108 protein-coding genes and 5 pseudogenes (1 of these 113 cut by a window edge) are annotated in these 115,343 nt (G+C 37.2%); 98 read left to right on the plus strand and 15 right to left on the minus strand.

Features of this window, described 5'->3' with window-relative positions:
• A protein-coding gene (locus MNO09_RS02835; RefSeq protein ID WP_241950084.1) for an HD domain-containing protein crosses the window boundary here: on the plus strand, nt 1-574 show its 3' end. The gene continues 731 nt to the left of window position 1, outside the view; only the last 574 of its 1,305 coding nucleotides appear in the window; its start codon lies off the left edge, out of view; its stop codon occupies nt 572-574.
• 39 nt (nt 575-613) lie between these two features.
• Here the strand turns inward: MNO09_RS02835 and thmT are convergent, their stop codons facing one another.
• Nucleotides 614-799, minus strand: coding sequence for a 2-hydroxymuconate tautomerase (gene thmT / locus MNO09_RS02840; protein ID WP_001147171.1), 186 nt, complete (start codon nt 797-799; stop codon nt 614-616).
• A gap of 111 nt (nt 800-910) precedes the next feature.
• On the opposite strand from thmT, the gene MNO09_RS02845 reads away from it, so the two are divergent.
• Nucleotides 911-1,585, plus strand: coding sequence for a site-2 protease family protein (locus MNO09_RS02845; RefSeq protein WP_000372469.1), 675 nt, complete (start codon nt 911-913; stop codon nt 1,583-1,585).
• A 25-nt stretch (nt 1,586-1,610) separates the two neighbouring features.
• On the plus strand, nt 1,611-2,120 hold the full coding sequence (locus tag MNO09_RS02850) for a YwhD family protein (protein WP_000136684.1): 510 nt from the start codon (nt 1,611-1,613) through the stop codon (nt 2,118-2,120).
• A 34-nt stretch (nt 2,121-2,154) separates the two neighbouring features.
• Here MNO09_RS02850 and MNO09_RS02855 read toward each other — a convergent pair whose 3' ends face one another.
• A complete protein-coding gene (locus MNO09_RS02855; protein ID WP_000372981.1) occupies nt 2,155-4,206 on the minus strand; it encodes a transglycosylase domain-containing protein in 2,052 nt (683 codons plus the stop codon).
• Between the two features lie 102 nt (nt 4,207-4,308).
• Nucleotides 4,309-5,034: a glycerophosphodiester phosphodiesterase gene (locus MNO09_RS02860; protein WP_001039760.1), complete on the minus strand. Its 726-nt coding sequence runs from the start codon at nt 5,032-5,034 to the stop codon at nt 4,309-4,311.
• Nucleotides 5,035-5,186: 152 nt separating this feature from the next.
• Here MNO09_RS02860 and MNO09_RS02865 point away from each other — a divergent pair, with 152 nt between their 5' ends.
• The 4 genes from MNO09_RS02865 to speB all read left to right on the plus strand — a co-directional run bounded on the left by MNO09_RS02865 (nt 5,187) and on the right by speB (nt 8,869).
• The gene (locus tag MNO09_RS02865; protein ID WP_000276576.1) at nt 5,187-5,594 is read left to right on the plus strand and encodes a MerR family transcriptional regulator; all 408 of its coding nucleotides are present in this window, start codon (nt 5,187-5,189) and stop codon (nt 5,592-5,594) included.
• A 5-nt stretch (nt 5,595-5,599) separates the two neighbouring features.
• Nucleotides 5,600-6,763 (plus strand): MFS transporter, encoded by a 1,164-nt coding sequence (locus tag MNO09_RS02870; protein ID WP_088107521.1) that lies wholly within the window; start codon nt 5,600-5,602, stop codon nt 6,761-6,763.
• Between the two features lie 186 nt (nt 6,764-6,949).
• On the plus strand, nt 6,950-7,777 hold the full coding sequence (speE, locus tag MNO09_RS02875) for a polyamine aminopropyltransferase (RefSeq protein ID WP_000424696.1): 828 nt from the start codon (nt 6,950-6,952) through the stop codon (nt 7,775-7,777).
• Nucleotides 7,778-7,996: 219 nt separating this feature from the next.
• Nucleotides 7,997-8,869, plus strand: coding sequence for an agmatinase (gene speB / locus MNO09_RS02880; RefSeq protein WP_001209823.1), 873 nt, complete (start codon nt 7,997-7,999; stop codon nt 8,867-8,869).
• 264 nt (nt 8,870-9,133) lie between these two features.
• Here the strand turns inward: speB and MNO09_RS02885 are convergent, their stop codons facing one another.
• On the minus strand, nt 9,134-10,171 hold the full coding sequence (locus MNO09_RS02885; protein ID WP_000996303.1) for a PTS sugar transporter subunit IIC: 1,038 nt from the start codon (nt 10,169-10,171) through the stop codon (nt 9,134-9,136).
• A gap of 234 nt (nt 10,172-10,405) precedes the next feature.
• On the opposite strand from MNO09_RS02885, the gene MNO09_RS02890 reads away from it, so the two are divergent.
• A complete protein-coding gene (locus tag MNO09_RS02890) occupies nt 10,406-10,768 on the plus strand; it encodes a YxeA family protein (protein ID WP_000779940.1) in 363 nt (120 codons plus the stop codon).
• 25 nt (nt 10,769-10,793) lie between these two features.
• Here MNO09_RS02890 and MNO09_RS02895 read toward each other — a convergent pair.
• Nucleotides 10,794-11,781, minus strand: a pseudogene (locus MNO09_RS02895) (S66 family peptidase).
• A gap of 202 nt (nt 11,782-11,983) precedes the next feature.
• Here MNO09_RS02895 and MNO09_RS02900 point away from each other — a divergent pair.
• From MNO09_RS02900 to MNO09_RS02910, 3 genes are all read left to right on the plus strand, one after another.
• Nucleotides 11,984-12,421: a YwiB family protein gene (locus MNO09_RS02900; protein WP_000414868.1), complete on the plus strand. Its 438-nt coding sequence runs from the start codon at nt 11,984-11,986 to the stop codon at nt 12,419-12,421.
• On the plus strand, nt 12,421-14,091 hold the full coding sequence (gene argS / locus MNO09_RS02905) for an arginine--tRNA ligase (RefSeq protein ID WP_001086441.1): 1,671 nt from the start codon (nt 12,421-12,423) through the stop codon (nt 14,089-14,091). Before MNO09_RS02900 ends, argS begins: the two co-directional genes overlap by 1 nt.
• A gap of 1,281 nt (nt 14,092-15,372) precedes the next feature.
• On the plus strand, nt 15,373-20,100 hold the full coding sequence (locus MNO09_RS02910) for a Cna B-type domain-containing protein (protein ID WP_241950085.1): 4,728 nt from the start codon (nt 15,373-15,375) through the stop codon (nt 20,098-20,100).
• A 427-nt stretch (nt 20,101-20,527) separates the two neighbouring features.
• Here MNO09_RS02910 and MNO09_RS02915 read toward each other — a convergent pair whose 3' ends face one another.
• Both MNO09_RS02915 and map read right to left on the minus strand, forming a co-directional pair.
• Complete coding sequence (locus tag MNO09_RS02915) at nt 20,528-21,925, minus strand: M28 family metallopeptidase (protein ID WP_088107518.1); 1,398 nt, start codon at nt 21,923-21,925, stop codon at nt 20,528-20,530.
• Between the two features lie 514 nt (nt 21,926-22,439).
• A complete protein-coding gene (gene map / locus MNO09_RS02920) occupies nt 22,440-23,234 on the minus strand; it encodes a type I methionyl aminopeptidase (RefSeq protein ID WP_002096176.1) in 795 nt (264 codons plus the stop codon).
• Between the two features lie 157 nt (nt 23,235-23,391).
• Between map and MNO09_RS02925 the strand changes: the two genes are divergently transcribed.
• Genes MNO09_RS02925 through MNO09_RS02940 form a run of 4 tightly spaced genes read left to right on the plus strand, consistent with a single transcriptional unit; the run spans nt 23,392 to nt 26,755 of the window.
• Complete coding sequence (locus MNO09_RS02925) at nt 23,392-24,294, plus strand: ABC transporter ATP-binding protein (RefSeq protein ID WP_000416603.1); 903 nt, start codon at nt 23,392-23,394, stop codon at nt 24,292-24,294.
• Nucleotides 24,291-25,025 carry an ABC transporter permease gene (locus MNO09_RS02930; protein WP_001202423.1) on the plus strand — a complete coding sequence of 245 codons (735 nt, stop codon included), beginning with the start codon at nt 24,291-24,293 and terminating at the stop codon, nt 25,023-25,025. Before MNO09_RS02925 ends, MNO09_RS02930 begins: the two co-directional genes overlap by 4 nt.
• On the plus strand, nt 25,026-26,156 hold the full coding sequence (locus MNO09_RS02935) for a sensor histidine kinase (protein WP_000570623.1): 1,131 nt from the start codon (nt 25,026-25,028) through the stop codon (nt 26,154-26,156).
• Nucleotides 26,153-26,755, plus strand: coding sequence for a response regulator transcription factor (locus MNO09_RS02940; protein WP_088107516.1), 603 nt, complete (start codon nt 26,153-26,155; stop codon nt 26,753-26,755). Before MNO09_RS02935 ends, MNO09_RS02940 begins: the two co-directional genes overlap by 4 nt.
• Nucleotides 26,756-26,770: 15 nt before the next feature.
• Here the strand turns inward: MNO09_RS02940 and MNO09_RS02945 are convergent.
• Nucleotides 26,771-27,315, minus strand: a pseudogene (locus tag MNO09_RS02945) (M4 family metallopeptidase); the annotation flags it as partial.
• Nucleotides 27,316-27,483: 168 nt separating this feature from the next.
• Between MNO09_RS02945 and plcR the strand changes: the two are divergent.
• Entirely contained in the window at nt 27,484-28,341 is an 858-nt protein-coding gene (gene plcR / locus MNO09_RS02950; protein WP_000542914.1) for a transcriptional regulator PlcR, read from the plus strand.
• Nucleotides 28,342-28,428: 87 nt separating this feature from the next.
• Nucleotides 28,429-28,575 (plus strand): quorum-sensing peptide PapR, encoded by a 147-nt coding sequence (locus MNO09_RS02955; protein ID WP_000734737.1) that lies wholly within the window; start codon nt 28,429-28,431, stop codon nt 28,573-28,575.
• A gap of 16 nt (nt 28,576-28,591) precedes the next feature.
• Here MNO09_RS02955 and MNO09_RS02960 read toward each other — a convergent pair whose 3' ends face one another.
• The 3 genes from MNO09_RS02960 to cls form a co-directional block, all read right to left on the minus strand.
• Nucleotides 28,592-31,270 (minus strand): DUF4084 domain-containing protein, encoded by a 2,679-nt coding sequence (locus MNO09_RS02960; protein ID WP_241950086.1) that lies wholly within the window; start codon nt 31,268-31,270, stop codon nt 28,592-28,594.
• Between the two features lie 128 nt (nt 31,271-31,398).
• Entirely contained in the window at nt 31,399-32,352 is a 954-nt protein-coding gene (uvsE, locus tag MNO09_RS02965; protein ID WP_088107515.1) for a UV DNA damage repair endonuclease UvsE, read from the minus strand.
• Between the two features lie 33 nt (nt 32,353-32,385).
• Nucleotides 32,386-33,579, minus strand: coding sequence for a cardiolipin synthase (gene cls, locus MNO09_RS02970; protein ID WP_000465812.1), 1,194 nt, complete (start codon nt 33,577-33,579; stop codon nt 32,386-32,388).
• Nucleotides 33,580-33,932: 353 nt separating this feature from the next.
• Between cls and MNO09_RS02975 the strand changes: the two genes are divergently transcribed.
• From MNO09_RS02975 to pyrG, 8 genes and pseudogenes are all read left to right on the plus strand, one after another.
• Nucleotides 33,933-36,044 carry a (Fe-S)-binding protein gene (locus MNO09_RS02975; protein ID WP_001086763.1) on the plus strand — a complete coding sequence of 704 codons (2,112 nt, stop codon included), beginning with the start codon at nt 33,933-33,935 and terminating at the stop codon, nt 36,042-36,044.
• A gap of 9 nt (nt 36,045-36,053) precedes the next feature.
• Nucleotides 36,054-37,336, plus strand: a pseudogene (locus tag MNO09_RS02980) (acetyl-CoA C-acetyltransferase).
• 56 nt (nt 37,337-37,392) lie between these two features.
• On the plus strand, nt 37,393-38,244 hold the full coding sequence (locus tag MNO09_RS02985) for a 3-hydroxybutyryl-CoA dehydrogenase (RefSeq protein WP_088107514.1): 852 nt from the start codon (nt 37,393-37,395) through the stop codon (nt 38,242-38,244).
• 72 nt (nt 38,245-38,316) lie between these two features.
• Complete coding sequence (locus MNO09_RS02990) at nt 38,317-39,447, plus strand: acyl-CoA dehydrogenase (protein WP_088107513.1); 1,131 nt, start codon at nt 38,317-38,319, stop codon at nt 39,445-39,447.
• A gap of 21 nt (nt 39,448-39,468) precedes the next feature.
• The gene (gene acdA, locus MNO09_RS02995) at nt 39,469-40,608 is read left to right on the plus strand and encodes an acyl-CoA dehydrogenase AcdA (protein WP_088107512.1); all 1,140 of its coding nucleotides are present in this window, start codon (nt 39,469-39,471) and stop codon (nt 40,606-40,608) included.
• Nucleotides 40,609-40,674: 66 nt separating this feature from the next.
• Nucleotides 40,675-41,304: a TetR/AcrR family transcriptional regulator gene (locus MNO09_RS03000; RefSeq protein WP_000238598.1), complete on the plus strand. Its 630-nt coding sequence runs from the start codon at nt 40,675-40,677 to the stop codon at nt 41,302-41,304.
• A 154-nt stretch (nt 41,305-41,458) separates the two neighbouring features.
• Complete coding sequence (rpoE, locus tag MNO09_RS03005; RefSeq protein ID WP_001009785.1) at nt 41,459-41,986, plus strand: DNA-directed RNA polymerase subunit delta; 528 nt, start codon at nt 41,459-41,461, stop codon at nt 41,984-41,986.
• A 257-nt stretch (nt 41,987-42,243) separates the two neighbouring features.
• A complete protein-coding gene (gene pyrG, locus MNO09_RS03010) occupies nt 42,244-43,851 on the plus strand; it encodes a CTP synthase (protein WP_000170450.1) in 1,608 nt (535 codons plus the stop codon).
• A 31-nt stretch (nt 43,852-43,882) separates the two neighbouring features.
• Here the strand turns inward: pyrG and MNO09_RS03015 are convergent, their stop codons facing one another.
• Nucleotides 43,883-44,407: a DUF2529 domain-containing protein gene (locus MNO09_RS03015; protein ID WP_000912407.1), complete on the minus strand. Its 525-nt coding sequence runs from the start codon at nt 44,405-44,407 to the stop codon at nt 43,883-43,885.
• A gap of 202 nt (nt 44,408-44,609) precedes the next feature.
• Here MNO09_RS03015 and spo0F point away from each other — a divergent pair, with 202 nt between their 5' ends.
• The 15 genes from spo0F (at nt 44,610) to MNO09_RS03090 (ending at nt 57,559) form a co-directional block, all read left to right on the plus strand.
• The gene (gene spo0F / locus MNO09_RS03020) at nt 44,610-44,978 is read left to right on the plus strand and encodes a sporulation initiation phosphotransferase Spo0F (protein WP_000398593.1); all 369 of its coding nucleotides are present in this window, start codon (nt 44,610-44,612) and stop codon (nt 44,976-44,978) included.
• 211 nt (nt 44,979-45,189) lie between these two features.
• The gene (locus MNO09_RS03025) at nt 45,190-46,047 is read left to right on the plus strand and encodes a class II fructose-bisphosphate aldolase (RefSeq protein WP_001131858.1); all 858 of its coding nucleotides are present in this window, start codon (nt 45,190-45,192) and stop codon (nt 46,045-46,047) included.
• A gap of 332 nt (nt 46,048-46,379) precedes the next feature.
• Nucleotides 46,380-47,669 carry a UDP-N-acetylglucosamine 1-carboxyvinyltransferase gene (gene murA / locus MNO09_RS03030; protein WP_000413265.1) on the plus strand — a complete coding sequence of 430 codons (1,290 nt, stop codon included), beginning with the start codon at nt 46,380-46,382 and terminating at the stop codon, nt 47,667-47,669.
• Between the two features lie 116 nt (nt 47,670-47,785).
• Nucleotides 47,786-48,751, plus strand: coding sequence for a class II fructose-bisphosphatase (gene glpX / locus MNO09_RS03035; protein WP_000442336.1), 966 nt, complete (start codon nt 47,786-47,788; stop codon nt 48,749-48,751).
• Between the two features lie 272 nt (nt 48,752-49,023).
• Nucleotides 49,024-50,295 (plus strand): transcription termination factor Rho, encoded by a 1,272-nt coding sequence (gene rho / locus MNO09_RS03040; protein WP_001053898.1) that lies wholly within the window; start codon nt 49,024-49,026, stop codon nt 50,293-50,295.
• Between the two features lie 321 nt (nt 50,296-50,616).
• Complete coding sequence (locus MNO09_RS03045) at nt 50,617-50,862, plus strand: type B 50S ribosomal protein L31 (protein ID WP_000643447.1); 246 nt, start codon at nt 50,617-50,619, stop codon at nt 50,860-50,862.
• A 110-nt stretch (nt 50,863-50,972) separates the two neighbouring features.
• Nucleotides 50,973-51,557: a thymidine kinase gene (locus tag MNO09_RS03050; protein WP_000281086.1), complete on the plus strand. Its 585-nt coding sequence runs from the start codon at nt 50,973-50,975 to the stop codon at nt 51,555-51,557.
• 313 nt (nt 51,558-51,870) lie between these two features.
• A complete protein-coding gene (gene prfA, locus MNO09_RS03055) occupies nt 51,871-52,938 on the plus strand; it encodes a peptide chain release factor 1 (RefSeq protein WP_002096180.1) in 1,068 nt (355 codons plus the stop codon).
• Nucleotides 52,938-53,789: a peptide chain release factor N(5)-glutamine methyltransferase gene (prmC, locus tag MNO09_RS03060; protein ID WP_001267020.1), complete on the plus strand. Its 852-nt coding sequence runs from the start codon at nt 52,938-52,940 to the stop codon at nt 53,787-53,789. The genes prfA and prmC overlap by 1 nt, the downstream gene beginning before the upstream one ends.
• A 112-nt stretch (nt 53,790-53,901) precedes the next feature.
• Nucleotides 53,902-54,765 carry a stage II sporulation protein R gene (gene spoIIR, locus MNO09_RS03065; protein WP_002203757.1) on the plus strand — a complete coding sequence of 288 codons (864 nt, stop codon included), beginning with the start codon at nt 53,902-53,904 and terminating at the stop codon, nt 54,763-54,765.
• A 49-nt stretch (nt 54,766-54,814) separates the two neighbouring features.
• Nucleotides 54,815-55,273 carry a GNAT family N-acetyltransferase gene (locus tag MNO09_RS03070; protein WP_088107511.1) on the plus strand — a complete coding sequence of 153 codons (459 nt, stop codon included), beginning with the start codon at nt 54,815-54,817 and terminating at the stop codon, nt 55,271-55,273.
• Between the two features lie 108 nt (nt 55,274-55,381).
• Nucleotides 55,382-56,425, plus strand: a complete 1,044-nt coding sequence (locus MNO09_RS03075; RefSeq protein WP_000557341.1) for an L-threonylcarbamoyladenylate synthase — start codon at nt 55,382-55,384, stop codon at nt 56,423-56,425.
• A gap of 74 nt (nt 56,426-56,499) precedes the next feature.
• A complete protein-coding gene (locus MNO09_RS03080; protein WP_000142487.1) occupies nt 56,500-57,048 on the plus strand; it encodes a manganese efflux pump MntP in 549 nt (182 codons plus the stop codon).
• A gap of 19 nt (nt 57,049-57,067) precedes the next feature.
• Nucleotides 57,068-57,199, plus strand: coding sequence for a hypothetical protein (locus tag MNO09_RS03085; protein WP_001037631.1), 132 nt, complete (start codon nt 57,068-57,070; stop codon nt 57,197-57,199).
• Nucleotides 57,200-57,280: 81 nt separating this feature from the next.
• The gene (locus MNO09_RS03090) at nt 57,281-57,559 is read left to right on the plus strand and encodes a DUF3935 domain-containing protein (RefSeq protein WP_000197467.1); all 279 of its coding nucleotides are present in this window, start codon (nt 57,281-57,283) and stop codon (nt 57,557-57,559) included.
• Nucleotides 57,560-57,750: 191 nt separating this feature from the next.
• Here the strand turns inward: MNO09_RS03090 and MNO09_RS03095 are convergent, their stop codons facing one another.
• Both MNO09_RS03095 and MNO09_RS03100 read right to left on the minus strand, forming a co-directional pair.
• Nucleotides 57,751-58,362, minus strand: a complete 612-nt coding sequence (locus MNO09_RS03095; RefSeq protein ID WP_000949076.1) for a flavin reductase family protein — start codon at nt 58,360-58,362, stop codon at nt 57,751-57,753.
• Nucleotides 58,363-58,521: 159 nt separating this feature from the next.
• Nucleotides 58,522-58,908, minus strand: a complete 387-nt coding sequence (locus MNO09_RS03100) for a DoxX family protein (protein ID WP_000968694.1) — start codon at nt 58,906-58,908, stop codon at nt 58,522-58,524.
• A gap of 386 nt (nt 58,909-59,294) precedes the next feature.
• Here MNO09_RS03100 and MNO09_RS03105 point away from each other — a divergent pair, with 386 nt between their 5' ends.
• From MNO09_RS03105 to MNO09_RS03195, 19 genes and pseudogenes are all read left to right on the plus strand, one after another.
• The gene (locus MNO09_RS03105) at nt 59,295-59,792 is read left to right on the plus strand and encodes a PTS sugar transporter subunit IIA (protein ID WP_000473647.1); all 498 of its coding nucleotides are present in this window, start codon (nt 59,295-59,297) and stop codon (nt 59,790-59,792) included.
• Between the two features lie 247 nt (nt 59,793-60,039).
• Nucleotides 60,040-60,480, plus strand: a complete 441-nt coding sequence (locus tag MNO09_RS03110; RefSeq protein WP_000832348.1) for a low molecular weight protein arginine phosphatase — start codon at nt 60,040-60,042, stop codon at nt 60,478-60,480.
• A 96-nt stretch (nt 60,481-60,576) separates the two neighbouring features.
• Entirely contained in the window at nt 60,577-61,020 is a 444-nt protein-coding gene (gene rpiB, locus MNO09_RS03115) for a ribose 5-phosphate isomerase B (RefSeq protein ID WP_000869917.1), read from the plus strand.
• Nucleotides 61,021-61,086: 66 nt separating this feature from the next.
• Entirely contained in the window at nt 61,087-61,659 is a 573-nt protein-coding gene (locus MNO09_RS03120) for a TIGR01440 family protein (RefSeq protein ID WP_000136363.1), read from the plus strand.
• A gap of 253 nt (nt 61,660-61,912) precedes the next feature.
• A complete protein-coding gene (gene glyA / locus MNO09_RS03125; protein WP_001015987.1) occupies nt 61,913-63,154 on the plus strand; it encodes a serine hydroxymethyltransferase in 1,242 nt (413 codons plus the stop codon).
• Between the two features lie 272 nt (nt 63,155-63,426).
• The gene (upp, locus tag MNO09_RS03130; protein ID WP_000517539.1) at nt 63,427-64,056 is read left to right on the plus strand and encodes a uracil phosphoribosyltransferase; all 630 of its coding nucleotides are present in this window, start codon (nt 63,427-63,429) and stop codon (nt 64,054-64,056) included.
• A gap of 371 nt (nt 64,057-64,427) precedes the next feature.
• Entirely contained in the window at nt 64,428-64,541 is a 114-nt protein-coding gene (locus tag MNO09_RS03135; RefSeq protein WP_000232961.1) for a DUF4024 domain-containing protein, read from the plus strand.
• Between the two features lie 26 nt (nt 64,542-64,567).
• Nucleotides 64,568-64,792 (plus strand): AtpZ/AtpI family protein, encoded by a 225-nt coding sequence (locus tag MNO09_RS03140; RefSeq protein ID WP_001171220.1) that lies wholly within the window; start codon nt 64,568-64,570, stop codon nt 64,790-64,792.
• The gene (locus MNO09_RS03145) at nt 64,792-65,184 is read left to right on the plus strand and encodes an ATP synthase subunit I (protein WP_000567600.1); all 393 of its coding nucleotides are present in this window, start codon (nt 64,792-64,794) and stop codon (nt 65,182-65,184) included. Before MNO09_RS03140 ends, MNO09_RS03145 begins: the two co-directional genes overlap by 1 nt.
• Nucleotides 65,185-65,191: 7 nt before the next feature.
• Nucleotides 65,192-65,911 carry a F0F1 ATP synthase subunit A gene (gene atpB / locus MNO09_RS03150; RefSeq protein WP_000399874.1) on the plus strand — a complete coding sequence of 240 codons (720 nt, stop codon included), beginning with the start codon at nt 65,192-65,194 and terminating at the stop codon, nt 65,909-65,911.
• A 56-nt stretch (nt 65,912-65,967) separates the two neighbouring features.
• Nucleotides 65,968-66,186, plus strand: a complete 219-nt coding sequence (gene atpE, locus MNO09_RS03155) for a F0F1 ATP synthase subunit C (protein ID WP_000052064.1) — start codon at nt 65,968-65,970, stop codon at nt 66,184-66,186.
• Between the two features lie 129 nt (nt 66,187-66,315).
• A complete protein-coding gene (gene atpF / locus MNO09_RS03160) occupies nt 66,316-66,822 on the plus strand; it encodes a F0F1 ATP synthase subunit B (protein WP_001142625.1) in 507 nt (168 codons plus the stop codon).
• Entirely contained in the window at nt 66,819-67,361 is a 543-nt protein-coding gene (gene atpH / locus MNO09_RS03165) for a F0F1 ATP synthase subunit delta (RefSeq protein WP_000064683.1), read from the plus strand. The genes atpF and atpH overlap by 4 nt, the downstream gene beginning before the upstream one ends.
• A gap of 11 nt (nt 67,362-67,372) precedes the next feature.
• Nucleotides 67,373-68,881 carry a F0F1 ATP synthase subunit alpha gene (gene atpA, locus MNO09_RS03170; protein WP_000027511.1) on the plus strand — a complete coding sequence of 503 codons (1,509 nt, stop codon included), beginning with the start codon at nt 67,373-67,375 and terminating at the stop codon, nt 68,879-68,881.
• A gap of 376 nt (nt 68,882-69,257) precedes the next feature.
• A complete protein-coding gene (gene atpG / locus MNO09_RS03175) occupies nt 69,258-70,118 on the plus strand; it encodes a F0F1 ATP synthase subunit gamma (protein WP_000157696.1) in 861 nt (286 codons plus the stop codon).
• Between the two features lie 241 nt (nt 70,119-70,359).
• Nucleotides 70,360-71,769: a F0F1 ATP synthase subunit beta gene (atpD, locus tag MNO09_RS03180; protein WP_001032604.1), complete on the plus strand. Its 1,410-nt coding sequence runs from the start codon at nt 70,360-70,362 to the stop codon at nt 71,767-71,769.
• Nucleotides 71,770-71,789: 20 nt separating this feature from the next.
• Nucleotides 71,790-72,191 carry a F0F1 ATP synthase subunit epsilon gene (atpC, locus tag MNO09_RS03185; RefSeq protein WP_000847206.1) on the plus strand — a complete coding sequence of 134 codons (402 nt, stop codon included), beginning with the start codon at nt 71,790-71,792 and terminating at the stop codon, nt 72,189-72,191.
• Between the two features lie 131 nt (nt 72,192-72,322).
• Nucleotides 72,323-73,105: pseudogene (locus tag MNO09_RS03190) on the plus strand (DUF975 family protein).
• 47 nt (nt 73,106-73,152) lie between these two features.
• A complete protein-coding gene (locus tag MNO09_RS03195; RefSeq protein ID WP_088107509.1) occupies nt 73,153-73,806 on the plus strand; it encodes a DUF975 family protein in 654 nt (217 codons plus the stop codon).
• A gap of 16 nt (nt 73,807-73,822) precedes the next feature.
• Here the strand turns inward: MNO09_RS03195 and MNO09_RS03200 are convergent, their stop codons facing one another.
• Complete coding sequence (locus tag MNO09_RS03200) at nt 73,823-76,552, minus strand: putative bifunctional diguanylate cyclase/phosphodiesterase (protein ID WP_088107508.1); 2,730 nt, start codon at nt 76,550-76,552, stop codon at nt 73,823-73,825.
• 282 nt (nt 76,553-76,834) lie between these two features.
• On the opposite strand from MNO09_RS03200, the gene nuoA reads away from it, so the two are divergent.
• The 39 genes and pseudogenes from nuoA (at nt 76,835) to MNO09_RS03395 (ending at nt 115,171) form a co-directional block, all read left to right on the plus strand.
• A complete protein-coding gene (gene nuoA / locus MNO09_RS03205) occupies nt 76,835-77,203 on the plus strand; it encodes an NADH-quinone oxidoreductase subunit NuoA (protein ID WP_000179273.1) in 369 nt (122 codons plus the stop codon).
• Nucleotides 77,194-77,712, plus strand: a complete 519-nt coding sequence (gene nuoB / locus MNO09_RS03210; RefSeq protein WP_000236331.1) for an NADH-quinone oxidoreductase subunit NuoB — start codon at nt 77,194-77,196, stop codon at nt 77,710-77,712. Before nuoA ends, nuoB begins: the two co-directional genes overlap by 10 nt.
• Complete coding sequence (locus tag MNO09_RS03215) at nt 77,709-79,022, plus strand: NADH-quinone oxidoreductase subunit C (RefSeq protein ID WP_088107507.1); 1,314 nt, start codon at nt 77,709-77,711, stop codon at nt 79,020-79,022. Before nuoB ends, MNO09_RS03215 begins: the two co-directional genes overlap by 4 nt.
• Before the next feature lie 3 nt (nt 79,023-79,025).
• Entirely contained in the window at nt 79,026-80,126 is a 1,101-nt protein-coding gene (nuoD, locus tag MNO09_RS03220) for an NADH-quinone oxidoreductase subunit NuoD (RefSeq protein WP_000621434.1), read from the plus strand.
• Nucleotides 80,126-81,127 carry an NADH-quinone oxidoreductase subunit NuoH gene (gene nuoH / locus MNO09_RS03225; protein ID WP_000573437.1) on the plus strand — a complete coding sequence of 334 codons (1,002 nt, stop codon included), beginning with the start codon at nt 80,126-80,128 and terminating at the stop codon, nt 81,125-81,127. Before nuoD ends, nuoH begins: the two co-directional genes overlap by 1 nt.
• Nucleotides 81,128-81,152: 25 nt before the next feature.
• On the plus strand, nt 81,153-81,572 hold the full coding sequence (gene nuoI, locus MNO09_RS03230) for an NADH-quinone oxidoreductase subunit NuoI (protein ID WP_000677191.1): 420 nt from the start codon (nt 81,153-81,155) through the stop codon (nt 81,570-81,572).
• Complete coding sequence (locus tag MNO09_RS03235; protein ID WP_001012823.1) at nt 81,569-82,093, plus strand: NADH-quinone oxidoreductase subunit J; 525 nt, start codon at nt 81,569-81,571, stop codon at nt 82,091-82,093. The genes nuoI and MNO09_RS03235 overlap by 4 nt, the downstream gene beginning before the upstream one ends.
• A complete protein-coding gene (nuoK, locus tag MNO09_RS03240; protein ID WP_000100078.1) occupies nt 82,086-82,400 on the plus strand; it encodes an NADH-quinone oxidoreductase subunit NuoK in 315 nt (104 codons plus the stop codon). Before MNO09_RS03235 ends, nuoK begins: the two co-directional genes overlap by 8 nt.
• Before the next feature lie 29 nt (nt 82,401-82,429).
• Nucleotides 82,430-84,292 carry an NADH-quinone oxidoreductase subunit L gene (nuoL, locus tag MNO09_RS03245; RefSeq protein ID WP_241950087.1) on the plus strand — a complete coding sequence of 621 codons (1,863 nt, stop codon included), beginning with the start codon at nt 82,430-82,432 and terminating at the stop codon, nt 84,290-84,292.
• The gene (locus tag MNO09_RS03250) at nt 84,289-85,791 is read left to right on the plus strand and encodes an NADH-quinone oxidoreductase subunit M (protein WP_000998951.1); all 1,503 of its coding nucleotides are present in this window, start codon (nt 84,289-84,291) and stop codon (nt 85,789-85,791) included. The genes nuoL and MNO09_RS03250 overlap by 4 nt, the downstream gene beginning before the upstream one ends.
• 7 nt (nt 85,792-85,798) lie before the next feature.
• Nucleotides 85,799-87,313, plus strand: coding sequence for an NADH-quinone oxidoreductase subunit NuoN (gene nuoN, locus MNO09_RS03255; protein ID WP_347280219.1), 1,515 nt, complete (start codon nt 85,799-85,801; stop codon nt 87,311-87,313).
• A 212-nt stretch (nt 87,314-87,525) separates the two neighbouring features.
• Complete coding sequence (locus MNO09_RS03260; RefSeq protein ID WP_000940744.1) at nt 87,526-87,762, plus strand: DUF1146 family protein; 237 nt, start codon at nt 87,526-87,528, stop codon at nt 87,760-87,762.
• A 51-nt stretch (nt 87,763-87,813) separates the two neighbouring features.
• Nucleotides 87,814-88,518, plus strand: coding sequence for a YwmB family TATA-box binding protein (locus tag MNO09_RS03265; RefSeq protein ID WP_000767923.1), 705 nt, complete (start codon nt 87,814-87,816; stop codon nt 88,516-88,518).
• Nucleotides 88,519-88,557: 39 nt separating this feature from the next.
• A complete protein-coding gene (gene murA, locus MNO09_RS03270) occupies nt 88,558-89,862 on the plus strand; it encodes a UDP-N-acetylglucosamine 1-carboxyvinyltransferase (RefSeq protein WP_000411269.1) in 1,305 nt (434 codons plus the stop codon).
• A 266-nt stretch (nt 89,863-90,128) separates the two neighbouring features.
• Nucleotides 90,129-91,148 carry a stage II sporulation protein D gene (gene spoIID, locus MNO09_RS03275; RefSeq protein WP_088107504.1) on the plus strand — a complete coding sequence of 340 codons (1,020 nt, stop codon included), beginning with the start codon at nt 90,129-90,131 and terminating at the stop codon, nt 91,146-91,148.
• Nucleotides 91,149-91,256: 108 nt separating this feature from the next.
• Nucleotides 91,257-91,735: pseudogene (locus MNO09_RS03280) on the plus strand (AMP-binding enzyme); the annotation flags it as partial.
• 116 nt (nt 91,736-91,851) lie between these two features.
• On the plus strand, nt 91,852-92,859 hold the full coding sequence (locus MNO09_RS03285) for a LytTR family transcriptional regulator DNA-binding domain-containing protein (protein WP_001185974.1): 1,008 nt from the start codon (nt 91,852-91,854) through the stop codon (nt 92,857-92,859).
• A gap of 200 nt (nt 92,860-93,059) precedes the next feature.
• Entirely contained in the window at nt 93,060-93,902 is an 843-nt protein-coding gene (locus tag MNO09_RS03290; protein WP_088107503.1) for an ABC transporter ATP-binding protein, read from the plus strand.
• Nucleotides 93,902-94,606: an ABC transporter permease gene (locus MNO09_RS03295; protein ID WP_000144456.1), complete on the plus strand. Its 705-nt coding sequence runs from the start codon at nt 93,902-93,904 to the stop codon at nt 94,604-94,606. Before MNO09_RS03290 ends, MNO09_RS03295 begins: the two co-directional genes overlap by 1 nt.
• 162 nt (nt 94,607-94,768) lie before the next feature.
• Entirely contained in the window at nt 94,769-95,674 is a 906-nt protein-coding gene (spoIIQ, locus tag MNO09_RS03300; protein WP_001214932.1) for a stage II sporulation protein SpoIIQ, read from the plus strand.
• A gap of 144 nt (nt 95,675-95,818) precedes the next feature.
• A complete protein-coding gene (locus MNO09_RS03305) occupies nt 95,819-95,953 on the plus strand; it encodes a hypothetical protein (RefSeq protein WP_000008903.1) in 135 nt (44 codons plus the stop codon).
• A gap of 308 nt (nt 95,954-96,261) precedes the next feature.
• On the plus strand, nt 96,262-96,534 hold the full coding sequence (gene spoIIID / locus MNO09_RS03310) for a sporulation transcriptional regulator SpoIIID (RefSeq protein WP_000544012.1): 273 nt from the start codon (nt 96,262-96,264) through the stop codon (nt 96,532-96,534).
• Nucleotides 96,535-96,695: 161 nt separating this feature from the next.
• On the plus strand, nt 96,696-97,697 hold the full coding sequence (locus tag MNO09_RS03315; protein WP_000457990.1) for a rod shape-determining protein: 1,002 nt from the start codon (nt 96,696-96,698) through the stop codon (nt 97,695-97,697).
• 652 nt (nt 97,698-98,349) lie between these two features.
• Complete coding sequence (fabZ, locus tag MNO09_RS03320) at nt 98,350-98,784, plus strand: 3-hydroxyacyl-ACP dehydratase FabZ (RefSeq protein WP_000931959.1); 435 nt, start codon at nt 98,350-98,352, stop codon at nt 98,782-98,784.
• A gap of 365 nt (nt 98,785-99,149) precedes the next feature.
• Entirely contained in the window at nt 99,150-99,827 is a 678-nt protein-coding gene (locus MNO09_RS03325) for a CpsD/CapB family tyrosine-protein kinase (RefSeq protein WP_088047748.1), read from the plus strand.
• A gap of 276 nt (nt 99,828-100,103) precedes the next feature.
• A complete protein-coding gene (locus tag MNO09_RS03330) occupies nt 100,104-100,847 on the plus strand; it encodes a YveK family protein (protein WP_064476125.1) in 744 nt (247 codons plus the stop codon).
• Nucleotides 100,837-101,538 carry a CpsD/CapB family tyrosine-protein kinase gene (locus tag MNO09_RS03335; RefSeq protein WP_064476126.1) on the plus strand — a complete coding sequence of 234 codons (702 nt, stop codon included), beginning with the start codon at nt 100,837-100,839 and terminating at the stop codon, nt 101,536-101,538. Before MNO09_RS03330 ends, MNO09_RS03335 begins: the two co-directional genes overlap by 11 nt.
• 108 nt (nt 101,539-101,646) lie before the next feature.
• On the plus strand, nt 101,647-102,414 hold the full coding sequence (locus tag MNO09_RS03340; protein ID WP_088107502.1) for a tyrosine-protein phosphatase: 768 nt from the start codon (nt 101,647-101,649) through the stop codon (nt 102,412-102,414).
• Nucleotides 102,415-102,654: 240 nt separating this feature from the next.
• A complete protein-coding gene (gene bpsC, locus MNO09_RS03345) occupies nt 102,655-103,521 on the plus strand; it encodes a UTP--glucose-1-phosphate uridylyltransferase BpsC (RefSeq protein WP_088107501.1) in 867 nt (288 codons plus the stop codon).
• Between the two features lie 76 nt (nt 103,522-103,597).
• Nucleotides 103,598-105,409: a polysaccharide biosynthesis protein gene (locus MNO09_RS03350; RefSeq protein WP_088107500.1), complete on the plus strand. Its 1,812-nt coding sequence runs from the start codon at nt 103,598-103,600 to the stop codon at nt 105,407-105,409.
• Between the two features lie 22 nt (nt 105,410-105,431).
• Nucleotides 105,432-106,547: a DegT/DnrJ/EryC1/StrS family aminotransferase gene (locus MNO09_RS03355; RefSeq protein ID WP_048560358.1), complete on the plus strand. Its 1,116-nt coding sequence runs from the start codon at nt 105,432-105,434 to the stop codon at nt 106,545-106,547.
• Nucleotides 106,547-107,191, plus strand: coding sequence for a sugar transferase (locus MNO09_RS03360; protein WP_088107499.1), 645 nt, complete (start codon nt 106,547-106,549; stop codon nt 107,189-107,191). The genes MNO09_RS03355 and MNO09_RS03360 overlap by 1 nt, the downstream gene beginning before the upstream one ends.
• A complete protein-coding gene (locus MNO09_RS03365; protein WP_064476129.1) occupies nt 107,188-107,805 on the plus strand; it encodes an acetyltransferase in 618 nt (205 codons plus the stop codon). Before MNO09_RS03360 ends, MNO09_RS03365 begins: the two co-directional genes overlap by 4 nt.
• A gap of 3 nt (nt 107,806-107,808) precedes the next feature.
• A complete protein-coding gene (locus tag MNO09_RS03370) occupies nt 107,809-109,020 on the plus strand; it encodes a glycosyltransferase family 4 protein (protein WP_088107498.1) in 1,212 nt (403 codons plus the stop codon).
• Between the two features lie 20 nt (nt 109,021-109,040).
• Nucleotides 109,041-110,081, plus strand: a complete 1,041-nt coding sequence (locus MNO09_RS03375) for a polysaccharide biosynthesis protein (RefSeq protein WP_048560307.1) — start codon at nt 109,041-109,043, stop codon at nt 110,079-110,081.
• 15 nt (nt 110,082-110,096) lie between these two features.
• A complete protein-coding gene (locus tag MNO09_RS03380) occupies nt 110,097-111,206 on the plus strand; it encodes a capsular polysaccharide biosynthesis protein CapF (RefSeq protein WP_088107497.1) in 1,110 nt (369 codons plus the stop codon).
• Between the two features lie 3 nt (nt 111,207-111,209).
• Nucleotides 111,210-112,334: a non-hydrolyzing UDP-N-acetylglucosamine 2-epimerase gene (gene wecB / locus MNO09_RS03385; protein WP_048560309.1), complete on the plus strand. Its 1,125-nt coding sequence runs from the start codon at nt 111,210-111,212 to the stop codon at nt 112,332-112,334.
• 439 nt (nt 112,335-112,773) lie between these two features.
• Complete coding sequence (locus MNO09_RS03390; RefSeq protein WP_088107496.1) at nt 112,774-113,853, plus strand: glycosyltransferase; 1,080 nt, start codon at nt 112,774-112,776, stop codon at nt 113,851-113,853.
• Nucleotides 113,854-113,929: 76 nt separating this feature from the next.
• Nucleotides 113,930-115,171: a glycosyltransferase gene (locus tag MNO09_RS03395; protein WP_088107495.1), complete on the plus strand. Its 1,242-nt coding sequence runs from the start codon at nt 113,930-113,932 to the stop codon at nt 115,169-115,171.
• Nucleotides 115,172-115,343 lie beyond the last annotated feature (172 nt).

The following is a 115,343-nucleotide window of genomic DNA, read 5'->3' on the forward strand; positions in this document are numbered from 1 at the left end:
TTTAACGAAGATTTTACACCGTGCAAAATCATTGCATGAGAAGTATTATACATTTAAAAATCATCCGGTTCATTTCTATTCTTTATTTGAAGAAGAAGTAACAGTAGAGGATTATTTAAAGTTAGACGAGAACGTTATGTATTATTACTTCCAAGTATGGCAAGACGAAGAAGATCCAATTTTAAGTGATTTATGCCGTCGTTTTATGAATCGAAACCTATTTAAATATGTAGAGTTTACAGATAAGCACGGTTTAGATAATTGGATGGAATTAAGTAGCTTATTTAAAAAGATTGGACTTGATTCAGAATACTATTTAGTAGTTGATTCAACATCAGACTTACCGTATGACTTTTACCGTGCTGGTGAAGAAGAAGAACGTCTGCCAATCTTACTTCTTATGCCAAATGGAGAGCTTAGAGAGCTTTCGCGTGAATCGGATATTGTTGAGGCAATTACTGGTAAGAAGAGAAGGGATCAAAAACTATTCTATCCGCATGATTTAATCTATGAAGATGGAAGAAAAGGAAAATATAAAGAGAGAATCATCGAATTACTAGAAGGAAAAAAATAAGAAGCAGCTAAGAGCTGCTTCTTATGAAAGAACTTGAAATTATTTGTCGCTTAAGCGTTTTCCGCCAACTGCATAATGGTTTTTAGACATTTCTTCGATGAAAACAACGATGTTTTCTTCAGGAGCACCAGTTGTTTCGCTTACTGCTGCTGTTACTTTCTCAGCAAGAGCTTTCTTTTGTTCCTCTGTGCGTCCTTCTAGCATTTTCACTGTTACGTATGGCATATATAATCGCTCCTTTTATGTAAGTTACACTCTTATTATAGCGGATTATGGTGAAGAACAATCGAAAAAACAAATATTTTCTTTTTTGACAGATTGAAGAGGAGATGAATCATGGATCAGTTATTTAGATACCCATTGCAACAAATTCCGTTGGTAGCAATGGCCATTATTATTGCGTTATCAGTGCATGAATTTGCGCATGCATATGTTGCATATAAATTTGGAGACGATACAGCAAAGAAGCAAGGCCGTTTAACATTATCACCGATGGCGCACTTAGATCCTATTGGGATGATCGCTGTATTAATTCTTGGTTTTGGTTGGGCAAGACCTGTTCCTGTTAACCCATATAACTTTAAAAGGCCGCGTCTTGCAGGTATATTAGTTTCGATTGCAGGCCCAATTAGTAACTTAATTTTAAGTGCAATTGGTTTAATTATTTGGTATAGCCTATTAACATTTGGTGTATTAGACTCAATTCCATTTGCAGTAGCGGATACATTGGCTCAATTCTTCCGAATTTTTATTATGCTTAATATCGTATTACTTGTATTTAACTTATTGCCAATTCCGCCACTTGATGGGTATCGAGTTGTGGAAGATCTAGCACCAACAAATATTCGTGCGAAAATGACACAGTATGAAAAGTATGGAGCAATAGCGTTATTAATTCTTGTTATTACACCGCTTAGCAATTATACAATTCAACCTATTTTTAATGTTGTCATTCCATATGTATTTGTATTTTTAGACAGTATCATTGCGCCTATTTTTGGCCTTTTATAATCATTAAGTGAGGAGGAGTTTACATATGACAGAGAAAAAGAAAAAAATCGGTTTTAATATCGTGAAAAATGATTCAACAGATGGACATGGTGGTTTTGGTGTTGGAGCATTAAGTCTAGAAAACATTTCACCTGTATTTGTCGATGTACTAGAGAAAACAGCATTTGTTGATATCGGTGCAATGCATGCACGTAGTACAGTCGAAAAAGGTATTAAGTTTTTAACAAATAAAGATGAAGTTCCAAACGGAAAACCATTTTGGCTTGTGTGGGTAACGATTGAAAGAACGGCGACAGGTGCTTATTATGCAGGTGTAACAGCTTGTGAAATGACAGTTGACCGTGAAATTCGCCGCGGATATAAATCACTTCCAGAGCACGTAAACAAAATGGATAAATCAATGAAGCGTTACATTATGGTTGACCATATGGATGAAGCATCTAAAAAAGTACTTGGTACATTCTTGAAAGAACATAATGAAGCGATTTGGAACGAATCTAGTGAAGAATTGCGCCGTGCATTATTAAGTGAATAAAAAATAGCTGACGGATGCCCGTCAGCTATTTTTTTTACCAAGGAAGATATTTTTTCCACCAACTTGTTTTCTTCTTTTCTTCAGTTGTCTTTTCAAATTCCTCTTTGTCATCGACATGATCCATACAATATTCAGTTGGTTCTGTACCTTTTGCGAAATACATTTTAACTGAAATGGGACAATTTTTTGTAGCGATTTTTCCGTTTTCAGGGTTAATATCGACTGCAACGACGTCACTTGGTTGTTTAAACTCTTTTTGAGGTTGTCCATCTAAGCCTTTTTCCATCGTATCGGTCCATATTTTTTTCGCATATCCTTGTTCGGCTACGTTTGAAATCGATTTAGGTTGATCGTATCCAACCCACACACCAGTTACAAGTTGCGGGGTAAACCCTATCATCCAACTATCTGTTTCTGTAGAACCAGACTTTCCAGCATATGTTCTTGATAGCTTTGATAACATTGATTGGCCGGTTACAGCGGCATAACTACTTAGGTTTTTATTAAACATACCTGTCATCATTTCTTCCATTACAAACGCTTTGCTTTTATCGAGAACTTGTTTACTCTCCAAATGAGCATCGTATAGCATGTTTCCTTCCTGGTCCATAATGCGGCGAATAAACATCGGTTTTACTTCTTTTCCGCCGTTTGCGAACATGCTATAAGCGTTAACCATTTCAATTGGTTTTACAGGAGATGTCCCGAGAGCGAGAGACGGAACATCTTTTAATGCGGTAGTAATACCGAATTGCTTCGCTGTTTTTGTAAGAATGTCTTCGCCTAAAAATAAATTGGTCTTCACGGCATATACGTTATCAGAGACCGCAAGAGCTTGCGCCATCGTTACAAAATCGTCTGCATAATAGTCTTTATAGTTTTTCGGTTTATACTTTGAAACACCGTCACCTAAAGTGAACACAGTGTATTCGCTTTTTAAGCGCGTAGCAGGGGTGAATCCTCGTTCTAATGCCGCGTAATACAGGAATGGCTTAAACGTAGATCCAGGCTGGCGAGCTGCTTGCGTAGCCCTGTTGAATTGACTTGTATTATAATCAGTTCCACCAACAAGGGCAGCTACTTCACCTGTTTTTGGATTCATAGAGACGAGCGCTGTTTGTATGTTTGTTGTGTCAGGTATGTGATCTTTTACAGCTTGCTCTGCGACCGATTGTAATTTAGGGTCTAGCGTTGTATAAATACGCAGGCCACCTTTTTGTAAGGCTTGTTCATCTAATCCGATATCACGAAGAAGAGAAGCTTGTACGGCATTTTGGAAATAAGGCGCGACCTCTGCCACTTTTTTCGTATCTAATGAGGCAAAGGTTAATGGCTCTTTCTTCGCTGACGTTGCTTGTTTCTTCGTAATATAACCTTGTTCTACCATTTCATCTAATATGAGAGATTGTCGTCCCTTAGCGCGATCCTCTTTTAAAAAGGGAGAGTAGACACTAGGTCCTTTCGGAATACCTGCGAGCATACTAGCTTCCGCTAATGTTAATTCTTTTGCTGTTTTATCGAAATATAGACGAGACGCAGCTTCGATTCCATAAGCACCATGCCCGTAATAAATTGTATTTAAATATCCTTGTAAAATATGATTTTTATTATAGTTCACTTCAAGGCGGATTGTGTACATCGCTTCTAATAGTTTACGTTTCCACGTTTTATCATGATCTAAGTATAGGTTACGAGCATACTGTTGTGTAATCGTACTAGCACCTTGGACCTTTGCCATCGCTTTTAAATCGGCAACAATAGCACCAGCAATACGTTTCATATCAAAGCCATGATGTTTGTAGAATCGTTGATCTTCGATAGACAGTGTCGCCTCTTTTACATAAGGAGAAATTTCATTGAGAGATACATTGTAACGTTTTTGCATTTCATTACTTTGTCCGATAACAGTGTCATCATTAGCGTAAAAGACACTTGTTTGTGGGACAGCAACAGGAGGAGGTCCCATAATTTTTGCAACTATAATAATAACAAAAAAGGAAAAAACGAAAAAAAGAACAGAAGAAAACATTACGGTGAAGAAAAGACGTTTATATTTTTTAAGTTTCGGATTCATAGTTTGATCCATCTTTTTCAGCCCCTCAATACTAATACAAACATTATTGTATTAGTATTGAGGGTTTTCGGTTATTTTAAACAATGAAATTTCGAAAACAAAAAGCTCCTTCAATTAAGAAAGGAGCTCAAAGGCACGTGCTGGCCAATCGGTAATAATGACATCCACGCCGTAGTCAATCATAGTTTGTAAATCTTTGTATTCGTTAATTGTATAAGGGCGGAAAACGTACCCTTGATTTTGTGCAAATAGGACAAATTCTTTTGTTAATAATTGAAAGTTTGGGTGTAAACCAGTTGCTTCTCTATTTTTTGCTTCAGCGATAGGATCAGCAAGTGGTGTATCATATAAAATTGCTCTTGGGATTTCAGGAGCTATTTCTGCTAGTAATGAAACAGAGTCGTGGTTAAATGATGAGAATACAATTTGATTAGATAGATGATATTCACGAACGAGAGCAACCACCTTTTCTTCAATGGTTGGATAGTGGATAACATCTGTTTTTAACTCAATATTGAGCTGTAAATTTGTCGTAGATAGCCAAATGAATACTTCACGTAACGTTGGGATTTTTGCTTCATGGAAAGAAGGGTCTTTATGGCTACCAGCATCTAAAGTTTGTAATTCCGCTACCGTTTTTTCAGAAACAAGACCTATGCCATTTGTTGTGCGATCTACTGTTTCATCGTGAATCACGACAAGTTCACCATCTTTTGATAGGTGGACATCAAGCTCAATGCCATGGGCACCAATACGTTCTGCTTCTTGGAAAGCGATCATCGTATTTTCAGGATGTGTCCCTTTTACCCCGCGGTGGGCGAAAATAAGTGGTTTATTCATACGGAAATCTCCTTATCGTTTCTTTTCCTTTATTATGAAACTGCTTTTGGAAAAATACAATTGAATGGGAGAAACATTTACAAAAGTCTAACAGTTGCACAAAAGTTAACGTTAACGTAAAATGTAATAATCGAGTGAAGGGAGGAATAAACATGTATAAAATTGATGAAGTCACAAAGCAAGTTGGTTTAACAAAACGTACACTTCGTTATTATGAGGAAATTGGTTTAATTCATCCCCCTGAACGTAGTGAGGGGAACATTCGCCTGTATACGGACGAGGACATCGGCAGAATTAAAAGGATTGTAGAAGCGAAAGAAGTATTAGGGATTACGCTTCAAGAAATGCAACATTTTTTATCGTTAAAAGAAAGAATGGAGCAAAGAAGAAATAGTGAGAATCCTCGTGACCGCGAAGTGATTCAAGAAATTAAAGAGATGCTTGAAAAACAAGTGCAAACGCTAGACGAGAAAATGGAGCAAATGCAGCGTGTAAAGGCGGAACTCGAAGATAGCCTACATCGTGCAGTGACATTTTTGGAGAGTACAAAAGGAGAATGATCAAAATGGAGAGCGAACAAAAATTAGGGAGATTGATTACAGTGGTTGCTACCTTCCTTGCCTTTTCGGGTATAGGGGTAGTCGACCCAATCTTACCAAGCATTGCTGAGCAAATTGGTGCATCGCACTGGCAAGTAGAGATGTTATTTACAGCATATATTTTAACGATGGCAATTATGATGTTACCAGCTGGAATATTCGCATCAAGATTTGGTGATAAAAGAATGATGACGATCGGCCTTGCGATCGTGACTGTATTTGCGTTTATATGCGGTATATCGCAAACGATTGCCCAATTATCTCTTTTCCGCGCTGGATGGGGATTAGGAAATGCGATGTTCTTCGCAACGGCGATGACATTATTGATTGCATTGAGTAAAGAAGTTCATGAAGCAGTAGGACTATATGAAGCAGCTATCGGTTTAGGGATGGCAGGCGGACCGTTATTAGGCGGGATATTAGGTGGACATTCTTGGCGTTACCCATTTTTTGCGACGAGTATTTTAATTTTCTTAGCATTTATTTTAGTTTTCTTTTTTGTAAAAGAACCGGAGCGAAAAGTGAAACGTAAGGCGGCAGGCGTAGGGGAATTGCTTAACCTGGTGAAATATAAACCGTTTATGCAAGGTGCGATTTCAGGAATGTTATACTACTACGGATTTTTCGTTGTGTTAGCATATTCACCACTTATTATGCATTTATCTGCTATTCAATTAGGGTTTGTATTTTGCGGATGGGGATTAGCGTTAGCTTACGGTTCTGCAATTTTGGCCCATAAGCTAGAAGGGAAATATGAGCCGAAAGCATTGTTGAAAGGTAGTTTACTCGTATTTGCGCTTTTCTTAATCGCACTATTCTTCGTGAAAGTTATGTGGTTACAAATCGTATTAATTGTTCTATCGGGATTAGCATCTGGATTAAATAATGCATTATTTACAAGTTATGTAATGGATATTTCACCTTATGAAAGATCTGTTACATCAGGTGTTTATAACTTCGTTCGTTGGTTAGGTGGCGCAATTGCTCCAATCTTATCAGGAATCATCGGTCACACTGTTTCACCGCAAAGTCCGTTTTTAGTCGGTGGAATTGTTGTGTTAGTCGGTTGTGTAATGATTTTAATTCCGGTTCGAAAGCCGGTAGAAATAGAGACAAAAGCCCTTTCTTAAGAAAGGGTTTTCTTTCCTATTACAGAGCAATCCCTTTTCGTACATATGTTAGAACCCTCTGACTAAAATATATTTTCGGTATTTTTGTACTTTTAACTATACTTTTTGGATGTTTTGTTTTATTTTTGTTAGGGGACATTAATGATGTCCCTATTATAAATTTGCATTGAAAGGCGTGATTGTACGATGGAACTATGGTTCACTGAAAAACAAACAAAACATTTTGGGATTACGGCGCGTATTAACCGCACATTACATACGGAGCAAACAGAATTCCAAAAACTTGATATGGTTGAAACGGAAGAGTTCGGAAACATGCTTATTTTAGATGGCATGGTTATGACAACAGAAAAAGATGAGTTCGTTTATCATGAAATGGTAGCGCACGTACCTTTATTTACACATCCAAACCCTGAAAACGTATTAGTTGTAGGTGGTGGCGATGGCGGTGTTATTCGTGAAGTATTAAAACACCCAAGCGTAAAGAAAGCAACTCTTGTTGAAATCGATGGAAAAGTAATTGAGTACTCTAAACAATACTTACCATCAATTGCAGGCGCACTAGATAATGAGCGCGTAGAAGTAAAAGTAGGAGACGGTTTCCTACACATCGCAGAAAGCGAAAATGAATATGACGTAATTATGGTAGATTCTACTGAGCCAGTAGGACCAGCAGTAAACCTATTTACAAAAGGCTTCTACGCTGGAATCTCTAAAGCATTAAAAGAAGATGGTATTTTCGTTGCACAAACGGACAACCCTTGGTTCACACCAGAACTAATTACAACTGTGTTTAAAGACGTAAAGGAGATCTTCCCAATTACTCGTTTATACACAGCGAATATTCCAACTTACCCAAGTGGTCTTTGGACGTTCACAATTGGATCTAAAAAACATGATCCATTAGAAGTGAGTGAAGAGCGTTTCCACGAAATTGAAACGAAATACTACACAAAAGAATTACACAATGCAGCATTCGCATTACCGAAATTTGTTGGCGATTTAATTAAGTAAGAAATCGAGTTTGAACAAATAAAGTGTAGGTAGCTCATTTAAGGTGTTTGTCCAGAAGACTTGAACATGCTAGCTACTTACACTCCTGTAATGAAAATCGTCTTCTTATTGTTAAAAAAGAAGACACCGGTAAATCGAGAAAGAGGAGCAGCTCGCTCCAAATTTGAGAAATAATGAAAGGTTGGGATACCTTAAGTTCCACATAAGGAGGAAAAGAGTATGCGTTTTGATGAAGCTTATTCAGGTAAAGTATTTATTAAAAGTCATCCAAGTTTTGAAGAGTCAGAGGCAGTTATTTACGGGATGCCAATGGATTGGACAGTAAGCTACCGTCCAGGTTCTCGTTTTGGCCCTGCACGTATTCGTGAAGTATCAATCGGTCTTGAAGAATATAGCCCATATTTAGATCGTGAACTAGAAGAGGTAAAATACTTTGATGCGGGTGATATTCCATTACCATTTGGAAATCCACAGCGTAGCATAGACATGATTGAAGAGTATGTATCAAAACTTTTAGATGCCGATAAGTTTCCACTAGGTCTCGGCGGTGAGCACTTAGTGTCTTGGCCAATTTTTAAGGCAATGGCAAAAAAATATCCGGATTTAGCAATCATCCATATGGATGCCCATACTGATTTACGTGAATCGTATGAAGGGGAGCCTTTATCCCACTCTACACCTATTCGTAAAGTGTGCGATTTAATTGGTCCGGAAAACGTATATTCTTTCGGTATTCGTTCTGGAATGAAGGAAGAATTCGAATGGGCAAAAGAAGTAGGTATGAACTTATATAAATTTGACGTATTAGAACCGTTAAAAGAAGTATTACCGAAACTTGCAGGACGCCCAGTTTATGTCACAATCGACATTGACGTATTAGACCCAGCTCATGCTCCAGGAACAGGAACGTTAGAAGCTGGAGGTATCACATCTAAAGAATTATTAGATTCCATCGTGGCAATTGCAAATTCAAATATAAATGTAGTTGGAGCAGACTTAGTAGAAGTAGCTCCTGTCTACGACCATAGTGATCAAACACCAGTCGCAGCAAGCAAATTCGTGCGGGAAATGCTGCTCGGTTGGGTGAAATAAAAGTGAAGCCGACTGTTTAGACCCGGTGACTAAGGTTCTTTCCTGCAAAAGGTGTTTTTTACCTCGAAGGAAGAAGCGGAGCCACCGATCATTCAGCCGATGCAGCTAGATAAAATAAGAGCCCCCTATTCATATAGGAGGCTCTTATTTTGTCGTTATGTGTCGGTAAGTTGATATATTAAAAAAATCGCTAATATAATTTCATTTACTGTCACGCAACATCAAAAAGAGCTATTCATCAAACGATGAGAATAGCTCTTTTTCTTATGCAACCTTTTCTTCCGAAGTAATGCCGCGAATTTCATCAGCAGAACGAATTGGATATTTACGGAACACGATTGATCCGATGTATCCAACAATCGTGGTAACGATTCCGCATAATACAGCAGCAATTGTTACTTTTACAACGTCATTAAATCCGAATAAGACAAGAAGTCCTGGGATTGGTGATGCTGTTCCTGGTGCATTATTAACGAGCTGGAACAGAGATGTAATAATACCAGCAAGCGCACCGCCAACGAAGTTTGTCGCATAAATTGGAATTGGATTTGCTGAAACAACATCGGCTTGTGTTAAAGGCTCGATTGCTACAGCGATTGTGTCTTTCTTTGAACAAATCTTTAGTCGCTTAAAGAAAATAAAGTTCATCGGGGCTGAGGCTGCTACGGCAAGACTACCAATTGCCATTGGTAAACCTGTTAATCCAAGCATTGCAGTTAGTGCCATAGAACTTAATGGAGAGGTAGAAATAACTGTTATTAATCCACCAAGCATAATACCCATAATGATAGGACTTTCTGTAGTTGCAACTGAAATCATAGAACCGATTTTACCAAGTGTTGCGTTCACGAGCGGATCCATAAGCATGGCCATGCCGCGCGAGATTGGTGCAGCAATAAATAAAATTGCTAAGAATTCTACACCAGCCGGTAATTTCTTTTCGAGAAATTTCACGACGAAAGCGCAAATGTATCCAGCGAAAAATCCTGGTAAAATACCGAATCCACTAGTAGCGATACCGATTAAAACAGCATATACGGGTGAAACACCGATTGCTAGTGCGACTAAAATTGCCGCTGCGACACCGCTCATACTACCAGAAGCTTCTCCTACTGATTGTAAAAAGTCATTATGAAACATTTCTCCACCGATATAACGGTGAAATGCTTCAATAAGAAAACTTGCGATTGCTGCATTAGCTAAAGCACCCATTGCTTTCATTCCGTAAGGAGCATGGTAACTAAAAAGTGTAAATAGACAAAGTACAACAAGTAATAGTGCTAAACCTTGCAAGATAGCCATTTGAAAACTGTCTCCTTTGATTTTTGTAATAAAAATTTGTATCATTCAATAATAATATAAAAGTTCATGAAACGGAAAAATTTTTTATTGGGAAATTGCTATAAGTTGAAAAACCCTTACAATAATGTAAGGAAAGTGTAAGACTTTTCAATAGAGTATAGTATGCCTTTTTCCGTATAATACAGGTATAGACATAAGATTAGTGAGAAAGAAGTGCAAACAGGAGGCGCATGTATGAAATTGGTAATTAAAGTTTTAGTTGTATTCGCCATCATTCTAGGTGGAACAGCGTACTATTTGAACACAAAAACAGAAGGTGTACATGCTTTTGTAGACAACTTCTTTTCAAATAAAGAAATACAAGATTATTATGCGGTGATAGATAAAGGTGAGAAAAAAGATGGTGAATACTTGTATACATTTAAAGGGTATACAGAAGACGGAAAGTTACAAGTTGTGAAAAGAATGATGAACCGTGAATTGCATACGGGAGCATTTATAAAAATTTATGCAAAAGGTATGCAAGGAAAAGGATGGGCTGAAATCTCAAAAGAATCAATTCCGCAAAAAGCGTTGGAAAAAATAGAAAAACCATAAAAGGAGCGACTCATTCGCTCCTTTTTTAGTGCGTTAAAATGGTGATAGATGTCTTTTCTTTATTAGAAATGATTTTTGCACGTCCACCAATTGGGAAAGTGAAAATCGGGGTTGTATGCCCGAAACTTGCGTTTGCAATGATAGGTATATGTATAAGTTCAGGCTTTGAAGCAATCATTTCTTGAATGTCTTCTATCGTACATTTTGTTCCTTTTTGCATTCTTCCTATAACAATGCCTTTTACATGTTCAAAGTTAGGTTGCTGCATAAGAGAATGTAAATAACGATCAAAAGTGTTAAGGGTAGCTTTTTCAGTTAAACTATCCTCCTCAAGAAATAATATTTTATCCTGTAAGTTTGGCATATATGGTGTACCTTGTAGTAAATTCAATGTGCTCATATTACCACCGATAATCTCTCCAGTTGCTTCGCCTTCATGAATCGAAACATAACCTTCATTTTTAATAAATTCTCGATTTTCCTGATCGATGTACCAAGAATCATCGCTCCATGTTTCAGATGGCAGGACTTCAATAGGTTCATTAGAAGTTAAGCATTTTAAAAAGTAATCAGTCGTATATTCGAGACCTTTCTCCATTCCAAATGAAGAGAAATGGGGGCCTGAATATGTAACAAGTCCTGCTTTTGTGTAAATTGCATTATTTAAAGCGGTAAATATCAGAATAGCCACAGAAAAACTTCGGGTTTTCTCGAATTAAATCATAATCGAGATGTTTCAATAAACCATTAGAGTTGTATCCGCCAAGTGTTGTCAAAACGGCTTTTACATTAGGGTCTCTAAATGCATCATGAAGATCTTGAACACGTGAAGAAATAGAAGAAGAAGCAAATCGATCTATCTCATCAGCATATGTTGAGAATGTAACTTGAAAGCCCATGTCAGTTAATCTTTTTACAGCAAGCTTTCTGTTTTCAGTTGAGACAATACTTAAACTACAAGATGGTGAAATAACTCTAATTTCATCACCTTTTTTCAATTTTGTTGGTAGCACATAATTCACCTCTTTAAATGAAAGAATATTTAGATTTAAAAAATATTTTATCATATGAAATAAGGTGAAGGTGAATTATTTTTTGAAAAGGAGTTTTCCTGATTTTTCAGCAGACAGACAGAGGTTTTTTTTGATATGATAGGAAAAGTGATTTATTATAAGTAGTATTTAATATCTATAACATTTGAAAGGTGTGCAAGACGTGGAGAAACAACTTGCAGGCTTGCCGGTACACGTTCATTTCGTAACAGAAATCCGTGAAGGGGCGAGGAAGGAAACCGTTGCTTTTGAAGCAAATGGTCAATACTATGTAAAAGGTCAAGGTACATATGTAACATTCCAAGAGCCGAACGAACAGGGCGAAGTGAAAACAATTATTAAAATTCAAGATGAACAAGTTCTCATTATGCGTTCAGGTGCTGTTTCAATGCGTCAAACGCATGTGAAAGGTGAATGGACAACTGGTACGTATACGAGTGAACTTGGTACGTTTGCATTGCAAACGAAAACTGATAACGTTCTTTTTAAATGGTCGGATGAAAAGAAAAAAGGACAACTCTTCTTAACGTACGCATTGCTTCTAAGTGAACAAGAAGCTGGCAGATATACAATTACACTTAATTTGAAGGAGGCAAAATAATGAATTCTTTAGAACAAGTAAAAGGATTAATTAAAGAAGAAATTCAAGCTGCTGTATTAAAGGCAGAATTAGCGACAGAAGAACAGATTCCAAACGTTGTATTAGAATCTCCAAAAGATAAAACAAATGGTGACTTCTCTACAAATATGGCAATGCAACTTGCACGCGTTGCGAAAAAAGCACCTCGTATGATTGCAGAAGAATTAGTTGCAAACTTCGATAAAGCAAAAGCTTCTATTGAAAAAATTGAAATCGCAGGTCCTGGTTTCATTAACTTCTACATGGATAATAGCTACTTAACAGACTTAATCCCAACAATCGTTAACGCTGGCGAAGCTTACGGTGAAACGAATACTGGTAAAGGTGAAAAAGTACAAATTGAGTTCGTATCTGCGAACCCAACAGGTGACCTTCACTTAGGACATGCACGTGGTGCGGCAGTGGGTGACACTTTATGTAACGTATTAGCAAAAGCAGGATACGATGTATCTCGTGAGTACTACATTAATGACGCTGGTAACCAAATTCATAACTTAGCTCTTTCTGTTGAAGCTCGTTACATGCAAGCTTTAGGCCTAGAGAAAGAAATGCCAGAAGACGGATACCATGGTGCGGACATCATTGGAATCGGTAAGCTTTTAGCTGAAGAATTTGGTGATCGTTATGCAAAAGCTGATGCAGAAGAAAGCTATGAGTTCTATCGTTCATACGGTTTAAAATATGAGTTAGCAAAACTTCAAAAAGACTTAGAAAGCTTCCGTGTTAAATTTGATGTATGGTTCTCAGAAACATCATTATACAAAAACGGAAAAATCGATGCTGCACTTGCAGTATTAAAAGAGCGTGATGAGATCTTTGAAGAAGGCGGTGCAACTTGGTTCCGTTCTATGACTTACGGTGACGACAAAAACCGTGTATTAATTAAAAACGACGGTTCTTACACATACTTAACGCCAGATATCGCTTACCACCGTGATAAATTAGAGCGTGGTTTCGATAAGTTAATCAACATTTGGGGTGCTGACCACCACGGTTACATTCCTCGTATGAAAGCTGCTATTCAAGCGCTTGGTTACGATAAAGAAACACTTGAAGTAGAAATCATCCAAATGGTACAACTGTACCAAAATGGTGAAAAAATGAAGATGAGTAAGCGTACAGGTAAAGCAGTTACACTTCGTGAGCTTATGGAAGAAGTAGGCGTGGACGCAATGCGTTACTTCTTCGCAATGCGTAGCGGTGATTCTCATTTAGACTTTGATATGGATTTAGCTGTATCAAAATCTAATGAAAACCCAGTATACTATGCACAGTATGCTCATGCTCGCGTATGCAGTATCCTTCGTCAAGGTGAAGAGTTAGGATTAGCTACAGGCGGAGACGTGAACTACAAACTTGTTACTTCTGAGAAAGAAGTAGAGTTACTGAAAAAACTTGGTGAATTCCCAGCTGTAGTTGCGGATGCAGCGCAAAAACGTCTGCCACACCGCATTACAAGCTATGCATTTGAATTAGCAGCAGCATTACACAGCTTCTACAATGCAGAAAAAGTATTAAACCAAGACAACTTAGAATTAAGTAAAGCTCGCTATGAGTTAATGAAAGCAGTACGTACTACACTTCAAAATGCATTAGCAATCGTAGGAGTATCTGCACCAGAAAAAATGTAATAGAAAAAAGAAAAGACGCTTATTTTTTGTTTAGAAGTGATATACGAGTTGACATAAAAACATCTATTCAATGTATAGACTGATTAGATGTCAAAGAAAGAAGACCAACGAAAAGCGGTATAGCTTGATAAGGGGAAGTTGAAACAGAAAAAGAGATGGCAAAGCTATCTCTTTTTCTGTGCCCAATTTTCTAATCTAAATATATGTGATAGTGATGAAGTGAAAATAGAAAAATACCAATTAACTATTGATTTTTAGGAACGATTCTAGAATAATAGACCGTTGGGGGTAAGATTATCAAAAATCCATATATGTATTATTAGTTGGTGGAATGTTACTAGGAAATGGTGTGATTGTTGTGAAAGATATTGTTACAGCTATGCCAAATACTAAAATAACAATGCATCTAACCAAGTATCTAAACAATTAGTAATCAACCTTGAAAACTTCCAACTTAGTCAAGAAACTAGGGGTGGTATGTTTAAAATAGTACATATAGTACAATTAAAGTTTTCATGATTTGATAAAAAATAATGAAAGGATATAAATCTCTCGGTTTTGATATTATCATCACATATAAGCTTATTTTAATTCTTCGACATAGCCATGGAACCCATTAGGCAAAGTGTTTTTTCTCGACACTCATTTATATACTCCAAAAATGAAAAGGCTGAATTTCGTATTTCTATATGATTTATATGAAATCAGTTGACAATCATACCCTTTTTTAGTTACCCCCAAATTCGTTCCACTGTATTCAAATTTGGAGAATATGACTTTCATCTTGCATAGGCAACCAATACTTCATCCAGAGCGTTTTTAATTATATAATGCTTCTTGTTCTACTTGTTTCGGTGTGTAGGTTGGTTGTGTAACTAAACACAAAACGTTTTAACATATGACCAATTTCACCTCAACTCATAATGACAGAAAACGCACCTTCAATGACATCTTTTAGAATACGAGAATCCTAGCATGTTTCACAGTCGTAACCTTCTTCGGCGGATATGCTAAATTCGATTATAGATTGTACTTCTTGTTATTCTTTAGGAGGATAAGTAAGGAAGTTGACCAAATGCATATTTACTGTGAAATAGCTCTTCCATATTTGTCGGCAATGAAATTTTTGCATTTATAGAGCAAGCGTTTGCGTTGGTGATGATAATAGCTATCAAACACATTTTAGTAGAGTGGCTTAATGGCATTGATATAGTGGAATCTTTGTCATAGTATATTTGTTCTAGAATCTAGCAACATTTTATAGGGAGGATAACAGAAAGCATGTATTTAAAAAGGATAACTTCAATTTTTTCGATTATAATGATTTTCATGTTTACTATAGGTCAGAGTCTTTTACCTATAGTAGCAAACGCACAAGAATTAAACACATTAGGACTTGTGGATAGTTTTAAGATTGATAAAACAGATCTTTCTATCGGACAACGGACTAAAGTAACTATAAATTTCAGTGAAAAAGATAGCCTTAAGCTGAAGCCTGGAGACACACTAACATTAACACTGCCTCCAGAATTAAAAGGATTAAATACAGAGTTTCTATTAGATGATTATGGTACTTGTAAAGTCACTGCAGGTACTGTGGTATGTACATTTAATGATAAAGTGAGTACACATCAAAATATTAAAGGGTATTTAAACTTTTTTGTGGAAGCTGCTAATGTAGGAACGGATGAAAAGAAAGAGATTGAAACCAATTTCGGTACAAATGTAGATAAGCAATCTGTAACAATTACCGGCCCAAGCGGTGGTGGGGGGACAGATCCTGGAAAACCACCATTTTTTTATAAAACTGGTGATATGAACTCAGGTAAGAGCGATGAAGTACGTTGGTTCTTGAATATAAACTTGGCTAAAGAAGAGTTAAGTCGTGATATTGTTGTGACTGATAATTTACAGGAAGGTCAAACACTTAATAAGGATAGTTTCTATATAATTGTAGATGATTATATAGGTCGTCGATCTTTAACGCTACAAGAGCTTGAAAAGCAAGGTTACGGAACGATTACCTTTAATGGAGACAAATCATTTAAAGTTGTGCTTAATAAGAATAAAGCGCGTCTTGCCTCCTTTTCGATTGGTTATACATCTACTATAACGGAATCTGGGAAGAAGCAAGAGTTTTTTAAGAATGATTATACGATTGATTACCAAGTTCTAAACAAGGAACCAGTTACTGAATCGGGTACTCATCCAGTCGAAAATATGACAGCTGGTGGTGGTGCTGAAGGTAACGTGACTCCAAAAGGAACACTAAAAATTGTGAAGCATATTGAAGGGGATGAAGAAAAAGTAATCCCAAATGTTTCGTTTAAGTTGTATAAAGAGTCTGATGAACAAGTTGGAGATGTATATAAAACAGATGAAAAAGGGATAATTGAAATCCCTAATTTACAACCAGGTAAATATTATGTGAAAGAAGTTTCAGCTCCAGACTATGTTAATTTCGATCCTCAAGCAAAAGTAATTTTTGAAGTTAAATCAGATGCTGTAAATGGAGTTAAGTTGTCAATTCCGAATAAGGTGAAAACTACATCTATTGCAGGGACGAAGACGTGGAAAGGCGATAACGAGAAAGATCGTCCAAGTTCAATCAAAGTAGAATTACTAAAAAATGAGAAAGTAGTAGACACGAAAGAAGTAACAGCGGCAGATGGTTGGAAATACAAATTTGACAACCTAGCAGCGTATGATGCAAATGGAGTAGCGTACAATTATGAAGTAAAAGAACAACCGATAGATGGATACACAACAGAAGTAAACGGTTATGATATTACAAATACAAAAGTGGTACAAACAACCAAAGTAGAAGGAACGAAAACATGGAAGGACGGAAATGCGGAAGGTCGTCCAACGATGATTAAAGTAGACTTACTACAAAGCGGTACAGTGATTGCGACGCAAGAAGTAAGCGAAGCAACAGGCTGGAAATATGAATTTAAAGATTTGGCGATAAACGATGCAGACGGAAAAGCATATAAGTATGAAGTGAAAGAACAAGCAGTAGACGGATACGAATCCAAAGTTAATGGTTATGACATCACGAATACAAAAGTAGGCAAGACATCAGTTGCAGGAACGAAGACGTGGAAAGGTGGCACAGAGGAAGAGCATAAAGCCATCAAAGTAGACTTACTACAAAACGGTACAGTGATTGCGACACAAGAAGTAAGCAAAGAAACAGGTTGGAAGTATGAATTTAAAGATTTAGTAGCGTTCGATGCAAATGGAAAAGCATACAAGTATGAAGTGAAGGAACAACCGGTAGATGGATACGAATCCAAAGTCAATGGTTATGACATCACGAATACAAAAGTAGGCGAAACAAAAGTAGAAGGAACGAAAACATGGAAAGACGATAACGCGAAAGATCGTCCGGAAATGATCAAAGTAGATCTTTTACAAAACGGTAAAGTAGTAGATACAAAGGAAGTAACAGCGGCAACAAATTGGAAGTATACGTTTGAAAAACTCCAAGCATACGATGCAAACGGAGTAGCGTACAAGTATGAAGTGAAAGAACAAGCAGTACCAGGATATGAATCCAAAGTAAGCGGTACTGATATCACAAATACAAAAGTAGGCAAAACAAAAGTAGAAGGAACGAAGACATGGAACGACGGAAATGCAACAGACCGTCCGACAATGATCAAAGTAGACTTACTACAAAACGGGAATGTGATTCAAACACACGACGTACTAGCAGTAATGGGTTGGAAATATATATTCGCAGATTTAACAGCATATGATGCGGAAGGAAAGGCTTACGAGTATACAGTGAAAGAACAGCCAGTACCAGGATATGAATCCAAAGTAAGTGGTACTGATATCACAAATACAAAAGTAGGTCAAACAAAAGTAGAAGGAACGAAAACATGGAAAGACGATAACGCAACAGATCGTCCAGAAATGATTAAAGTAGACCTTTTACAAAATGGTACAGTGATTGCGACACAAGAAGTAAGCAAAGCAACAGATTGGAAATATGAATTCAAAGATTTAGTAGCGTATGATGCAAATGGAGTAGCATACAAGTATGAAGTGAAGGAACAAGCAGTAGCCGGATATGAATCCAAAGTAAGCGGTACTGACATCACAAATACAAAAGTAGGCAAAACAAAAGTAGAAGGAACGAAAACATGGAAAGACGATAACGCGAAAGATCGTCCGACAATGATTAAAGTAGACCTTTTACAAAATGGTAAAGTAGTAGATACAAAAGAAGTAACAGCGGCAACAAACTGGAAGTATACGTTTGAAAAGCTACAAGCATACGATGCAAATGGAGTAGCATACAAGTATGAAGTGAAGGAACAAGCAGTAGCCGGATATGAATCCAAAGTAAGTGGTACTGATATCACAAATACAAAAGTAGGTCAAACAAAAGTAGAAGGAACGAAAACATGGAAAGACGATAACGCGAAAGATCGTCCAGAAATGATTAAAGTGGACCTTCTACAAAATGGTACAGTGATTGCGACGCAAGAAGTAAGCAAGGCAACAGACTGGAAATACGAATTCAAAGATTTAACAGCATATGATGCGGAAGGAAAGGCTTACGAGTATACAGTGAAAGAACAGCCAGTACCAGGATATGAATCCAAAGTAAGTGGTACTGATATCACAAATACAAAAGTAGGTCAAACAAAAGTAGAAGGAACGAAAACATGGAAAGACGATAACGCGAAAGATCGTCCAGAAATGATTAAAGTGGACCTTCTACAAAATGGTACAGTGATTGCGACGCAAGAAGTAAGCAAAGCAAAAGACTGGAAATACGAATTCAAAGATTTAGCAGCATATGACGCAAATGGAGTAGCGTACAAGTATGAAGTGAAGGAACAGCCAGTAGCGGGATATCAATCTGACGTACACGGTTATGACATCACAAATACAAAAGTAGGCGAAACAAAAGTAGAAGGAACGAAAACATGGAAAGACGATAACGCGAAAGATCGTCCAGAAATGATTAAAGTGGACCTTCTACAAAATGGTACAGTGATTGCGACGCAAGAAGTAAGCAAAGCAACAGACTGGAAATACGAATTCAAAGATTTAGCAGCATATGATGCAAACGGAGTAGCGTACAAGTATGAAGTGAAAGAACAACCAGTAGCCGGATACCAATCTGACGTACACGGTTATGACATCACAAATACAAAAGTAGGCGAAACAAAAGTAGAAGGAACGAAAACATGGAAAGACGATAACGCGAAAGATCGTCCGGAAATGATTAAAGTGGACCTTCTACAAAATGGTACAGTGATTGCGACGCAAGAAGTAAGCAAAGCAACAGACTGGAAATACGAATTCAAAGATTTAGCAGCATACGATGCAAACGGAGTAGCATACAAGTATGAAGTGAAGGAACAACCAGTAGCCGGATACCAATCTGACGTACACGGTTATGACATCACAAATACAAAAGTAGGCGAAACAAAAGTAGAAGGAACGAAAACATGGAAAGACGATAACGCGAAAGATCGTCCGGAAATGATTAAAGTGGACCTTCTACAAAATGGTACAGTGATTGCGACGCAAGAAGTAAGCAAAGCAACAGACTGGAAATACGAATTCAAAGATTTAGCAGCATACGATGCAAACGGAGTAGCATACAAGTATGAAGTGAAGGAACAACCAGTAGCCGGATACCAATCTGAGGTACACGGTTATGACATCACAAATACAAAAATCAAGGACGAACCAAATGTAGATCCAAAAGATCCAAGCACAGATCCAAAAGATCCAAGCACAGATCCAAAAGATCCAAAAGATCCAAGCACAGATCCGAAAGATCCAAGCACAAATCCAAAAGATCCAAACACAAATGCAGACGAAAATAGCGATTCAAAAGTTCCACCTACTACAGAAAATGATAAGCTAACATTACTTCCCAACACAGGAGGAACATCAGCAGAAATGAGTTCAATTCTTGGAGGTATGGTATTGTTCCTTTTAGGTGGAATCCTACTCGCTCGTCAGCGAATAAAATAATAAAAAAGCTTTAGATTATTGATTACACTGTAATCTGAGTAGCTGACAAATTAAAAAATTACTATTGATATTGCTCCCTTTGGGTAAGTATTCAAAAACACTTCACGATAAAGTGAAGGGAAGAATGCAGCCTGAAGGGTTTTTTTATAGAAAAAAGAGAACAATTTCAAGGTGGACTCAATCAGCATCCCTAAAGCGATAACAAAACCGTCTTTAAAAAGCCTATTATCTATTGGGCCATAAGCTTAGAGCGTGGTATCGCATGTAATGTAAGGTCAATGCTATACAATAAATGTGTTTTTATTTATATATTACGATTTTAATTATACACGATAATACTATGTAATAAATATGCTTTTATGCATATTTATTTTTTTTTTTTTTTTTCAATAAATAGCCACCGATTAATCGGTGGCTTGAAATAGTATTAAGCGGCTTTTTGTTTTGTTTTCACGTTAGATTGAAGGCTATTATAGACGCCTGTACCAATGACCTCTAATGCCATTTTCATACGTTCAGGCGAAATGTTTTCCAACACATTATCTTGAGGTGTATGGTATACCTTCTCAATATGATAGATTAATGGATTCCAACTATCGACACCCATCCAGATGAATAGAGCGGCAGGAATACCAACTTCAGCAAACGGTACGTGATCACTAGAGCCAAATTTTCCTTGCAGTACGAGGTCATTATTTAATTGTTTACCTGCTTGCAAAGCTGCGTCTGTTACAAGATTGGGAGAACCGTTAGGCGTCATAGCATATAAATTCTTTGCTTTATCGTAATTTGTTGCAACCATGTCTGCGTTAAAGACACCTAAAATTCGATCGCGTTCTTTTTGGGATAGACTATTAACATAATAATCGGAGCCCAGTAAACCAGTTTCCTCAGAACCAAAAGCAATAAAACGAATTTCTTTATCAGTGTCTACATTTTGAACAGCACGAGCTAACTCTAATACTAATCCTGTACCAGAAGCATTATCGTTTGCTCCAGGTGCTCCAACGACACTATCATAGTGCGAACTTACAACGACAGCTTTTTCATTACCTGTACTGTTTTTGGGTTTCTTTTTAGCGATGACATTTAAGGATTTTAAATTAGATTCATGTCTTGCTTTTAGGGAAAGAAGTGTTGTCTCTTTTTTAGCGATTTCTTCTTTAAATGCATTTCCTTGCGCATAAGCAAGACCAAAGACAGGGATAGACTGTTTTTTCGTTAGGCGGGGATTGAAAGTTTGTCCATAATTTCCGCGTCCGCCAATTAAACTGTATAAAAGAACACCTTTTGCTCCTTTGCTAACAGCATTTTCAACTTGTTTATTATAGTCCGCTACTGTTGTTCCCCGTTCAAATAGAACAATCTTTCCATTTACTTCATTTGGAATATCCTCTAATTTTGTCCCACCTTGAACAAAGATAAGAGGAGCTGTAACAGCTTCTGTAGAAATTAGTGCGTTAGGAGCAGCACCAGCTTGCCAATTACGCTTCGTGGATAATGGGTATTCAATAAATCCAACGTATTGATCCGGCACTTGAAATGGTTGATATTCTACTTCATAGCCCATTGATTTAAGCTGCATACCAACGTAGCGAGAAGCCCATTCTTCTGATTTTGTCCCACCAGGGCGAGGACCAATTGTTTCGGATAAGAAACGGATGTGTTCGATGGCGCGGCTTGCATCAACTTGTTTTGTGATAGGTGAAGTCTGTGTGATTTCTGACGTGGAATCAGCTTTGGCTTGTCCAATTGGAGCTAAGCTAACAGCGAGTGATACAGCAAGTAAAGAGCTTACTATTTTTTGTTTCAAAGATTTTTTCATTTTTTCCTCTCCTATTCTTCTATTCTCTCTGACTGACAAAAGAAGACGGATAACGACTTCATTTTACCGTTATCCTCATTAATTTTCAATATTCTGACATTGAGAAATAAAAAAACGCTATATGCATATTTGCATATTTTTGATGGAGATATGTATGCTATCATTTTAAATGAAGGTTCGCTTTCTGCTTGGAAAGCTCCTACATTGCATGAATCTAGTGTACCCAAACTTTAGATTATGTAGAGAAAAGAATCCTATAGGGTTTCTTTTCTCATGTTTGAATCATGTGATGATAAATATGTTTCCGCATTTCATACTTATTATCAGTGATATATGTAAGGCATCCATATGAAAATACGAGGCTGTTCAAAGGTTTTCCGTACTTTTGGGCAGCCTCACCCCGTTAAAAAGGTGATGCCTTGATGCACCACCTTTTATTTATATAAATTTTTGCATACCTAAAAGTAATAAAAAATAGCCGTTTGGTAGGTTTCTGCTACCAAACGGCTATTTTTTATATTTCTGTTAAAATAATCGGTTCGCCGCGTGTTACAACAACTGTATGTTCACATTGTGCAACAAGGCTTTTATCAGGTGTAACGAATGTCCAACCATCGTCACCGCGCTCAATAATGTGATCAGCTTTCATAGAAATGAATGGTTCTACAGCGATAACAAGACCGTCTTTTAGAAGCGCATTATCCATTGGGTCAAAGTAGCTTAAAATGTGGTTCGGTGCTTCATGTAAGCTAAGACCAATACCGTGACCAGTTAAGTTTTGAATTACATTATATCCATTTTTATGTGCAAAGTTTGAAACAGCACGACCAATTTGGTTTTGTTTGGAACCAGCCTTCACCTTTTTCATTGCTGCCCAAAATGCATCAACCGCTGCTTGGCAAAGCTTTTCTTTTGCTTCATCTTCTCCAAGTACAAATGAAATACCTGTATCTGCATAATAGCCATCAAGTGCAGCAGATACGTCGACATTTACTAAGTCGCCTTCTTTTAATACGCGATCTCCTGGAATACCGTGAGCAACTTCTTCGTTTACACTAATACAAGTTACACCTGGGAAATCATATTCTTTTTCAGGTGCAGAAATAGCACCATGCTCATCTAATACTTTTTTACCAATCAAATCAAGCTCTTTCGTTGTCATACCTGGCTTCGCTTCTTTTTTCATTTCTTCACGTGCAAGTGCAACGATGCGGCCGATTTTTCGTAAGCCTTCTAAATCTTGTTCATTACGAATAATCATGAAAACCACTGTCCTTCCTCGAATATATATCTTACCCGATTGTATCATGTTTATTTTCGTCCTGCTACTCGCTTGCGGTATGTAGGTTGATTCCTCTCATAAGGGATACATGACAATTGTCATATCGATGTCATGACGCATCATACTGTTTCCTAAGTTTTCCAACACATACAATGTAAATATAAGAAACAGCGGGGGTGGAGAGATGGAAAAGGTTATAGAAGTAAATGGTGTTTCTAAAACATTTAAATATAAAAAGGCAGTAAATAACGTCTCATTTTATGTGAATAAAGGAGAAATTGTAGCACTACTTGGACCGAATGGTGCAGGGAAAACGACGACGATGTCGATGATGCTTGGATTAAAGGATCCGACGGAAGGAACTGTTTCTATATTTGGAAAGAGTCCCAAGCATAGAGATGTTCGTAATAGCCTCGGTGCGATGCTACAAGAAGTAAGTGTGATTGATAGCATTACAGTAGAAGAGGCAATTGAGTTATTCCGTAGTTATTATACGAATCCGGTAGCGAAAGAAACGTTGCTACAGTTATCAAATTTAGAATCGGAGCGAAAGCAAAGATGTGAGAAATTATCAGGTGGACAAAAAAGAAGGTTAAACTTTGCACTCGCACTTGCAGGAAATCCAGATTTGTTATTTTTAGATGAGCCGACAGTTGGGATGGATATTACGTCTCGAAGAACGTTTTGGGAAACAATTCGAAAGTTAGCAAGTGAAGGGAAAACAATTATTTTAACGACGCACTATTTAGAAGAAGCGGATGCATTGGCGAATCGTATTTTATTGTTTGCGAATGGAAAGATTATCGCAGATGGTACACCAGATGAGATGAAGGCAACGATTTCGCGAAAAACAATCAAGTTTTATTCGAAGGAAAGTATTCCTGCAAAATTACTAAAAGAATTACCGAGCGTAACAGAAGTACAATTAAACGAAGGGCACTTCACTTTAACAACTGAAGATACAGATGAAACTTTAAAAGCGATTTATCAAAAGAACTTACCTGTAACAGATGTTTCAGTTGAACGTGGAAGTCTTGATGAAGCATTTGAACAGTTTGTCGCAAATCAGGAGGAGGGAATCGCATGAGAGCCTTATGGATGCAATGCAAAATAGAAATTTTACGTACGTTTCGTAATAAATTGTTTATCTTTTTCTCATTACTAATGCCAGTTATGTTTTACTATATTTTCACAAATGTTATTCAAGTGCCACAAAACGGAGATGCTTGGAAAGCTCATTATTTAATCTCAATGGCGACGTTCAGTATTGTAGGGACGGCACTTTTTAGTTTCGGTGTAAGGATTTCTCAGGAAAAGGGGCAAGGGTGGACACATTTGTTGAAAATTACACCACTTCCAGAGGGGGCATATATAACAGCCAAAATCATCGCTCAAACTGTAGTGAATGCTTTTTCAATCTTAGTTATCTTTATCGCAGGAATATTAATTAATCATGTCGAGTTAACAGTAGGGCAATGGATTGGCGCTGGATTATGGTTGCTGTTAGGTGTAACACCATTTTTAGCGTTAGGAACAGTAATAGGTTCTATTAAAAAGGCAGATGCAGCAGCCGGTTTAGCGAATATTTTAAATATGAGTCTAGCTGTAATTGGCGGGCTATGGATGCCAATTGAAGTATTCCCAAAAATATTAAGAACGATTGGTGAATGGACACCAACATATCACTTCGGAAGCGGTGCATGGGATATTGTAGCTGGGAAATCCGTTGGTTGGGAAAATATCGCGGTATTAGGAGGTTATTTCCTTATATTTGTTGTAGTATCAATATATATAAGAAAAAGACAGGAAGCGGTATAAATGATAGAGAAGAAGAGGATTGAGATTTTTCCGAAACATATGGGTTTCTTCCCGTATATGTGGTTCGTGTATCTGTTATTTCCAATTTACCATTTAGTGCAGGCGTCAGGGTGGAAGCTTGTAATTGGAAGCGGTATGTTGATAGTTTTTATTATCACATACCGTCAGCTTTATTTTGTGCAGAGGACGTTCGTTTTTTGGGCATGTATTCAAATGGTACTTATCTTTTTATTTGCTTTATTTTACAATCCTTTCATGATATTCTTTGGCTTTTTCACCGCAAGTGCGATGGGATTTACGCCAAATAAGAAAGTGTTTCGAGTGCTATTATGTTTGCTAGTTATAATGCTGGGGGCATTTTTATTTGTAAATATGAATCAACTAACAACTACAAGTTTAGTAAATATTGTTCCAATGTTTATTTTAATGCTTCTTACACCATTCGGAATGCGCAACTTTAATCAAAAAAAGATGTTAAAGAATCAATTAAACGAAGCAAACGAACAAATTAAAGACTTAGTAAAACGTGAAGAACGTCAGCGGATTGCAAGGGATCTTCATGATACATTAGGACATACGTTATCACTCATTACTTTAAAAAGTCAGCTCGTGGAGAAGTTAATTGTAAAAAATCCAGAGCGCGCAAGTGTGGAAGCGAAGGAAATTACACAAACATCCCGCACAGCATTAAAGCAGCTAAGAGAATTAATTTCGGATATGCGTATGATTACAGTAGAAGAAGAGCTAGAGCAAATAAGGGCGATCTTACAAGTGGCTAATATCGAACTAGAAGTGAAGCAGGAAGCAAGTTCGAGTTCGTTATCACCAATTGAGCAAAATATTGTTGGAATGTGTTTACGGGAGGCTGTGACGAATGTTGTAAAGCATAGTAAGGCAACACGTTGCACAGTTTCTGTTTTAGAATCACAAGGTGAATTAATTTTGACAGTAGAAGATAATGGAATTGGTTTAGCAGATCAAAACCATGATGGAAATGGCATTCGTGGCATGAAAGAACGCATCGCTCTTATTGATGGGTTTGTTGAACTGGGTACGATAAATCCAGGGACACTATTAACAGTAAAAGTTCCAGTTGTTATTAGAACAGGAAAAGATGAGGTGAGGGCATGATTCGAATTATTATTGCAGAAGATCAGCGGATGCTTCGTGGTGCATTAGGGGCCCTACTGGATCTAGAAGATGATATTGAAGTAATTGGGCAAGCTGCGAACGGGGAAGAGGCGTTAAAACTAATTGAATCGCTAAAACCTGATGTAAGCATTATGGATATTGAAATGCCAATTCAAAGCGGATTAGATGTTGCGGAAACGTTACAGAAAGAAAAATCAGCATGCAAAGTAATGATTTTAACAACATTTGCGCGCCCTGGATATTTTGAACGAGCAATGAAAGCTGGCGTGCACGGATATTTATTAAAAGATAGCCCAAGTGAAGATTTAGCTGCAGCGATTCGTAATGTAATGAAAGGAAAGCGAGAGATTTCTCAAGATTTAATGTTCGGCTTATGGCAGGAGCAAAATCCGTTATCAGATCGTGAAAAAGAAGTATTGCTACTTGCGAAAGAAGGAAAGACGGCAAATGAGATTGCGAAGGCACTTTATCTTTCACCTGGAACAGTGCGTAATTATATTTCTGAAGTATTAACGAAGCTCGATGCGAAAAATAGAATTGAGGCAATTACAATTGCGAAAGAAAAGGGATGGATATGAAAAGAAGTTTACCTATGAGTGGTAAACTTCTTTTTTCTTATAAACAACGGTTTCATTAGAGAATTCTGTCTCAGATGAATCGATTGGAATTTGAAGAGTAGTACGTAATGAAGATTTTACTTCATTTTTCGACAAAAAATTTGTTATAGTTAGATTAGGGTATTGGTCTAAATCTTGGACAACCTTGCCACTAACAGTTGTAATTACTCCATTTTTATCTACTTTTCTATATATTTTATAGTTTTTGTAAGTTTGTGCAAGGCGAACTTCGGTTTAATTTTCTTTTGTTTCTTTATTTGTAGGTTGGGAATCTACATTCATTTCAGTTGTCATTCACCCTTGTTGAGCTTTAGCCTCGTTTATCTCACCCCTTAAATACTTTTTCGCCATATTTTTCGTATCATTTTGAGGTTGTGTAATTTTTTAAGCGTTAAACTAGGCTAAGCAATTTCAATTTTTACTTCATTTTTATCTAGTTTTTGGGTGTGAATAGCTTCTGCTGATAAAGGATAAAGAAGACCGAATGTAACGAAGGCACGGGCAAATATTCTATAATTTATCTATAAAACTACTAATCTATTATTGTATGTGAGATGGATTGTATGAAGAATTTGCCGAATTTTATATATATTATGCATTATTTCATATCAAAAATTGTCGAATTCACATTATGGTAGTGGTATGACAACTTAAAAAATTAGATTGTTATAATGGGATGGTGAGTAAGTATGCACGCAGAAAAATTAGGAAGTGAAATTAAGAAGATTAGGGTAATGAGGGGATTAACACAAAAACAGTTATCCGATAACATATGTCATCAATCGGAAGTGAGTCGAATTGAATCGGGCGCGGTATACCCAAGTATGGATATATTACAAGGTATCGCAGCAAAATTACAAGTTCCAATTATTCACTTTTATGAGGTACTTATTTATTCTGATATTGAAAGAAAAAAACAGTTTAAAGATCAAGTCATTATGCTGTGTAAGCAAAAAAAATATAAAGAGATTTATAATATAGTATGGAATGAGCTAAAAAAGGAAGAATATCATCCTGAATTCCAGCAGTTTCTTCAATGGCAATATCATGTAGCAGCATACATATTGAAGAAAATTGATTACGAATATTGTATTTTAGAATTGAAAAAATTGTTAAATCAACAATTAGCTGGAATAGACGTATACCAAAATCTCTATATAGAAAATGCAATTGCAAATATTTATGCTGAAAATAATTATTTTAAGAAAAGTATTGAGTTATTTGAAGATATATTAAAACAATTAGAGACATTGCATGATAATGAAGAATTCGACGTGAAGGTAAGATATAATCATGCAAAAGCATTATACTTAGACGAGCAATATGAGGGGTCACTTTATCAAGTAAATAAAGCAATTGAAATATCATGCCGAATTAATAGTATGGCATTAATTGGACAGCTATATTATCAAAGAGGCGAATGCCTAGGAAAATTGGGGTATGATGAGGCAGAGATTGAAGATGCATATAAAAAGGCAAGTTTCTTTTTTGATATATTAGAAATGCATGCATATAAAGAAGCGCTCGCAGATAAAATCAGTAGATAGATAACCTAAAAAATGGATATGCATAATTGCATAGGATATGGATAAATTTTCATGATATATTAAAATAAAAAATGTGGGTGATGGAATATGAAGAAACTACTTATTGGTAGCCTATTAACGTTAGCAATGGCATGGGGTATTTCATTAGGTAATACAGCATTAGAGAAAAGCCAAGTAATTTCTCATAATGATCAAGAGGTACAATTAGCTGGAGATCTACCTTTTGAATATTAAAAAACAACCGTCTTACTTAGACGGTTGTTTTTTTGTGTAGTAACATCCAAACGTCTTTACTAGAAACAGGCTTGCTAATAAGGAATCCTTGAATGTGGTCACAGTTTTGTTCATATAAAAACTTCCATTGTTCTTCCATCTCTACACCTTCTGCAATAACTTCTAAATTTAGTTCTTTAGATAGTGTAATGATGGAGGAGATAATCGCTTCCTCTAAAGGACTAGTTGTAATTCCGCAAATAAACTCTCGAGCAATTTTTAATGTGTTGATTGGATATTTTGTTAAATAAGCTAAAGAACTATAACCAGTTCCGAAGTCATCGATTGAAATTTGAATACCGAGATTTTGAAGCTGTTCTAGTTTGGAAATGACAGATTGATTTTGATTAATTGCGATACTTTCTGTGATTTCGATATCTAGTGCTTCTGATTTTAGTTCGGTTTCTTCTAACACTTTTGAAATAGTAGGGATTAAATCTGCATGGTTAAATTGAACAACAGATAAATTCACACCGACTTTTAAGTGAGAAAACCCTTGATTATGCCATCTTTTTGCCTCTAAGCAAGCGGTACGTAAAATCCAATTTCCAAGTTCAATAATAAATCCGGTTTCCTCCGCTAGAGGAATGAATTGGGCAGGAGACACGATGCCGAGTTTTGGGTGCTTCCAACGAATTAATGCTTCAAAACCGATAATTTGTTTTGTTTTTGTGCTTACTTGTGGCTGATATTCAAGGAAAAATTCATTTTGTTGTAATGCTTTTGCAAGTTCGCCTTCTAAGAATTGAATTTCATTTTGGGCGATACTCATTTCTTTTGAGAAGAAAACAAATCTGTTTTTTCCATTTGCTTTCGCGCGATACATAGCCATATCAGCATTTTTCATTAATTCTGTTACATCGGTTCCGTAATCAGGGTACATTGCAATTCCGATACTCGGTGTAATAGAAAGTTCTTCATCTTTAATGAAGAATGGTTTGTTTAAAACCGTTAAAATTTGCTCAGCTATAAAAGCAGCACTTTTTTCTGAGTACATATCTGGTAATAGAATTGTAAACTCATCTCCGCCTTGGCGAGCAACGACATCCTTCGAACGCAAGCAACTGCGTAACTTTTTTGCTACTTCAATTAATAATAGATCTCCGACGTCGTGACCAAGTCTATCGTTAATTTTTTTGAATCGATCTAAATCAAGGAACATGACGGCAACATCATTTGCGCTAGTTTGAGCTGTATTTAAAATGTTCTTTAAATCTTTTTCAAACTTTCGGCGATTTGGTAATCCAGTAAGTGCATCATGAAAGGCTAAATGTTCTACTTGTTTTTGTTTTTCATATAAAGTTGTAATATCACGTGCTATGCCGAACATCCCAACAACTTCTTTGTTTATGAAAGTAGGGATGAGTGTAACGTGAAGGTAATAGTAGTAGCCTTCTTTTTCTTTTGTGCGAACTTCTAAAGTTTGTGGTCTACCTTCTTTTGTTATTTGTAAAGCTTTCTTTAGTAGATCATGGTCTTTTGAGTCAATAAAGTGTAGAAGAGAATAGCTTTCTACTTCACAATAGTAGGCAGTAAATAAGCTTTCACAAGCTGTATTAGATTGTTGGAATATACCATCCATATTTAAAGAGAAAACGGCATCAGGATGATCTTCGAATAAAGATTTATAGCGTTGTTCACTCTTTGATAACGCAGATGCACCCTCTTCTACTTTGCCTTCTAGTTGTGTAGTCAACTGTTCATATGTATCGATTAGTGCTTGATTATCTTTCCACATGTAAAGTTGTCGTAGGAATAATAAGATGAGTGATAATACTAGACCAATTAGCATGAACTTATCATCCCAAGGTTGAATAAGAATAAAGAAAAAAGTAATGATTATACTGAAATAGGGTAATATAAAGCGCACATAATCAAATCGATAATACTTTGTTTTCGTTTCATGCTGCATTGGTTTATCCAAAATGTATAGTATGGAAGATAAACCAATTAATAAAATTGAAGCAGTATGTACTAAATAAGAGACTTCAGAAGAAGTTTTCATCCCCATGTTTAGTTGGAACAGATGTATATATCCGTAAACGAGTATAATAGTAAAGCCGATAATTAATGAAATTCTGCTTGAAGAATATTGTTCTCTTCTATATAGGCTAATAACGGCGTAAATTACTAATGATTGTGCAATAAAGTATCCAATTAAAACCCAAGTATCTGTTGTTAACATACGAAAGCTTGAAAGATCCAAAATAAAAGTTAGAGTAAAATAAATATTCATAATAACAATAAAGATGCTATCGAATGAAAATTGAGCAAGGCCTCTAATAGAGTAATGTTTTATGAATTTGATAGCAAAGCCAGAGAAGAGCAAAATATATTGTACGATGAAAAAGGGCAATGCCTTATATGAGAATATGACTTGGTCATATATAGAAAGTGAATGAAGGAATAAAGTTATCTCCATTGTCAATCCACATAGGCAAGTGCATAGTACTAAAACCCAAAATAGTTTGTCACCGCGCTTCATTTTTTTTATTGCCTTATATAGGCAGTAGCAAGAAAAGAGTGTAGCAAAGCAAAATAAGAAGAGAATTCCAATTTCTTTTATATTCAAGTCCTTAGGGATAAGAAATATCCAAAGGGAAAATATAATTATATACATCATGACAAAGTGTACATATTTTTTTTGATTAATCATATTATGGCTCCGTTTCAATAAAGTTGAATCGCAGGTGGAAAATGCTAATTCCAATCATAGCATATACAATAGGTTGTTTTTTACTATAAAAATTACTTTTTTTGAAAAAAATAGCTCAACATTACAATTTACCATTGTAATGTTGAGCTATTTATTCTTTTTATCCCTCTTATAGAGGATAATTCATGTATTAATTGCAGCATTGATAAATCTTTCTGTTTACTTTCAATCATAATATCGAAATTATGGTTGATTTTTTTTGCAATGTGTAAGAAAGGCTTAATAAACTCTAAATCAATATATTCAGAGTGAGCCCTAAATTCTTTTTTTGATTTAGGGGAGGAAATGTGAACTTTAGGAGGGACATTTGTATGTGACCAAGTTTCAAAAATTGCAGGGAGTAATACTTCTAGCGGTTCTTCGCAAAGGTTTGCCATGTGATGATGATAATCAAATACGAATGGAATCTTTTCTTTTTGGCAAATCGATAAAGTTTCAGCAGTTGTATATGTTTTATCATCATTTTCAAGCGTCATTTGCTCTTTTATATGTGCAGGAAGTTTTTTTATGTTTTCATGGAAACGTCCAACCGCTTGTTCTTTATTTCCATAGGCACCACCTACATGGATGTTAATATAAGAAGAATCTGCAATTCCTATGGCATCTAATACTTTATAATGATAGGCCATATCTGTAATAGCGTTAGTTGTAATATGTGGCTTGTCGCTTGTAAATAGCGTAAATTGATTTGGATGAAAACTTACTCGTAAATTGTGTTCTTTAATTAATGCCCCAATTTTACGCCAAAGCGGTGTAAATGCCCCGATATAATCAAACTCGACTTCGGGATGTGTTGCAAGTGGGACGATGGAAGAGGATAAACGATATAACGGAATTTCATGCGCTATATTGTAATGAAGAATACGTATTGTATGCTCAAGATTTTGCCTTGTAACATCGTACAATTTATCTTCTCGTTCTTGTTTACTGAGCTTTTGAAAGCTTGTAAATGTCATCGTTTTGGCAGGAGAGCAGTCCCAGAGTGCCATTGCATGTGAAACATATCCGAACCGCATAATCATATGTGATACACCTCTTTTTACTCATTATCTTTCCTATAAGAAGAAAGAAAGTATCGTTCCTATCCATTCTTTCCCTCTATCAATAAGAGAAAGGGGGCTAACATCTTTAAAGGAAAGTAAGGACGCGTTTTCTAAATCTTTATGGAATCTGTTTTTTACTGTTTGTATAAAATGTTTATCATATAAAAGGCAGTTGATTTCATGATTAATATATAAACTTCTCATATCAAAGTTTGCAGTTCCGATATCACAAATATAATCGTCCACTATAATAACTTTAGCGTGAAAAAAACCTTGTTGAAATGCATAAATATTACACCCGGCTTGTATTAACTTTCGGCAATATGGAAATTTTGCTTCTCGAACAAGGGCGTGATCAGCTTTTTCTGGAACGAGAATCGTTATTTGAACCCCACGTTTTCGTGCTTTTAACAAAGCGTGCATAATTTTTTTTCCAGGAATGAAATATGGTGTACCGATAAAGAGTTCTTCTTTCGTATTTTCAATTAAGTGTAGAAAAGTATGTTGTAAATAGGCCCCATCGGTCGGAATAAATTGGTGTTGGATGGTACCAGGTTGCAGTTTCGGAAAATAAAGAGAAGTATCCAATAAGTTTTGGTTTGTATCATCAAACCAATCATGTAAAAATTGTTTTTGTAAATCTTGTACACCTTCGCCTGTAAGACGTAAATGATAATCGCGCCATAATCCTAATTTTTGATTATGCCCTAAATATTCTTCTCCAATATTAAATCCACCAATATAACCAATTTTTCCGTCAATAACTGTAATTTTTCTATGGTTTCTTTGATTGGCAGAAAAGAAAAGGAACGGAAATTTCACTTTATGACAAAATGAAAAAGAGACGCCGTGTTTTTGTAGGGAACGAATTGCCTCGTTTGATAAATAATGGCTTCCCAATCGATCGAGTAATAGTCTTACTTCAATTCCTTCCTGTGCCTTATCGATAAGTAACTTTAAAAATTCACGACTGATTTTATCGTTTTTTACAATGAAGAATAAAACGTGCACATGGTGCCTTGCTTGTTGTATATCAGTAAATAAAGCATCATATAAATCTTGCCCGTATGTATAAAGGTGAAAATTACTTTGACGTAAAGGAAAAGTACGAGAGCGCACACGCTTTAAATGAAGAATCCTCCCATATAAAAGGTCAATTGTGATCCAAAGAGTAACGCATATTAACAAGAGAGATAAGAAGAACATAAGTGAATTCCCTCCTTTGCATTCTTTTCGCCTTCATTTTGCTGGCTGCCCGGAAAATCCCGATTGGCTTCACCTTATCCCATATTAAGGGGCGGTAAGCCTCCTACTTAAAAATTAGGCTTACTTAAAGGAATCAGGCGAGAGGAAACAACCCCCTACGGATTAAAGTTTCACTTTATAGTTTCACCGAAATAAACAGCTTTATTAAAAAATATGTTGTTGTATAACAAAAAACTGTTGACTGAATGCTCACTCATTATATAATGAAGATAGGGGAAAAAATTCAGAAAATTATATGTTTTTGAAGATTCTAAAAAAGAAAGAGGGCTTACAAAGAGAGGGGTAGCATAAAAATGAATAGCTTACTGATCATTAATTGGCTGGCTGCCATTGCTGTTATTGCTTATGCGGGATATTTGTTTGTGTATCTTATACGGACGAGGATGGCCTACATACAGTTAGGAAAAAAGATTGAATTTGACCGTCGTTTTAAAGAGCGTTGGGATCTCCTTAAGGTCAATGTTTTCGGTCAGAAAAAGCTGCTGAAAGATAAGAAGAGCGGCATTATTCACGTTATGTTCTTTTACGGATTTATTCTTGTCCAATTTGGAGCAATTGACTTCGTTTGGAAAGGACTCGCACCAGGATCACATCTTCCACTTGGACCACTATACCCTGCATTTACATTCTTCCAGGAAATTGTCACACTTGTTATTTTAATTGCAGTCTTTTGGGCTTTTCATAGACGTTATGTTGAGAAGCTAGTTCGTTTAAAACGTAATTTCAAATCAGGCCTTGTTCTTATCTTTATTGGTGGCTTAATGATTTCTGTGCTACTCGGTAATGGGATGGGAATTATATGGCACGGCGAGGAGCTTTCATGGAGTGAACCGATCGCTTCTGCAATCGCTTACGTTTTCTCGGGAATAAATGAAACCGCAGCCATTTCTGTGTTCTATTTCTCTTGGTGGGTGCATCTACTAATTTTGTTAACGTTTTTAGTGTATGTTCCACAATCAAAACACGCGCATTTAATTGCGGGACCAGTTAACGTTTTCTTCGGTCGTCTTTCAAATCCAGGGAAACTTGAAAAGATTGACTTTGAAGATGAAACGCAAGAAACATTTGGTGTTGGTAAAATCGAAGACTTTAGACAAAATCAGCTTATTGATTTATACGCTTGCGTAGAGTGTGGTCGCTGTACAAATATGTGCCCAGCAACAGGGACAGGGAAAATGTTATCGCCGATGGATTTAATTTTAAAACTTCGCGATCATTTAACTGATAAAGGAGCAGCAGTGACATCAAAAGCACCGTGGGTTCCAGTAGTTGCTTTTAATAATACACAAGGAAATCAGTTAGCGATGATGGCAGCTGGGAAAGGGCAACAAGAATCAGCAGCTACAACGCTTGCTTACGATCCGAGTTTAATCGGAGATGTTATTACAGAGGAAGAGATTTGGGCTTGTACAACGTGCCGTAACTGTGAAGATCAGTGTCCGGTTATGAATGAGCATGTTGACAAAATTATTGATTTACGCCGCTATCTCGTTTTAACAGAAGGAAAGATGGACGCGGAAGCGCAGCGTGCGATGACAAATATTGAGCGTCAAGGAAATCCGTGGGGACTGAACCGTAAAGAGCGTGAAACTTGGCGCCAAGGTGATGATGAAGTAACGGTTCCAACTGTAAAAGAAAAATCGAAAGCTGGCGAGGAGTTCGAATATTTATTCTGGGTTGGTTCAATGGGATCATATGATAATCGTAGTCAGAAGATTGCGATATCGTTTGCGAAGTTAATGAACGAAGCAGGCATTTCATTCGCGATACTTGGTAATAAAGAAAAGAATTCTGGAGATACACCGCGACGTCTTGGAAATGAATTTGTCTTCCAAGAGATGGCGACAAAGAATATCGAGGAATTTGAAAAAGCAGGAGTGAAGAAAATCGTTACGATTGATCCTCACGCTTATAACACATTTAAAAATGAGTATCCAGACTTTGGTTTGCAAGCAGAAGTCTATCATCATACAGAATTGTTAGCTCAGTGGGTGAAAGAAGGACGCTTAAAACCCGTTCACGCTATTGAGGAAACAGTTACGTACCATGATTCCTGTTACTTAGGAAGATACAACGAAGTATACGAAGCACCACGCGATATTTTGAAAGCAATTCCTGGTGTGAATCTTGTAGAAATGGCACGTAACCGTGAAACCGGAATGTGCTGTGGCGCAGGTGGTGGCTTAATGTGGATGGAAGAGACAGCAGGTTCACGTATTAACGTTGCTCGTACAGAACAAGCACTAGCTGTGCAACCATCCATTATCGGTACAGGTTGTCCATATTGCTTAACGATGATTAGCGATGGGACGAAAGCGAAAGAAGTAGAAGAGAAGGTTCAAACTCTTGATGTAACAGAGATTTTAGAACGCTCTGTTATCGGACAGAAGAAAGAAGCGATGTAATTTGTAGGAATGAATACAACTTTAGAGAGAGGTGCAATCATTGCACCTCTTCTCAACGTAAGAACACCGAGCGAGCGCTCGGTCTTAAAAAAGAGATGGGGGAAATAGATATGAGTAAAACAGTTATTTTAAGCGCTGCAAGAACACCGGTTGGGAAATTTGGAGGATCTTTAAAAGACGTGAAGGCAACAGAACTTGGGGGAATTGCAATTAAAGCGGCGCTTGAGAGAGCAAATGTTTCTGCTAGTGATGTTGAGGAAGTTATATTTGGAACAGTTATTCAAGGTGGACAGGGACAAATTCCATCACGCCAAGCTGCGAGGGCTGCTGGAATCCCTTGGGAAGTACAGACGGAAACAGTGAATAAAGTTTGTGCATCAGGGCTTCGTGCGGTTACGTTAGCGGATCAAATTATTCGTACTGGCGATCAATCACTAATTGTAGCTGGCGGTATGGAGTCTATGAGTAACAGTCCTTACATTTTACGAGGTGCAAGATGGGGATACAGAATGGGTAACAACGAAATCATCGATTTAAACGTTGCTGACGGCTTGACATGCGCATTTTCAGGTATACACATGGGTGTTTATGGCGGAGAAGTTGCGAAGGAAGATGGAATCTCTCGCGAAGCGCAAGATGAATGGGCATATCGTAGCCATCAGCGTGCGGTTTCAGCGCATAAAGAAGGACGTTTTGAAGAGGAAATCGTGCCAGTAACGATTCCGCAAAGAAAAGGCGATCCTATCGTCGTTGCAAAAGATGAGGCACCGCGCGCGGATACAACGATTGAAAAATTAGCGAAATTAAAACCTGTATTTGATAAGACGTCGGCAGTGACAGCGGGTAATGCTCCTGGACTAAATGATGGCGGTGCTGCGCTCGTATTAATGAGCGAAGACAGAGCGAAGCAAGAAGGAAGAAAGCCATTAGCGACAATTTTGGCACATACAGCAATTGCAGTGGAGTCTAAAGATTTCCCAAGAACGCCAGGTTATGCAATTAACGAATTGTTGAAAAAAACAGGCAAGACAATTGAAGATATCGATTTATTCGAGATTAATGAAGCATTTGCAGCGGTAGCAATTGCAAGTACAGAAATCGCAGGAATTGACCCAGACAAATTGAATGTAAATGGCGGCGCTGTAGCAATGGGACATCCGATTGGAGCAAGTGGCGCGCGTATTATCGTTACACTTATCCACGCACTAAAGCAGCGCGGCGGCGGAATTGGAATTGCTTCTATTTGTAGCGGTGGCGGTCAAGGTGACGCAATTATGATTGAAGTTCGTTAATTTACGTGTAGGTGATTTTTGATTTATTAACAATTTATATTAAGGGGGAAGAAAGAATGGGTGTACAAAAAATAGTTGTAATTGGTGCAGGACAAATGGGTTCGGGAATCGCACAAGTATGTGCAATGGCAGGATATAATGTGAAGGTACAAGATTTAAAACAAGAGCAATTAGACAGAGGATTGGCTATTATTACGAAAAACTTAGCGCGCCAAGTAGAAAAAGGACGCATGAAGGAAGAAGAGAAGGAAGCGACGTTAAATCGCCTTACAGTAGCGCTTGATTTAGATTGTGTGAAGGAAGCGGATCTTGTTATTGAAGCGGCTGTTGAGAAAATGGACATTAAAAAGAAAATTTTCGCGAATCTAGATGAAATCGCTCCAGAACACGCAATTTTAGCGACGAATACGTCCTCTCTACCAATTACTGAAATTGCAGCGGTAACGAAACGCCCAGAAAAAGTAATCGGCATGCATTTTATGAATCCAGTTCCAGTTATGAAACTTGTTGAAATTATTCGTGGTTTAGCTACAGATGATGAGGTGTACGAAACAATTGAAGATATTACGAAAAAAATCGGAAAAGTGCCAGTTGAAGTAAATGATTTCCCAGGATTTGTATCGAACCGTATTTTATTACCGATGATTAATGAAGCGATCTATACGTTATATGAAGGTGTAGCGACTAAAGAAGCGATTGATGAAGTAATGAAACTAGGTATGAATCATCCGATGGGACCACTTACATTAGCTGATTTTATCGGTTTAGATACATGTTTATACATTATGGAAGTGTTGCATGAAGGATTAGGAGATAGTAAATATCGCCCATGTCCATTATTACGCAAGTATGTGAACGCAGGATGGTTAGGACGTAAAACAGGCCGTGGTTTCTACGTTTACGAATAAAGTCCTCCTTTTATTAAAATAGTGGTCTTACCAAATTATTAAAAAGATATATAGCAAACGGAGGCGGAGTACATGAATTTTCATTTTACTGAAGAGCAACAAATGATGAGGAAAATGGTTCGAGATTTTGCGCAGAAGGAAATAGCTCCCTTTCTTCCTAGTATGGAACAAGGGGTGTTCCCGAAAGAGATTTTGCAGAAGATGGGTGAGCTTGGACTAATGGGTATTCCAGCGCCTGCAAAATATGGCGGGGCAGAAATGGATTTTATTTCTTACATTTTAGCAATTGAGGAAATTTCAAAGGTAAGTGCAACGGTTGGTGTAATTTTAGCTGTACATACGTCAGTTGGAATGAATCCGATTTTATATTTTGGAACAGAAGAACAGAAGCAGAAATATGTTTCTAAACTTGCGACTGGTGAATATTTAGGTGCATTTGCATTAACAGAACCAAATGCAGGATCAGATGCAGGGAGTTTGAAATCAAGAGCTGTAAAGAAAGGCGATCACTACATTATTAATGGATCGAAAGTATTTATTACAAATGGCGGTGAAGCAAGTACATATATTGTATTCGCTTCTACAAATCCAGAGGCAGGAAAAAGTGGGATTTCTGCATTTATAGTAGAGAAAGATACACCGGGCTTAATTATCGGCAAAGATGAGCATAAAATGGGACTTCTTGGTTCTCGCACGGTACAACTTACGTTTGAAGATATGAAAGTGCCGGCCGAGAATTTACTTGGTGAAGAAGGACAAGGATTTAAGGTGGCAATGGCGAATTTAGATGTTGGACGAATTGGAATCGGAGCGCAGGCATTAGGAATCGCGGAAGCGGCGCTAGCATGTGCGATTGATTATGCGAAAGAGCGTGAGCAATTCGGCAAGCCAATTGCGGCGCAGCAAGGAATCGGATTCAAACTTGCAGATATGGCGACTAGCGTAGAAGCAGCGCGATTACTTGTATACAGAGCGGCATCGCTAAGAGCGCAAGGATTACCATGCGGTAAAGAAGCTTCTATTGCGAAATTATTCGCTTCTAAGACGGCTGTTGAAGTTGCGATTGAAGCGGTGCAAGTATTTGGCGGTTACGGTTATACGAAAGACTATCCAGTAGAACGATTTTTCCGTGATGCGAAAATCACGCAAATATATGAAGGAACGAGTGAGATACAGAAACTTGTTATTAGTCGAGCTTTATAAAAGGACAAGGGGGAGACGGGAATGCATTTTAAACTATCAGAAGAACATGAAATGATAAGAAAAATGGTTCGGGATTTTGCTAAGAACGAAGTAGCACCGACGGCAGCTGAGCGTGATGAAGAAGAGAGATTTGATCGAGCACTATTTGATCAAATGGCAGAGCTTGGTTTAACCGGTATTCCGTGGCCTGAAGAATACGGCGGAATTGGAAGCGATTACTTAGCGTATGTAATTGCTATCGAAGAATTATCTCGTGTTTGTGCTTCAACAGGTGTAACACTGTCTGCACACACTTCACTTGCTGGTTGGCCAATTTTTAAATTTGGAACGGAAGAACAAAAGCAAAAGTTTTTACGACCGATGGCAGAAGGAATGAAAATTGGCGCATACGGTTTAACGGAGCCAAGTTCTGGTTCAGATGCTGGCGGAATGAGGACAACTGCGAAACGAGATGGAGACCATTACATTTTAAATGGATCGAAAATCTTTATTACAAATGGTGGTATTGCTGATATTTATGTTGTTTTTGCGTTAACTGATCCCGAATCGAAGCAGCGTGGTACGAGCGCGTTTATTGTGGAAAGTGATACACCAGGATTTTCAGTTGGGAAGAAGGAAAGCAAGTTAGGGATTCGCTCTTCACCAACAACTGAAATTATGTTCGAAGATTGCCGTATTCCTGTAGAGAACTTACTCGGGGAAGAGGGCCAAGGATTTAAAGTTGCGATGCAAACATTAGATGGCGGCCGTAACGGTATTGCCGCGCAAGCAGTCGGTATTGCGCAAGGGGCTTTAGATGCTTCTGTAGAATATGCAAGAGAGCGTCATCAGTTTGGGAAACCAATTGTGGCGCAGCAAGGAATTGGCTTTAAACTTGCAGATATGGCAACGGATGTGCAGGCGGCGCGTCTTCTAACATACCAAGCGGCTTGGCTTGAATCGGAAGGGCTTCCGTATGGGAAAGAGTCAGCGATGTCAAAAGTATTTGCAGGCGATACAGCGATGAAGGTGACGACTGAAGCGGTACAAGTATTTGGTGGTTACGGTTATACGAAAGATTATCCAGTAGAGCGTTATATGCGCGATGCAAAGATTACACAAATATATGAGGGAACACAAGAGATTCAAAGGCTTGTAATTTCTCGTATGTTAACGAAGTAGGAATGAAAGCGTAGGTATTTTCCTACGCTTTTTCCTTCCAAAAAATAATAGAGAGAGGTGAAGGGGATGGTTAAACATAATGTACATGCGTCCGTGAAAGATGAAAAATTAGTTGCGTTAAGACGTGAACAAATGATTAAAGGTGCGGTGCAATTGTTTAAGCAAAAAGGGTTCCCACGTACAACAACGAGAGAGATTGCGAAGGCGGCTGGGTTTAGTATTGGAACACTTTATGAGTACATTCGTACAAAAGATGATGTTTTATATTTAGTTTGTGATAGTATTTATGAACATGTAAAAGAAAGATTAGAGGAAGTAGTGTGTACAGAGAAGGGAAGTATAGAAAGCTTAAAGATAGCGATAACGAATTATTTTAAAGTGATGGATGAATTGCAAGAAGAAGTATTAATTATGTATCAAGAGGTACGTTTTTTACCGAAAGAATCACTTCCATATGTATTAGAAAAAGAGTTTCAAATGGTCGGGATGTTTGAGAATATTTTAGAGCAGTGTACAGAAAATGGGACATTTACATTAAATAAAAAAGAGATACAGCTTCTTGCACATAACATTTTCATACAAGGACAAATGTGGGGATTTAGACGTTGGGCCCTGCAAAAACTGTATACGCTTGAAGAATATACAGAAATGCAAATTAGGTATGTACTGCAAGGAGCGCATATGTTTCCGAAATAAGGAATAGACAAATTATAATTTTATTACCATATTAAAGTTTCCCGTTTTTTTTGTAGCATATTTGTACGACTTTTGTTTATAATGAATAGTATGGATTTTTTTAAGCAGACCGTTATATATAAGGTTATATTTGAAGAAAGGAAGTGCCGCATAAGTGAATTTTAAGCAATATTCACCAGAAGAGCTAAAAGAATGTTCAATGATTGAAGTTGTACATAGCGTTTTAGGGGATAAAAGACAAGCAACGACATTCAACGAGTTGGTTCGAGAAATCGCTCAAGTGCTGGGACTATCTCAAGAGCAAGTTAATGCGAAACTCGCACAATTTTATACAGATTTAAACATCGATGGACGTTTCATTAATTTAGGAGAAAATCGTTGGGGACTACGTAGCTGGTACCCATATGAGCAAATTGATGAAGAAATCTTACCTCAGCCAAAACCGAAGAAGAAACGTAAAGTTGAAGAGGACGGTTTTGACGACTACATCGAAGAAGATGAAGACTTCGAAGATGCAGACGCAAATGAAGAAGAAGAGGTAGAAGATTTGGACAAGGTTCTTGAAGAAGAAGACGGAGATGACGATGATCTTGATGATTTAGATGAAGATGATGAAGATGACTTCGCCGAAGAAGAACTTGAGTACGATGAAACTGAAGAAGAAGAAGAGGAAGAACTGTAGTTCTTGACTTTTCATTATCGTCCATGTAGAATCATTTTTGGGCTCTTTAAAAAAGGACGATAATACTTTTAAAGTGTAAATATAAAAGAAAATTGCTCCCTACTTATTACTTTATGTGATGAGGGGAGCAATTTTCTTTTTTGTTTTTTGTTTAGAAAATAAAAAGAGTCTAACAATAAGATGGATACAGTGTTATCTACATACGTTGCGCTTTGCAACGGTGATTATATAACAGCAAAATAGGAGGGAGCTTTTTCATGACTAAGTATATTTTTGTAACAGGCGGTGTAGTATCGTCTTTAGGAAAAGGTATTACAGCAGCATCTCTTGGAAGACTTTTAAAAAATCGTGGTTTAAACGTAACTATTCAAAAGTTTGATCCATACATTAACGTAGACCCAGGGACTATGAGCCCATACCAACACGGTGAGGTATTCGTAACAGATGATGGTGCAGAAACTGATTTGGACCTTGGTCACTATGAACGTTTCATCGACATCAACTTAAACAAATACAGCAACGTAACAACAGGTAAAATTTACTCTTCAGTTCTTCAAAAAGAGCGTCGTGGTGAATACCTAGGAGGAACAGTTCAAGTTATTCCGCACATTACTAACGAAATTAAAGAGCGTGTATACCGTTCTGGTCGCGAAACAAACGCGGACGTTGTTATTACAGAAATTGGTGGAACTGTTGGTGACATCGAGTCTCTACCATTCTTAGAAGCAATCCGTCAAATTAAGAGCGACATTGGTCGTGACAATGTAATGTACATTCACTGTACGTTAATCCCGTACTTAAAAGCAGCGGGTGAAATGAAAACAAAACCAACGCAACATAGCGTTAAAGAGCTTCGCAGCTTAGGTATTCAACCAAATATTATCGTTGTTCGTACAGAATTGCCTGTTTCTCAAGATATGAAAGACAAGCTTGCATTATTCTGTGACATTGATACAAAAGCAGTTATCGAAGCACGCGATGCAGATACTTTATATGCGGTTCCATTATCTCTTCAAGAGCAAAATATGGACCAAATCGTTTGCGATCACTTGAAATTAGACAATCCAGCTGCAGATATGACAGAGTGGACTGCGCTAGTTAATAAAGTACGTAACCTTTCTAAGAAAACAAAAATCGCTCTTGTTGGTAAATACGTAGAGCTTCAAGATGCATACATTTCTGTTGTAGAAGCACTTCGTCATGCGGGTTATTCATTCGACACAGATGTAGAAGTGAAATGGGTAAACGCTGAGCACGTAACACCAGAGAACGTACAAGAATTAGTTGGTGACACAGATGGTATCCTTGTACCTGGTGGATTCGGCGATCGTGGTGTAGAAGGTAAAATCGTTGCAATTCAATATGCTCGTGAAAACAAAGTTCCATTCTTAGGAATTTGCCTAGGTATGCAACTTGCATCAATCGAATTCGCACGTAACGTATTAGGATTAGAAGGAGCTAACTCTTCTGAAATTAATCCTGACACACCTTATGCAATCATTGACTTATTACCAGAACAAAAAGATGTGGAAGACTTAGGTGGCACACTTCGTCTTGGTCTATACCCATGTAAGCTTGCTGAAGAAACAAATGCTTACAATGCTTACAACGAGCCGGTTGTATATGAGCGTCATCGTCATCGTTATGAGTTCAACAATCAATTCCGTCCGGATATGGAAAAAGCAGGATTTGTATTCTCTGGTACAAGCCCAGACGGTCGTCTAGTTGAAATCATTGAATTAAAAGACCACCCTTGGTTCGTGGCAGCACAGTTCCATCCAGAACTTGTATCTCGTCCAAACCGTCCACAACCATTGTTCCATGACTTCGTAAGTGCTTCTATTACGAATAAAGAGAGCAAGTAAAAAAAAAAGCGCCTGAAATAGGGCGCTTTTTTTAATATTCATTTAACATTTCATCGATTGTAAATTTGATCCCATGATATGCAAATAAAGCTATCATTAAACTTGGGAATCCGTAGCGATTGCCTTCATCGTCTGGAATAAGGCCTTTTAACAGCTTAGTATCAATATGTACATCTGTATATTGTTCTAGTGATTCAGTACCTTCTTGAATAGCAGAGATGCCGACAATAGAGTGTCCATCAGCTTGAAGTTTTTTGGCCATTGCTACAACTTCTTCATCTGTTGAAAAACGGCTAATAAGAAGTACACGGTCTGCAGAAGTTACTTCTACTTCTTTACCATTTTTAAATAATCGTTTTGCTTGCTTCATTGGCTCAGCGCCGAATAATGCTTCAGCAACAACGCCCTCCATTTCATTTGTACCATGTAAATAAATGAAACCGTCGCCAACTAATGCTTGAGCAAGTAGACGGGCGCTATCTTCTATATTCATTTCTTCTTTTTGAGAAACTCTGGAGAAATAACCACTTAATTGAGTTGAAAAAATTTTTAACATAATGTTACTCCCTTTCGTACGTGTTTACCGGCTTTCATTATAGTTTATTTTTTTAGAAAGGTGAAATCGAAGGGTAGCATAACAAAATAGGAAACGGTAAAATAAGAAAGAATAGGAAGGGATTTGCCAAAGAATAGCGAAAATTAATCGTTAAGATATAAGAAGCTTTAAATCTTGTATTTACACAGAAAGGTTGGGAGTTATGGAAGGTAAAATTTTAATCGTTGATGATCAATATGGCATTCGTGTGTTATTACATGAAGTGTTCCAAAAAGAAGGTTATCAGACATTCCAAGCAGCGAATGGATTTCAAGCTTTAGATATCGTGAAAAAAGATAATCCAGATTTAGTAGTGTTAGATATGAAAATTCCAGGTATGGATGGTATAGAGATTTTAAAACATGTAAAGGAAATTGATGAGAGTATTAAAGTAATTTTAATGACTGCTTATGGAGAGCTTGATATGATCCAAGAAGCGAAAGATTTAGGAGCTTTAATGCACTTTGCTAAACCGTTTGATATTGATGAGATTCGTCAAGCGGTGAGAGAACAGCTTGCTGTAGAGGCGTAAAAAATGAATTTTTTATAAAAAATATGGAAAAAAGCGTTTACATGGACTATTGAGCAGGTGAATACGGTTGAGTTTTTGAGTACAAGTTGTTATCCTATTGAGTGTAGAAAAAAGTCCGGTATGTAAATATACATATTTTACCTTATTCTGGTCATACTACCAGCGATAAGAACTTATCGGATACAAAAAACGTTTTTTAGGAGGATTCACCATGCCTTTAGTTTCTATGAAAGAAATGCTAAACACAGCACTAGAAGGAAAATACGCAGTTGGTCAATTCAACATGAACAACTTAGAGTGGACTCAAGCTATCTTAGCTGCTGCGGAAGAAGAAAAGTCTCCTGTAATCCTAGGTGTATCTGAGGGTGCAGCTCGTCATATGACTGGTTTCAAAACAGTTGTAGCTATGGTTAAAGCTTTAATCGAAGAAATGAACATCACTGTTCCTGTAGCGATTCACCTTGACCATGGTTCAAGCTTCGAAAAATGTAAAGAAGCAATCGATGCAGGTTTCACATCTGTAATGATCGACGCTTCTCACCACCCATTCGAAGAAAACGTTGAAACTACTAAAAAAGTAGTAGAATACGCACACGCTCGTAACGTATCTGTTGAAGCTGAGCTTGGAACAGTTGGCGGACAAGAAGACGACATCATCGCTGAAGGCGTAATTTACGCTGATCCAGCAGAGTGTAAGCACCTTGTTGAAGCAACAGGTATCGATTGCCTAGCTCCAGCTTTAGGTTCTGTACACGGTCCTTACAAAGGTGAGCCTAACTTAGGATTCGCTGAAATGGAACAAGTTCGTGACTTCACTGGCGTACCTTTAGTATTACACGGTGGTACTGGTATCCCAACTGCTGATATCGTAAAAGCTATTTCTTTAGGTACTTCAAAAATTAACGTAAACACTGAGAACCAAATTGAGTTTACAAAAGCTGTTCGTGAAGCATTAAGCAAAGACCAAGAAGTTTACGATCCTCGTAAATATATTGGACCTGGCCGCGACGCTATTAAAGCAACTGTTGCTGGTAAAATGCGTGAATTCGGTTCTAACGGTAAAGCGTAAGAATAAAATTCCGTTTTGGAAACCGTCTAGTCTTTTAGACGGTTTCCTTTCGTTGTATAATGAAAGCGTGAACAAGTCTAAAGATTTTTATCATTTTGTTTTTGAAATAGAAAATAATGTGCATAGTCCTATTAATAAATGTGATAATGTATCTAAATTGATAAAGTAAATTCGATGAATAGTTAATCTTTATCTATTCGTACTACGGGAGAAATGAAGATAATGGTTTCCTATTTATTGAGTTTTAGGGTGGAAAGAGTGATTGAGATTCTTAAGGGGAGCTTTCTATAAAAATATAGAAAGTAAATACATTCACAAGAAGGGAGCTCAATATGGAAAAATTGCTAATTGAAGGCGGAAGAGCTTTAAATGGAACAATTCGAGTGAGTGGTGCAAAGAACAGCGCCGTTGCACTAATTCCAGCGACAATTTTAGCAGATACTCCAGTCACTATTGGTGGTGTCCCTAATATTTCGGACGTGAAAATGTTAGGAGACTTGCTAGAGGAAATTGGGGGAAGAGTAACTTATGGACAGGAGGAAGAGATGGTAGTCGATCCTTCTAACATGGTTGCAATGCCTTTACCGAATGGAAAAGTGAAAAAATTGCGTGCTTCTTATTATTTAATGGGTGCGATGCTTGGCCGTTTTAAAAAAGCTGTTATTGGGCTTCCAGGTGGATGTCATTTAGGACCGAGGCCGATTGATCAGCATATTAAAGGGTTTGAAGCATTAGGTGCACATGTTACGAATGAACAGGGTGCGATTTATTTAAGAGCAGATGAATTGCGCGGTGCACGTATTTATTTAGATGTTGTTAGTGTAGGAGCTACGATTAATATTATGCTAGCAGCTGTGCGAGCGAAAGGTAGAACTGTTATTGAAAACGCAGCGAAAGAACCAGAGATTATTGATGTAGCTACATTGTTAACAAGCATGGGTGCACGCATTAAAGGTGCTGGCACAGATGTAATCCGAATTGATGGTGTGGATTCACTGCACGGTTGTCACCATACGATCATTCCGGATCGTATTGAAGCGGGTACGTATATGATTTTAGGAGCTGCATCAGGAGGAGAAGTAACGGTTGATAATGTGATTCCTCAGCATTTAGAGTCAGTTACAGCGAAGTTAAGAGAAGCTGGTGTCCAAGTTGAAACGAACGATGACCAAATTACAGTGAACGGTAATAGAAGGTTAAAAGTAGTTGATATAAAAACGCTTGTATATCCAGGATTCCCAACAGATTTACAACAACCATTTACGACGCTTTTAACAAAGGCGCACGGAACGGGTGTTGTAACGGATACGATTTACGGCGCACGCTTTAAACACATCGATGAATTACGTCGTATGAATGCACAAATTAAAGTGGAAGGTCGTTCGGCAATTGTAACTGGTCCTGTTTTATTGCAAGGTGCAAAAGTGAAAGCGAGTGATTTGCGAGCTGGAGCGGCTCTTGTTATTGCAGGGCTAATGGCGGATGGAATTACAGAAGTAACCGGACTTGAGCATATTGATCGAGGTTATGAAAATATAGTAGACAAGCTTAAAGGTCTTGGCGCAAACATTTGGCGAGAACAAATGACAAGCCAAGAAATTGAAGAGATGAAGAACGCATAAGTGATACTTCCGCAAGGGGGAAGCGAAGCATCACTACTTGCGGAAGTATACTTTGTAGAGAAACACGGTTCACAAAATACGGCAGAAATATAAAGACTTAAAGGAGAGGGATTATCGTGGAAAGAAGTTTATCTATGGAGTTAGTACGTGTAACAGAGGCTGCAGCATTATCATCAGCGCGTTGGATGGGGCGCGGGAAAAAGGATGAGGCAGACGGTGCAGCAACATCAGCTATGCGTGATGTATTTGATACAATCCCGATGAAGGGTACAGTTGTAATTGGTGAAGGTGAGATGGACGAAGCACCAATGCTGTATATCGGAGAGAAATTAGGTACAGGATATGGACCGCGTGTAGACGTTGCAGTTGATCCTTTAGAAGGGACAAACATCGTAGCAGCTGGTGGATGGAATGCTCTTGCTGTTATTGCAATTGCAGATCATGGTAATTTGTTACATGCTCCTGACATGTACATGGATAAAATCGCGGTTGGCCCAGAAGCGGTTGGGGCGGTCGATATTGATGCGCCTATTATCGATAACTTACGTGCGGTTGCGAAAGCGAAAAATAAAGATATTGAAGATGTTGTAGCGACAGTTTTAAACCGTCCACGTCATCAAGCGATTATCGAAGAAATTCGTAAAGCTGGTGCTCGTATTAAATTAATTAACGATGGAGATGTAGCTGGAGCAATTAACACTGCATTCGATCGCACAGGTGTAGATATTTTATTCGGATCTGGTGGAGCACCTGAGGGTGTATTAGCAGCAGTTGCATTAAAATGTTTAGGTGGAGAAATCCACGGAAAGCTTCTGCCTCAAAATGAAGCTGAATTAGCTCGTTGTAAAAAAATGGGTATTGAAGATATAAATCGTATCCTTCGCATGGAAGACTTAGTAAAAGGTGACGATGCAATCTTTGCGGCAACAGGCGTAACAGACGGAGAACTATTACGCGGCGTTCAATTTAAAGGTAGCGTAGGAACAACACAATCCCTTGTTATGCGTGCAAAATCAGGCACAGTACGCTTCGTAGACGGACGTCATAGCTTGAATAAAAAACCAAACTTGGTTATTAAATAAAAAGTGGAAGCGGCTCGTTCAGAATCGCAGGGCATTGTAGCTCCTGACCATTCTAGCTACTGGAACTAGGTTAAATAAAAGCGAAGACAAATTTTCTTGTCTTCGCTTCTTGTATTTGTGTTTCAACGTATTGATTAAAACTAGATAAAAGGGTTACAATAGTGAATATTACCCTACTTGAACTTATTGCCTTTCATTATTAATTATTTGCCTTCCGTATTTTTTCCCTTTACCCATGTGAAAAGAGAATAACGTTAAAGTGTGGTGTCTGAATGAATTTGTCAATTGCAGCATTAGAAAACATGAAATTAAAAGAGTTATACGAGCTTGCGAAAGAATTTAAGATTTCGTATTATAGCAAATTAACGAAAAAAGAGTTAATCTTCGCTATCCTAAAAGCTCGAGCAGAAAAAGAAGGTTTCTTCTTCATGGAAGGCGTATTAGAAATTATTCAATCAGAAGGATTTGGATTCCTACGTCCTATCAACTATTCTCCAAGCTCAGAAGATATTTATATCTCAGCTTCGCAAATTCGTCGTTTCGATTTACGTAATGGAGACAAGGTTTCTGGTAAAGTACGACCTCCGAAAGAAAATGAACGCTATTTTGGATTATTACAAGTTGAAGCTGTAAACGGAGATGATCCAGAGTCAGCAAAAGAGCGTGTGCATTTCCCTGCATTAACACCATTATACCCAGATCGCCAAATGAAATTGGAAACGGAACCGAAAAAGTTACCGACACGCATCATGGATTTAATCGCACCAGTTGGATTTGGACAACGTGGTTTAATTGTCGCGCCTCCAAAGGCTGGTAAAACAAGTCTATTAAAAGAAATCGCACACAGTGTTACAACAAATCACCCGGAAGCTGAATTAATTGTACTTTTAATTGATGAGCGTCCAGAGGAAGTAACAGACATCGAACGTTCTGTTAAAGGAGATGTTGTAAGCTCTACTTTTGATGAAGTGCCAGAAAATCATATTAAAGTAGCGGAACTTGTGTTAGAACGTGCAATGCGTCTTGTAGAGCACAAAAAAGATGTTATCATTTTAATGGATAGTATTACCCGTTTAGCGCGAGCTTACAACCTTGTTATTCCGCCAAGTGGTAGAACATTATCGGGTGGTATCGACCCAGCTGCCTTCCATAGACCGAAGCGTTTCTTTGGAGCTGCACGTAATATTGAAGAAGGCGGTAGCTTAACGATTTTAGCAACAGCGCTTGTTGATACAGGATCTCGTATGGACGATGTAATTTACGAAGAATTTAAAGGAACTGGAAATATGGAACTTCACTTAGATCGTTCATTAGCTGAGCGTCGTATCTTCCCGGCAATTGATATTCGCCGTTCTGGTACACGTAAAGAAGATCTATTAATTCCGAAAGAGCATTTAGACAAGCTATGGGGTATTCGTAAAACAATGCGTGATACACCAGACTTTGTCGAAGGTTTCTTACGTAAACTTCGTCAAACAAAGACAAATGAAGAATTTTTACAAAACATTGTTGCAGACTCAAAAAGATATGTAACAACTAAGTAAAGGGAAACGATTGGGACTCGCTTATTTTGTGGTAAGCGAGTTTTTTATGTTTTTTAAGGGAATATTAGAGAGAGTAATATATGGGAAAAATTTTATTTTTTGAGATGAAAATTATATTTGGGTCGAGAGTTTGAAGTGTCCTGGATTCTAAACGAGCCGCTTGCGCTTTTAAATTTTAAAAAGACAAAAACAGGTAGTTGCAAAATGGAGTTAGCCTTGTTATAATTTCATCATATGTGTTTCATCAATATAGTTGTGTAAGCAGCTGAAGATGAAAAACTCTGTTTCGAAAATGATTCAGGGCGGAAGGAGATGAAAAGAATGAAAGCAGGAATCCATCCAAATTACAATAAAGTTGTATTTATGGACACGAACACAGGCTTCAAATTCTTAAGCGGGTCTACTAAAGGCTCTAGCGAAACTGTTGAGTGGGAAGATGGTAACACTTATCCATTACTAAAAATTGAGATCAGTTCTGATTCTCACCCATTCTACACTGGACGTCAGAAGTTTGCTACTGCAGACGGACGTGTTGACCGCTTCAATAAGAAATACGGTATCAAGTAATAAAGAACATAAAACAGGCAAGTGTATGTATTCGCTTGTCTGTTTTTTTTGCAAAAATATTAAACCTTTACCCTACTTTGGATTAGGAAAGTAGATGAAAGGAGAGCTCAATGTACTTAATGAATCAAAATGGTTGGATTGAAGTGATTTGCGGGAGTATGTTTTCTGGAAAATCAGAAGAGCTCATCCGCCGTATACGCCGTACGCAATTTGCGAAACAACATGCGATTGTATTTAAACCATGTATTGATAATCGTTATAGTGAAGAAGATGTTGTATCACATAATGGATTAAAGGTTAAAGCAGTTCCTGTTTCAGCTTCAAAAGATATATTTAACCATGTAACAGAAGAAATGGATGTTATTGCAATCGATGAGGTACAATTTTTTGATGGGGACATTGTGGAAGTGGTGCAAGTATTGGCAAATCGTGGCTATCGTGTCATTGTAGCTGGATTAGACCAAGATTTCCGTGGTCTACCATTTGGACAAGTTCCTCAGCTGATGGCGATTGCTGAACATGTAACTAAGTTGCAGGCAGTTTGTTCTGCATGCGGATCTCCTGCAAGTCGTACGCAACGTTTAATCGATGGAGAACCAGCGGCATTTGATGATCCAATTATTTTAGTTGGGGCTTCAGAATCGTATGAACCACGTTGTCGTCATTGTCATGCAGTACCTACAAAACAAAGATAAATGAAACTCGCTATGTAGAGCGGGTTTTTTTCGAAAATAAATGAAGATTGTTGGACGGCTCTTCGTACAGCTAAGAACTTTAGCAGTCAGAGCTGAGCAAGCCGCTTACGGTTTTAAATATTATCTAGCTTCAGCGGCTAGAATCTCCGGTCATTTCACTCTCTCGCTCGAAGCAAAGAGCGCTTCAAGGTCGAGAGTTCCAATGTCCTGCGATTCTGAGCGAGCCGCTTACGCTTTTAAATATAATTTGCGTTTTTTTGATTAAGTACCATATACTATTTGTATTAGATACTAGGATGTAGAGGTGAATGGTGTGTTAGATCGTTTGCAAGCTGTAGAAGATCGTTATGAGAAGTTAAATGAATTGTTAAGTGACCCAGAGGTTATTAGCGATACGAATAAGCTTCGTGAGTATTCAAAGGAACAATCTGATATGCAGGAAACGGTAGAGGTGTACCGTGAGTATAAAGATGTTCGTGAGCAATTAAGAGATGCAAAAGCAATGTTAGAAGATAAGTTAGACGCTGATATGCGTGACATGGTAAAAGAAGAGGTTTCTGAATTAGAAGGACAAGATAAAGAGTTGTCAGAGCGTCTGAAAATTTTACTTGTTCCAAAAGACCCTAATGATGATAAAAACGTTATCGTTGAGGTTCGTGGTGCTGCTGGTGGTGACGAGGCGGCTTTATTTGCTGGTGATTTATATCGTATGTATAGCCGTTATGCTGAGGTACAAGGTTGGAAAACTGAAATTATCGAAGCGAGCTATACAGAGTTAGGTGGATATAAAGAGATTATCTTTATGATTAACGGTAAAGGTGCTTTCGCGAAGCTAAAATTCGAGAATGGTGCTCACCGTGTACAACGTGTTCCTGAAACGGAATCTGGTGGACGTATTCATACATCTACAGCAACTGTAGCTGTATTACCAGAGGCAGAAGAAGTAGAAATTAGTATTCATGAAAAAGATGTTCGTGTTGATACGTTTGCTTCTAGTGGTCCTGGTGGACAAAGTGTTAATACAACGATGTCAGCGGTACGTTTAACGCATTTACCGACTGGTGTAGTTGTATCGTGTCAGGATGAGAAATCACAAATCAAGAATAAAGAAAAAGCGATGAAAGTATTACGCGCACGTGTTTATGATAAGTTTAGACAAGAAGCGCAAGCTGAGTATGATCAAAACCGTAAACAAGCTGTTGGTACGGGTGATCGTTCAGAGCGTATTCGTACGTATAATTTCCCGCAAAACCGTGTTACAGACCATCGAATCGGTTTAACGATTCAAAAGCTAGATCAAATCTTACAAGGTAAGTTAGATGATTTCATCAATGCCTTAGTGATGGAAGATCAGGCTCAAAAGATGGAGGCAGCTGAGTAATGCGTGTCTATGAAGCCCTGAAATGGGCTTCTTCTTTTTTACAGGAAAATGGACGAGATGAAAATGCGGGAGAATTTGTCCTTTGTCATGTATTAAAGACGAACAGAACCGGAATGCTCATGAATATGCGTGAAGAAATAACTGTGGAACAAGAAACAAGTTTTACGGAGTTTATTCACAAGCATGTAGAAGGTATTCCTATTCAATATATGATTGGTTATGAAATGTTTTATGGACGGTCGTTCTTTGTGAATGAAGAAGTATTAATACCAAGACCGGAAACAGAAGAGCTTATAGTGGGAGTGTTAGAAAGAATCGAGCGTCATTTCGGTGATGAGAAACTGCATGTGGCGGACATCGGTACAGGTAGTGGAGCGATTTCTATTACGCTTGCTTTAGAAAATAAAAATCTTCATGTGTATACGGTAGATATTGCACAAGAGTCGATTGAAGTTGCAAAAGAAAATGCAAAAACTTTGGGCGCTGAAGTAACATTCTATCATGGTGATTTATTGTCACCATTTTATAAAACAGGTCAAAAGTTAGATGTTGTTGTTTCAAACCCCCCATATATACCGGAAGAGGATTGGCGTGGCCTTTCTCCTGTGGTGAAAGAGCATGAGCCAAAGAGAGCACTTGTTGGCGGTGAAGACGGATTAGATTTCTATCGCCGTTTTATGGAAGAGTTGCCGAATGTGTTGCAGAAGAAAGCGATTGTGGCATTTGAAATTGGAGTAGGGCAAGGTGAGGATGTAAAAGGGTTGTTACAACAAGCTTTTCCACATGCTCATGTTGAGGTTGTTTTTGATATTAATGGAAAAGATCGTATGGTATTTGCAGAGATGGAGTAAGGTTCACACCTTACTCTATTTTTTTGTGGAAAAATTTATATAGATTTTGAATTTAATAGTTTAGAAAGATGAAAGTCTGTCCACACTGTTTGTAGAAGGGACGGTGGAGGAAATGAAAAAACAAGTTATTGCTTATCTTCTTCTATTATTAATTGGTGCACAGTTGCTTGTGCAGTTTGGATATATGAAAGCTGATGCGAAAGGGCCTTCAGTTATTCCGAAAGAGGCCGTTCGATTACGAATTTTAGCAAATAGTGATTCAGATAAAGATCAGGCGTTAAAGCGCAAAGTGCGTGATGAAGTAAAAGCACAAATTGATGGATGGGTAGCGGATTTAACTTCTTTTGAAGAGGCACGTAAAGTCATTCAAAGTCATATTCCAGAAATCGAAAAAACAGTGGCAAATACGTTGAAAAAAGAAGGAAGTAAAGATTCATTTCAAGTGAAATTTAGTAAGAATGTAAAGTTTCCTACAAAGGTATATGGGAATTTTATTTATCCAGCAGGGGAATATGAGGCGGTATTGATTACAATTGGGGAAGGTGAAGGGGCAAACTGGTGGTGTGTATTATTTCCACCGATGTGTTTCTTAGATTTTTCAAGTGGTACAGCTGTAAGGAAGGAAGAACATGTTGTGAAGGCTGAATCTCCTGAAGAGGGGGAGGTTAAGGAGCAAGATGAGGAAGTAGTGGATGTACCAGAGAAGAAAGAGGGTAAAGTGAAAGAAACGAAAGTTGTAAAGCAGGAAGTCACAAAAAAAGTAACAGCTTCTGAAAAGAAAATAGTAAAAAATGAAACGAAAGTAGAAGAACAACCTGTAAGTAAAGAAGAAACAAAAACTGTGGACAAAGTGGGGAAACCTGTGGAACAAAAGCAAGAAAAACAAAATGAGTATGTAAAAGTAGAGGAGGAAGAAGAAAAGCCAGAAGTTAAGTTATTTGTTGTAGAAGCTTTTACATCTTTATTCTCTAAATAGTACTATTAGTAGGTACCTTCTCATATATAAAAAAGAGGAGGGATTTACTATGAAGAAAGTATATTTTGCTAAGAAAGCAGATGTGGAAAGATTGCATTCTTTTTTCGGACAAGCTAATAAAAAAGATGATAAAATAAATGAGTTGTACGCGCAATTTATGATTTTGGAAGAGGCGGAAGAAATACGGGCTGTTATCGGATATGAACAAAGTGAAGAACACGCACTGATTCGTTCTTGTTTATTCACACCTAATGTGGATAAACAGACTTTCTTATATTTTTTTGAAATGTTTTTGCAGTATATGAAAGAAAAAAATATTCGACAATTGTACTTACTAACAAATCATCCACAATCTATAACAATCTTTCAGTTTTTTGACTTTGTTACTATAGAGAAAGAAAACGTACCAGAGGGAATTCGACAGTTAGAACATTTTTGTAAAAATATAAAAGAGCCAAATGCAATAATACTAAATTGTCAGCTATTCACAAAGTTATCCACGGATTAATTAGGTTTATCCACATTTTGTGGATAAACCTTGTTTGTCTTTTGGATAAATCTCATAGTAAACTAAAAATAGACAAGTATTTCAGGGTAGAAAAGGACGTGGGAAAAAATGCATACAAATATGTGGGTTGTGGATAATGTTGTGGAAAGAAAAAAATATTATCCACAGTTACAAGAAGCAGCAAAATTATTAAGGGAAAACGAGGCGATTGCCTTCCCTACAGAAACGGTATATGGACTAGGCGCAAACGCGATGAATGATGAAGCAATCGCGAAAATTTTTGAAGCGAAAGGAAGACCGAGTGATAATCCACTTATTGTCCACATCGGTACAAAATCACAGTTAGATGGGATTGTGAAAGAAATCCCGCCAGTTGCAGAGAAGTTAATGGAGCATTTTTGGCCAGGCCCGTTAACAATTATTTTACCTAGAAAAGAAGGCATTTCAGAGAAGGTGACGGCAGGACTTAATACGGTTGGAGTAAGAATGCCTGATCATCCAGTAGCGCTTGCTCTTATTGAAGAGGCAAATGTACCTGTTGCAGCACCGAGTGCGAATCGTTCTGGGCGCCCAAGTCCGACACTAGCTTCTCACGTATATGAAGATTTAAATGAGAAAATTGCAGGTATTGTAGATGGTGGTGCAACAGGAGTAGGTGTTGAATCGACTGTAATTGATTGTACGAGCGCTGTTCCAACGATATTACGCCCAGGTGGGATTACGAAAGAACAATTGGAAGCGGTAATCGGTACTGTTTCTTTAGATCCGGCTTTAAAGGACGAGAAGGAAAAACCGAAATCACCTGGAATGAAATATACACATTATGCACCGAAAGCGCCACTGAGTATTGTGGAAGGTTCACGTGAATTTATTCAACGCCTTGTGGATGAGAAGAAAGAAGAAGGGTTCAAAGTAGGTGTATTAACGACAGAAGAGTATCAGCATGTATATAGTGCGGAGGTTGTATTATCTTGTGGTGTTCGAAGTGATTTAGCTAGCGTTGCGACTAAATTATATGATGTTCTTAGAACGTTTGATGCAAGTGAAGTGGATGTTATTTTTAGTGAATCATTCCCGAATGAAGGAATAGGGAATGCCATTATGAATCGCTTAACGAAGGCGGCAGGACATCAGGTTATTACTGAATCATAAGGTACGATTAGCAAACCGAATATTTCTCCTCGGATAAGCATATTTTGAAGTAGCACGTCCGAGGAGGGACATGAATGACGTTTGAACAGCTAATACCTTTAACAATTATGGCATTCGCCCTAGGGATGGATGCGTTCTCGGTGAGCCTTGGTATGGGAATGATGACCTTAAAAGTAAGACAAATCCTGTATATCGGTATGACGATAGGGATATTTCATATTATCATGCCATTTATAGGGATGGTATTAGGTCGTTTTTTATCAGAGCAGTATGGAGATGTTGCACATTTTGCAGGTGCTATTTTATTAATTGGACTAGGATTTTATATTGTATATTCATCTATTTTGGAGAATGAAGAGACTAGAACGGCCCCTATTGGAATTAGTTTATTCGTATTTGCATTTGGTGTTAGTATAGATAGTTTTTCAGTAGGCCTTAGTCTTGGTATTTACGGGGCGCAGACACTTATTACGATATTACTTTTTGGATTTGTTAGTATGTTATTAGCGTGGCTTGGTTTATTAATTGGTAGGCATGCGAAAGATATGCTCGGCACATATGGCGAGATAGTAGGCGGTATCATTTTAGTTGGATTTGGATTATATCTCCTTTTTCCTATATAATTTTAAGGAGGAGGGCGTTATGAACAAGCTATTGGAATGGTATATTCGATTTGTAACTTTCTTTCCTAGATGGTTGCGACTGCTTGTTATTTGGGGTATTATTTTGCAAATTTCAATTTTAGGTTGGATGAAGTTAATTCGCGAATGGTAAGATAGCTCCTTTCTGTGCATAGTTTTATTTATACTATACTGATTGCGCTAAAAAATTACACATATAGAAAGGATGAGATGAATGACGAGATTGAAACAAGTTTTTGGTATTATTATTAGTTTTTTTGTTTTTTGGTTTAGTATGCTCGGTGTACAAATGTTTGCTGAGTTTTTAGATATTGAGTCATTGAAGTTTGTTGCGGGAAAAACGGAGGCGGCGCGTGCCTTTTATTCTCCGTATCCGTTTATAATCGTTTTTCTTATTACATTGCTTTCCCTATATTTCTTAGTAATTAAGCTTGGGAAACCGAAAAAAGAAAAAGTACCTACTTTAGAGGAAAAAAAGGAAGAATTACAATGATAAAATCCCCTGCTAAAAGGCAGGGGATTTTATGTTTGAGTGATGGAAGTAATTGAGTTATATTTGCTTTAAAATATATCCAGCTCCAGCGGCTAGAATGGTCGGTGGCTTCGCGTCTTCCTACGAGGCAAAAAGCGCCTCTACGTCAGAAGCTCCATCCTCCTCCCATTCTGGGCGAGCCGCTTCCGCTTTTAAACAGGCCTCACCAATTCAAATTGTTCTCCTAGTTTCGCGTAGTTGTGTCCTGCTAGGCGGCTTACTGGTTTTAGTCCTTCTGCATGAATGCGGCCGTTTTCGTATAGGTGTTCTGCGACGTGGAAACGAACGACGCGCCCGATTAGTAGATCGCAAGCTGGTGAGTCTTCTGTTCCGCCAAGAGGGATTGCGCGTTCTAGTACGCACTCCATTCGGATATTTGCTTCTTTTACACCTGGAACGGAGATGACATCACTTTCAATTGGTGTTAGTTTTGCTAGTTCAATTTCGCTCTCATTTGGCGGGAGGTTAGCCGCTGTTTCGTTAATTGCTTCTACGTAAGATTCATCAGAAATATGTACGACAAACTCACCTTTTTCAATTGCGTTTCGGGAAGTGTCTTTCGGTGTTCCTGCTTTTCGTTGTACAGAAACTGAGATAAGTGGTGGATTAGCAGCGACAATATTGAAATAGCTATACGGTGCTCCGTTTAATACGCCGTCTTTTGTTACAGAAGTAACGAATGCGACAGGGCGTGGAATGATACTTCCCGTTAATAATTTGTAATTCTCTTTTTCTGTTTGTTCGTTTGGATTAATGGATAACATGATTGAAATCCCCTTTCTAAATATGACGACTTATTGTTTGTTTACAAGATGTTAGTGGGAAACTCCTGCTGAAAATAATATTTTTATTACATGAAAAGAACTTACTTCAATCACAATGAAGTAAGTTCTGTCTAAATAATCTCGAATTCAAGATGAAAATTATAATAAAACGTATGCGCCAGGTCCGATTAAAGCTACACCAATCGCAACAGCGATTAACATTAAATTGTATTCATATCCGTTTTGTGTTACCCAGTAACCATTTTTTCCGTGAACAGTGAAGATTGCCATTAACATTGTTCCAACGATAAATAGTGAACCAATTGCAGTGAAAATACCTGATGCGAATAAGAAGCCACCTAATAATTCAGTTGCGCCAGCCATAAATGCCATGAATACACCAGGACGTAAACCGATTGACTCCATCCAGCCGCCTGTTCCTTTTAAACCGTAACCGCCGAACCAACCAAATAATTTTTGAGCACCATGACCCATGAATGTAATACCTATAATAAGACGAATAATAAGAAGACCGATATCCATCATTTCAAAAACCTCCTAAAAGTTATTAACTTACCTTATGTAAGTAATAATAAAATAGTTACTTACTTTAGTCAAGTGGGTTTCGAAAAAAGTTTGAAATTAATTTTACAAATTAGCGACAAAAAGCAAAATGTAGTGAAGACCTCTAGACAAGTTGGATAAAAAAAGAGAAAATATAAGTAGAAGTTAATTTCTTATTGTTATTCAGACAATCAGAATTGACTGGAATTTTGCAAAGAGCTACAATAAGAGTCTATTAGTAATGACGTAATTTATTTCGAAAGCGTTTTTACAGTATAATATTCGAAGTATGAAGTCTTACATGTATCCCGAGTTTTACTAGGGATTGCCCTATAAACTTTTAGGTAAATTATGAGGAGGACTATCCTATGTTTAAAAAATTATTCGGTTTTGGTTCAAAAACAAATGAAGAAACAATCGTAGCTCCATTAACTGGAGCAGTGAAAAATATTGAAGAAGTACCAGATCCAGTATTCGCTGGTCGTATGATGGGTGAAGGTGTTGCAATCGATCCTACTGAAGGCGTAGTTGTATCTCCAGTTGATGGTGAAATCGTACAATTATTCCACACGAAACATGCGATTGGAATTAAAGCGAAAAACGGTACAGAAATTTTAATCCACGTTGGATTAGAAACTGTAAAAATGGAAGGCGAAGGTTTCGAAGCTCACGTTTCTGAAGGCCAAGCTGTAAAAGCTGGAGATAAATTAATCTCATTCGACTTAGAATTAATCCGTGAAAAAGCGAAAAGCACAATTACTCCAATCGTTATTACAAACACAGATGCAGCTGAGTCTATTAAGACAACTGTAGGCGTAACAGCTACAAAAGGTTCAACAGAAGTAATGAAAGTTACAATGAAATAATTATTGTATAAGAGGAGTCCGTTTCATATGAAATGGATTCCTTATTTTGTTTTGTAGTACGCTTGCTATGTATGTTAAAATACTCTAGGCACTTGGAAATAGGGTTTCACATATATGTGGATAAGGCGCATTTTTCTTAGAAAAAATATAAGAGAAATGTGCCTTTCGTATATTCACATTTCTTTTGTTCTATTCTTATGTACGTTATGATGAAAGATAGGAAAAAGAAGAAAAGGGGTGGGTTTGGATGAAACGAGTGTTATTTATTTGCACTGGAAATACATGCCGTAGCCCGATGGCGGAGGCGTTACTTCGTCATCATGGAGAAGGTAAGTTTGAAGTGCAATCTGCTGGTGTTTTCGCCTATCCTGGAAGTGATGCGTCGATATATGCAAAGGAAGCTTTAGCTGAAAAGGGAATTACAATCGATCATGCTTCGCAGCAGATAAATGAAGCTTTGATTGATTGGGCAGATATTGTAGTAACAATGACGGAAAACCATAAGCAAATTGTACTTGGGCATTATCCGAGGGTTGAAAAGAAAGTGGATACATTATATGGAGTAACTGAGGGGATAAGTAAGGATATTTCAGATCCATTTGGCGGGTCACTTTCTATTTATAAAGAAACGTTAGAAGAGATGGAAAAACTTGTACAAACTTTACTGAAAAAACATTCAGAAGGTTGATGTTTCGTGTATAATACGATATTGGAGATCACTTCGTTCCATTAAGGTAAAGAGTGAGAAATGAAGATAATTGATTGAAACTTTGGAGGGGTAAAAATGAAAGTAGTAGTAGCATCTGATCACGGCGGTATGAATATCCGTAAAGAACTTGTAAGTTTATTAGAAGAGTTAAATATTGAATATATTGATTTAGGTTGTGAATGTGAAGCTGGTTCTGTTGATTACCCTGATTTTGCGTTTCCAGCAGCGGAAATGGTAGCGAATGGCGAAGTAGATCGTGGTATTTTAGTTTGTGGGACAGGCATCGGTATGTCAATTGCAGCAAACAAAGTAAATGGTATTCGTTGTGCATTAGTTCATGATACTTTCAGTGCGAAAGCAACGAGAGAGCATAATGATACGAACATGTTAGCAATGGGCGAGCGTGTAATTGGTGCAGGTCTAGCACGTGACATCGCAAAAATTTGGTTAACAACTGACTATGAAGGTGGCCGTCACGAAAACCGCGTAGGAAAAATTAAAACATACGAAACAAAGTAATAGATTCTAACTAGAAGTAGTATTAAATATAATTTGGTGAACCAACCTGTGAAAGGAAGAGGCGTAATGACAGAAATCGTAAAGGTAAGAGAACAGTTACAAATTTCGCTTTCTGATTTCCAAGAACAAGCTTCATTACAAAGTGGTCAAATTTTTGTAGTGGGGTGTAGCACGAGCGAAGTGCTAGGAGAAAGAATTGGGACGTCAGGAACGATGGAAGTAGCAGAGGCGATTTTTTCTGAGTTAAAACAATTTCAAGAGCAAACAGGTATTGAGTTGGCGTTTCAATGTTGTGAGCATTTAAACCGTGCTTTAGTAGTTGAGAGAGAGTTAGCGATGAAATATCAATTTGAAATTGTAACAGTTACGCCTGTTCGATCAGCAGGTGGTGCATTAGCAACATATGCGTATCACAATTTGAAAGATCCGGTAGTAATTGAGTTTATTAAAGCAGATGCAGGAATGGATATTGGTGATACATTTATTGGTATGCATTTAAAGCATGTAGCTGTTCCGGTTCGTACAGGTGTGAAGGAAATTGGAAGTGCGCATGTAACGATGGCAACTACACGTGGAAAACTAATTGGTGGAGCACGTGCTGTTTATGCGGCGAAGGAAGAGACTATCTCTTGCCGTTAGACATGAAAAATTATAAAGTCGCATAATAGCTTTATATCGAAAGATAAAAGGTATGTAGTCTGACCTTATAATAGAAGAAAGAAAAGACCGATTTTCGGTCTTTTTTTTCTTTTATGATATAGAAAGTCATGTTAGAATGTAGTTGAAAACATGAAGGTTCGAAAGAATTACAACCTGAATTTTCGTTTTTTCTGAATAAATGAGAAAAAACTATTGGGAATCGATGTAATTCGTTCAGAAAAGGGGGATTTTGGTGAATCATTTAAAACGTCAAGATGAAAAGGTATTTGCTGCAATTGAGGCAGAACTAGGAAGACAGCGTTCAAAGATTGAGTTAATTGCTTCGGAAAACTTCGTAAGTGAAGCAGTAATGGAGGCGCAAGGTTCTGTTTTAACGAATAAGTATGCTGAGGGATATCCTGGAAAACGTTACTATGGTGGCTGTGAGCACGTAGACGTAGTGGAAGATATCGCACGTGATCGCGCGAAAGAAATTTTTGGCGCAGAGCATGTAAATGTTCAACCGCATTCTGGTGCACAAGCGAACATGGCAGTATACTTCACGATTTTAGAGCAAGGCGATACAGTACTTGGTATGAATTTATCTCATGGTGGTCACTTAACACACGGAAGCCCTGTTAACTTCAGTGGAGTACAATATAATTTCGTAGAATATGGCGTGGATGCTGAATCTCACCGTATTAATTACGATGATGTATTAGCAAAAGCGAAAGAACATAAACCAAAATTAATCGTTGCAGGTGCAAGTGCATATCCTCGTGTTATCGATTTCAAACGATTCCGTGAGATTGCAGATGAAGTGGGTGCATACTTTATGGTTGATATGGCACATATCGCTGGTTTAGTAGCTGCTGGTTTACATCCAAACCCAGTACCACATGCACATTTCGTTACAACGACAACACATAAAACATTACGTGGTCCACGTGGTGGTATGATTTTATGTGAAGAGCAATTTGCAAAACAAATTGATAAATCAATCTTCCCTGGTATTCAAGGTGGTCCACTTATGCACGTAATTGCTGCAAAAGCTGTTGCATTTGGTGAGACGCTACAAGATGATTTTAAAACATATGCACAAAATATCATTAATAATGCGAACCGCTTAGCTGAAGGTCTTCAAAAAGAAGGACTTACACTTGTTTCTGGTGGAACAGACAATCATTTAATCCTGATTGATGTTCGTAACTTAGAAATCACAGGTAAAGTAGCAGAGCACGTATTAGATGAAGTTGGTATTACAGTGAACAAAAATACAATTCCATTTGAAACAGCAAGCCCATTTGTAACAAGTGGTGTACGTATCGGTACGGCAGCTGTAACATCTCGTGGTTTCGGTTTAGAAGAAATGGATGAAATTGCGTCACTTATTGCTTACACATTAAAAAATCATGAAAATGAAGCTGCATTAGAAGAAGCAGGTAAGCGTGTAGAAGCGTTAACGAGCAAATTCCCAATGTACACAGACCTATAATAGATTAAAGAAGACTGCTGAGACGTAATTGTTTTGGCAGTTTTTTTTTTGGACATATATTGTTCTTTAAGTATGTATACAAATGATGAATAAATTTTGGCGATATAATGAAGGATACAGCTCCCATAATTGGTAAAGATACTAGATAGATTCATCGTAAAATCATGATTTTGCCAAATTTGCCCTTGAATATTAGTAGCGTTTTCTTTACAATCGTAAATAGTGTAAAAAAGCGTGCAAACGCATGAATATCATCTAAAGGAGAGATTCACATGGGAAAACTGTATGTATTTGATCACCCGTTAATTCAACATAAGATTACATATATTCGCGATAAGAATACAGGTACGAAAGATTTTCGTGAATTAGTGGACGAAGTAGCAAGTTTAATGGCTTTCGAAATTACTCGCGATCTTCCACTTAAAGACATTGAAATTGAAACACCTGTAAGCAAAGCGACAACAAAAGTGATCGCTGGTAAAAAGCTTGGTTTAATTCCGATTTTACGTGCAGGTTTAGGAATGGTTGATGGAATTCTGAAATTAATTCCAGCAGCAAAAGTAGGACACGTTGGTTTATACCGTGACCCTAAAACATTGCAACCGGTAGAATACTATGTGAAACTTCCAACGGATGTAGAAGAGCGTGACTTCATCGTACTAGATCCGATGCTAGCAACAGGTGGTTCTGCAGCTGAAGCAATTAACTCTCTGAAAAAGCGCGGTGCAAAACAAATTAAATTAATGTGTATCGTTGCAGCTCCAGAAGGAGTAAAAGTAGTACAAGAAGAACATCCTGATGTTGATATTTATGTAGCAGCATTAGATGAAAAATTAAATGACCACGGATATGTAGTACCAGGTCTTGGTGATGCTGGTGACCGTTTATTCGGAACGAAGTAAGACAACTGACGAGAGGGGGTTCCCTCTCGTTTTTTTGTACCTTGATGAGGTAGGGGAGGGGGGATAAATATACATAGTATATACAACATAAGTTGCATACACATCACATATAATATAGAAGTCTTACGTCTAAAGAGCACTATATTATGGAAGGAAAGCGTTATATCTTAAAAATATAATAGTGACAAACTTGTGAACATTTCCTTCTATTATAAAGAGAAAACTGTTAGAAATTGCATATCTCTAACCAGTATTTAGAAGGGGAACGTTTTCATTTTTGGGAGGAAATGACTAATACTCAAATTTTTTGATTTTTTACGATTTCTCGTTGACACTGTTAATACCCTATTGTATGCTAACAACGGGGATAGATGGTAGGGCTTTCAGTGACAAAAATACATCTATTCCGTGACGAAAATGTAAACTTTTTATTTTGTATAGGATTTATGCAAAAAAATGAGTTATTATTAACACATCGTGAATGAGGGTTACATATTGGAGGGATGAATCCTTGCAAAAAAACGATCGCAGCCATATAAAAGCTTATGCTTTAATGTCAGGTATTCTTGCTCAGTTAGTCGGTTCTATTCTTATTGGAATCTTTGGTGGGCAGTGGATTGATAGTAAGGTTGGAACGTTTCCATTGTTTCTTATTATAGGGTTATTACTCGGATTAGGAACAGGGATATACGCAATGATTCGACTCATTCGACATTACTATTCGGGAGAGCAATGATGATAGACGTACATGGACTTGTCCAAAGACAAAAGAAATATATGTACTACTTGCTTGCGCTTCTAGTGCTAGGATGGGGATTCACCTCTTACAAGGATGTATTTCTTGGGCTGATTATCGGAACGATTTTCAGTTTTCTTAGTTTGCGCATCATTGCACGTAGAACAGACAAGCTGTTGGATCGCGTAACAAATGGAGAAAACGTGAAATTTAAGGCGACAGCGGTAAGTACATATTCGAGATTCGCCACGATTGGATTATTAATTTTATTTGCAGCCAAATATCAAGAGTTAATTGCGATGTGGGGCCTAGGTGTAGGATTGCTGACAGGATACCTTGTCATGATCATAGATTTTCTTTATTTAGAGTATAAGAGCAGGGAAGAGAGGTGAATTACTAGTGGAACACGGTAAATTAGTTGAATTTCTAGGTTTAACGTTCGATTTGTCATCAGTTATGATGGTTACTGTAGCAGCAGTTATTGTTTTCTTAATCGCTGTTATTGGAACTCGCAGTTTAGCCCTTCGCCCAACCGGGATGCAAAACTTCATGGAATGGGTGTTTGACTTCGTGAAAGGGATTATCAATAGTACGATGGATTGGAAAACAGGTGGACGTTTCTTAACGCTTGGCGTTACGCTTATCATGTTTATCATCGTATCGAACTTCCTTGGTTTACCATTCATGTATTCAACAGTTGAGGCTGGCGAACATATTGCATGGTGGAGATCACCAACGTCTGATCCAGCAGTTGCATTAACATTAGCCGTGATGGTAGTTACCCTCACCCATTATTATGGAATTAAGATGAAGGGTACGAAAGAATACGTAAAAGGTTATTTCCAACCTATGAAATTCTTATTCCCATTAAAGGTTATTGAGGAGTTTGCTAACACATTAACGTTAGGTCTTCGTTTATTCGGTAACATTTATGCAGGTGAGATCTTATTAGGACTACTTGCTAAGTTAGGCGGGGCATCATTCCTTGGAGCATTAGGTGCGCTTGTACCAATGTTAGCATGGATGGGATTCAGTGTATTCGTTGGATCAATCCAGTCATTTATTTTCGTTATGTTAACGATGGTTTATATGGCTCATAAAGTAAGCCATGACCATTAATATAATTTAAGTAAGAAAAAATTTATTTTTTTATAATACAAAGGAGGACAAATTAAATGAGTTTAGGTGTAATCGCAGCTGCAATTGCAATTGGTTTATCAGCATTAGGTGCAGGTATTGGTAACGGTCTTATCGTATCACGTACAATCGAAGGTGTTGCTCGTCAACCAGAATTAAAAGGCGCGCTTCAAACAATTATGTTCATCGGGGTTGCTTTAGTTGAGGCACTTCCAATCATCGGTGTAGTTATTGCATTCATCGTAATGAACAAATAAGGGAGACTCCCCTTACATAGATGGCGAAGAGTGTTTTTCCGAACTTTCTTCGCCATTGCTTTATGAACGAAACGTATGTCTTTTTTTTTCATATGATCAATTTAGATATTTTGAAGGGAGTGAATCCTTGTGCCAACTTTATTATTAGGGGCTTCCATTCCATTTGGAACGATTGCTTATACATTGTTCATTTTCTTACTTCTATTAGTAATGCTACGCAAATTCGCGTGGGGTCCTTTAATGGGAATTATGAAAGAACGTGAAGAGCATGTTACTAATGAAATCGACGCTGCAGAAAGAAGTAACGCTGAAGCGAAGAAATTAGTAGAAGAACAACGTGAAATGTTAAAACAATCGCGTGTTGAAGCACAAGAGTTAATCGAAAGAGCGAAAAAACAAGCTGTAGATCAAAAAGATGTTATTGTTGCTGCTGCGAAAGAAGAAGCAGAATCAATTAAAGCATCTGCTGTACAAGAAATTCAACGCGAAAAAGAGCAAGCGATTGCTGCTTTACAAGAACAAGTCGCTTCTTTATCTGTTCAAATTGCTTCTAAAGTAATTGAAAAAGAGTTAAAAGAAGAAGATCAAGTTAAGTTAATTCGCGATTATATTAAAGAAGTAGGAGAAGCGCGATGAGCAATGGGATTGTAGCAAAACGTTATGCTGTCGCTCTTTTTAAAATTGCAAAAGAAAAACACGTATTAGAAATGTTTGAAGAGGAATTACGCCTTGTACAAAACGTTTATGTAAAGAACGGAGAACTACATAGCTTTTTAACGCAACCGAACATTTCAAAGGAACAAAAGAAAACGTTTCTTGCAAACGTATTCGGATCTGTTTCTGAATCTATTTTAAATACGTTATATATTTTAATTGATAACAAACGCATTGATATCTTACCTGAAATTGCAGATGAATATGTTGTTCTTGCTAATGAAGAACGTAACGTAGCCGACGCAACTGTATATTCTACTCGTCTTCTATCAGAAGAAGAGAAGCTTAACATTGCAGAAGCATTTGCAAAGAGAACGGGAAAAGATGCAATTCGCGTAAAAAATGTTGTAGATGAAGATTTACTAGGCGGCATTAAAGTACGTATTGGAAATCGCATTTACGACGGAAGCTTACAAGGAAAATTAGCACGTATTCAGCGTGAATTAATGAAGAATAGATAGGGGTGAAGCACATGAGCATCAGAGCTGAAGAAATTAGCGCACTGATAAAGCAACAAATCGAGAACTATCAGTCTGAAATCGAAGTTAGTGATGTTGGTACAGTTATCCAAGTTGGTGACGGTATTGCGCGTGCTCATGGTCTTGATAACGTTATGGCTGGTGAACTTGTAGAGTTCTCTAACGGCGTTATGGGACTAGCACAAAACTTAGAGGAAAACAACGTAGGTATCATTATTTTAGGACCTTATACAGAAATTCGTGAAGGTGACGAAGTTCGTCGTACTGGTCGCATCATGCAAGTACCAGTAGGAAAAGAACTAATCGGTCGTGTTGTAAACCCATTAGGTCAACCAGTTGATGGTTTAGGCCCAATCAATACAACAAACACTCGTCCAATCGAAAGTCCAGCACCAGGTGTAATGGATCGTAAATCTGTTCATGAGCCACTTCAAACAGGTATTAAAGCGATCGATGCTCTTGTACCAATTGGCCGTGGTCAACGTGAGTTAATCATTGGTGACCGTCAAACAGGTAAAACAGCAGTTGCACTTGATACAATCATTAACCAAAAAGATGAAGATATGATTTGTATCTATGTAGCTATCGGACAAAAAGAATCAACTGTACGTAACGTAGTAGAAACACTACGTAAGCACGGTGCATTAGATTACACAATCGTTGTAACTGCATCAGCTTCTCAACCAGCTCCATTATTATACTTAGCTGCTTATGCTGGTGTAACAATGGGTGAAGAGTTCATGTACAATGGTAAACACGTATTAGTAGTATATGATGACTTATCAAAACAAGCAGCGGCTTACCGTGAGCTTTCATTACTATTACGTCGTCCTCCAGGTCGTGAAGCATATCCAGGGGATGTATTCTACTTACATTCTCGCTTATTAGAGCGTGCAGCAAAATTAAGTGATGCAAGAGGCGGCGGTTCTTTAACTGCACTACCTTTCATCGAAACACAAGCAGGGGACGTATCAGCTTACATCCCAACAAACGTAATTTCTATTACGGATGGACAAATCTTCTTACAATCTGACCTATTCTTCTCTGGCGTACGTCCAGCGATTGATGCGGGTACTTCTGTATCTCGTGTAGGTGGATCTGCTCAGATTAAAGCAATGAGTAAAGTATCAGGTACACTTCGTCTTGACCTTGCATCTTACCGTGAGTTAGAAGCGTTCGCTCAGTTCGGTTCTGACCTTGATAAAGCAACTCAAGCGAAACTAAACCGTGGTGCTCGTACTGTTGAGGTATTAAAACAAGGATTACACAAACCATTACGTGTAGAGAAACAAGTTATCATTCTTTACGCTTTAACACGTGGATTCCTAGATGATATCCCAGTAGTAGATATCACTCGTTTCGAAGAAGAATTCCATGCTTGGTTAGATTCTAATGCGACTGACTTATTAGAAGAAATCCGCACAACTAAGAAACTTGCGGATGACGACAAATTTGCAGCAGCTATTAATGGATTTAAAAAAGTATTCGTAGCTTCTGAATAATAATTGAAAGTGAAGTCGACTGTTCAGCCCCATCGGCTAAGGTTCTTTCCCACAAAAGGTGCTTTCTACCTTTTGGTGGGGAAGGTTCTTAGACGAAAGGGGCTAGGAGATGGAACTAGATAAATAAAAGCGGAAGCGGCTCGTCCTGAATGTGAGGGGGAAGAAGTGAAGCCACCGAACATTCAAGCCGCTGGAGCTAGATAATAATATATAAAAGGCATCTCAAGTTTTGAGATTGCTGACGGTTATGTAAAGGAAAAGAGTAGGTGCACCTATTCTTTTCCTTCAATCATGAGCAAGAATATCTTGCAACGTAGATTAGGAAGAGAATTCTTACTAATCGTGCCAACTTCCGGAAAAAAGGTGGTGAAAACCTGTGGCATCTTTACGCGATATAAAAGCGAAGATTAACTCGACAAAGAAAACGAGTCAAATTACGAAAGCGATGGAGATGGTATCTGCATCTAAGTTAAACCGTGCAGAGCAAAATGCTAAATCTTTCGTTCCGTATATGGAAAAGATTCAAGAAGTAGTAGCGAGCATTGCGCAAGGAAGTAAAGGAATTAATCATCCCATGCTAAATGCGCGTCCTGTAAAGCGTACAGGATACATCGTTATTACATCTGATCGCGGACTAGCAGGTGGTTATAACAGTAACGTATTGCGTACAGTGAGTAACGTAATTCGTGAACGTCATAATATGGACTCAAACCAATATTCAATTATTGTGCTTGGCCGACTAGGACGTGATTATTTAAAACGTCGCGGCTTTAACATCATTGATGAAGTAGTTGGACTATCTGACCACCCATCATTTACTGATATTAAAGATCTTGCTTCTCGAGCAATTGCGATGTTTGCAGATGGTGCTTATGATGAGCTGTATATTTACTACAACCATTACGTAAGTAAAATTTCACAAGAAGTAACGGAAAATAAAATTTTACCGCTTACTGATGTGGCGTCTGATAAACCGACGACAGCTTATGAATTTGAACCTTCTGAAGAAGAAATTTTAAAAGTACTATTGCCACAATACGCAGAAAGCTTAGTGTACGGTGCATTACTAGACGGTAAAGCAAGTGAACACGCAGCGCGTATGACAGCAATGAAGAGTGCTACAGACAATGCAATGGAAGTTATCGATTCACTTACACTTTCATTCAACCGTGCGCGTCAGGCAGCGATTACGCAAGAAATTACGGAAATCGTTGGTGGAGCAGCAGCGTTAGAGTAGTAATAAAAAGCGTAGGCGGTTCGTTCAGAATGAGAGGGGGATGGAGCTTTTGACGTAGAGGCGATTTGTGCCTCGCAGGAAAAAGCGAAGCCACCGAACATTCTAACCGCCGGAGCTAGATTCAGTAAAAAGTGGAAGCGGCTCTTTTCAAAGAGTCGCGTAAGCTATAAACCAATACAAAATGAAAAGCTAACTGCTCGTAGCAAGTTGGCTAATTAAAAGAAAGCTAGGAGGGAACCCGATGAATAAAGGGCGCGTTACGCAAATCATGGGTCCGGTTGTAGACGTTAAGTTTGATGGCGGAAAGCTACCAGAAATCTACAACGCCCTTACGGTAAAACAAAGCAACGAAAACGGAACAAGCATTAACTTAACATTTGAAGTTGCACTTCATTTAGGTGATGATACAGTTCGTACAGTTGCAATGTCTTCCACAGACGGACTTGTTCGTGGTACAGAAGTAGAAGATACTGGTAAAGCAATCTCTGTACCAGTTGGTGATGCAACACTTGGTCGCGTATTTAACGTATTAGGTGATGCAATTGACTTAGATGGTGAGGTTCCTGCCGATGTACGTCGTGATCCAATTCACCGTCAAGCACCTGCATTCGAAGAATTATCTACTAAAGTAGAAATTCTTGAAACTGGTATTAAAGTAGTAGACTTACTTGCTCCTTACATTAAGGGTGGTAAGATCGGTCTATTCGGTGGTGCCGGTGTAGGTAAAACGGTATTAATTCAGGAATTAATTAATAACATCGCACAAGAACACGGTGGTATCTCTGTATTCGCTGGTGTAGGTGAGCGTACTCGTGAGGGTAACGATTTATACCACGAAATGAGCGATTCTGGCGTAATTAAGAAAACTGCGATGGTATTCGGACAAATGAACGAGCCACCTGGAGCACGTCAACGTGTTGCATTAACAGGTTTAACAATGGCTGAACATTTCCGTGATGAGCAAGGACAAGACGTACTTCTGTTCATCGATAATATCTTCCGTTTCACGCAAGCAGGTTCTGAAGTATCTGCCCTTCTTGGTCGTATGCCATCTGCGGTAGGTTACCAACCGACACTTGCAACAGAAATGGGTCAATTACAAGAGCGTATTACATCTACAAATAAAGGATCTATCACGTCTATCCAAGCGGTATATGTACCAGCCGATGACTATACGGATCCAGCACCAGCTACAACGTTCGCTCACTTAGATGCAACAACAAACTTAGAGCGTCGTTTAACACAAATGGGTATTTACCCAGCCGTAGATCCATTAGCATCTACATCTCGTGCACTTTCTCCAGAAATCGTAGGAGAAGAGCATTATGAAGTAGCTCGTCAAGTACAGCAAACTTTACAACGTTACAAAGAGCTTCAAGATATCATCGCTATCTTAGGTATGGATGAGTTATCTGAAGAAGATAAGTTAGTTGTACATCGTGCTCGTCGAATTCAATTCTTCTTATCTCAAAACTTCCACGTAGCTGAGCAGTTTACAGGTCAAAAAGGTTCTTACGTACCTGTAAAAAATACAGTTAGTGGTTTCAAAGAAATTCTAGAAGGAAAATATGATGACCTTCCAGAAGATGCATTCCGTCTTGTAGGTAGTATTGAAGAAGTTATTGAAAACGCGAAGAAAATGATGGCGTAAGGCCTTAGGAGGGACGAATTATGAAGACATTTCCAGTCAGTATTGTAACTCCTGATGGACCGGTTTACGAAAAAGAAGTAGAAATGGTAAGCGTAAAAGCAGAGAGTGGGGAAATGGGGATCTTACCGGGTCACATTCCAACTGTTGCACCATTAAAAATTAGTGCAGTTCGTCTGAAACATGGTGGACACACTGATTATGTAGCAGTAAGCGGTGGCTTTATCGAAGTTCGTCCAGATAAAGTAACTGTATTATCATCATCTGCTGAAGAAGCAAACCATATCGATATCCATCGCGCAAATGAAGCGAAGCGTCGCGCTGAGCAACGTATGCAAGATAAACAAGCACATGTTGACTTTAGACGTGCAGAAATGGCATTACAACGTGCTGTGAACCGTTTAAACGTTTCCGATATGAAATAAAAAATCCGTAAAGGCTTTGCCTTTACGGATTTTTTTTGTGTAGTTCATGGATAATTTTACAAAATTGGTATAATTATATTGATGCTTGTATAAGTAGAGAATGTACAACAATTTATAAAGGGGATGAATAAATGATCGGTGAAATGAAACGAGAAGCGTTGCACTCTTTAAAGGGAAAATGGGGACTAGGTGTTGGATCAACGATTTTATATTTTATTTTAAGTTAGGTTGTTTCAATGGCTGCAATGCTTATACTTTTAATTCCAGGAGTTATTATATTTTTACTATTTGCTGGTTTAACAGGTTCACTTGAAGAGGAAACAATATCAATTGGAGCAGGTATTACATTTGGTATTTTTTATTGCATCATAATAATTTTGAGTAACGCATCGTATGGAATTACCTCATACGGTTATACAAATGTATTTTTACAGATGAGTAAACGAGAAGGTGCTAAAGTAGATCACTTATTCGAAGGGTTTCGTGGCTTTAAAAGAATGATGAAAACAATGTGGGCAATGCTTGCGATTTTGTTATATACAGGTACATGGATTTCAATGTTGCTAGTAGCCTTATTCGCATTTTTCGGTGAAGAAGGAAATACGTCGTTTACTATCGCTTTCTTTGTACTATTAGCTATTTCAATCGTTGTTATGATTGTGATGTATTTTTCTTATACGATGACGTACTATGTAATGATTGAAAATCCAGAGTATATTGTGTCACGAGCAATGAAAGAAAGTAAGCATCTTATGAAGGGACATAAGTTAGATTTATTTCTTTTATGGCTTAGTTTTATAGGATGGGGTATTTTAGCGATTTTAACACTTGGAATAGGTTTTCTTTGGCTTAGTCCGTATATGAGTACAACGACAGCGCATTTTTATCGCTATCTTTCAAAAGATGAATTGTAGTAGGAACATGCTATACTAATAGAGTTATTACGTATAGGAGGAACAATATGATTAGTGATTTAAAAGGAGAAGCGCTAGATTCATTAGAAGGGAAATGGGGATTAGCTGTCGGGGCAACAATATTGATTTCGATTCTTATTTTAGCTTTTAGTTTTAGTATTGATTTCATTTTCTTTCAATTTTGGGATTGGAAAGAAGTAAATAACTCACTTTCAGTAGACGTTATTACAATATTGATGGTAGGTCCATTAACGCTAGGTGGTTATCATTTAGCACTACATATCATTCGTGAAAAAGAAGCGAGTATTGGGCATATATTCAGATGGTTTACAGAAGGAAGTAAGTTTATAAAGTCATTTTTATTATATATAGTAGTGAACATTTATATTTTCTTATGGTTTTTACTATTTATTATTCCAGGCATTATTAAATCATTTTCTTATGCGATGACGTACTTTATAATAAATGATCATCCTGAGTATTCTATAAATCAAGCTATTACAGAAAGCCGTCGTATGATGGATGGACATAAGATGGAGTATTTCATTTTATGTTTAAGTTTTATTGGTTGGTTTATATTAAGTTGTATTACATTAGGGATTGGATTCTTATGGCTAATTCCATATTTTTATACGACGTCAGCAGCTTTTTATGAAGAAATTGCAGAGGAATATTACGAGAAAAAAATTCCGACAGTATAAAAACACCTAGTATGAGCTATTGGTTCATACTGGGTGTTTTTTGTAGAAATTTTATAAATTGATGACTAGTAAGTGGTTTACTGAAATAGTAACCTTGCATATATTTACAGTTGTTATTTTGTAGAAACTTAAGTTGTTTTTCCGTTTCAATTCCTTCAGCAACGACAGAAAGGTTTAAAGTATTCGCAAGGGAAAGGATAGTGGAAACGATGGCTCTTTCCTCAGGACGATGATCGGCTAGTTGTGTAAATTCTCTCGGTACTTTTAATGTATCGATAGGGAAAATTGATAAATAAGCGAGAGAAGAATAGCCGGTACCGAAGTCATCAATGGACGTTTGAATACCATATTCCTTTAATTGCTTTAGCCTGGATAATGTTTCTTTTTCGTTGATCATTGCAATTCGTTCTGTTAGCTCAAGTGTTACATGCTTTGGATCGACTTTAATGTCTTTTAGTATTTGTGAAATGTTCTTGATTAAATTCTCTTGCTGGAACTCTTTTGCTGATAAGTTCACACTTATTTTTAAATCTTTGTAGCCAAAAGTATGCCATATTTTTAACTGGCGACAAGATTCTTTTAATACCCAATGACCGAGCGGAACGACTTGTGGCGTCTCTTCTACAATTGGAATGAACTCACATGGCGGAATGTCACCTAGGAGTGGGTGTTTCCAGCGTATTAATGCTTCGGCACCAATAATCTTTTTCGTCGTAATATCAACTTGTGGTTGATAGACGAGATAAAATTCTTCGTTTACTAAAGCGAGTGGTAAATCTTTTTCAATTCGGGCTTTTCGTTCCATTTTTTTATACAATTCTTTCGTGTACAGAGAGCTACCATTTTTTCCTTTGTTCTTTGCTTCGTACATGGCCATATCGGCATGCTGTAAAATAGACAATGGATCTTCACCTGCTTCAGGATATATTGCAATCCCGATGCTCGGTGAGATTTGTAAATGTTGATTTTCGATTTCGAATGGTTCGTTCATGGCTGCTACAATCGTATCAGCTATTTTTTTTACATCTGGTCTTTTTTTATAATTTTCGATAAGGATTGTGAACTCATCCCCAGCTAGCCGGGCAAGCTTCATATTTGGTGTCGATAGTCTTTCGAGTCTTTTTGCTACTGCAATTAATAGAAGGTCTCCTACCCTATGACCGAGGGTATCATTAATAACCTTAAAGCGGTCTAGGTCGAGAAACATAACAGCAAAAGGCCTTTTTGATATTTCGGATCGAGCAATTGCTTGTTCTACATATTGATGAAATGCACGGCGATTTGCAAGCTCTGTTAAAGTATCATGGTATGCCAGAAAATTAATTTGTTCTTGTTGTTGTTTGCTTTCCGTAATATCTTTAATCATTAAATAAACGCCAGAAATATGATTCTTTAAAAAGATAGGAACAGCTGTAACATGCAAGTAGTAAATATCTCTATTTTTATGATACGCCCGTATTTCTAAAGAAATAGATTTCCCCTTTTTTACGCGATGAAAGGCATTAATGATTTCTTCCAAATCTTCTTCATACATAAGTGAATAGTAAGGCTGATTTAATAATTCATTCGTTTGATAACCGAGCAAAGTAGTACCAGCGTTATTCACTTTGAGAAAATTACCGTACAAATCTAAAGTGAAGATTGGATCTGGATGATGCTCATATAAAGATTTAAACATCTGTTGGTTATGATATAGTTCATTTTTTTGTTCTACTAAATCTTCTGTACGTAGTTCAATTTGTTTTTCGAGTTCCGAGTTGAATTGCATTTGGGCTAGTAATAATATTTTATTTTGTCTTCGAACTAAACTATGGCGTATGAGAACGAAGGAGAAAGTTATCATAAGCCCGATTACTACAATAGGTGCAAAAACATATTCAACTAATATAAAAACAATAAGCATTACTACAGAAATATAAGGTAATGATAATCTGATCGATTCCCCAAGTTTAGGGGTTAATAGTACTTGTTCTTGTTTTTCAGGTTCTTTTGTATGCAGAATACAGGCGATTGCTACTAGTACTAAAGCTACTTGATAGAGAGGAGTAACTGTAAACATAGAATACTCTGGTGTGAAGTATTTGATATAAGCATAAATCGCGTCTGTAGTAGCATACAAAATTAAAGCACCGCCAAGAAGCGCACCAACTTTTTTTGATAATAAGGATAAAGGCTTGAATAAAAGATTGATTCCTATGAGAAAAAAGAGTAAATCGGCCATTGGATAGGTAAGTTGAACAAATATGTCGATATAGGATGTTGAAGAAACGTGAATGGTTCGTTCGATAAGTAAGTAGTAACTTAAAGTAAATTGGGCTGTAACAATAATAAAAATATCACATATCATAAAAAGCTTTTCTAATAAATCGCGGTTATAGATGATTTCATATAGAAAGGCAAATGCAAAGCTAATTAAAAAAAGTAGGTAAAAAAAGTCAGACGGATCAACGAATGTATAGTAATCCTTTAAAATTAAACGTTGATAGGCAACGACTAAATCACCAATGAAATAAGAGAGGGTTCCAACAGATAATATGGTCCAAAATAAACGAGGTAACCCTTCTTTCCTATTTGAAAAATAAAGTATATAACTACAAGCGATAATATCAATGAATAAGGTACTCATTCCAATTAATATTTGAAAAGGAAATGAGTATTCATATAGAAAAGGCATTGCCACGTAATGAATTGCTATAGACAACAATATAATGCTTATAAGAATACTTACATGTGTTTGTTTTTTCATTTATCTCACCCACGATATATACATATAAATTCCTCTTTTTATTTTTTATTGAAAAACATATATAATTTCCATACTTATTTTGCACAGGTATAGCGAGTTATAAAAATAGATTTTAATAATTCTCGTTTCTGTTCCCAACATATCGACATAGGAATTTGAAGTTTGCTATAATGATTAAAATAGTTGCATTATTTAGAAAAATTTAAAAATAATAATTACTGCAACTAGGACATATTGTTTACTAAGTGAACTTGTTCTTAATTCAGGGGGGAGGGTTTCACAATGGCAAGTGTATATGAAAATAGTTATATGATCGTTTTGATTTTCTTGCTATTAGGCATATTGCTGCCGGTAGTGGCTCTTACATTAGGAAGGATGCTGCGTCCAAACAAACCAAGTGCAGCGAAAGCGACGACGTATGAGAGTGGGATTGAGCCCTTTCATGATGCAAACATTCGGTTTCATGCTCGTTATTATATTTTTGCTTTATTGTTTGTCATCTTTGATGTAGAAACTTTATTTTTATATCCATGGGCTGTTGCATATGACAAGCTCGGTTTATTTGCACTGATTGAAATGCTCATCTTTGTTGTAATGTTGCTAGTTGGATTAGCGTATGCTTGGAAAAAGAAGGTGTTACAATGGTTATAAATTTTGAGGAATTACATCCAAATGAACGAGCGGAATTAGAACGAAATATCTTTTTTTCTACATTGGAGCAGTTGAAAGGGTGGGCACGCAGCAATTCTTTATGGCCGATGACATTCGGACTAGCATGCTGTGCAATTGAAATGATGGGAGTAGGTTCGTCACATTACGATTTAGATCGATTTGGGTCATTCTTTCGGACTTCACCAAGGCAATCGGACGTTATGATTGTGTCGGGAACGGTAACGAAGAAGATGGCTCCTATTGTTCGGCGTTTATACGATCAAATGCCTGAACCAAAATGGGTGATTGCAATGGGATCTTGTGCGACAGCAGGTGGCCCATATGTAAATTCATATGCTGTTGTGAAAGGTGTAGATCAAATTGTACCAGTTGACGTGTATATTCCTGGCTGCCCACCAAACCCCGCCGCTTTAATTTATGGAATTAATAAATTGAAAGAAAAAATTCGTTACGAGGCAAAGACGGGAAAGCAGGTGACGAATAAATGAGTGATCCAAATAAAGACCTAGAGGATTTGAAAAGAGAAGCGGCTAGGCGTGCGAAAGAAGAGGCGAGAAAGCGTCTCGTTGCGAAACATGATACGGAAATAAGGAAACTTGAGGAAGAAGATCGAGAAAAAGAGAAAGCGCTACCAAAAAATGATGGTATGACTGTGGAAGAAGCAAAACGACGTGCAGCAGCCGCCGCAAAGGCAAAAGCGGCAGCGTTAGCAAAGCAAAAAAGAGAAGGAACAGAAGAAGTAACGGAAGAAGAGAAGGCCAAAGCGAAGGCGAAGGCAGCCGCCGCCGCAAAAGCAAAAGCGGCAGCGTTAGCGAAGCAAAAAAGAGAAGGAACAGAAGAGGTAACGGAAGAAGAAAAGGCCAAAGCGAAGGCGAAGGCAGCAGCCGCCGCAAAAGCAAAAGCGGCAGCGTTAGCAAAGCAAAAAAGAGAAGGAACAGAAGAGGTAACGGAAGAAGAAAAGGCCAAAGCGAAGGCGAAGGCAGCAGCCACCGCAAAAGCAAAAGCGGCAGCGTTAGCGAAGCAAAAAAGAGAAGGAACAGAAGAGGTAACGGAAGAAGAGAAGGCCAAAGCAAAAGCGGCGGCATTAGCGAAGCAAAAAAGAGAAGGAACAGAAGAAGTAACGAAAGAAGATATGGCAAAGGCAAAAGCAGCGGCGTTAGCGAAGCAGAAGGCCTCTCAAGGTGATGGGGATTCGGGAGATGAAAAGGCGAAGGCAATTGCAGCAGCGAAGGCAAAAGCAAAAGTGGCTGCGGCAGCAAGGGCGAAGACAAAGGGCGCTGAAGGTAAAGCGGAAGAGGAGCCGAAGCAGGAAGAGCCATCCGTGAATCAGCCGTATTTAAATCAGTATGTTGAAGTTATTAAGGTGAAAATTGGAGAGGATACATTAGTAGATTCCTACATTAATAAACTTTCAAAAGACGTGCCAACTCTTGTGGTGGAGCCCTCAAAATATTATGAAGTAATGGAGTTACTGCGATTCCATGAGGGACTTGCTTTTGATTATATGTCAGAGTTACATGCGACGGATTTTGTGACACATATGGAAGTATATGTTCATTTATTTTCATATGGAAAGAAACAGTCAGTAGCGGTGAAGGTGAAGCTGGATAGAGAAGAGCCGCAAGTAGAATCGGTGACAGCGTTTTGGAAAGGCGCGGACTGGCCAGAACGAGAAGCGTATGATTTGCTCGGCATTGTATTTAAGGGACATCCGAATTTATCACGTATTTTAATGCCTGATGATTGGATAGGGTATCCGCTTAGGAAAGATTATGAACCGCATGATGTGGAGGTGTAGCTTATGATCCGTACGGAAGAAATGCTTTTGAATGTAGGGCCTCAGCATCCGAGTACGCATGGTGTGTTCAGGCTTGTTATTAAGATTGACGGGGAAATTATTAAAGAAGCTACACCAGTTATTGGATATTTGCATCGCGGGACCGAAAAGATTGCCGAGAGCTTACAGTATACACAAATTATCCCTTATACAGATCGAATGGACTATTTATCGGCCATGACGAATAATTACGTCATTTGCCATGCTGTAGAGACGATGATGGGGCTTGAAATCCCGGAGCGTGCCGAATACTTACGAGTACTTGCAATGGAGCTTGGAAGGATTGCGAGCCACCTCGTTTGGTGGGGGACAAATCTTCTTGATATAGGAGCGGTCAGCCCGTTTTTGTACGCGTTTCGTGAACGAGAGATGATTATAAATTTATTAAACGAATTATGCGGTGCTCGGCTTACTTTTAACTATATGAGAGTCGGGGGTGTAAAGTGGGATGCGCCGGACGGTTGGATTGAAAAAGTGGAAGAGTTTGTTCCGTATATGCGAGAGCAATTGGCAGGTTATCATGATCTCGTTAGCGGTAATGAGATTTTCTTAAATCGCGTAAAAGGCGTTGGTATATATAGCGCGGAAGAAGCGATTTCGTATTCTTTGAGCGGAGCGAATTTGCGGTGTACCGGAGTAAACTGGGATCTTCGCAAGGATGAACCGTACTCCATTTATGATCGTTTTGATTTCGATATTCCTGTTGGGAGTGTGGGAGATGCTTGGGATCGTTACGTTTGCCGCATGCAAGAGATTGAGGAGTCATTAAAAATTGTTGAGCAAGCTGTCCAGCAGTTCCCGAAAGACGGAGCTGTGCTAGCGAAAGTGCCGAAAATCATTAAGGCGCCTAAAGGGGAAGCGTTCGTCCGTATAGAATCGCCGCGAGGAGAGATTGGTTGCTATATTGCTAGTGATGGAAAGAAAGAGCCGTACCGCTTGAAGTTTCGCAGGCCGTCTTTTTACAATTTACAAATTTTACCGAAGTTATTGAAAGGTGAAAACATCGCCAATTTAATTACGATTTTAGGTGGAGTTGATATTGTACTTGGGGAGGTCGATGGCTGATGATTGAAACGCTCTTACAATCACCTTCAAGCTGGACGAATTTCTTCATTTTTTTCGGATTAGCGGTGCTTCTATTATTTGCAGTCCTGGGCTTCGTTACATATGGTATTTTGGCAGAACGGAAAGTAATGGGTTTTATGCAAGGGCGGATTGGACCAAACCAAGTTGGGGGCCGGTTCGGCTTACTGCAAACGGTAGCTGATGTTTTAAAACTATTATTGAAAGAAGATAGTATTCCGAAAGCGGCAGATAAACCGTTGTTTATATTGGCGCCTGTCATTGCATTCGCACCGGCATTTATGGTGCTTGCAGTCATCCCGTTTACTGATAAATTTCAGTTCGCGGATATTGGCGTAGGCTTACTGTATTACATTGCTGTTTCTGGCATTACGACGATTGGTGTCGTAACCGGAGGATGGGCATCAAATAATAAATATTCCCTTTTAGGAGGGATGCGTGCGGCGGCGCAAATGATTTCTTATGAAATTCCGCTCGTAATGAGTGTAATTGGCGTCGTTTTGTTAGCTGGTAGCCTGAATTTAAATGAAATTGTAGCGGCGCAGGAGAATGTTTGGTACATTTTCGTGCAGCCAATCGGTTTCGTCGTTTTCTTAATCGCGGCGGTAGCAGAGTTAAATAGGACGCCGTTTGATTTACCAGAAGCAGAATCGGAACTTGTTTCTGGATATCATACGGAATACTCAGGGTTTCGCTGGGCGTTTTTCATGCTTTCAGAGTACGTATATTTCTTCGGAATGGCATCTTTAATTACAGTGCTCTTTTTAGGCGGATGGAATCCAGTTATGTTCCTTGGATTTATCCCAGGAGCTGTATGGTTTGCTTTGAAATTTAGCAGTGTAGTCTTTCTATTGATTTGGTTCCGCGTTACGTTCCCGCGTATAAGAGGTGACCAGTTAATGGAGTTTGGCTGGAAAGTATTATTGCCAATTGCACTTGCAAATATTTTCTTAACGGCATTGATTAAGGAGTTGTTCTTCTAATCTATGAGGGGGGTGCCAGTAAGAGATGAAAGGACTATTTAAAGGATTAAAATATACATTAAGCAATTTGAGTAAGAAGAAGGTGACTTATGATTATCCGAATCAACCGTTGCCGCTGCCGGACCGCTTTCGAGGCATTCAAAAGTTTTATCCGGAAAAGTGTATTGTTTGTAATCAGTGCTCCAACATTTGTCCGACAGACTGTATTCAGTTAACGGGAAAAAAACATCCGGATCCTACGAAAAAAGGAAAAATTATCGACACGTACGATATTAATTTTGAAATTTGTATTCTGTGTGATTTATGTACAGAAGTTTGTCCGACAGAGGCGATTGTTATGACAAATAACTTTGAACTCGCGGAATATTCACGTGATGACTTATTTAAAAATTTGCAGTGGCTTGACGAAAACGACGAAAATGTCAGGAAGGAGAATAAAGCATGAATGGCGAGTTTGTAGCATTCTTTATACTATCCTTGTCTGCAATTATCGGCGGTGTTCTTATGTTGAACTTAACGAAAGTCATGCATATGATGCTAGCTCTCGTTCTGACATTTCTTAGTATCGCAGGTTTGTACTTTCTTTTATCGGCCGAATTTATCGGAGTTGCACAAATTTTACTTTACTCCGGTGCGATTACAATTATTATGATTTTTGGCATTATGTTAACGCAACATAACGCAGAAAATGAATCGCGTCTTACTCTTCGAAAATGGATTATCTTCTTTGCGGTTGTAGCATTTGGGGCAGTTATGTATTTCGCTGTTAACAATATTGATTTTGCAAATGAAAGCACACAAGGAAGTTTACTTCTCCATGAAAAAAACACACTTCAAATCGGTACACTTCTCTATTCGAAATATATTATTCCATTTGAGTTAACCTCAGTTATTTTACTTGTAGCACTTGTTGGCGCGATTATACTTGCGAAGAAGGATGAGAAAGAGGAGGATTCCAATGAGTAGCGTTCCGGCTTCTGCATATTTAACGCTTGCGATTATTTTGTTTTGCATCGGTTTGTTTGGAGCTTTAACGAAGCGAAATACAGTGATTGTATTAGTTTGTATTGAATTAATGCTTAATGCGGCCAATTTAAATTTAGTCGCGTTTAGTAAATTAGGTTTGTTCCCAAATTTAACAGGGCAAATTTTCTCTCTGTTTACGATGGCTGTAGCAGCTGCGGAGGCGGCGGTAGGACTTGCCATTTTAATTGCTTTGTATCGTAATCGTACGACGGTTCATGTAGATGAAATGGATACGCTCAAAGGATAACATTGTGACCGAAAAGGGGGAAGGAAACAATGATCGATTATGCATGGCTCATACCGCTTTTCCCGCTTGTTTCGTTTTTTTTATTACTTATATTCGGGAAGAAAATTAGAGAAGGAAGCAGTGTACTTAGTATTTTCCTCGTCTTTCTCTCCTTTATATTTGCGGTACTTGTATTAATAGAACGGTTTTCGAAAGTAGGATTGAAGCATAAGTGGGTATGGCTTAGAACGGGAGATATTGATATATCATTTGGCTTTGAAGTGACTGCATTAGGGGCTTTAATGCTGTTTATCGTTACACTTGTGAGTTTACTTGTACATGTGTATTCGAAAGGTTATATGAAAGGTGATGAAAGATTACCAACCTTTTATGCCTATTTAGGGCTCTTCACATTTGCGATGCTCGGGCTCGTTATTTCACCGAATTTATTACAGCTTTATATATTTTGGGAGTTAGTCGGTCTTGGTTCATTTTTACTCATCGGTTTTTATTTCTTTAAAGAAGAAGCGAAGGCTGCTGCGAAAAAGGCTTTTATTATGACTCGTATTGGAGATGTCGGTTTATTTATTGGGATGATCTTAATTTTCTGGCATGCAGGTAGTTTTGAATATGACGCTATATTTAGGGCGATTCATACGGGGGATCTTACCCCTACGGTGATTACAATAACAGCGATATTAATTTTTATCGGTGCGATGGGAAAGTCAGGTCAGTTCCCGCTTCATACGTGGTTACCAGATGCGATGGAAGGGCCGACGCCTGTTTCGGCACTTATTCATGCGGCGACGATGGTCGCAGCTGGCGTGTATTTAGTGGCGACGATGTTCCCACTATTTTCAGCAAGTGCGGTGGCGATGCAGACGGTGGCAATCGTTGGAGCTTTCACCGCAATCTTTGCGGCTTCTATCGGTCTTGTACAAACGGATATAAAGAGAGTGCTCGCTTATTCTACGGTTAGCCAGCTAGGTTATATGATGCTCGCATTAGGATCTGCTGGTTATGTAGCTGGTGTTTTCCATTTAACGACACACGCCTTTTTTAAAGCACTACTATTTTTGGCGGCAGGAAGTGTCATTCATGCAGTGCATACGCAAGACATTAATAAAATGGGCGGTTTACAAAAGAAGATGAAAGTAACGGGTGCACTATTTTTAATCGGTACACTTGCAATTAGTGGTGTGCCACTCCTTTCCGGTTTCTTTAGTAAAGATGAAATTTTAGCAGCGGCTTGGATGAATGGCAATTACGGTTTATTCATATTAGCAGTAATTGCAGCATTCTTAACAGCGTTCTACATGTTCCGGCTATACTTCCTTGTCTTTACTGGGGAAGCGAAGACGAAGGAAGATGTGCATGAATCGCCCCGCATTATGACGTATCCGATGATCGTTCTCGGGGTCCTTACAGTAGTGGCAGGTTATATAAATACACCATGGTTTGGTACGTTTCTCGGAGATTGGCTTACGAAAGATGTAGCATTTAAAGCGCGAGAGGCACACGGACCAGTTTGGATTATGATTGTTGCGACGCTCGTTTCATTTGCTGGGATTGCTCTTGCATATTTCATATATGGCAAGAAATCTATTTCTAGAGATTGGGCTGGGGGCGAGGGAACACCTCTTTATAACTTTTTGAAAGAAAAATATTATGTGGATGAACTATACAATATGACGGTGCTCCCTATTACGAAGGGAATCGCTCATGTGCTTCGCTTATTTGAGGTGTATGTAGTCGAAGGAATTGCCGTTTTAATAGGGAGTCTAGTTAAAGGGATAAGCGGACTCGGTTCTAGACTCCAAAACGGAAATGTACAAGTGTACGGCACTGTAACAGCTGTTTCGCTTGCAGTACTCGTCATTATTTTGCTCTATACGGGAGGGGATTTACGATGAATGATTTGTTATTAACGTTCTTCATTTTTTCCCCGCTTTTAGGAATTCTCTTACTTGTATTAACGCCAAAAAAAGAATCGCGTACTGTGCGAGCGCTTGGTTTATTTGGAACGGCGCTTCCATTTGGAATCGCTATCGTCCTCGCTTGTACATATGCTTCTGGAAAGAGTTTGTCGCTATTCGATCAAAAAGTGAAATGGATTAAATTTGGGGATTTTGCAGCGGTGGATAAAAGATGGTTTTCCATTTATTACGAGCTCGGCATTGATGGTTTATCGCTCGTTATGATGGTGCTGACAGCCCTTCTAGCGATGCTTGCAGCAATTGCGGCATTTACTATTAAAAGGAACTTGAAAGCCTTTTATATGCTGCTACTCATGTTAGAAATAGGGATGCTCGGCGTCTTCGCTGCTCAAAATTTAATGTTGTTCTTTATCTTCTTTGAAATTACGTTGCCGCCAATGTTTTTATTAATTGGGAAGTGGGGGAAATTGTCGAGTGAAAAAGCTGCTTATAGTTATTTAATATATAACGGTATTGGCTCCGCTATTTTACTCATCGTTTTCTCGGTTTTATTTGCGAAAACAGGTACAACAAATATTACAGAGCTTAAAGAAATATTAACGAGTGTAGGTGCTGGGGGAGGAATGGCTGTCTCAAGTAGCTTACAGTTCGGCTTGTTTCTTGCCATAATGATTGCTTTTGCGATTAAACTACCCGTTTTCCCGTTACATCGCTGGATGGTCAATGTGCATGTTGAAGCGCATCCGGCTGTAGTTATGCTTCATGCGGGCGTTTTACTGAAGATTGGGGCATACGGTATGATTCGTTTCGGAAAGGGGCTATTCCCGGAATACTTTCGCGAGTTTGCAACGTTTATTGCGATTTTAGGAGTCATCAATTTATTGTACGGAGCATTCTTAGCGCTCATTCAAACGGACTTTCGGAAGGTGCTTGCTTACTCTAGTATTTCGCATATGGGCATCGTATTAATGGGCCTTGCAGCGTTAAATGCACCAGGTATACAAGGGGCACTATTCCAAGTTGTCTCTCACGGTTTAATTGCAGCCTTACTCTTTTTCTTACTTGGCGTTATAGAACAGCGCTTTGGAACTTCGGACATTACAGCGCTTGGCGGACTCGCAAAAAGTGTCCCGGTACTTAGCGGATTCTTCTTAGCAGGAGGAATGGCATCGCTTGGATTACCAGGAATGTCTGGATTTGTTAGCGAGTTTCTTGCCTTTCTCGGTTTATTCCAAGGGGAGCCAGTCATTGCTGCAGTCGGTGTACTTGGCATCATTTTAACCGCTGTATACGTATTGAGAGCGACACTTCAAGTAACATTTGGTAAGAAAGAGTGGGAAGCGAAAGCTGATATACACGGATGGGAGTATGTCCCTATATTGCTACTTATCTTCTGCATTATTGCGATTGGAGTAATGCCAGAAATATTAGGGGATCCGCTTCAAAATACATTGAAAACATTGGGGGTGAAGTAGGATGGATATGAATACGTTACTTAGCTTATCATGGCATCTCATGGTGCCAGAATTCATTATTCTCGGAGCTGCCATCCTTCTTTCCATATGTGATTTGTTTTTTAAGTTGAACCATAGATATGTAGCGCTTAGTGCAATCGCAGCCGTCATATTAGCAATCGTCTCATTAATTACGCTATATGGTGAACCGACAGGAGATATTTTAAACGGATCGTTTGTGTTAGATGGGTTTTCAAAAGGATTCAAAACGTTGTTATTAGGCGGAGCGGCCCTCATCTTATGCACCGCCATGAGCGATGATAAGAAGAATCCAATTGAAGATAAGGGAGAATATTATTACTTATTTTTAATGGCACTTCTTGGGGCTATGTTTATGGCTTCTAGTGTCGACTTCATTACACTTTTCGTCGGTTTAGAATTGCTTTCACTTTCTTCATATATTTTAGTAGGAATACGAAAAAGGAACCGTGCGTCAAACGAGGCGGCCATGAAATATGTCATTAATGGAGGTATTGGCACGGCAATTACGCTCTTTGGAATGAGTTATTTATACGGTATCACAGGATCAACTAATATCGTGGATATGCAAAAAGTATTCGCAGGGGAGCTTGCTGGTGGTATTCAGTTATTGTTAGCTCTCGCATTTCTACTATTACTCGTTGGACTCTCGTTTAAAATTGCGACAGTGCCGTTTCATATGTGGGCACCAGATGTGTATGAGGGAGCGGCTACGCCTGTTACTGCTTTTCTCGGGACGATTTCTAAAATTGCTGGATTCTTAATCATTATTCGTCTGTTTCTCATGGTTTTTGCAAGTGTATCGGTGCAAGGAGACATGCAATCTTTATACGGACGTATGAGCATATACATTGCAGTACTAGCGAGTATTACGATGATTATTGGAAACGTAGTAGCGTTAAAGCAATATAACGTAAAACGCCTATTTGCCTATTCGGGAATCGCACATGCGGGGTATTTACTCGTTCCGCTTGTAGCATTATCACCATTTACGATGGATAGCATGTGGTTTTACATGCTTGCGTATATGCTTATGAATATAGGCGCATTTGCAATTATCCACGGCTTAATCTTACAAAGCGACAAAGAAAACATTACCATTTTCACCGGATTATATAAGCGGTCGCCATTTACAGCGATAGTGATGACGATTTTTATATTATCGTTGGCCGGGATACCAGGAACAGCTGGTTTCATCGGGAAAATTAACATCTTTTTAGGTGCACTGCATGTAGAGCCAGCTCATTACGTACTAGCTTCTATTATGATGGGGACGACAGTCATCTCATTCGTATATTATTTCCGTATTTTACAGCAAATGTTTTTCAGGGCGGGAGAAGTGGAAGAGAAAATTCGTTTACCATTGAATATAAAGGTTGTTATGAGCCTTTGTGCAATCTCGATTGTAATACTAGGGATTATGCCGATGATTGGATACAATTTCTTTTATGAATATTTTCCATTAATGAAGGATTTCTTCTTCTTAGGGAACGTGGTACAATAGTGAAAATAAAAGGTGTGGAGTTGTTACTCTGCGCTTTTTATTTTGTGTGAATTACAATTGAAAATGCATGTAGGTATATGTTTTTTGAGAGCAAATTACGAAGTGAAATGTAAGATGCTTATTTGTATTTGAAAAAGTGTGGCTCCTACTTATTATGGTATCGTTTTTATAGTATTTCGTAAGTAGTAGCTGGGTAAAAAGGGGTCGATTTTTTGGCACATCTTTTAGGGCAACAAGCACTGATTGCCATTGTTTCGCATTTATTGTTTATTACCATTACGTGGTGGGCCTTACAAGGTGTTCACATTGAGCGTTTAATGAAGTCTGGAAAGGTGATGCAGACGCGAGTGTTACTCATCCTAATTACAATTGCAATTGGGACATCTGTAAGTAACTTTTTCCTTGATTATTTAGGCTATTCAAAGAGTTTAACGTATTTAGTAAAGTAAGTGTATAGAACCTCATATCTCCGTTAACAATGGGGATAGGAGGGGATGAAATTGAAGCTTAAAGCCATTCTTATTGTTGTGATAAGTGTTGTTTTATTTTTGGTTGGATATAGAGAGATGAAACCGATCAGCGATGAACAGAAAATGGAGAGCATGATTGCAACTTTAGAGAAAAATGATGCTAAAGTAGAGAAGTGGTCATGGTTAGCGCGAGAAACAAAAACAATTTCTAATATACATACGTTTCAAAAGTTGTTAAACGATGTGAAGGACAAGGCGAATATTCAAAAGTGGGAATTAGAGCAATCTCCAGATGGATATAAAGCTACATCCTATAAAAAGTTTTCTTCTTATGAAGAACGAGTAGTAGTAACATGGAGTAAGGAAAATACTAAAGAAAACACTTTCATTATTTTTGAAGTAAGCGGGGCGAAATGGGACCCGAAGTACATTCAGAAAACAAATAAAATTTTTAGTGAAAAACCTATAATTTACACTTGTGTTCAAGGTGTACTGAATGATAAGATTGAAGGTGTTTTGCAAAATAAAACCAATCAGGTTTTGAAAAATCTTTCAGCAAGAGCGATCGAACAGATAGAAGAAAGAGCATTTGTGTCAGTCTCCGCATACAATAAAAAGTGGGATGACGCTCTTTCAACAAATAGAGAGAAAATAAATGTGCAAATAGCAATACGTTCTACAGACAACAAAGATACAATTGTGGTTGGCACACCGATCATAACTTCTGAGTATTGAGTGAATAGATACTGAAAAAAGGACACGGAGGGGAATAATTTGGAAAAGATCATCGTCCGTGGCGGAAAGCGGTTAAACGGCACAGTGCGTGTTGAGGGCGCAAAAAATGCTGTATTACCTATAATCGCTGCAGCCCTATTAGCGAGTGATGGAAAGAATGTACTATCTGAAGTACCAGTTTTGTCTGATGTATACACAATTAATGAGGTATTACGTCATTTAAATGCTGAAGTCGTATTTGAAAATAACCAAGTAACAATCGATGCTTCTAAAGAACTAAACATTGAAGCACCATTTGAATATGTACGTAAAATGCGTGCATCTGTTCAAGTAATGGGACCATTACTTGCACGTAACGGCCGTGCTCGTATTGCACTTCCTGGTGGATGTGCAATTGGTTCACGTCCAATTGACCAACATTTAAAAGGCTTCGAAGCAATGGGAGCAAAAGTACAGGTTGGTAATGGTTTTGTTGAGGCATACGTTGAGGGAGAACTAAAAGGAGCTAAAATTTATTTAGACTTCCCAAGCGTGGGCGCGACAGAAAACATTATGTCTGCAGCTACATTAGCAAAAGGGACAACAATCCTTGAAAACGCAGCGAAAGAACCAGAAATCGTTGACTTAGCGAACTTCTTAAATGCGATGGGAGCGAAAGTACGCGGAGCTGGAACTGGAACGATTCGTATCGAAGGCGTTGATAAATTATATGGTGGAAACCACTCTATTATTCCTGACCGTATTGAAGCGGGAACATTCATGGTTGCAGCGGCAATTACTGGTGGAGACATCTTAATTGAAAATGCTGTACCTGAACATTTACGCTCAATTACAGCGAAAATGGAAGAAATGGGTGTTAAAGTTATTGAGGAAAATGAAGGTGTACGTGTTATCGGCCCAGATAAGTTAAAAGCGGTTGATATTAAAACTATGCCTCACCCAGGTTTCCCAACAGACATGCAATCACAAATGATGGCATTATTACTACAAGCTGATGGAACAAGTATGATTACAGAAACGGTATTCGAAAACCGCTTTATGCACGTTGAAGAATTCCGTCGTATGAATGCTGATATTAAAATCGAAGGTCGTTCTGTTATTATGAACGGTCCAAACAGCTTACAAGGTGCTGAAGTAGGCGCAACTGACTTACGTGCTGCTGCTGCATTAATCTTAGCTGGTTTAGTATCTGAAGGTTACACTCGTGTAACTGAGTTAAAGCATCTTGACCGTGGTTATGTAGATTTCCATAAGAAATTAGCTGCATTAGGTGCAACTATTGAACGTGTAAACGAAAAAGTAGAAGAAGTGAAAGAACAAGAAGTTTCTGATCTTCACGCTTAATTGGAATAGTCTCTACGTCTTTTGACGTAGGGGCTATTTTTTTTGGGTTATTACTGTTATAGTCAATAAATTCTATACTTATGCACGTACCAGTAAAAATATTTAGAAAATTTTTGTTTTATCCTGCGTTAACTGTCCGTAAACATTCGATTGGTGCGGCTGATTAAAGTTTCACTTTATATGGTTCCCCTTCAGTATGTTCTAAAAGAAAGAGTTGTTCCATAAGAATGAATGGAGTAAAGCTTTTGGATATTGGGGGAAATAAGATGAAATTTTCAAAGCCACTTTTTATCACAGTAGCGCTTCTCATAGCGCTCGTTATCATTGTACCTGCTGCTCTTGTTATTCCGTTTGCGAAAGCAAAAGTAGGGGAAGACGCAGCTTCTAAAACTCCTCCAGCGATAGAAAGTATACCAGCTCCAGGGAAAGTGGATACAGAGGTTCAAGTTGCTGTATATCGTGATCAGCAAAAGAAGGTAGAAACATTACCTATGGAGGAGTATGTGACCGGTGTAGTAGCTTCTGAGATGAATGCCAGTTTTGAAATAGAGGCGCTAAAGGCGCAGGCATTAGCAGCGAGAACATTTGTGGTACAGCGTATGCTAAGCGGAGGTAAGAAAAACAATGCGGACGTGACCGATACGGTGAAAGATCAAGTGTACAAAAGTAAAGAAGAATTGAAGAAACAATGGGGTAATAACTACGAAAATAACTTGAAAAAAATCGAAGAAGCCGTTTCGAAAACCGCAGGACAAGTTTTAACGTATGATGGAAAACCAATCTCAGCATCCTTCTTCTCAACGAGTAATGGCCGGACAGAAAATGCAGCTGATTATTGGGGAAATGATTATCCATACTTAAAGAGCGTAGATAGTCCGTGGGATCAAGCCTCTCCAAAATTTACGAGCGAGCAAACATTTACAGTAGCTGACTTTCAAAAACGTCTTGGTGTGAAGGTGTTGGCAGACGGGAAGGTTGGAAATATTAAAGATCTTACGGAAGGAAAGCGAGTAAAAGATGTAGCATTTCAAGGGAAAACATTAACAGGAAAGCAAGTTCGTGAAAAGTTAGATTTACGCTCTTCTGACTTCACGTGGAAACAAGAGGGGGATAAAATCGTCGTTACAACGAAGGGATTTGGTCACGGCGTTGGCATGAGCCAATACGGAGCAAATGGCATGGCGGCGGAAGGTAAGAAATATACAGATATCGTTGCTCATTATTATAAAGGTGTCGAAATAAAGTCGATGAATGATTATGAAGGAAAGTTAATGGTGAAGAAGTAGGGGGAAAAGAGACCGTTCCAAGAGGTATGTTGGGACGGTTTTCTTTTGTTAGTAGATAGGTTCCTTGTCGAATCGTTGATATATTAAAAAAATCGTCAATGTTCAGCGATGACAGAACTCTGTTTAAGGGGCCCATGGATCGCTGGAAGCTATTATAAGGGTGAACGTACAGAAGAATCAATGAAAGACGGTTGACTCTATACAGGAGACATTGTCACGGTTGATTCGGAAGGATGTATTAAGATTGCTGATCGTACGAAAGACTGAATTAAAAGTGGAGGCGAATGGATTTCTTCCGTAGATTTAGAAAATGCCTTAATGTCGCACGATAAAGTGTTAGAAGCATCGATTGTGGCGGTGCCGCATGAAAAATGGCAAGAACGTCCCGTTGCTTGCGTTGTACTAAAAGAGGGACAAGCAGTGGAAAAGGAAGAGATCTGTATGCTTTACTAGAAGCAGATTTTCCAAAATGGTGGATGCCAGACGATATTTTATTTGTAAACGAAATTCCGAAAACATCTGTAGGGAAGTTTCTAAAACATGCGCTGCGTGATCAGCTCAAGACGTATATGGTAGAGCAAAACTAGAGAAGAAGGCTATCCTTTCAGTTGGATAGCCTTCTTTTTATGGTACTTCATAAAATATCTAAATCTTCCATTAATTGTTTGGTATAATAGGATAAAAAGTATTTGGGGGAGACAGAATGGCGTTATTGGAGTTGAGACAATTAGGGAAGACGAACCAGTTACCAGCAGTTGAACTGAAGGTTGAGAAGGGACAATGTGTTGTTTTGCAATGTAATAACCATACAGCTAAAGTATTGCACCGCATTATTATTGGTGAGGAAGAAGCTTCAACTGGCAATGTGCTATTTGAAGGTAAAGCGATTGGAAAGAAAAATTATTCTCGCATCGGCTTTTGTTTTTTGAAAGATGAAGCATATGATCGTTTGAAGGTGAAGGAATACTTTAAGTTTTTAATAGGGCTGTATGAATCGAATATGAGTACGGAAGAAGTTGTACAATATGTCGGCCTCTTAGATAAGTTAAACGTTAAAATAGAAAAACTATCATTTTCAGAGAAACGTCGCCTTCATATCGGGAGAGTGATGGTTCATAATCCAGACTTAGTTATTTTGGAAGAGCCGGAGCAAAATGTAGATACAGAGAGCACAATTATTATTCGAAAATCAATTATGAAAATGAAAGAGCAAGGAAAGGCCATTTTTATTACGTCATCCTTTCTATCGGACGCCCTTTCGTTAACAGAAGATGTATACATATTAAACAATGATGGTGTGAAAAAAATAGAAATCGAACAAGAAGAAGTTGAAGAGGTGGATGAAGAGAAGGTCGTGCAAATGATTCCGCAAATGAAACTTGAAAGAATTCCAGCGAAAGTAAACGATAAAATCATTTTACTTGATCCGATGGAAATTCATTTCATTGAAACGCAAAACGGAGTGACACATATTCATGTGCGTGAAGGTGATTTCGTATGTGCATTAACATTAAGTGAACTAGAAGCGAGATTAACAGGATTCGGGTTCTTTAGATGTCATCGCTCGTACCTTGTGAATTTACAAAGAGTACGAGAAGTGATTACGTGGACTCGTAATAGCTTTAGTTTAATTTTGGATGACGAAAGAAAAAGTTCAATCCCGCTTTCAAAAGGACGAATGGATGAATTAAAAGGTGTGATTGGGCTATAAAAATTGCTCCAATAAGCTCAAAATACGATTCATTCACCGGTAAAAATACTCCTTTTACTGGTATTTTACTGCGAAACCTCTTTGTTTTTCATATGATTGAGTCAAGAAAAGCGAAACAAACAAACGAAAAGCGAAACAAACAAACGAAAAGCGCTAAAGCGACTTTCATCTATAAAGGAAAAAACAAAGGGGATGACGAGATGACATTGGCAATTGAAATGAAAGATGTAATGAAAAGTTTCAACGAAAAAACAGCACTTCGAAATGTAAATATTGAAGTGAAGCAAGGAGAAATTTTTGGATTCCTCGGACCGAGTGGATCTGGAAAAACGACAACAGTAAAGATTTTAACTTCTCAATTGCTGCATAGTGTTGGAACAGTGAGGGTACTAGGCAGAGATATTACAGGCCCAAGCAGCATCGATTATAAACGAATTGGTATTTTAACAGACAACAGCGGTTTATATGAAAGACTTAGCATTTATGATAACTTACTATTATTTTGTGACTTATATGATTGTAAAAAAGAACGAATTGATGAAGTGCTAGCGCAAGTGAATCTATTAGATGATAAAAAAACACCAGTAAAGAAACTATCAAAAGGAATGAAGCAGCGCGTTACATTAGCTAGAGCAATCCTTCATAAACCAGATATCCTCTTCTTAGATGAACCAACATCTGCACTTGATCCAGTAAACGTACAAAACATTCATAAAATCTTAAAAGACTTAAATAAAGAAGGGACGACGATTTTCTTAACGACGCACAATATGGACGAAGCGGAAACGCTTTGTAATCGCATCGCCTTTCTATGCGGCGGAGAAATTGTAGCGCTTGATACACCAGAAAACCTTCGCTTACAATACGCGAAAGATCAAATACAAGTCGTATTAAAAGATAAGCAAAAAGAAATCGTGCAAAAAGATGAATTAGGTGCAAAACGCATTTCAGAATGGATGAAAAAAGGTGAATTACTATCCATTCATTCACACGAACCAACGCTAGGCGATATCTTTATTGAAGTTACTGGGAGGGGATTATAATGACATTTTCAATGAGACGTGTATCAGCTATTTTTAGAAAAGAAGTACAAGATTTTAAGACAAATTCACAAGTTTTGTTAATGGCATCTTTACCAATTATATTTGCATTTATATTTAGCCGATTTGGAGAAGGACAGGCAGGAGTTGGCATTATTACTTTAATGTCCTTTCTATTTGTAGCAGGGTTTGTTCAATCAATGGTAATTGCAGAAGAGAAAGAAAAACATACGTTACGTGTGTTAATGCTATCACCGGCTTCTTCTGTTGAAGTCCTTCTTGGAAAAAGTATATTAACAGCATGTTTAACGTTGGGTATTTCCATTGTAAACTTATTCATCTTAGATCAATTAAGTGGCAATCTCTTATTGCTAGCATTTATTTTCTTATGTGGAACAATTCTATTCATTTTAATTGGAACAGTAATTGGATTATTAGCTGAGTCTGTCCCGCAAACATCACTAATTGGAATGCCAATATTAATGACGATGTATTTAGCTGTACAATTTGAGCCAATGGTTGAAAATAAAGTAATTAAGACGATGATTAGTTATCTTCCAACATCTCATCTTGAAAAAGCGATTAAAAGCTTAGTGGAGGGTGCTGGGTTTAGTAGTATTAGTGGGCACATGCTAAATGTTGGAGTGTGGCTCGTTATTTCACTTATTGCATGTTTAATCGTATATAAAAAGAAACAATTGGACTAAAAACTGAGCCGAAAGTGCTCAGTTTTTTATTTTTTCTATCATTTCCTCGGAAATTTTACAATTCCTATACATATTTTTACAGATTTTGTCGAAAAGTAATTAGTTATACGTTGTATAGGATACGTGAATATTGTTCAAAATGATTGCTGAGGTGATGATGGAATGCGAGGAAGAAATAATAAAAAGTCGCAAAAGGTAGTACATTTATTTCAAAAAAGATGGGTGTTTCCGGCACTATACATTGCATGTGCAGCGGTAATTTTAATGGTTGCGCTATGGTTCCAAGGAGCTAATCCGAAGAAGACTCCGAACCAAGATCAAGCAACACCGTATACACAATCGGAAGATCCAGCAGTACCAGTAACGAAATCTTCAGAAGTAGTGAAAATGCCAGCTGCCGCTAATGCGGAAGTAGTCGTGCAGAAGAAATTCTATGAAGATGCAGCAACTGAGGCGGAACAAGAAAAAGCACTTGTCTTTTATAACAACACATATTCCCCAAATAAAGGAATCGACATTGCTGCGAAGAATGGAAAAGAATTCGATGTAGCTGCTGCTTTAAGCGGTACAGTAACGAAAGCTGAAAAAGATTCACTTCTTGGTTATGTTGTAACAGTTGATAGCGGAAATGGTGTAGCAGTTTCTTATCAAAGCTTAGGCAGTGTGAAAGTAGAAAAAGGTGCACGAGTTGCACAAGGTGAAGTATTAGGAAAATCCGGTCTAAGTGCAATGAATAAAGAAGCAGGTTCTCACGTTCACTTTGAAGTACGTAAAGACAACGTGGCCGTGAACCCTGAGCGCTACTTAAATAAGTCAGTAGCAGAAATTAAAGCTGATGCAGGTGCTGCAAAGGCAACGAACGCTTCTGGTAAAAAAGCTGAAGACAAATCTCAAAAAGAAGAGAAGTCGACGAGCACGAAACCAGAAAATAAAACAGAAGACAAGTCTCAAAAAGAAGAGAAATCAACTAGCGGTTCGACTAGTGACAAAAAAGAAGAGCCGAAGAAAGAAGAAAAATCAACAAATGGTTCTACAGAATCATCTAACAGTTCTTCTTCACAAGAATAAGAAAGTGAAAAAATCAGTTCTCACTAGGAGAGCTGATTTTTTTTTCATTTTCATATAAAAATACTCGATTTCGAGAAAAAAGTTGCAATAACAAGGAAATATGACGAGATTCTCGAATATATATTACAAAAAGGAGGGGATACTGTGTCATTTTTATTTGTTCTGTCGACTGCTATTATTTTATTGTTTGTTTTATTCACTTTATATTATTATATTGCCGGTAAGAAAGAGGTTCCCCACCATCAATTGTTAGAAGAAGAGTTGGAACGAGAAGAATGACACCTTATATACAAGGTGTCATTTTTTTTCGCAAAAATAGTCACTGTTGACGTATTTCTCACGAAAAAACGTAATTTTTCTTAACTTAGTCCGCAAAAATAGTGAACATGTAGCATATATCAGTAGTGCGGGCAATACAATGGTATAAACCAAAGCAAAGAGAGTGTTTGAGGTGAGAAATCGTGAATCATTTCATTATAAATCCAAGGATGTTTAACGCTTACAAACAGCACTCACACTTACTTCTTAGTCATATGCAGCGAGGCTCATTTCACCCTTCTCACATCCAATTTAGGGAGGCGAGTGGTGTGCACGATTACATCAAAGAGAGAACTATCAAGATTGGTAAGTATATCGTGGAGACAAGAAAGACAGTGCGTGTCATTGCAAAGGAATTTGGGGTATCAAAGAGTACAGTCCATAAAGATTTAACGGAACGTCTACCAGAAATTAATCCAGAGCTCGCAAATGAAGTGAAAGAAATTCTTGATTATCATAAGTCTATTCGTCATTTAAGAGGCGGAGAAGCAACAAAACAAAAGTATAGAAAAGAAGATGTAGAAAAGCCGGTCCGTCAATAAATATGCGATCGCAAACATTCCGTTTCAATTCGGTAATATTTTTCAGAAGAATTCTTTTTGCGAATATTACGTTTCTGTTAAATTTATGATAAAATCAGAAATTAGGTGTAAAAGAATTCGGGTGTAACCTGATTTTGAATATCGAGGAGGAAATGACGGGAATGTTTGCGCGAGATATCGGAATTGACCTAGGTACGGCTAATGTATTAATTCATGTTAAAGGCAAGGGTATTGTATTAAATGAGCCATCTGTTGTGGCAATTGATCGTAACACAGGTAAAGTATTAGCAGTAGGTGAAGAAGCAAGAAGTATGGTGGGACGTACACCTGGTAATATTGTAGCAATTCGTCCACTTAAAGATGGTGTAATCGCAGATTTCGAAATTACAGAAGCAATGTTAAAGTATTTTATTAACAAATTGGACGTGAAGAGCTTCTTTTCAAAACCTCGCATTTTAATTTGCTGTCCAACAAATATCACATCTGTAGAACAAAAAGCAATTCGTGAGGCTGCTGAACGTTCAGGTGGTAAAACAGTATTTTTAGAAGAAGAACCAAAAGTAGCCGCAGTTGGTGCTGGTATGGAAATCTTCCAACCAAGCGGTAACATGGTTGTTGATATTGGTGGAGGTACAACAGATATCGCTGTACTATCTATGGGTGATATTGTTACCTCTTCCTCTATCAAAATGGCTGGCGATAAGTTTGATATGGAGATCTTAAACTACGTTAAACGTAAGTATAAGCTATTAATTGGAGAACGTACTTCAGAAAATATTAAAATTAAAGTTGGTACAGTATTCCCAGGTGCACGTAGCGAAGAGCTTGAAATTCGCGGACGTGACATGGTAACGGGCTTACCACGTACAATTACAGTATGCTCTGAAGAAATTACAGAAGCACTAAAAGAAGACGCGGCTATCATTGTACAAGCTGCAAAAGGCGTACTAGAGCGCACGCCACCAGAACTATCTGCGGACATCATCGACCGCGGTGTTATTCTAACGGGCGGTGGAGCTTTACTACACGGTATCGACATGCTTCTAGCAGAAGAACTAAAAGTACCAGTATTAATTGCTGAAAACCCAATGCAATGTGTTGCTGTTGGTACAGGTATTATGTTAGAGAATATCGATAAATTACCAAAGCGTGCTTTACGATAAAGTGAAACTTTAATAAGTGGGGGCATCCCCCACTTATTATTAGCTCGCAAATAGTAGGAAAAATGAGAAGAACTAAGGTGTTAACCGAAGTTCTTTTTTGTTTTTTTATTCTTTCATTTTTTTATTTTATTTTGATTTATTGAGAAAATAGAAGAAAAATAAAGAAAAACGAAGGAAATAGGTAAAATATTCATATATATGGTTAAATTTAATATTTCCTTATTTGAAAACGTTTATAATATAATGAGTCGAATACGACATTAAGGCAAATCATGTTTCAGTACATATTGCCTTTCCCTAATTTGGGCATACACTCTTTTCTACCTCCGTGTCAGTTGCTGGAATATGCAGCTATTTTAAGAGAATAGAGTGTGTGCATTTTTTTATATATAAAGCTGAAAAGATATTAAAGTTTCACTTTATCCCGCATTAACGGGCAGTAGGATTCCCACCTCAAAATTCAGCGAGTGCAAGGGAGTTAGGCGGGAAATCAACTGCCCGTAAAAGCCCGATTGGTGAAGGCTAATAATCAGTGGGAAAGGTCACCCACTGATTAAAGTTTCACTTTATAATGACAAACAATAAACAAAATGGGATAATAAACAATATGTCCAAGTGGTAAGACCAATATTACAAAAGGGGCGATTGTTACATGCTAAATATAGAACAAATTAAAGAAATCATTCCTCACCGCTATCCATTTTTACTTGTTGATAAAATATTAGAAGTAGATGAAGGAAAAAGAGCGGTTGGAATTAAAAATGTATCCGCAAACGAAGAATTCTTTAACGGGCACTTTCCTGACTATGCAGTTATGCCCGGTGTACTTATTGTAGAAGCGTTAGCACAAGTTGGAGCAGTTGCGGTATTAAAGAAAGAAGAAAACCGCGGAAGACTTGCTTTCTTCGCTGGTATCGACAACTGTCGTTTCAAAAAACAAGTACGTCCAGGTGATCAACTTCGCCTAGAAGTTGAAATGACACGTGTACGTGGTCCAATCGGAAAAGGAAAAGCAATCGCAACAGTAGATGGTGAAGTTGCATGTGAAGCTGAAATTACATTTGCGATTGGTGATAAAAAAGAATAGATGTTAATTAAAAAAATTCTTCTGTAACATGCAGAAGAATTTTTTTAATTAATGTATTTTTGATTCGAAATATTAAAATGCAGAGTAATCAGAATTTTTATTGTAAATGTATGGAAGTTTGTATATAATGACGCTATAAATATCTTGGAATTAAGATAAATGATAACGCGATGAAAATAGAGATATCGTTGTCACATTATAGAAGGTGTGGAATAGGACAAAGGTTATTCTGATTCGTTATGATGGATTGTAGAGGAAAGTAATGGAGAAATTTAACGGTAGAAGTAAATGAAAAATTGGCGTAGCATATCGAGCATAAAGAGAAAAAGGGGAAAATGTCGTATTCTGAAAAAGGAGACCATAACATGTTCGGGAGAAAGAAAAGAAAGCCATTAAGACAATTAATTACAAATAAAGAGCCTAAATCACGCATTGCGGAACAGTACCGTAATATCCGTACAAATATTGAATTTACATCTGTAGATAACCATATTCGTTCTATCATTGTCACTTCAGCAGATCCAGGTGATGGGAAAACAACGACCATTTCTAATCTAGCAGTTGTTTTTGGACAACAAGGGAAAAAAGTATTGTTAATTGGAGCTGACTTACGTAAACCAACATTGCAAAATTTATTCGCTGCACACAATCCAAATGGATTAACGAATTTATTATCAGGACAAGCATCGTTTGTGCAATGTATTCAAAAAACAGACATAGAGAACGTATATGTTATGTCAGCAGGTCCAATCCCACCAAACCCAGCAGAGCTACTTGGATATCGTAAAATGGATGAAGTACTTCTAGAGGCATATAAGATGTTTGACATCGTTCTGATCGATACACCACCTGTATTAGCTGTTACAGATGCACAAATACTCGCTAATAAATGTGATGGGATTGTATTAGTAGCACGCAGTGAAAAAACAGAAAAAGATAAACTAATAAAAGCAAAACAAATATTAGATAAAGCATCCGGAAAGCTACTTGGTGTTATATTAAACGATAAAAGAGAAGAACAAGAGCAATATGGATATTATTAGAAAATAATGTATGAAATAGTATTTTTTTAAAGCTAGTAATTTTTTTACTAGCTTTTTTGAATTGTTTTAAAATTCTGTATCGCATTATACAAAAAAAATGATATAATGGAATTTTTGTCAAATTGATGGAATGTGTTGTCATATTTAAGATTATTTTGTAAGATTATATATGTTTTTAAATAAGAAACGTACATAGATATTACTAAAATAAAAAAATGTAAGATTTATATGTTATAATTTTTGTTATGTGCAAATTTTAGAAAGTTGGAGGAACTTATGGAAGAAACAATTAGTTTGAAAGAGTTATTTCATATTTTAAAAAAACGTTTAGCAATGATCCTCGTAATTGCCTTTGGTGCCGCTATAGTAAGTGCTATCATTAGCTTCTTCTTCATGACACCAATCTATCAATCTTCTACGCAAATTCTTGTTAATCAGAAGAAACAAGAGGGATCAATGTTTCAAGCTGGTGAAGTTCAAACGAATATTCAATTAACGAATACATATAAGGTTATTATTAAAAGTCCAGTAATCTTAGATCAAGTGAAGGAAAAATTAAATTTAAATATGGTAGCGCAAGATTTAACAAAGAAGATTAATGTTGCGAATGAAAAGGATTCACAGGTTATTTCTGTTACGGCTGAGGATAAAGATCCGAAAGTCGCTCGTGATATTGCAAATGCAACTGCGGACGTATTTAAAGGTGAAGTTGCAAAAATTATGAACGTTGATAACGTAACAGTACTATCTAAAGCAGAAATTGCAGAAAATCAATCCCCAATTAAACCACGCCCAATGTTAAATGTAGTAATTGCCTTCATTGTCGGTTTAATGGCTTCAGTTGGTCTTGCATTCTTACTAGAATACTTAGATAACACAGTGAAAAAAGAAGAAGATGTAGAAAATTTACTTGGTTTACCAGTGTTAGGTATTGTGGCTCGTATGGATGAAGAAACAACAAGTGTGAAATCACATGCTCCATCATCAAGAAAAGTGAGGGGACAAACAATTGGCTCTTAATTTATTTAAAAAGAAAAAAAATCATCGTCAACGCCGTCAATTAATTGCTCATCAACAACCGAAATCACCAATTTCAGAACAATATCGTAATATTCGAACGAATGTTGAGTTTGCAGCTGTTGATACGAATTTACATTCATTAATGGTAACGTCTGCGAACCCAAGTGAAGGGAAAACTACAACAACAGCAAATATGGCGGTTGTGTTTGCTCAGCAAGGAAAGAAAGTTTTATTAATTGATGCAGATATGCGTAAACCAGCGATGCATCAAATGTTCCAAGTAGATAATATTTTCGGATTAACGAACGTATTAACACATAGTGAACGGTTAGAAAAATGCGTACAAACGACAGCTGTAGATAATCTGCACTTTTTAGCTTGTGGCCCAATCCCACCAAATCCAGCAGAATTATTAGGATCAAAATCAATGCAAGAACTTCTTGGACAAGCATACAGTATGTATGATTTGGTCATTTTTGATTTACCGCCAATTTTAGCGGTTACAGATGCACAAATTATGGCAAATGTATGTGATGCTTCTATTCTTGTCGTGCGTAGTGAATCGACAGAGAAAGAATCAGCTGTAAAGGCAAAAGGATTATTGGAATCGGCTAAAGGTAAGTTGTTAGGTGTTGTTTTGAACGATCGTGAACGTGAACAAGGTCTATATTATTATTACGGTGCAAACTAATTAAAAGAGTGAGATATGACAAGAGCATATCTCCTTTTTTCCCTTGAATATGAGGGATTTCTCATATTCAAGGGAAAAAAGATTTTTATATGAGGGAGGATGAAATGAATGATAGATTTACATTGTCACATTTTACCTGGTATCGATGACGGTGCACAGACAGTAACAGATAGTTTAGTGATGGCACAAAAGGCAATAGAGGAAGGTATTCATACAATTGTCGCAACACCACACCATCAAAATGGAAAATATATAAATGAACGTACCTCAATTATTCATCAAGTAAAACAACTAAATGATGAACTGCAACAACATAATATTCCACTTACCATTTTACCGGGGCAAGAGGTCAGGTTATACGGTGATTTATTAGAAGACTATGAAGCTGGTAAAATCGTTACTTTAAATGAAACAAACAAATACATATTCATTGAATTTCCAACTAATCATGTACCTCGTTATGCAGAACAACTATTTTATGAACTACGTGTAAAAGGAATGATTCCAATTATCGTTCATCCCGAACGTAATGCCGAGTTAATCGAGCGGCCAGATAAGTTATATAACATTGTTAATAAAGGTGCATTAACACAAGTAACGGCAGGCAGTTTACTAGGTAAGTTTGGTAAAAAAATTAAAAAGTTTTCGCTACAGCTTGTGGAACATAATTTAACCCATATGATCGCATCAGATGCGCATAATACAACATCAAGAGGATTTCATCTAGCAGAAAGCTATGAACTAATAGAGAAAGAATTTGGCGCAAGTGTTATGAATGATTTAAGAGAGAATCCGTATTTAATAATTAGCGGGAAAGCAATTTATAAAGAAGATCCAGAACAAATTCGTCGTAAAAAGTTGTTTGGCATCTTTTAAATAAAGAACAGGTGATGTCTCCTAACCGTTATCAACGGAGGCACTCGGTCGTGCTGTGGGTAGAAATTTTTATTTCGAACCTACCTTAGACGCTTGTCGTCGGGAGTATGACGTGAGGATGGGTTAGATGCCCATAATTTATTTGTAATAGAAACTCTACCTATGGAGTTATAAACATGACTCTATAGGTAGGGTTTTTGTTATTGTTACATATGAATAAACTGATATGGAGGTCTATAATTGAAAAAAGTAAAAAAGGCAATTATTCCAGCTGCTGGTCTGGGGACAAGATTTTTACCAGCAACGAAAGCGATGCCGAAAGAAATGTTACCAATCGTCGATAAACCGACCATTCAATACATAGTAGAAGAAGCAATAGAATCAGGAATTGAAGATATTATTATTGTTACTGGAAAAGGAAAACGTGCAATTGAAGATCACTTTGATCATTCCTTTGAATTAGAACAAAGCCTTTTAGAAAAAGGGAAGCATGAAATGCTTGAGAAAGTACAAGCTTCTTCAAGAATTAATATTCATTACATAAGACAAAAAGAGCCAAAAGGGCTTGGCCATGCAGTATGGTGTGCGCGCAAATTTATTGGAAATGAGCCATTTGCGGTATTACTTGGTGATGATATTGTACAAGCAGAAACACCGTGTTTACGTCAATTAATGGACCAATATGAAGGTACACAGTCTTCGGTTATTGGTGTACAAACAGTACCTGAAAATGAAACACATCGTTACGGTATTATCGATCCAATGGAACAAAATGAACGTCGTTATCAAGTGCGTCAATTTGTTGAAAAACCAGAACAAGGTACAGCACCATCAAATTTAGCGATTATGGGTCGTTATGTATTAACGCCAGAAATCTTTATGTTCCTTGAAAATCAACAAACAGGTGCTGGTGGGGAAATTCAATTAACAGATGCGATTCAACGATTAAATGAAATTCAACGTGTATTTGCATATGACTTCGAAGGGACTCGTTATGATGTTGGGGAGAAGTTTGGCTTTATTAAGACTACCATTGAGATGGCACTTCAGCATGAAGAATTGAAAGATGAATTGATGAAGTATATGAATGAACTTGTACAAAGATAAAAGGTACATGCATAGGGAAGCAAGTCCTTTTATTATCAATTAAGATGTCAATTATATAAAGAAGGGAACATGTATATTGAGTTATCGAAAACGGCTCTCATTATTAATTTTATTAGATTCATTTATTGTATTAACCGCCGTATATTTAAGTTATTGGTTCATACACCCAAATGTATTAAACAAAATCCCTGCTACAGTAATTATTAGTTCTATTACATTATTGTGTAGTCATCACATTTTTGCGTCTATTTATAAGCTTTACAATAAAGCATGGGAATATGCAAGTATTGGGGAACTGAAACAAATATTTAAGGCAATTACACTTTCTATTATTGTAACAGCAATTGTTCAACAAATTGTAAACCATGATATTTATGTTCGAATTTTAGCGATTGCATGGATGTTACATTTATTATTAATTGGTGGATCTCGCTTTGTATGGCGTATATTCCGTGATACATATATTAAAACAGCTAATGATAAAAAACGAACATTGATTGTTGGTGCAGGTTCAGCGGGAAATATGGTAGTAAGACAGTTACTACATAATAAGGAAGCTGACTTGTACCCAATTGCGTTTGTTGATGATGATAGAAATAAACAAAAATTGGAGATTTATAATGTGCCAGTTGTTGGTACAACAAATCATATTCAAGAAATTGTAGAAGATAACGATATTGAACATATTATTATCGCTATTCCTTCTTTAAATAGAAGCCAAATCAATGAAATTTTTGAGAAGTGTAGAAAAACAAAGGCGAAAACGCAAATTGTACCGATGCTTGAAGATCTTTTAGATGGTAAAGTTTCTGTTAATGAATTCCGTGATGTGCAAGTGGAAGATTTGTTAGGAAGAGAACCAATAAAGCTGGATGATGCAGGAATCGGAGAAAAGATTACAGGAAAAACAATTTTAGTAACAGGTGCTGGTGGATCAATTGGTTCAGAAATTTGTCGTCAAGTAATGAAATATAAGCCAGCAAAAATTGTGCTTTTAGGACATGGTGAAAACAGTATTTATAATATCGAAATGGAAATGCGAGTTACTTATAAAGACGTCGTAGAAATTACAACGGAAATTGCGGATGTTCAAGATCGACATAAAATATTTGAAATAATGGAAAAGCACCAACCATATATCGTATACCATGCTGCTGCGCATAAGCATGTACCTTTAATGGAACGTAATCCTGAAGAGGCCGTGAAAAATAATATTTTCGGTACGAAAAATGTCGCAGAAGCAGCAGATACATTTAAAGTAGATACGTTTGTTATGGTATCAACGGATAAAGCTGTAAATCCTACCAATGTAATGGGAGCTACAAAACGATTTGCAGAAATGATTGTTCAACATATGGCATCTGTCAGTGCTAATACACGTTTTGTTGCAGTTAGATTCGGTAACGTTCTTGGGAGTAGGGGAAGTGTAATCCCGCTATTTAAGAAACAAATTCAAAAGGGTGGACCTGTAACAGTTACCCATCCTGATATGATTCGTTACTTTATGACAATACCAGAAGCTTCAAGATTAGTTATTCAGGCCGGGACGCTAGCTAGAGGTGGAGAATTGTTTGTACTAGATATGGGTGAGCCAGTGAAAATTGTGGATTTAGCTGAAAATTTAATTACTCTTTCAGGTTATTCTATTGAAGAAATTGGAATTGAATTTACTGGATTAAGACCGGGTGAAAAAATGTATGAAGAGCTCTTAAATGAAGGAGAAATTCATCCGGAACAAATATTCCCCAAAATTCACATAGGAAAAGCAGTTTTGATGGATCAAGTAATTCTAAGCCGGTTTATGAATGATTTTGAGTGGATGAGTAAAGAGGAAATACGAGAAAGATTATTAGATATTGCTAATAATAAAGTTAGTATTGAAAATTGATTTTGGGAAGGAAGTTTTTTTAATGGGAGATAGAGTATTGCTGTCATCACCACATATGAGTGATGAAGGTTATGAGATGGAGTATGTTAAAGAAGCATTTGATACAAATTGGATTGCACCACTTGGGGAAAATGTAAATGGATTTGAAAGAGAACTAGCGGTGAAAGTTGGCTCTAAAGCGGCAGCAGCACTATCTTCTGGAACGGCAGCAATTCATTTGGCTCTAAAAGCGGCTGGAGTAGAAGAGGGGGATGTTGTTTTTTGTCAAACACTTACCTTCTCTGCTACAGCAAATCCTATTATTTATCAAAATGCTACTCCTGTTTTTATAGATAGTGATTATGAAACTTGGAATATGTGTCCTAAAGCATTGGAAGAGGCTTTTAAAAAGTATCCCAATGTAAAGGCGGTTATTGTAGTTCATCTGTACGGTCTTTCTGCGGATATGGATAAAATTGTTGAGCTTTGTAAAAAATATGATGTTATTTTAATTGAAGATGCTGCGGAGTCTTTAGGGACGTACTATAAAGGTAAACATACCGGTATTTTTGGAGATTATGGTATTTTTTCTTTTAATGGTAATAAAATTATTACGACTTCCGGCGGTGGAATGCTTGTGTCTGATAGCGAAGAAAAAATTTCAAAGGCAAGATTTTGGGCTACTCAAAGTAGGGATCAAGCAAGACATTATCAACATAGTGAACTAGGATTTAACTACCGTATGAGTAATGTAGTTGCCGGCATCGGTAGAGGACAACTTAAAGTATTAGACGAGAGAGTACAAAAGAAAAGATACATATTCAATTTTTACAAGAGAGAATTAGAAAATCTTGAAGGCATTAAGTTTATGCCTAGTAATGAATGGAATGAACCAAATTATTGGTTAAGTTCTATGACTCTGAACGGAAAAATCCGACCGATTGATGTGATGGTAGCTCTTGAAAAAGGAAATATTGAATCTAGACCAGTATGGAAGCCAATGCATTTACAGCCATTCTTTGAAAAATATGATTTCGTTGGGACAGATGTATCGGAGAAACTATTTGAGAATGGTGTTTGCTTACCAAGTGATACAAAAATGACAGATAAAGATTTACATAGAGTCGTAAAAATTATTAAAGGACTGTGGTTAGCATAATGAAGAGTTCTAAAGGTGGCATTTATAGAAGATTTATAAAAAGACCAATGGATTTTATACTATCTTTAATCGCCATTATAGTGCTTAGCCCGGTACTCCTTATGGTTGCTTTTCTCGTGAAAACTAAATTGGGTAGCCCAGTATTATTTAAACAAGAGCGACCGGGGGTGCATGGAACTGTTTTTAAGATGTATAAATTTAGAACTATGACAGATGAAAAGAATGTAAACGGTGAGCTACTACCTGATAGTGTAAGACTTACTAAGTTCGGGAAATTTTTACGTTCGACATCACTTGATGAGTTACCAGGTCTGTTTAATATCTTTAAAGGCGATATGTCAATTATAGGACCAAGGCCTTTATTAGTTCAGTATTTACCACTATATAATGAACATCAAAAGCGTCGCCATGAAGTTAGGCCTGGATTGTCAGGGTTAGCGCAAGTTAATGGGCGAAATGCTATTAGTTGGGAAGAGAAATTTAATTATGATGTAGAGTATGTAGATAATGTAAGTTTCACTACAGATTGGAAGATTATTCTTTTAACAATTAAGAAGGTTTTTATTAGAGAAGGGATTAATTCAGAAACTGCTGCTACAATGGAACCATTTAAAGGGAATGGAAAAGGAGGTATAAAGTTATGAAAGAGAAACTCCTTATAATAGGGGCTAGTGGCCATGGAAAAGTCATAGCTGATATTGCACTGAAAATGAATAAATGGAAGAGTATTGCTTTTTTAGATGATAACGAAAATGTAAAATCTTCAATGGGAATAGAAATAATTGATAAATCAGCAAGCATCTCAAAGTATATAGATGATTACGATTTTTTTGTTGGAATTGGTAATAATGCCATACGAGAGAAGATACAGGGACAACTTGAAGCTGAAGAGGCGAGTATCCCGGTATTAATTCATCCGAGCGCAACTATTGGAGAACAGGTTTATTTGGAAGCAGGTACTGTAGTTATGGCAGGAGCTGTAATTAACTGTTGTACTAAAATCGGGAAAGGGTGCATTATTAATACTGCTTCCACAGTAGATCACGACAATGTAATTGAGGACTATGTTCATATATCACCGGGGGCACATTTAGCCGGGACGGTGAAAGTTGGAAGAGGTACTTGGCTGGGAATTGGTAGTGTAGTAAGTAATAATATAAATATTACACATAGCTGTAAAATTGGTGCAGGAGCTGTGGTAATTAGAGATATAACTGAATCTAGAACTTATGTAGGGGTTCCGGTAAGGAGAGTTTAATGTATGAATGTCTTGTTTTTAACACTTCTAGATTTTTCAACGATTAAAGAAAAGGGCATATATACTGATTTGATGCGGGAATTTACAAATAATGGGAGTAACGTCTATGTTATTTCTCCGACTGAAAAGAGAAAACAGCAAAAAAACAAGTTGATTGATACGGGAAATTGTAAAATATTAAAACTACAAATCGGTAATATTCAAAAAACTAATATGATTGAAAAGGGTATTTCAACTTTAACCTTGGAATCTAAATTTCTAAAAGGTATTAAAAATTACTTTTCAGATGTTAAATTTGATTTAGTGTTATATTCAACACCGCCAATAACGCTTCAAAAGGCGGTTGAATACGTACAAAAAAGAGACAATGCAAAAACATATTTATTGCTAAAAGATATTTTCCCTCAAAATGCAGTAGATTTAGGTATGATAAAGAAAAAGGGGATTGGGAGTTTACTTTATAAATATTTTAGGAATAAGGAAAAAAAGTTGTATAGCATCTCAAATTATATTGGATGCATGTCACAAGCTAACGTGAATTTCTTATTAAAAAATAATCCTGAAATATCTCCTGATATTGTTGAAGTATGTCCAAATAGCATAGAACCTTTAAGTGTAAAAAAGGATGTAAGAAAGAGTAATGAAGTTAAGGCTAAATATAAGATACCAATTGATAAAACGGTCTTTATTTATGGAGGAAATCTTGGGAAGCCACAAGGAATTGACTTTTTAATAGAGTGTCTCAAAGGTAATAAAAATAATAATCAAGTTCACTTTATTATAGTTGGAGCGGGGACGGAATTCCTTAAACTAAAAACATGCATTAATAACGAAAATTTAACTAATACACAATTATTTTCTCAACTGCCAAAAGATGAGTATGATATTCTAGCAAATTCGTGTGACGTTGGATTAATATTTCTTGATAGAAGATTTACAATACCTAACTTCCCTTCAAGAATTCTGTCATATATGCAAGCTTCGATGCCTATTTTAGCAGCAACTGATATAAATACGGATATTGGAGAGATTATTGAAGACGGTGGATTTGGTCTGTGGTGTGAAAGTAGTAATAATGAGAGTTTCAATGAAAAGCTAAATCAGATGTGTAACAGGGAATTGAGAAAATCTATGGGAATTAATGCTAGGAGATATTTAGAGGCTAATTATACAGCAAGAAACTCGTATGAAATAATAATGAATCATTTCAAATAATAAGAAAAGAGGCAATTAATATGTTTAAGGATAAAACTTTATTAATAACAGGCGGTACAGGTTCTTTTGGTAATGCAGTAATGGAAAGATTTTTAGATACTGATATAAAAGAGATTCGTATTTTCTCACGCGATGAAAAAAAACAGGATGATATGAGAAAACTTTATAGCAATGACAAATTGAAATTTTATTTAGGGGATGTAAGAGATTTAGCAAGTGTTAAAAATGCCATGCATGGTGTAGATTATGTTTTTCATGCAGCTGCATTAAAACAGGTTCCTTCATGTGAATTTTTTCCATTAGAAGCAGTTAAGACTAACATTATAGGTACGGATAATGTACTGACGGCTTCTATAGAATATGATGTGAAGAAAGTTATCTGCTTATCTACAGATAAAGCGGCTTATCCAATCAATGCTATGGGTATTTCGAAAGCGATGATGGAAAAAGTGTTTGTGGCAAAATCAAAAACAGTATCTCCAGAGAACACACTTATTTGTGGTACGAGATATGGTAATGTTATGGCTTCACGTGGATCAGTTATTCCACTATTTATAGAACAAATTAAAGCGGGCCACCCCTTAACTGTGACTGATCCTAATATGACAAGATTCCTGATGAGCTTAGAAGAGGCAGTAGAATTAGTAGTATTTGCATTTCAAAATGCTGTAGCTGGGGATATTATGGTCCAAAAATCTCCTGCAAGTACCATTGGTGATCTTGCTCAAGCTGTAAAGGAATTATTTAATGTTGATAATGAAATTAAAGTAATTGGTACACGCCACGGAGAGAAGCGTTATGAGACATTATTAACGAAGGAAGAATACGTGGTAGCGGAAGATTTAGGAGGTTTCTTTAGGGTTCCTGCGGATCGAAGAGATCTTAACTATGATAAGTATTTTGCAGAAGGAAATCAAAAACTTACTACTGTTGGAGAATATAATTCAGATAATACACAAATCCTTGATATTGAGCAAATTAAAGAAAAATTATTAGAATTAGATTATGTAAAAAAAGAACTTGAGGAATGGAATAAGACGAATATTTATTCAATGAATTAGAGGGCGGGATAACCAATGAAAATTCTTGTTACAGGTGCAAAGGGCTTCCTTGGAAAAAACCTTGTTGCCGAACTTAAAAATCAGGGGTATAAAGATATATTCGAATTTTCTAGAGAAGATAATATTACATTACTTGAAAGGTATACGAGGGAATGTGATTTTGTTTTCCATTTAGCTGGTGTGAATAGACCTAAGGATGAAAACGAATTTATGGAAGGAAATGCTGGGTTTACATCTCAATTGCTAAACTTATTAAAAGAGCAAGGTGATAAGGTCCCTGTACTTATTACTTCTTCCATTCAGGCAGAAAATAATAATCCTTATGGAAAAAGTAAAAAAGTTGGTGAAGAGGCACTATTCAATTACTCTAAAGAAACTGGTGCTAAAGCTTATGTATATAGACTACCTAATTTATTTGGAAAATGGAGTAAGCCTAATTACAATACGGTGGTAGCTACATTTTGTCATAATATTGCTAGAGGGTTAGATATTCAAGTGAATGATCCAGATGTAGAACTGAATCTTTGCTATATAGATGATGTATTAGAGGAATTTTTCAAAGCTTTAAATCATACCCCAACTATACAGGATGATTATTGTTTTGTGCCTGTAACGCATAATATTAAACTTGGCGAGTTAGCTAATGTGATAAAAAGTTTTAAAGAAGGTAGAGAAAATTTAAGTATTTCAAATATGGGAGATGCCCTAACTAAAAAACTTTATAGTACATATTTAAGTTTTTTACCAAAGGATAAATTTTCATACGATTTAAAAATGCACAGTGATCATAGAGGTTCATTTACAGAGTTTATTAGAACACCAGAGCGCGGGCAAGTTTCTATAAATATATCAAAATCAGGAATTACCAAAGGGAATCATTGGCATCACACTAAAAATGAGAAGTTTTTAGTAGTGAGTGGTGAAGGTTTAATTCGATTTAGAAAAATAGATTCAGATGATATTATTGAATATCGAGTGAGTGGAGAAAAATTACAAGTTGTTGATATACCGGTTGGATATACACATTCAATTGTAAATGTAGGAGAAAACGATCTCGTTACAGTAATGTGGGTAAACGAATGTTTTGATCCAGAAAGACCAGATACTTATTTTTTGGAGGTATAGTTAATGGAAAAATTAAAAGTTATGACAGTTGTAGGTACTAGACCAGAGATCATAAGGCTATCAGCTGTGATAAATAAACTAGAAGAATCAAAATCGATAGAACATATTCTCGTTCATACAGGCCAAAATTATGATTATGAATTAAACGAAGTATTTTTTAATGACTTTAAATTGAAGAAACCAGATCATTTTTTAAATGCAGCAACTGGGACTGCGGTAGAAACCATTGGGAATATATTGGTGAAGATTGATCCTATTATGGAGGAAGTTAAACCAGATGCACTTTTAGTTCTAGGCGATACAAATAGTTGCTTATGTGCTATTGCAGCTAAAAGAAGACATATTCCAATTTTCCATATGGAAGCAGGGAATAGATGTTTCGATCAGAGGGTACCTGAAGAAACTAATAGAAAAATCGTAGATCATACAGCTGATATTAATTTAACTTACAGTGATATTGCAAGGGAATATTTATTACGAGAAGGAATGTCGGCAGACAGGGTTATTAAAACAGGAAGTCCAATGTTTGAAGTTCTAAATTCAAGGAAAGATGATATTGAGAACTCAGATATATTAGAAAGATTAGAGTTGGAAGAGGATAAATATTTTGTAGTGTCTACGCATAGGGAAGAAAATATTAATTCAGAAACTAATTTCTTTGATTTAGTAGATAGTCTAAATGCAATTGCAGAGAAATATAACATGCCTGTAATTGTAAGTACACATCCGAGAACTAAAAATATGATTGATACAAAAGGAGTTAAATTTAATCCGTTAGTAAGAACCTTAAAACCATTAGGGTTTAATGATTATGTGAAGCTCCAAACTAAATCGAAAACAGTTCTTAGTGACAGTGGTACCATTAGTGAAGAATCCTCGGTTCTTGGTTTTAAGGCGCTCAATATTAGACAAGCTCATGAAAGACCAGAGGCAATGGAGGAAGCAGCTGTTATGATGGTTGGTTTAGGAAAAGAGCGTATTCTCCAAGGATTAGAAGTACTAGAAACTCAAGAGAAAAATACATTAAGACTTGTAGGGGATTACAGTATGCCAAATGTATCAGATAAGGTACTTAGAATAATTCTTTCATATACAGACTATGTTAATAGAGTTGTTTGGGGAAAGTAAAATTAATAAATTTTTTATAACCTAAAATGATCACTTTTGATACAAAATAATATCAGTCAATAAATGTGGAGTAATATAAGCTACTTATATCTCTATTTTTAGTTAAGCGATATCTTTTTGTGTATGTAGGCAGTAATTAACTTCATCTCAGTTTTACTAATAGAGAATACAATTACTATCATTATAAGTTGATTGTATTCTCTATTTAACATATAAAAAATAAATGTAAAAGTATTATAAGGTTTAATACTTTTATAAAATTATTTTGGTGTTTATAGAGCACGTTGAGTTGTATAGAGCTACGTGAGAGAGTAATAACAAGTTTTATTCAATGAATAGTTATTAAGATAAGATGAAATAGTATATGTAAAGCTTGTGAATATTGTTAAGGATTTCTTTAAAATTTTTAACAATTTTGTTTAGAGAAAGGAATAAAAATATGAACATTATGGTTTTTGATGTTCCAGCAGAAAGTGGAGGAGCATTATCCATCTTAAATGATTTTTATAATGAAGTAGTTGAAAGTAAAGAAAAAAATGTTAATTGGTTTTTTGTACTAAGTACGCCTAAATTAGAGGAAACAGATAATATAAAGGTACTACAATTTCCATGGATTAAGAAAAGTTGGGGGCACCGTTTTTATTTTGATCAAGTTATAGCACCAAAGTTGGTGAAAAAATATAAAGTGGATAAGGTACTTTCATTTCAAAATATTACAATTCCGCGCATAAAATGTGAGCAGATTCTTTATGTGCATCAACCTTTACCATTTGTGGATTATAAATTTTCAATTAAAGAGAATAAAAGATTCTGGGTATATCAAAATATAATAGGGCGCAATATAATTAGTTCAATAAAAAAAGCAAAGCATGTTATTGTTCAGACCCAATGGATGAAAAAAGCTTGCATAGAAAAAGCTCGAATTGAAGAAAATAAAATTGAAGTTATACCACCAACTATTAATGTAGAAATAAATAAATATTTTGAACCTAATACGAAGGCGTTAAGAACCTTTTTTTATCCCGCTAGTGAAAGTGCGTATAAAAATCATAGGGTTATTGTAGAAGCTTGTCAGCATTTAAAAAAAGTAACGAACGTAGATTACGAAGTTGTATTTACATTAAATGGAACAGAGAATCAAGATATTGTAGATTTGAATAAGATAATACAAAATGAAAAATTACCTATTCGTTTTGAAGGATTGAAAACAAGGGAAGAAGTTTTTGAAGCATATGCTAAGTCAATTTTGTTGTTCCCCTCCTATATTGAAACCTTTGGTATGCCTTTACTTGAAGTAAGGATGTGTCAAGGGGTTATACTTGCGGCCGATACACCCTTTGCAAAGGAGATACTTGAAGGGTATGAAAACGTAGGTTTCTTTGATGCATTTAATTCAAAAGAATTGAGTGTATTAATGTGTCAATATCTTCAAAAACAGAGGGAATACAATAATTTACGTGAGGTTCAATATAAAAATAACAAAACAAAACTATTAATTGATATTTTACTTAACAACTAGATAAATAGAAAAGTTGTCAAGTAATTGTAAAAATGATATTGAAATTTATAAAAAACTAATCTTATAGGTGTAGAAAATGAAAATTTTATATTTTGGTAGTCTTTGTGACGAAGAATGGCTTGAATCAATATCTAGTACGAAAAGAGAACCTTCCCGTATTGCACAATATTCTTTTGAGAAAGCATTAGTAAGTGGTTTCTCTCAGAATCAAGATGTTGATATGGATATAAATTATCTTTATCAAGAACAATATTATCCAAGAGGGAAATTCTTATATTTTAAGAAAAGAAAAAGGCAATTAAATAATAAATATATAGTAAAGTATTTATCTAATTTTAATTTGCCAATCATTAAAGAGTTATATTCTTTATTTCAAGGCATGTTCTTAACGTTGAAATGGGGAATAAAAAACTTTAATGATAAAGATAAAATTATTCTAACACCATTTAATTATACACCGCTGTCTCTAGGGGTTTATGTAGTTTCTAAGCTATTCAGAATAAAGCGAGTAAATGTTTTTACAGATCTTTCAAGTGATGTAATGAATACTAAGAGACAAAAGGAAATGCATTGGATTAAGAAAATGTTACTATCATATTATGTGAAATTAGTCAGTTTTATTGAACATAGCTACGATGGTTATGTTCTCTTTGCTGAGCCAATGAAAGAAAAAGTAAATACTTCCAGTAAGCCGTATATAATCATGGAAGGTATTTTTAATAACGATTTAGATTTGTCTAAAGTGCCTAAGAGTAAGGCTATTATGTATGCAGGCACATTGGCTTTTGAATATGGAGTTAAAAATATTTTAGATGCGTTTGAACAAATAGAGGACAGTGACCTTGAACTTTGGCTTTTTGGTGATGGGGATATGAAGGAATATATAGAAAATCTATCGTTAAAAGATCATAGAGTTAAATATTTTGGTTTTCAACCACGAGCGAAAGTTTTTGAATATGAAAAAAAAGCTTCGTTACTAATTAATGCAAGAAACCCAGCTGATGAATATACCATGTATTCTTTTCCCTCGAAAACATTTGAATATATGGTTTCAGGGACGCCATTTTTAACCACAAAATTAAAATGTATACCAGAAGAATATAGTAAATACATTTATTCTATAAATAATAGCGACATCAATTCAATTCGACAAGCGGTTGAGGAGGTATTATCGACTCCAAATGAAAAAATAAACCAGTTAACTGAGGGGGCCAGAATATTTATTTTAAAAAATAAAAATAGTACGGTTCAAACGAAAAAGATTTTAGATTTTCTTAACATCATAATTGAAAATAGTACAATATCTAAGAAAATCTAATATTTGTATTATTTGGAATGAAATACATTCGAATTAGTAAGGTATTTAGAATCCTAAATTTCCTTATATCACTTGTTTTAGAAAAATTATTCTGAATCCTTCGGAGCATTGGCTATAATATTAAAGGGATATACGCTGTTTTTTAGTAGTAATCATTATTAATAAATTATAA

This window comes from Bacillus sp. N5-665 (assembly GCF_022637375.2).
GTDB lineage: Bacteria > Bacillota > Bacilli > Bacillales > Bacillaceae_G > Bacillus_A > Bacillus_A wiedmannii.

Coding starts and splice junctions, on each gene's coding strand:
- MNO09_RS03105 (WP_000473647.1), top strand. CDS start 59,295: ATGTTTAAAAAATTATTCGGTTTTGGTTCAAAAACAAATGAAGAAACA.
- MNO09_RS02855 (WP_000372981.1), bottom strand. CDS start 4,206: ATGGATCAAACTATGAATCCGAAACTTAAAAAATATAAACGTCTTTTC.
- nuoA (WP_000179273.1), top strand. CDS start 76,835: ATGGCAAGTGTATATGAAAATAGTTATATGATCGTTTTGATTTTCTTG.
- MNO09_RS03085 (WP_001037631.1), top strand. CDS start 57,068: ATGAACAAGCTATTGGAATGGTATATTCGATTTGTAACTTTCTTTCCT.
- prmC (WP_001267020.1), top strand. CDS start 52,938: ATGCGTGTCTATGAAGCCCTGAAATGGGCTTCTTCTTTTTTACAGGAA.
- MNO09_RS02890 (WP_000779940.1), top strand. CDS start 10,406: ATGAAATTGGTAATTAAAGTTTTAGTTGTATTCGCCATCATTCTAGGT.
- atpE (WP_000052064.1), top strand. CDS start 65,968: ATGAGTTTAGGTGTAATCGCAGCTGCAATTGCAATTGGTTTATCAGCA.
- MNO09_RS03250 (WP_000998951.1), top strand. CDS start 84,289: ATGAATGATTTGTTATTAACGTTCTTCATTTTTTCCCCGCTTTTAGGA.
- MNO09_RS03380 (WP_088107497.1), top strand. CDS start 110,097: ATGAAAATTCTTGTTACAGGTGCAAAGGGCTTCCTTGGAAAAAACCTT.
- MNO09_RS02870 (WP_088107521.1), top strand. CDS start 5,600: ATGGAGAGCGAACAAAAATTAGGGAGATTGATTACAGTGGTTGCTACC.
- rpiB (WP_000869917.1), top strand. CDS start 60,577: ATGAAAGTAGTAGTAGCATCTGATCACGGCGGTATGAATATCCGTAAA.
- MNO09_RS03120 (WP_000136363.1), top strand. CDS start 61,087: ATGACAGAAATCGTAAAGGTAAGAGAACAGTTACAAATTTCGCTTTCT.
- acdA (WP_088107512.1), top strand. CDS start 39,469: ATGCATTTTAAACTATCAGAAGAACATGAAATGATAAGAAAAATGGTT.
- nuoN (WP_347280219.1), top strand. CDS start 85,799: ATGAATACGTTACTTAGCTTATCATGGCATCTCATGGTGCCAGAATTC.
- spoIIQ (WP_001214932.1), top strand. CDS start 94,769: ATGCGAGGAAGAAATAATAAAAAGTCGCAAAAGGTAGTACATTTATTT.
- MNO09_RS02845 (WP_000372469.1), top strand. CDS start 911: ATGGATCAGTTATTTAGATACCCATTGCAACAAATTCCGTTGGTAGCA.
- rho (WP_001053898.1), top strand. CDS start 49,024: ATGAATTTGTCAATTGCAGCATTAGAAAACATGAAATTAAAAGAGTTA.
- MNO09_RS03000 (WP_000238598.1), top strand. CDS start 40,675: ATGGTTAAACATAATGTACATGCGTCCGTGAAAGATGAAAAATTAGTT.
- MNO09_RS03315 (WP_000457990.1), top strand. CDS start 96,696: ATGTTTGCGCGAGATATCGGAATTGACCTAGGTACGGCTAATGTATTA.
- MNO09_RS03100 (WP_000968694.1), bottom strand. CDS start 58,908: ATGATGGATATCGGTCTTCTTATTATTCGTCTTATTATAGGTATTACA.
- MNO09_RS02975 (WP_001086763.1), top strand. CDS start 33,933: ATGAATAGCTTACTGATCATTAATTGGCTGGCTGCCATTGCTGTTATT.
- MNO09_RS03215 (WP_088107507.1), top strand. CDS start 77,709: ATGAGTGATCCAAATAAAGACCTAGAGGATTTGAAAAGAGAAGCGGCT.
- fabZ (WP_000931959.1), top strand. CDS start 98,350: ATGCTAAATATAGAACAAATTAAAGAAATCATTCCTCACCGCTATCCA.
- MNO09_RS02955 (WP_000734737.1), top strand. CDS start 28,429: ATGAAGAAACTACTTATTGGTAGCCTATTAACGTTAGCAATGGCATGG.
- thmT (WP_001147171.1), bottom strand. CDS start 799: ATGCCATACGTAACAGTGAAAATGCTAGAAGGACGCACAGAGGAACAA.
- MNO09_RS02865 (WP_000276576.1), top strand. CDS start 5,187: ATGTATAAAATTGATGAAGTCACAAAGCAAGTTGGTTTAACAAAACGT.
- nuoL (WP_241950087.1), top strand. CDS start 82,430: ATGATCGATTATGCATGGCTCATACCGCTTTTCCCGCTTGTTTCGTTT.
- MNO09_RS02940 (WP_088107516.1), top strand. CDS start 26,153: ATGATTCGAATTATTATTGCAGAAGATCAGCGGATGCTTCGTGGTGCA.
- MNO09_RS03375 (WP_048560307.1), top strand. CDS start 109,041: ATGTTTAAGGATAAAACTTTATTAATAACAGGCGGTACAGGTTCTTTT.
- MNO09_RS03080 (WP_000142487.1), top strand. CDS start 56,500: ATGACGTTTGAACAGCTAATACCTTTAACAATTATGGCATTCGCCCTA.
- nuoK (WP_000100078.1), top strand. CDS start 82,086: ATGAGTAGCGTTCCGGCTTCTGCATATTTAACGCTTGCGATTATTTTG.
- murA (WP_000413265.1), top strand. CDS start 46,380: ATGGAAAAATTGCTAATTGAAGGCGGAAGAGCTTTAAATGGAACAATT.
- argS (WP_001086441.1), top strand. CDS start 12,421: ATGAATTCTTTAGAACAAGTAAAAGGATTAATTAAAGAAGAAATTCAA.
- MNO09_RS03075 (WP_000557341.1), top strand. CDS start 55,382: ATGCATACAAATATGTGGGTTGTGGATAATGTTGTGGAAAGAAAAAAA.
- MNO09_RS03110 (WP_000832348.1), top strand. CDS start 60,040: ATGAAACGAGTGTTATTTATTTGCACTGGAAATACATGCCGTAGCCCG.
- MNO09_RS03135 (WP_000232961.1), top strand. CDS start 64,428: ATGGTAGGGCTTTCAGTGACAAAAATACATCTATTCCGTGACGAAAAT.
- MNO09_RS02850 (WP_000136684.1), top strand. CDS start 1,611: ATGACAGAGAAAAAGAAAAAAATCGGTTTTAATATCGTGAAAAATGAT.
- upp (WP_000517539.1), top strand. CDS start 63,427: ATGGGAAAACTGTATGTATTTGATCACCCGTTAATTCAACATAAGATT.
- MNO09_RS03045 (WP_000643447.1), top strand. CDS start 50,617: ATGAAAGCAGGAATCCATCCAAATTACAATAAAGTTGTATTTATGGAC.
- MNO09_RS02990 (WP_088107513.1), top strand. CDS start 38,317: ATGAATTTTCATTTTACTGAAGAGCAACAAATGATGAGGAAAATGGTT.
- atpD (WP_001032604.1), top strand. CDS start 70,360: ATGAATAAAGGGCGCGTTACGCAAATCATGGGTCCGGTTGTAGACGTT.
- MNO09_RS03355 (WP_048560358.1), top strand. CDS start 105,432: ATGGGAGATAGAGTATTGCTGTCATCACCACATATGAGTGATGAAGGT.
- atpH (WP_000064683.1), top strand. CDS start 66,819: ATGAGCAATGGGATTGTAGCAAAACGTTATGCTGTCGCTCTTTTTAAA.
- MNO09_RS02960 (WP_241950086.1), bottom strand. CDS start 31,270: ATGATTAATCAAAAAAAATATGTACACTTTGTCATGATGTATATAATT.
- MNO09_RS03395 (WP_088107495.1), top strand. CDS start 113,930: ATGAAAATTTTATATTTTGGTAGTCTTTGTGACGAAGAATGGCTTGAA.
- MNO09_RS03370 (WP_088107498.1), top strand. CDS start 107,809: ATGAATGTCTTGTTTTTAACACTTCTAGATTTTTCAACGATTAAAGAA.
- MNO09_RS02930 (WP_001202423.1), top strand. CDS start 24,291: ATGAGAGCCTTATGGATGCAATGCAAAATAGAAATTTTACGTACGTTT.
- spo0F (WP_000398593.1), top strand. CDS start 44,610: ATGGAAGGTAAAATTTTAATCGTTGATGATCAATATGGCATTCGTGTG.
- MNO09_RS02860 (WP_001039760.1), bottom strand. CDS start 5,034: ATGAATAAACCACTTATTTTCGCCCACCGCGGGGTAAAAGGGACACAT.
- MNO09_RS03050 (WP_000281086.1), top strand. CDS start 50,973: ATGTACTTAATGAATCAAAATGGTTGGATTGAAGTGATTTGCGGGAGT.
- MNO09_RS02985 (WP_088107514.1), top strand. CDS start 37,393: ATGGGTGTACAAAAAATAGTTGTAATTGGTGCAGGACAAATGGGTTCG.
- spoIID (WP_088107504.1), top strand. CDS start 90,129: ATGAAATTTTCAAAGCCACTTTTTATCACAGTAGCGCTTCTCATAGCG.
- nuoH (WP_000573437.1), top strand. CDS start 80,126: ATGATTGAAACGCTCTTACAATCACCTTCAAGCTGGACGAATTTCTTC.
- MNO09_RS03330 (WP_064476125.1), top strand. CDS start 100,104: ATGGAAGAAACAATTAGTTTGAAAGAGTTATTTCATATTTTAAAAAAA.
- cls (WP_000465812.1), bottom strand. CDS start 33,579: ATGTTCTTCTTATCTCTCTTGTTAATATGCGTTACTCTTTGGATCACA.
- MNO09_RS03290 (WP_088107503.1), top strand. CDS start 93,060: ATGACATTGGCAATTGAAATGAAAGATGTAATGAAAAGTTTCAACGAA.
- MNO09_RS02910 (WP_241950085.1), top strand. CDS start 15,373: ATGTATTTAAAAAGGATAACTTCAATTTTTTCGATTATAATGATTTTC.
- MNO09_RS03145 (WP_000567600.1), top strand. CDS start 64,792: ATGATAGACGTACATGGACTTGTCCAAAGACAAAAGAAATATATGTAC.
- MNO09_RS03095 (WP_000949076.1), bottom strand. CDS start 58,362: ATGTTATCCATTAATCCAAACGAACAAACAGAAAAAGAGAATTACAAA.
- nuoD (WP_000621434.1), top strand. CDS start 79,026: ATGATCCGTACGGAAGAAATGCTTTTGAATGTAGGGCCTCAGCATCCG.
- MNO09_RS02925 (WP_000416603.1), top strand. CDS start 23,392: ATGGAAAAGGTTATAGAAGTAAATGGTGTTTCTAAAACATTTAAATAT.
- atpA (WP_000027511.1), top strand. CDS start 67,373: ATGAGCATCAGAGCTGAAGAAATTAGCGCACTGATAAAGCAACAAATC.
- atpC (WP_000847206.1), top strand. CDS start 71,790: ATGAAGACATTTCCAGTCAGTATTGTAACTCCTGATGGACCGGTTTAC.
- nuoB (WP_000236331.1), top strand. CDS start 77,194: ATGGTTATAAATTTTGAGGAATTACATCCAAATGAACGAGCGGAATTA.
- MNO09_RS03200 (WP_088107508.1), bottom strand. CDS start 76,552: ATGAAAAAACAAACACATGTAAGTATTCTTATAAGCATTATATTGTTG.
- MNO09_RS02885 (WP_000996303.1), bottom strand. CDS start 10,171: ATGGCTATCTTGCAAGGTTTAGCACTATTACTTGTTGTACTTTGTCTA.
- MNO09_RS02935 (WP_000570623.1), top strand. CDS start 25,026: ATGATAGAGAAGAAGAGGATTGAGATTTTTCCGAAACATATGGGTTTC.
- MNO09_RS03365 (WP_064476129.1), top strand. CDS start 107,188: ATGAAAGAGAAACTCCTTATAATAGGGGCTAGTGGCCATGGAAAAGTC.
- MNO09_RS03340 (WP_088107502.1), top strand. CDS start 101,647: ATGATAGATTTACATTGTCACATTTTACCTGGTATCGATGACGGTGCA.
- MNO09_RS03025 (WP_001131858.1), top strand. CDS start 45,190: ATGCCTTTAGTTTCTATGAAAGAAATGCTAAACACAGCACTAGAAGGA.
- MNO09_RS03295 (WP_000144456.1), top strand. CDS start 93,902: ATGACATTTTCAATGAGACGTGTATCAGCTATTTTTAGAAAAGAAGTA.
- speB (WP_001209823.1), top strand. CDS start 7,997: ATGCGTTTTGATGAAGCTTATTCAGGTAAAGTATTTATTAAAAGTCAT.
- nuoI (WP_000677191.1), top strand. CDS start 81,153: ATGAAAGGACTATTTAAAGGATTAAAATATACATTAAGCAATTTGAGT.
- pyrG (WP_000170450.1), top strand. CDS start 42,244: ATGACTAAGTATATTTTTGTAACAGGCGGTGTAGTATCGTCTTTAGGA.
- speE (WP_000424696.1), top strand. CDS start 6,950: ATGGAACTATGGTTCACTGAAAAACAAACAAAACATTTTGGGATTACG.
- MNO09_RS03360 (WP_088107499.1), top strand. CDS start 106,547: ATGAAGAGTTCTAAAGGTGGCATTTATAGAAGATTTATAAAAAGACCA.
- MNO09_RS03235 (WP_001012823.1), top strand. CDS start 81,569: ATGAATGGCGAGTTTGTAGCATTCTTTATACTATCCTTGTCTGCAATT.
- uvsE (WP_088107515.1), bottom strand. CDS start 32,352: ATGATTATGCGGTTCGGATATGTTTCACATGCAATGGCACTCTGGGAC.
- spoIIR (WP_002203757.1), top strand. CDS start 53,902: ATGAAAAAACAAGTTATTGCTTATCTTCTTCTATTATTAATTGGTGCA.
- MNO09_RS03195 (WP_088107509.1), top strand. CDS start 73,153: ATGATTAGTGATTTAAAAGGAGAAGCGCTAGATTCATTAGAAGGGAAA.
- map (WP_002096176.1), bottom strand. CDS start 23,234: ATGATACAATCGGGTAAGATATATATTCGAGGAAGGACAGTGGTTTTC.
- wecB (WP_048560309.1), top strand. CDS start 111,210: ATGGAAAAATTAAAAGTTATGACAGTTGTAGGTACTAGACCAGAGATC.
- MNO09_RS03090 (WP_000197467.1), top strand. CDS start 57,281: ATGACGAGATTGAAACAAGTTTTTGGTATTATTATTAGTTTTTTTGTT.
- MNO09_RS03390 (WP_088107496.1), top strand. CDS start 112,774: ATGAACATTATGGTTTTTGATGTTCCAGCAGAAAGTGGAGGAGCATTA.
- MNO09_RS03070 (WP_088107511.1), top strand. CDS start 54,815: ATGAAGAAAGTATATTTTGCTAAGAAAGCAGATGTGGAAAGATTGCAT.
- plcR (WP_000542914.1), top strand. CDS start 27,484: ATGCACGCAGAAAAATTAGGAAGTGAAATTAAGAAGATTAGGGTAATG.
- MNO09_RS03285 (WP_001185974.1), top strand. CDS start 91,852: ATGGCGTTATTGGAGTTGAGACAATTAGGGAAGACGAACCAGTTACCA.
- MNO09_RS03325 (WP_088047748.1), top strand. CDS start 99,150: ATGTTCGGGAGAAAGAAAAGAAAGCCATTAAGACAATTAATTACAAAT.
- MNO09_RS03015 (WP_000912407.1), bottom strand. CDS start 44,407: ATGTTAAAAATTTTTTCAACTCAATTAAGTGGTTATTTCTCCAGAGTT.
- MNO09_RS02915 (WP_088107518.1), bottom strand. CDS start 21,925: ATGAAAAAATCTTTGAAACAAAAAATAGTAAGCTCTTTACTTGCTGTA.